At 71.6% G+C, this 113907-nt stretch carries 107 protein-coding genes, 1 tRNA gene and 2 pseudogenes (2 of these 110 running past the window's edge); 64 read left to right on the forward strand and 46 right to left on the reverse strand.

Annotation, left to right across the window (positions count from 1 at the left end; translation table 11 throughout):
- A protein-coding gene (dnaE, locus tag OG933_RS31795) for a DNA polymerase III subunit alpha (protein WP_362520204.1) crosses the window boundary here: on the forward strand, positions 1-1210 show its final stretch. The gene continues 2330 nt to the left of window position 1, outside the view; the window shows 1210 of its 3540 coding nt (coding positions 2331-3540); its start codon lies beyond the left edge, outside the window; it ends in the stop codon at positions 1208-1210.
- Positions 1211-1338: 128 nt separating this feature from the next.
- On the opposite strand, the gene OG933_RS31800 is transcribed toward dnaE, so the two are convergent.
- Positions 1339-1503, reverse strand: coding sequence for a hypothetical protein (locus OG933_RS31800; protein WP_020129908.1), 165 nt, complete (start codon positions 1501-1503; stop codon positions 1339-1341).
- A 223-nt stretch (positions 1504-1726) separates the two neighbouring features.
- Between OG933_RS31800 and OG933_RS31805 the strand changes: the two genes are divergently transcribed.
- The 4 genes from OG933_RS31805 to OG933_RS31820 all read left to right on the forward strand — a co-directional run bounded on the left by OG933_RS31805 (position 1727) and on the right by OG933_RS31820 (position 5675).
- On the forward strand, positions 1727-2950 hold the full coding sequence (locus OG933_RS31805) for an NYN domain-containing protein (RefSeq protein WP_362520207.1): 1224 nt from the start codon (positions 1727-1729) through the stop codon (positions 2948-2950).
- A gap of 107 nt (positions 2951-3057) precedes the next feature.
- Positions 3058-4032, forward strand: coding sequence for an ABC transporter ATP-binding protein (locus OG933_RS31810; RefSeq protein WP_057599528.1), 975 nt, complete (start codon positions 3058-3060; stop codon positions 4030-4032).
- A gap of 94 nt (positions 4033-4126) precedes the next feature.
- Positions 4127-4951, forward strand: coding sequence for an ABC transporter permease (locus OG933_RS31815; protein ID WP_267020412.1), 825 nt, complete (start codon positions 4127-4129; stop codon positions 4949-4951).
- Positions 4952-4985: 34 nt separating this feature from the next.
- A complete protein-coding gene (locus tag OG933_RS31820) occupies positions 4986-5675 on the forward strand; it encodes a DUF2567 domain-containing protein (protein WP_405630266.1) in 690 nt (229 codons plus the stop codon).
- Between the two features lie 112 nt (positions 5676-5787).
- On the opposite strand, the gene ybaK is transcribed toward OG933_RS31820, so the two are convergent.
- The 4 genes from ybaK to OG933_RS31840 form a co-directional block, all read right to left on the reverse strand.
- Entirely contained in the window at positions 5788-6288 is a 501-nt protein-coding gene (ybaK, locus tag OG933_RS31825) for a Cys-tRNA(Pro) deacylase (protein ID WP_362520214.1), read from the reverse strand.
- Between the two features lie 8 nt (positions 6289-6296).
- The gene (locus tag OG933_RS31830; RefSeq protein WP_054242891.1) at positions 6297-7037 is read right to left on the reverse strand and encodes an LON peptidase substrate-binding domain-containing protein; all 741 of its coding nucleotides are present in this window, start codon (positions 7035-7037) and stop codon (positions 6297-6299) included.
- Positions 7038-7048: 11 nt separating this feature from the next.
- Positions 7049-8095, reverse strand: a complete 1047-nt coding sequence (locus OG933_RS31835) for a hypothetical protein (RefSeq protein ID WP_405630268.1) — start codon at positions 8093-8095, stop codon at positions 7049-7051.
- Positions 8096-8220: 125 nt separating this feature from the next.
- Positions 8221-9810 (reverse strand): oxidoreductase, encoded by a 1590-nt coding sequence (locus tag OG933_RS31840; RefSeq protein WP_362267466.1) that lies wholly within the window; start codon positions 9808-9810, stop codon positions 8221-8223.
- A 167-nt stretch (positions 9811-9977) separates the two neighbouring features.
- Between OG933_RS31840 and hisD the strand changes: the two genes are divergently transcribed.
- The 10 genes from hisD (at position 9978) to OG933_RS31890 (ending at position 17843) form a co-directional block, all read left to right on the forward strand.
- Entirely contained in the window at positions 9978-11303 is a 1326-nt protein-coding gene (hisD, locus tag OG933_RS31845) for a histidinol dehydrogenase (RefSeq protein WP_362520217.1), read from the forward strand.
- Positions 11300-12409 (forward strand): histidinol-phosphate transaminase, encoded by a 1110-nt coding sequence (locus tag OG933_RS31850; RefSeq protein WP_405630270.1) that lies wholly within the window; start codon positions 11300-11302, stop codon positions 12407-12409. The genes hisD and OG933_RS31850 overlap by 4 nt, the downstream gene beginning before the upstream one ends.
- A complete protein-coding gene (hisB, locus tag OG933_RS31855; protein WP_020129897.1) occupies positions 12406-12999 on the forward strand; it encodes an imidazoleglycerol-phosphate dehydratase HisB in 594 nt (197 codons plus the stop codon). The genes OG933_RS31850 and hisB overlap by 4 nt, the downstream gene beginning before the upstream one ends.
- A gap of 4 nt (positions 13000-13003) precedes the next feature.
- Entirely contained in the window at positions 13004-13168 is a 165-nt protein-coding gene (locus OG933_RS31860; RefSeq protein ID WP_020129896.1) for a hypothetical protein, read from the forward strand.
- Entirely contained in the window at positions 13165-13827 is a 663-nt protein-coding gene (gene hisH, locus OG933_RS31865) for an imidazole glycerol phosphate synthase subunit HisH (RefSeq protein ID WP_362520223.1), read from the forward strand. Before OG933_RS31860 ends, hisH begins: the two co-directional genes overlap by 4 nt.
- Positions 13824-14549, forward strand: coding sequence for a bifunctional 1-(5-phosphoribosyl)-5-((5-phosphoribosylamino)methylideneamino)imidazole-4-carboxamide isomerase/phosphoribosylanthranilate isomerase PriA (gene priA, locus OG933_RS31870; protein ID WP_054242896.1), 726 nt, complete (start codon positions 13824-13826; stop codon positions 14547-14549). Before hisH ends, priA begins: the two co-directional genes overlap by 4 nt.
- Positions 14546-14944 carry a RidA family protein gene (locus tag OG933_RS31875; protein WP_314222595.1) on the forward strand — a complete coding sequence of 133 codons (399 nt, stop codon included), beginning with the start codon at positions 14546-14548 and terminating at the stop codon, positions 14942-14944. Before priA ends, OG933_RS31875 begins: the two co-directional genes overlap by 4 nt.
- Positions 14941-15696, forward strand: coding sequence for an imidazole glycerol phosphate synthase subunit HisF (hisF, locus tag OG933_RS31880; RefSeq protein WP_362520230.1), 756 nt, complete (start codon positions 14941-14943; stop codon positions 15694-15696). Before OG933_RS31875 ends, hisF begins: the two co-directional genes overlap by 4 nt.
- Before the next feature lie 126 nt (positions 15697-15822).
- Complete coding sequence (locus tag OG933_RS31885) at positions 15823-16410, forward strand: helix-turn-helix domain-containing protein (RefSeq protein WP_362520233.1); 588 nt, start codon at positions 15823-15825, stop codon at positions 16408-16410.
- Between the two features lie 14 nt (positions 16411-16424).
- Positions 16425-17843, forward strand: a complete 1419-nt coding sequence (locus OG933_RS31890; RefSeq protein WP_362520236.1) for an MFS transporter — start codon at positions 16425-16427, stop codon at positions 17841-17843.
- 5 nt (positions 17844-17848) lie between these two features.
- Here the strand turns inward: OG933_RS31890 and OG933_RS31895 are convergent, their stop codons facing one another.
- Positions 17849-18247, reverse strand: coding sequence for a VOC family protein (locus tag OG933_RS31895; RefSeq protein ID WP_362520239.1), 399 nt, complete (start codon positions 18245-18247; stop codon positions 17849-17851).
- A gap of 10 nt (positions 18248-18257) precedes the next feature.
- Positions 18258-18893 (reverse strand): TIGR03085 family metal-binding protein, encoded by a 636-nt coding sequence (locus OG933_RS31900; protein WP_020129890.1) that lies wholly within the window; start codon positions 18891-18893, stop codon positions 18258-18260.
- Positions 18894-19032: 139 nt separating this feature from the next.
- On the opposite strand from OG933_RS31900, the gene hisI reads away from it, so the two are divergent.
- The 11 genes from hisI (at position 19033) to lgt (ending at position 28239) form a co-directional block, all read left to right on the forward strand.
- The gene (gene hisI / locus OG933_RS31905; protein WP_362267451.1) at positions 19033-19425 is read left to right on the forward strand and encodes a phosphoribosyl-AMP cyclohydrolase; all 393 of its coding nucleotides are present in this window, start codon (positions 19033-19035) and stop codon (positions 19423-19425) included.
- 11 nt (positions 19426-19436) lie between these two features.
- Positions 19437-20915 carry an anthranilate synthase component I gene (locus OG933_RS31910; RefSeq protein ID WP_362520244.1) on the forward strand — a complete coding sequence of 493 codons (1479 nt, stop codon included), beginning with the start codon at positions 19437-19439 and terminating at the stop codon, positions 20913-20915.
- Between the two features lie 93 nt (positions 20916-21008).
- Positions 21009-21659 carry a TIGR02234 family membrane protein gene (locus OG933_RS31915; RefSeq protein WP_020129887.1) on the forward strand — a complete coding sequence of 217 codons (651 nt, stop codon included), beginning with the start codon at positions 21009-21011 and terminating at the stop codon, positions 21657-21659.
- Between the two features lie 166 nt (positions 21660-21825).
- Positions 21826-22077 (forward strand): HGxxPAAW family protein, encoded by a 252-nt coding sequence (locus OG933_RS31920; RefSeq protein WP_362520247.1) that lies wholly within the window; start codon positions 21826-21828, stop codon positions 22075-22077.
- A 99-nt stretch (positions 22078-22176) separates the two neighbouring features.
- The gene (locus tag OG933_RS31925; RefSeq protein WP_405633575.1) at positions 22177-22635 is read left to right on the forward strand and encodes a DUF2752 domain-containing protein; all 459 of its coding nucleotides are present in this window, start codon (positions 22177-22179) and stop codon (positions 22633-22635) included.
- Between the two features lie 149 nt (positions 22636-22784).
- Positions 22785-23594: an indole-3-glycerol phosphate synthase TrpC gene (trpC, locus tag OG933_RS31930; RefSeq protein ID WP_028806852.1), complete on the forward strand. Its 810-nt coding sequence runs from the start codon at positions 22785-22787 to the stop codon at positions 23592-23594.
- 22 nt (positions 23595-23616) lie between these two features.
- Positions 23617-23859: a tryptophan biosynthesis modulator TrpM gene (gene trpM, locus OG933_RS31935; RefSeq protein WP_362520250.1), complete on the forward strand. Its 243-nt coding sequence runs from the start codon at positions 23617-23619 to the stop codon at positions 23857-23859.
- A gap of 56 nt (positions 23860-23915) precedes the next feature.
- Positions 23916-25199, forward strand: coding sequence for a tryptophan synthase subunit beta (gene trpB / locus OG933_RS31940; RefSeq protein WP_362267444.1), 1284 nt, complete (start codon positions 23916-23918; stop codon positions 25197-25199).
- Positions 25196-26032, forward strand: a complete 837-nt coding sequence (gene trpA / locus OG933_RS31945) for a tryptophan synthase subunit alpha (protein ID WP_362520253.1) — start codon at positions 25196-25198, stop codon at positions 26030-26032. Before trpB ends, trpA begins: the two co-directional genes overlap by 4 nt.
- Before the next feature lie 103 nt (positions 26033-26135).
- A complete protein-coding gene (locus tag OG933_RS31950; protein WP_362520256.1) occupies positions 26136-26912 on the forward strand; it encodes a thioredoxin domain-containing protein in 777 nt (258 codons plus the stop codon).
- Between the two features lie 94 nt (positions 26913-27006).
- Entirely contained in the window at positions 27007-28239 is a 1233-nt protein-coding gene (lgt, locus tag OG933_RS31955; protein ID WP_405630280.1) for a prolipoprotein diacylglyceryl transferase, read from the forward strand.
- A gap of 78 nt (positions 28240-28317) precedes the next feature.
- Here the strand turns inward: lgt and OG933_RS31960 are convergent, their stop codons facing one another.
- Genes OG933_RS31960 through OG933_RS31990 form a run of 7 tightly spaced genes read right to left on the reverse strand, consistent with a single transcriptional unit; the run spans position 28318 to position 36339 of the window.
- Complete coding sequence (locus tag OG933_RS31960) at positions 28318-29151, reverse strand: HpcH/HpaI aldolase/citrate lyase family protein (protein WP_405630282.1); 834 nt, start codon at positions 29149-29151, stop codon at positions 28318-28320.
- On the reverse strand, positions 29148-30368 hold the full coding sequence (locus tag OG933_RS31965) for a CaiB/BaiF CoA transferase family protein (protein WP_405630285.1): 1221 nt from the start codon (positions 30366-30368) through the stop codon (positions 29148-29150). The genes OG933_RS31960 and OG933_RS31965 overlap by 4 nt, the downstream gene beginning before the upstream one ends.
- On the reverse strand, positions 30365-31258 hold the full coding sequence (rbsK, locus tag OG933_RS31970) for a ribokinase (RefSeq protein WP_267020433.1): 894 nt from the start codon (positions 31256-31258) through the stop codon (positions 30365-30367). The genes OG933_RS31965 and rbsK overlap by 4 nt, the downstream gene beginning before the upstream one ends.
- The gene (locus OG933_RS31975) at positions 31255-32634 is read right to left on the reverse strand and encodes an ADP-ribosylglycohydrolase family protein (protein ID WP_405630288.1); all 1380 of its coding nucleotides are present in this window, start codon (positions 32632-32634) and stop codon (positions 31255-31257) included. The genes rbsK and OG933_RS31975 overlap by 4 nt, the downstream gene beginning before the upstream one ends.
- Positions 32622-33797 (reverse strand): ADP-ribosylglycohydrolase family protein, encoded by a 1176-nt coding sequence (locus OG933_RS31980; protein WP_405630289.1) that lies wholly within the window; start codon positions 33795-33797, stop codon positions 32622-32624. The genes OG933_RS31975 and OG933_RS31980 overlap by 13 nt, the downstream gene beginning before the upstream one ends.
- A gap of 8 nt (positions 33798-33805) precedes the next feature.
- Positions 33806-35215 (reverse strand): ADP-ribosylglycohydrolase family protein, encoded by a 1410-nt coding sequence (locus tag OG933_RS31985; protein ID WP_405630291.1) that lies wholly within the window; start codon positions 35213-35215, stop codon positions 33806-33808.
- The gene (locus OG933_RS31990) at positions 35212-36339 is read right to left on the reverse strand and encodes an ADP-ribosylglycohydrolase family protein (RefSeq protein ID WP_362520271.1); all 1128 of its coding nucleotides are present in this window, start codon (positions 36337-36339) and stop codon (positions 35212-35214) included. Before OG933_RS31990 ends, OG933_RS31985 begins: the two co-directional genes overlap by 4 nt.
- A gap of 291 nt (positions 36340-36630) precedes the next feature.
- Between OG933_RS31990 and OG933_RS31995 the strand changes: the two genes are divergently transcribed.
- The 3 genes from OG933_RS31995 (at position 36631) to OG933_RS32005 (ending at position 43807) form a co-directional block, all read left to right on the forward strand.
- Complete coding sequence (locus tag OG933_RS31995) at positions 36631-37362, forward strand: VIT1/CCC1 transporter family protein (protein WP_054242915.1); 732 nt, start codon at positions 36631-36633, stop codon at positions 37360-37362.
- Between the two features lie 381 nt (positions 37363-37743).
- On the forward strand, positions 37744-42351 hold the full coding sequence (gltB, locus tag OG933_RS32000; protein WP_405630294.1) for a glutamate synthase large subunit: 4608 nt from the start codon (positions 37744-37746) through the stop codon (positions 42349-42351).
- Entirely contained in the window at positions 42344-43807 is a 1464-nt protein-coding gene (locus tag OG933_RS32005) for a glutamate synthase subunit beta (protein WP_362520278.1), read from the forward strand. Before gltB ends, OG933_RS32005 begins: the two co-directional genes overlap by 8 nt.
- 193 nt (positions 43808-44000) lie before the next feature.
- Here OG933_RS32005 and OG933_RS32010 read toward each other — a convergent pair whose 3' ends face one another.
- Positions 44001-44813 carry a chitosanase gene (locus tag OG933_RS32010; RefSeq protein WP_405630297.1) on the reverse strand — a complete coding sequence of 271 codons (813 nt, stop codon included), beginning with the start codon at positions 44811-44813 and terminating at the stop codon, positions 44001-44003.
- Between the two features lie 106 nt (positions 44814-44919).
- On the opposite strand from OG933_RS32010, the gene OG933_RS32015 reads away from it, so the two are divergent.
- Together OG933_RS32015 and OG933_RS32020 are read left to right on the forward strand one after the other, a co-directional pair.
- On the forward strand, positions 44920-45639 hold the full coding sequence (locus OG933_RS32015) for a vWA domain-containing protein (protein WP_405630299.1): 720 nt from the start codon (positions 44920-44922) through the stop codon (positions 45637-45639).
- Positions 45636-46181 (forward strand): HutD family protein, encoded by a 546-nt coding sequence (locus tag OG933_RS32020; RefSeq protein WP_362520284.1) that lies wholly within the window; start codon positions 45636-45638, stop codon positions 46179-46181. The genes OG933_RS32015 and OG933_RS32020 overlap by 4 nt, the downstream gene beginning before the upstream one ends.
- A gap of 86 nt (positions 46182-46267) precedes the next feature.
- Here the strand turns inward: OG933_RS32020 and OG933_RS32025 are convergent, their stop codons facing one another.
- Positions 46268-46840, reverse strand: coding sequence for a TetR/AcrR family transcriptional regulator (locus OG933_RS32025; RefSeq protein ID WP_362520287.1), 573 nt, complete (start codon positions 46838-46840; stop codon positions 46268-46270).
- A gap of 89 nt (positions 46841-46929) precedes the next feature.
- On the opposite strand from OG933_RS32025, the gene OG933_RS32030 reads away from it, so the two are divergent.
- Complete coding sequence (locus tag OG933_RS32030) at positions 46930-47421, forward strand: FBP domain-containing protein (protein WP_362520290.1); 492 nt, start codon at positions 46930-46932, stop codon at positions 47419-47421.
- Between the two features lie 35 nt (positions 47422-47456).
- Here the strand turns inward: OG933_RS32030 and OG933_RS32035 are convergent, their stop codons facing one another.
- Positions 47457-48407, reverse strand: a complete 951-nt coding sequence (locus tag OG933_RS32035; protein WP_362520921.1) for an acyl-CoA dehydrogenase family protein — start codon at positions 48405-48407, stop codon at positions 47457-47459.
- Between the two features lie 26 nt (positions 48408-48433).
- Positions 48434-49585: an acyl-CoA dehydrogenase family protein gene (locus tag OG933_RS32040; RefSeq protein WP_405630303.1), complete on the reverse strand. Its 1152-nt coding sequence runs from the start codon at positions 49583-49585 to the stop codon at positions 48434-48436.
- Positions 49586-49646: 61 nt separating this feature from the next.
- Between OG933_RS32040 and OG933_RS32045 the strand changes: the two genes are divergently transcribed.
- The 3 genes from OG933_RS32045 to OG933_RS32055 are packed head-to-tail and all read left to right on the forward strand — an operon-like array spanning position 49647 to position 52254.
- Positions 49647-50435 carry an SDR family oxidoreductase gene (locus tag OG933_RS32045; protein ID WP_362520297.1) on the forward strand — a complete coding sequence of 263 codons (789 nt, stop codon included), beginning with the start codon at positions 49647-49649 and terminating at the stop codon, positions 50433-50435.
- A 26-nt stretch (positions 50436-50461) separates the two neighbouring features.
- Entirely contained in the window at positions 50462-51073 is a 612-nt protein-coding gene (locus tag OG933_RS32050; RefSeq protein WP_142263733.1) for a TetR/AcrR family transcriptional regulator, read from the forward strand.
- A 23-nt stretch (positions 51074-51096) separates the two neighbouring features.
- Entirely contained in the window at positions 51097-52254 is a 1158-nt protein-coding gene (locus tag OG933_RS32055; protein ID WP_362520302.1) for an acetyl-CoA C-acetyltransferase, read from the forward strand.
- A gap of 88 nt (positions 52255-52342) precedes the next feature.
- Here the strand turns inward: OG933_RS32055 and OG933_RS32060 are convergent, their stop codons facing one another.
- From OG933_RS32060 to OG933_RS32075, 4 genes are read right to left on the reverse strand one after another with little or no spacing between them, the layout of a single operon-like run.
- Positions 52343-53401: an NAD(P)H-dependent flavin oxidoreductase gene (locus OG933_RS32060; protein WP_405630307.1), complete on the reverse strand. Its 1059-nt coding sequence runs from the start codon at positions 53399-53401 to the stop codon at positions 52343-52345.
- The gene (locus OG933_RS32065) at positions 53401-54180 is read right to left on the reverse strand and encodes a CoA-transferase subunit beta (protein WP_405630310.1); all 780 of its coding nucleotides are present in this window, start codon (positions 54178-54180) and stop codon (positions 53401-53403) included. Before OG933_RS32065 ends, OG933_RS32060 begins: the two co-directional genes overlap by 1 nt.
- Positions 54177-55013, reverse strand: a complete 837-nt coding sequence (locus OG933_RS32070; protein ID WP_362520313.1) for a CoA-transferase — start codon at positions 55011-55013, stop codon at positions 54177-54179. Before OG933_RS32070 ends, OG933_RS32065 begins: the two co-directional genes overlap by 4 nt.
- Positions 55006-55764, reverse strand: coding sequence for an enoyl-CoA hydratase family protein (locus OG933_RS32075; protein ID WP_405630313.1), 759 nt, complete (start codon positions 55762-55764; stop codon positions 55006-55008). The genes OG933_RS32070 and OG933_RS32075 overlap by 8 nt, the downstream gene beginning before the upstream one ends.
- A 54-nt stretch (positions 55765-55818) precedes the next feature.
- Here OG933_RS32075 and OG933_RS32080 point away from each other — a divergent pair, with 54 nt between their 5' ends.
- Positions 55819-56559, forward strand: a complete 741-nt coding sequence (locus OG933_RS32080; protein ID WP_405630315.1) for an SDR family oxidoreductase — start codon at positions 55819-55821, stop codon at positions 56557-56559.
- Between the two features lies 1 nt (position 56560).
- Positions 56561-57475 (forward strand): SDR family oxidoreductase, encoded by a 915-nt coding sequence (locus tag OG933_RS32085; protein ID WP_405630317.1) that lies wholly within the window; start codon positions 56561-56563, stop codon positions 57473-57475.
- Between the two features lie 40 nt (positions 57476-57515).
- Here the strand turns inward: OG933_RS32085 and OG933_RS32090 are convergent, their stop codons facing one another.
- Positions 57516-58409: a hypothetical protein gene (locus OG933_RS32090; RefSeq protein ID WP_362520324.1), complete on the reverse strand. Its 894-nt coding sequence runs from the start codon at positions 58407-58409 to the stop codon at positions 57516-57518.
- A gap of 92 nt (positions 58410-58501) precedes the next feature.
- On the opposite strand from OG933_RS32090, the gene OG933_RS32095 reads away from it, so the two are divergent.
- The 4 genes from OG933_RS32095 to OG933_RS32110 all read left to right on the forward strand — a co-directional run bounded on the left by OG933_RS32095 (position 58502) and on the right by OG933_RS32110 (position 64537).
- The gene (locus OG933_RS32095; protein WP_267020453.1) at positions 58502-58855 is read left to right on the forward strand and encodes a chorismate mutase; all 354 of its coding nucleotides are present in this window, start codon (positions 58502-58504) and stop codon (positions 58853-58855) included.
- Between the two features lie 171 nt (positions 58856-59026).
- Positions 59027-61507, forward strand: a complete 2481-nt coding sequence (gene pepN / locus OG933_RS32100) for an aminopeptidase N (RefSeq protein WP_405630320.1) — start codon at positions 59027-59029, stop codon at positions 61505-61507.
- A gap of 250 nt (positions 61508-61757) precedes the next feature.
- Positions 61758-63116: a pyridoxal phosphate-dependent decarboxylase family protein gene (locus tag OG933_RS32105; RefSeq protein ID WP_405630322.1), complete on the forward strand. Its 1359-nt coding sequence runs from the start codon at positions 61758-61760 to the stop codon at positions 63114-63116.
- Positions 63113-64537, forward strand: a complete 1425-nt coding sequence (locus OG933_RS32110; protein WP_362520334.1) for a SidA/IucD/PvdA family monooxygenase — start codon at positions 63113-63115, stop codon at positions 64535-64537. The genes OG933_RS32105 and OG933_RS32110 overlap by 4 nt, the downstream gene beginning before the upstream one ends.
- Before the next feature lie 135 nt (positions 64538-64672).
- Here the strand turns inward: OG933_RS32110 and OG933_RS32115 are convergent, their stop codons facing one another.
- Positions 64673-66484 (reverse strand): bifunctional metallophosphatase/5'-nucleotidase, encoded by a 1812-nt coding sequence (locus OG933_RS32115; protein ID WP_405630325.1) that lies wholly within the window; start codon positions 66482-66484, stop codon positions 64673-64675.
- Between the two features lie 149 nt (positions 66485-66633).
- Here OG933_RS32115 and OG933_RS32120 point away from each other — a divergent pair, with 149 nt between their 5' ends.
- Positions 66634-67335, forward strand: coding sequence for an SIMPL domain-containing protein (locus OG933_RS32120; RefSeq protein WP_405630326.1), 702 nt, complete (start codon positions 66634-66636; stop codon positions 67333-67335).
- A 191-nt stretch (positions 67336-67526) separates the two neighbouring features.
- On the forward strand, positions 67527-68963 hold the full coding sequence (pyk, locus tag OG933_RS32125) for a pyruvate kinase (RefSeq protein WP_405630327.1): 1437 nt from the start codon (positions 67527-67529) through the stop codon (positions 68961-68963).
- 10 nt (positions 68964-68973) lie between these two features.
- Here pyk and OG933_RS32130 read toward each other — a convergent pair.
- Both OG933_RS32130 and OG933_RS32135 read right to left on the reverse strand, forming a co-directional pair.
- A pseudogene (locus OG933_RS32130) lies at positions 68974-69752 on the reverse strand (helix-turn-helix domain-containing protein).
- 106 nt (positions 69753-69858) lie between these two features.
- Positions 69859-69931: transfer RNA gene (locus tag OG933_RS32135), tRNA-Leu, on the reverse strand.
- Between the two features lie 101 nt (positions 69932-70032).
- Here OG933_RS32135 and OG933_RS32140 point away from each other — a divergent pair.
- Positions 70033-70689: an ANTAR domain-containing response regulator gene (locus OG933_RS32140; protein WP_189916700.1), complete on the forward strand. Its 657-nt coding sequence runs from the start codon at positions 70033-70035 to the stop codon at positions 70687-70689.
- Between the two features lie 76 nt (positions 70690-70765).
- On the opposite strand, the gene OG933_RS32145 is transcribed toward OG933_RS32140, so the two are convergent.
- The 9 genes from OG933_RS32145 to OG933_RS32185 form a co-directional block, all read right to left on the reverse strand.
- Positions 70766-71482, reverse strand: a complete 717-nt coding sequence (locus tag OG933_RS32145; RefSeq protein WP_057599473.1) for an ABC transporter ATP-binding protein — start codon at positions 71480-71482, stop codon at positions 70766-70768.
- Positions 71479-72393 (reverse strand): ABC transporter ATP-binding protein, encoded by a 915-nt coding sequence (locus tag OG933_RS32150; RefSeq protein ID WP_020131826.1) that lies wholly within the window; start codon positions 72391-72393, stop codon positions 71479-71481. Before OG933_RS32150 ends, OG933_RS32145 begins: the two co-directional genes overlap by 4 nt.
- A 5-nt stretch (positions 72394-72398) precedes the next feature.
- Positions 72399-74225, reverse strand: a complete 1827-nt coding sequence (locus OG933_RS32155) for a branched-chain amino acid ABC transporter permease (RefSeq protein WP_405630330.1) — start codon at positions 74223-74225, stop codon at positions 72399-72401.
- Positions 74226-74230: 5 nt separating this feature from the next.
- Positions 74231-75163: a branched-chain amino acid ABC transporter permease gene (locus OG933_RS32160; protein ID WP_020131828.1), complete on the reverse strand. Its 933-nt coding sequence runs from the start codon at positions 75161-75163 to the stop codon at positions 74231-74233.
- A 110-nt stretch (positions 75164-75273) separates the two neighbouring features.
- The gene (locus OG933_RS32165) at positions 75274-76500 is read right to left on the reverse strand and encodes a branched-chain amino acid ABC transporter substrate-binding protein (RefSeq protein WP_362267364.1); all 1227 of its coding nucleotides are present in this window, start codon (positions 76498-76500) and stop codon (positions 75274-75276) included.
- A 271-nt stretch (positions 76501-76771) separates the two neighbouring features.
- Positions 76772-77467, reverse strand: coding sequence for a Tat pathway signal sequence domain protein (locus OG933_RS32170; RefSeq protein ID WP_405630333.1), 696 nt, complete (start codon positions 77465-77467; stop codon positions 76772-76774).
- Positions 77464-77880, reverse strand: a complete 417-nt coding sequence (locus OG933_RS32175) for a hypothetical protein (RefSeq protein ID WP_405630334.1) — start codon at positions 77878-77880, stop codon at positions 77464-77466. The genes OG933_RS32170 and OG933_RS32175 overlap by 4 nt, the downstream gene beginning before the upstream one ends.
- Before the next feature lie 74 nt (positions 77881-77954).
- Positions 77955-78443, reverse strand: coding sequence for a hotdog fold thioesterase (locus tag OG933_RS32180; protein WP_362520358.1), 489 nt, complete (start codon positions 78441-78443; stop codon positions 77955-77957).
- A 68-nt stretch (positions 78444-78511) separates the two neighbouring features.
- Complete coding sequence (locus OG933_RS32185) at positions 78512-80791, reverse strand: FdhF/YdeP family oxidoreductase (protein WP_362520360.1); 2280 nt, start codon at positions 80789-80791, stop codon at positions 78512-78514.
- A gap of 189 nt (positions 80792-80980) precedes the next feature.
- On the opposite strand from OG933_RS32185, the gene polA reads away from it, so the two are divergent.
- Positions 80981-83704 (forward strand): DNA polymerase I, encoded by a 2724-nt coding sequence (gene polA, locus OG933_RS32190; RefSeq protein WP_405630336.1) that lies wholly within the window; start codon positions 80981-80983, stop codon positions 83702-83704.
- 251 nt (positions 83705-83955) lie between these two features.
- Positions 83956-84393: a hypothetical protein gene (locus tag OG933_RS32195; RefSeq protein ID WP_362520365.1), complete on the forward strand. Its 438-nt coding sequence runs from the start codon at positions 83956-83958 to the stop codon at positions 84391-84393.
- Here OG933_RS32195 and OG933_RS32200 read toward each other — a convergent pair.
- The gene (locus OG933_RS32200) at positions 84359-85252 is read right to left on the reverse strand and encodes a DUF4184 family protein (RefSeq protein WP_405630338.1); all 894 of its coding nucleotides are present in this window, start codon (positions 85250-85252) and stop codon (positions 84359-84361) included. The genes OG933_RS32195 and OG933_RS32200 overlap by 35 nt on opposite strands.
- Positions 85253-85609: 357 nt before the next feature.
- Between OG933_RS32200 and OG933_RS32205 the strand changes: the two genes are divergently transcribed.
- The 3 genes from OG933_RS32205 to OG933_RS32215 all read left to right on the forward strand — a co-directional run bounded on the left by OG933_RS32205 (position 85610) and on the right by OG933_RS32215 (position 88690).
- Entirely contained in the window at positions 85610-87355 is a 1746-nt protein-coding gene (locus tag OG933_RS32205) for a lytic murein transglycosylase (RefSeq protein ID WP_405630339.1), read from the forward strand.
- A 168-nt stretch (positions 87356-87523) separates the two neighbouring features.
- On the forward strand, positions 87524-87658 hold the full coding sequence (locus tag OG933_RS32210) for an SPW_0924 family protein (protein ID WP_142269809.1): 135 nt from the start codon (positions 87524-87526) through the stop codon (positions 87656-87658).
- A 39-nt stretch (positions 87659-87697) separates the two neighbouring features.
- Positions 87698-88690, forward strand: a complete 993-nt coding sequence (locus tag OG933_RS32215; RefSeq protein WP_405630341.1) for a DUF3068 domain-containing protein — start codon at positions 87698-87700, stop codon at positions 88688-88690.
- On the opposite strand, the gene hrpB is transcribed toward OG933_RS32215, so the two are convergent.
- Together hrpB and OG933_RS32225 are read right to left on the reverse strand one after the other, a co-directional pair.
- On the reverse strand, positions 88680-91283 hold the full coding sequence (hrpB, locus tag OG933_RS32220; RefSeq protein WP_405633577.1) for an ATP-dependent helicase HrpB: 2604 nt from the start codon (positions 91281-91283) through the stop codon (positions 88680-88682). The genes OG933_RS32215 and hrpB overlap by 11 nt on opposite strands.
- Positions 91284-91383: 100 nt before the next feature.
- Positions 91384-92358 carry a class I SAM-dependent methyltransferase gene (locus OG933_RS32225; RefSeq protein ID WP_362570271.1) on the reverse strand — a complete coding sequence of 325 codons (975 nt, stop codon included), beginning with the start codon at positions 92356-92358 and terminating at the stop codon, positions 91384-91386.
- A gap of 227 nt (positions 92359-92585) precedes the next feature.
- On the opposite strand from OG933_RS32225, the gene rpsA reads away from it, so the two are divergent.
- The 4 genes from rpsA (at position 92586) to OG933_RS32245 (ending at position 96501) form a co-directional block, all read left to right on the forward strand.
- A complete protein-coding gene (gene rpsA / locus OG933_RS32230) occupies positions 92586-94094 on the forward strand; it encodes a 30S ribosomal protein S1 (protein WP_020131842.1) in 1509 nt (502 codons plus the stop codon).
- A 281-nt stretch (positions 94095-94375) separates the two neighbouring features.
- Positions 94376-95314, forward strand: a complete 939-nt coding sequence (locus tag OG933_RS32235) for a PAC2 family protein (RefSeq protein ID WP_171396632.1) — start codon at positions 94376-94378, stop codon at positions 95312-95314.
- A 135-nt stretch (positions 95315-95449) separates the two neighbouring features.
- On the forward strand, positions 95450-96070 hold the full coding sequence (coaE, locus tag OG933_RS32240; protein ID WP_362520380.1) for a dephospho-CoA kinase: 621 nt from the start codon (positions 95450-95452) through the stop codon (positions 96068-96070).
- 50 nt (positions 96071-96120) lie between these two features.
- The gene (locus OG933_RS32245) at positions 96121-96501 is read left to right on the forward strand and encodes a M48 family metallopeptidase (protein ID WP_020131845.1); all 381 of its coding nucleotides are present in this window, start codon (positions 96121-96123) and stop codon (positions 96499-96501) included.
- Positions 96502-96576: 75 nt separating this feature from the next.
- Here OG933_RS32245 and OG933_RS32250 read toward each other — a convergent pair whose 3' ends face one another.
- The gene (locus OG933_RS32250) at positions 96577-96843 is read right to left on the reverse strand and encodes a DUF6343 family protein (protein ID WP_362520383.1); all 267 of its coding nucleotides are present in this window, start codon (positions 96841-96843) and stop codon (positions 96577-96579) included.
- A 174-nt stretch (positions 96844-97017) separates the two neighbouring features.
- Between OG933_RS32250 and OG933_RS32255 the strand changes: the two genes are divergently transcribed.
- From OG933_RS32255 to OG933_RS32265, 3 genes are all read left to right on the forward strand, one after another.
- Complete coding sequence (locus OG933_RS32255) at positions 97018-97701, forward strand: class I SAM-dependent methyltransferase (RefSeq protein WP_405630344.1); 684 nt, start codon at positions 97018-97020, stop codon at positions 97699-97701.
- A gap of 237 nt (positions 97702-97938) precedes the next feature.
- Positions 97939-98397, forward strand: coding sequence for a DoxX family protein (locus OG933_RS32260; protein ID WP_405630346.1), 459 nt, complete (start codon positions 97939-97941; stop codon positions 98395-98397).
- 134 nt (positions 98398-98531) lie between these two features.
- Positions 98532-99287 carry a uracil-DNA glycosylase gene (locus tag OG933_RS32265; protein WP_405630348.1) on the forward strand — a complete coding sequence of 252 codons (756 nt, stop codon included), beginning with the start codon at positions 98532-98534 and terminating at the stop codon, positions 99285-99287.
- Positions 99288-99294: 7 nt separating this feature from the next.
- Here OG933_RS32265 and OG933_RS32270 read toward each other — a convergent pair whose 3' ends face one another.
- A complete protein-coding gene (locus OG933_RS32270; protein WP_362520391.1) occupies positions 99295-100752 on the reverse strand; it encodes a LamG domain-containing protein in 1458 nt (485 codons plus the stop codon).
- Between the two features lie 57 nt (positions 100753-100809).
- Entirely contained in the window at positions 100810-101508 is a 699-nt protein-coding gene (locus OG933_RS32275; protein ID WP_405630351.1) for a GntR family transcriptional regulator, read from the reverse strand.
- 153 nt (positions 101509-101661) lie between these two features.
- On the opposite strand from OG933_RS32275, the gene OG933_RS32280 reads away from it, so the two are divergent.
- Positions 101662-103140, forward strand: coding sequence for an NCS1 family nucleobase:cation symporter-1 (locus OG933_RS32280; RefSeq protein WP_405630353.1), 1479 nt, complete (start codon positions 101662-101664; stop codon positions 103138-103140).
- A gap of 5 nt (positions 103141-103145) precedes the next feature.
- Positions 103146-103868 (forward strand): aspartate/glutamate racemase family protein, encoded by a 723-nt coding sequence (locus tag OG933_RS32285; protein ID WP_405630354.1) that lies wholly within the window; start codon positions 103146-103148, stop codon positions 103866-103868.
- Positions 103869-104352: 484 nt separating this feature from the next.
- Here OG933_RS32285 and OG933_RS32290 read toward each other — a convergent pair whose 3' ends face one another.
- Positions 104353-104598, reverse strand: coding sequence for a hypothetical protein (locus OG933_RS32290; RefSeq protein ID WP_405630355.1), 246 nt, complete (start codon positions 104596-104598; stop codon positions 104353-104355).
- Positions 104599-104819: 221 nt separating this feature from the next.
- Between OG933_RS32290 and OG933_RS32295 the strand changes: the two genes are divergently transcribed.
- The 4 genes and pseudogenes from OG933_RS32295 (at position 104820) to OG933_RS32310 (ending at position 108966) form a co-directional block, all read left to right on the forward strand.
- Positions 104820-105203: a hypothetical protein gene (locus tag OG933_RS32295; protein ID WP_362520405.1), complete on the forward strand. Its 384-nt coding sequence runs from the start codon at positions 104820-104822 to the stop codon at positions 105201-105203.
- A gap of 102 nt (positions 105204-105305) precedes the next feature.
- Positions 105306-105668: pseudogene (locus OG933_RS32300) on the forward strand (nucleotidyltransferase domain-containing protein); the annotation flags it as partial.
- A gap of 138 nt (positions 105669-105806) precedes the next feature.
- Positions 105807-106538 (forward strand): hypothetical protein, encoded by a 732-nt coding sequence (locus OG933_RS32305; protein ID WP_054242961.1) that lies wholly within the window; start codon positions 105807-105809, stop codon positions 106536-106538.
- Positions 106539-107070: 532 nt separating this feature from the next.
- Positions 107071-108966, forward strand: a complete 1896-nt coding sequence (locus tag OG933_RS32310; protein ID WP_405630357.1) for an FUSC family protein — start codon at positions 107071-107073, stop codon at positions 108964-108966.
- Between the two features lie 14 nt (positions 108967-108980).
- Here OG933_RS32310 and OG933_RS32315 read toward each other — a convergent pair whose 3' ends face one another.
- Positions 108981-109943, reverse strand: a complete 963-nt coding sequence (locus OG933_RS32315) for an endonuclease/exonuclease/phosphatase family protein (RefSeq protein WP_362520413.1) — start codon at positions 109941-109943, stop codon at positions 108981-108983.
- 124 nt (positions 109944-110067) lie between these two features.
- On the opposite strand from OG933_RS32315, the gene OG933_RS32320 reads away from it, so the two are divergent.
- Complete coding sequence (locus OG933_RS32320) at positions 110068-110208, forward strand: hypothetical protein (RefSeq protein WP_405630360.1); 141 nt, start codon at positions 110068-110070, stop codon at positions 110206-110208.
- Positions 110209-110362: 154 nt separating this feature from the next.
- On the forward strand, positions 110363-110539 hold the full coding sequence (locus tag OG933_RS32325) for a hypothetical protein (protein WP_405630363.1): 177 nt from the start codon (positions 110363-110365) through the stop codon (positions 110537-110539).
- A 4-nt stretch (positions 110540-110543) separates the two neighbouring features.
- On the opposite strand, the gene OG933_RS32330 is transcribed toward OG933_RS32325, so the two are convergent.
- The 3 genes from OG933_RS32330 to OG933_RS32340 form a co-directional block, all read right to left on the reverse strand.
- The gene (locus OG933_RS32330) at positions 110544-112415 is read right to left on the reverse strand and encodes an ABC transporter ATP-binding protein (RefSeq protein ID WP_405633578.1); all 1872 of its coding nucleotides are present in this window, start codon (positions 112413-112415) and stop codon (positions 110544-110546) included.
- A gap of 290 nt (positions 112416-112705) precedes the next feature.
- Positions 112706-113152: a hypothetical protein gene (locus tag OG933_RS32335; protein ID WP_405630364.1), complete on the reverse strand. Its 447-nt coding sequence runs from the start codon at positions 113150-113152 to the stop codon at positions 112706-112708.
- Positions 113149-113907, reverse strand: partial view of an ATP-binding protein gene (locus tag OG933_RS32340; protein WP_405630367.1) — the 3' portion only. It continues 213 nt past the right edge of the window; the window shows 759 of its 972 coding nt (coding positions 214-972); its start codon lies off the right edge, out of view — the gene reads right to left on this strand; its stop codon occupies positions 113149-113151. The genes OG933_RS32335 and OG933_RS32340 overlap by 4 nt, the downstream gene beginning before the upstream one ends.

Genomic DNA, 113907 nt, shown 5'->3' on the forward strand with positions numbered 1-113907 from the left:
CAACAAGGCGCACTCCGCCGCGTACGGCCTGGTCTCGTACTGGACCGCCTACCTGAAGGCGAACCACCCCGCCGAGTACATGGCCGGACTGCTCACCTCGGTCAAGGACGACAAGGACAAGTCGGCCGTCTATCTCAACGAGTGCCGCCGCATGGGCATCAAGGTGCTCCCGCCGAACGTCAACGAGTCGGTGCACAACTTCGCCGCACAGGGCGACGACGTGATCCTCTTCGGCCTCGAAGCCGTGCGCAACGTCGGCACCAACGTGGTGGAGTCGATCATCAGGAGCCGCAAGGCCAAGGGCAAGTACGGCTCGTTCCCCGACTACCTCGACAAGGTCGAGGCGGTCGCGTGCAACAAGCGCACCACGGAGTCGCTGATCAAGGCGGGCGCGTTCGACACCCTGGGGCACACCCGCAAGGGCCTCACCGCGCACTTCGAGCCGATGATCGACAACGTCGTCGCGGTCAAGCGCAAGGAGGCCGAGGGCCAGTTCGACCTCTTCGGCGGCATGGGCGAGGAGGAGACGAGCGAGCCCGGCTTCGGACTCGACGTCGAGTTCACGACCGACGAGTGGGAGAAGACGTATCTGCTCGCCCAGGAGCGGGAGATGCTCGGTCTGTACGTCTCCGACCACCCGCTCTTCGGCCTGGAGCACGTGCTGTCCGACAAGGCCGACGCGGGCATCGCCCAGCTCACCGGCGGAGAGCACGCGGACGGCGCGGTCGTCACCATCGGCGGCATCATCTCCGGGCTCCAGCGGAAGATGACCAAGCAGGGCAACGCCTGGGCGATCGCCACCGTCGAGGACCTCGCGGGCTCCATCGAGTGCATGTTCTTCCCGGCGACCTACCAGCTCGTCTCGACCCAACTCGTCGAGGACGCCGTCGTCTTCGTCAAGGGCCGCCTCGACAAGCGGGAGGACGTGCCCCGGCTCGTCGCCATGGAACTCCAGGTCCCCGACCTGTCGAACGCGGGCACCAACGCCCCCGTGATCCTCACCATCCCGGCCACCCGGGTCACCCCGCCGATGATCAACCGCCTGGGGGAGATCCTCACTCACCACCGGGGTGACAGCGAGGTGCGGATCAGGCTCCAGGGCCCGACCAAGACGACCGTTCTGCGTCTGGACCGGCACCGGGTCAAGCCCGACCCCGCGCTGTTCGGTGATTTGAAGGTGCTGCTCGGCCCGTCCTGCCTGGCCGGCTGAGCGCGGCAGAGGACGGGACATCGCGGGAGACCGCGGGAGACCGACGGGGAAGAAACCTACGAGGGGCGCATCCGGTACCGGATGCGCCCCTCGGTGCGTGCGAGCCGCAACGGCCCGTCGCCCGGATGTCAGTTGTGGCCGAAGCGCTTCTGCCTGCCCTTGCGGGCGACATCGGCCGGCGTCACCTGTGCGATGCGCTGCTCGGCCTGCGACTCCATCGAGGACTGCTGGGCCGCCTGCTGACCACGCTCGGACTGCGGCTGTTTACGCTCCTGCTTCTTGTTCTTGGCCATGGTGATCTGCCTCCTGGGGGGATCTGGGGGCCATCGACGGGACCAGACTCACATAGGCTGACTTACAACGCATTTCGGATAATTACCGTCTGTAACAGGGGTTGTCGGAGCGCAAGCCCCCGAAACGCCACGCCGAAGATCGAGTTCCGGCCGTTAACCTCCGCGTGGTCGGGCAGACTCGAAGAAAGCCCGATGCAAACCTCCCGGAAAGAGGGTGAGTCGTGTGGACCGCTGCATCGTCCTGGTGGACGCCGGGTATCTGCTGGGGGCCGCCGCCAGCCTCCTCGCCGGAGAGCCCTCGCGATCGAGGATCACCGTCGACCACTCCGCCCTCGTCCAGGGCCTGCGCGAACAGGCCGAGTCCGAGACCGAGCGGCCGCTGCTGCGCATCTACTGGTTCGACGGCGCCCCCGACCGCGTTCCCCAGCCCGAACACCGCAGACTGCGCGTGATGCCCCGGGTGACCGTCCGGCTGGGCGCGCTGACCCGCAGCGACGGCCGCTGGGCCCAGAAGGGCGTCGACGCCGCCATGCATGCCGAGCTGACCGAACTGGCCCGCAACCGCGCCTGCTCCGACGTCGTCCTCGTCACCGGCGACGGCGATCTGCTGCCCGGCATGATGGCCGCCAAGGAGCACGGCGTCGCCGTCCACCTGTGGGCCGTCCAGGCCGCCGACGGCGACTACAACCAGTCCGAGGACCTGGTCGCCGAGGCCGACGAACGGCGCGTCCTGGACCGCATCTGGATCACCAAGGCCGTACGCGCCAAGGAGGTCGGCGGCACCTGCGCGTCGCCGCCCGCGCCCCGGCCGGAGATCGCCGCGATCCTCTCCGCGCCGCTGCCCGACTCCGGCCTCGCCCGCGCCTCCGGGCGGAGCGCCGAGGAGACCGAGCACGCCTCCGCGGCCGGCGCCTCGGAGAACGGCACCGAGGAGCGCATTCCCGCGCCCAAGGGAGGCGTGCCGACCCCCAAGGACCTGGCCGCCCTGCGCACACCCGGCGCCCAGGCCGTCCAGCACCCCACCACGGCCACCCTGCGCTGGTCCTCCGACAAGGGATGGGTCGACCGTCCCGGGACCCCCGCGGAGCCCTCCGAGGTCGCCGCGATGCCGACGCTCGCGCAGCTCACCACGGCGGAGCAGCGGTGGGCCGACCGCGAGGAGGACATCACCACCGTCGGCGGCGACCCGTTCGAGGTGGGGCAGGTCTTCGCCCGCCGGTGGATGGCGCGCCTCGGCGAGCAGGGTCAGCTCCAGAAGCTGTCGGGCATGTACCCGCGGATCCCGCACCGCATCGACGGCGAGCTGCTGAGGTACGCGGCCCGCTTCGGACTGCTCGCGCACAAGGACGACCAGATCGACGAACACGACCGGTACGCCATCCGGGCGGGATTCTGGCGCGAGATCGACGTACGGACGGCCGCCGAGCACGCTCCGGCCGGGGACTGAACCGGCCGCCCGGGACGCCCCGACGGCGAGCGACGGTCCGTGACCCCGTAGTCTCGTCCCTTGTGAGTACGCGCGCGGCACCGCCCATTCGGCACAGGGACGAGGTCGTGTGTGCCGTGCGCGGGCTGACCAAGACCTATCCGGCGGTCCGCGGCCGGCGCGGCACTCCCGCGACACCCGAGGTCCGGGCCACCGACGACGTACGGCTGGACATCCGGCGCGGTGAGATCTTCGGGCTGCTCGGCCCGAACGGCGCAGGGAAGACCACCCTCGTACGGCAGATGACCGGGCTGATGCGGCCCGACTCGGGCAGCGTGGAGATCCTCGGGCACGACATCGTGCGCCACCCCGAGCGGGCCGCGCGGATCCTCGCCTACCTCGGGCAGGAGTCCACCGCCCTCGACGACCTCACCGTCTCGCTGGCCGCCGAGACCACCGGACGGCTGCGCGGCCTCGACGTACGCGCGGCGCGCCGGGAGCGGGACGCCGTCCTCGACGAGCTGGGTCTCACGCCGATCGCCGGACGGCCGCTGCGCAAGCTGTCCGGCGGACAGCGCCGGCTGGCCTGCTTCGCCGCCGTGCTGGTGGGGGAGCGCCCCCTGCTCGTGCTGGACGAACCGACCACCGGGATGGATCCGGTGGCACGGCGGGCCGTGTGGGCCTCCGTGGACCGGCGGCGGGCCGAGCGCGGGACGACCGTGCTGCTCGTCACCCACAACGTCATCGAGGCGGAGACCGTCCTCGACCGGGTCGCCGTCATCGACCAGGGCCGGGTCATCGCCTGCGACACCCCCACGGGGCTCAAGGAGCAGGTCGCCGACGAGGTGCGGGTCGAACTGGTGTGGCGCGAGCGGGCGCCGCTGGACGTGCCCGAGGTCGCCGCGCTGCGCGAGCGGGCCGTGGAGTCGGGCCGCCGCTGGACCCTGCGGCTGGCGCCCGACGAGGCCCGCGCGGTCGTCGCCACCGTCACCGGCGGAGCCGCCTTCGCCGCCCTGGACGACTTCACGCTGGCCACACCGAGCCTGGAGGACGTCTATCTGGCGCTGGGCGGCGCGGCACGGCAGGGGCTGGTGCGGGCTTGAGGGCGGCGAGAGCGCGGGGCGCCGAGGTGAGCGAGCGAGCCTTGAGGCCCGTATGGGACGGTAGGGGAACCGTAGGGAAGAGGAGCAACGTCACGTGAGTGTCGTACCCGCCGAGGTTCTGCCGGGAAGCGCCCGGGCCGTCACACAGACGGTGCCCCGCGCCGCCGCCGAGCTGGCCCCCCGCGCGCGGCTGTGGCCGTCGCTGGTGGCCGTGTACCGGGCCCAGCTGTCCCGGGCCCGGGTGGCGCGCATCCCGCTGCTGTTCGTGGCGACCTTCCAGTCGGTCGGCATCCTGATCATGATGCGGGGGGTGGTGGACGGGGGCCGCGAGGCGGAGGCCGTGGTGGCGGGCTCCGCGGTGCTCGTCGTCGCGTTCGTCGCGCTGAACCTGCTCGCTCAGTACTTCGGACAGCTGCGGTCCAGCGGCGGGCTGGACCACTACGCGACCCTTCCGGTGCCGCCCGCGGCCGTGGTGCTCGGGGCGGCGGGTGCGTACGCGTCCTTCACCGTGCCGGGAACCCTGGTGACCGCGGTCTTCGGATGCGTGCTGTTCGGGCTTCCGCTCACCCATCTGTGGATCCTCGCGGCCGTGATCCCGCTGGCCGGCGCCGCCCTGTCCGGACTCGGCGCGGCCTTCGGGCTGCTCGCGCCGCGGCCGGAGCTGGCCACCGTGCTGGGGCAGCTCGGCATGTCGGCGGCGCTGCTGCTGGGCGTGCTGCCGCCGGACCGGATGCCGGAGGCGGTGCGCTTCGCCCGCGATCTGCTGCCGTCGACGTACGGGGTCGAGGCGTTCGCCCGGACCTTCCGGGCGAGTCCCGACTGGGCGTTCGTCCTCGCCGACCTCGCCGTGTGCGCCGGGGTCGGCGTCGTTTCGCTGGCCGTCGCCACCTGGGCGTACCGCCGAGCCGCCGTCCGGTGACGCGCGGCACAGGCGCGCCTGGCACGATGTCAGAGTGACCGCACCGCTGACTCCGCCTCCGCCGCCGCACGAACCCTCCTCGCACACGGCCTGGCCTCCGCCGCCCGGCGGGTACGCGGGGGTGGCCACCGCGCCCCATGACGTCGCGTACGGACAGGACGGGCCCGGCATGAAGACCGAACTGCGCGAAGCCGCCGTCATCACGGTGGCGGTCGCGCTCGCCGGAGCGCTGCTGGGGCTGCTGTGGGTGTGGCTGGCGCCCAAGGTGCCGCTCGTCGGTGACCTGGTGGACGACAGCTGGGTCGTCTACTTCAAGGACACCGAGGGGGAGCAGGCGATCGGCGTGGACGGAACGTTCACGCTGCTGGCCCTGGCATGCGGGGCCGTGAGTGCCGCGGCCGTCTTCCTGTGGCGGCGGCGCGGTGGAGTGCCGCTGGTGATCGCTCTCGCCGTCGGGGGGTTCCTCGGGTCGTTGCTGGCGTGGCGGCTGGGGGTGTGGCTGGGGCCCGACTCCGATGTGATCGCGCATGCGCAGTCGGCGGGCAAGGGGGTCACGTTCTCCGCTCCGCTGAAGCTCGGCGCGAAGGGGGCGTTGCTGGCGTGGTCGTTCGCCGCGGCGCTGGTGCATCTGGGGCTCACGGCGTTGTTCGGGCCTCGGGATCCCGATCCGTATCTGGCGCACATGGGTGCACCCAAGGACGGGTACGGGGCGCCGATGGGCTAGCGGGGCTTTTCCTCGCCCCCGCCGCCCCTTCCCGTCCCGACCCTGGGGGCTGCGCCCCCAGACCCCCGCTTTCGGCCTGGACGGCCTCGTCCTCAGACGCCGGACGGGCTGTTCAGGCGCGGGCGATCTCGGACAGGACCGCTCCCGTGAGGCCGGCCAGGTCTGTCGGGGAGAGTTCCACCTCCAGGCCCCTGCGGCCCGCCGAGACGCAGATCGTGGGGTGGGTCGAGGCCGAGGCGTCCAGGACCGTGGGGAGCTTCTTGCGCTGGCCCAGGGGGGAGATGCCGCCCCGGACGTAGCCCGTGGTGCGTTCCGCGAGGGTCGGGTCGGCCATCGCCGCCCGTTTTCCGCCCACCGCCGACGCCAGGGCCTTCAGGTCCAGGGAGCCGGCCACCGGGACCACGGCCACCGTCAGCGCGCCGTCCACGTCCGCGACCAGGGTCTTGAAGACCCGGTCGGGGGAGACGCCCATCGCCTCGGCGGCCTCCTCGCCGTAGGACGGGTGGCTCGGGTCGTGGTCGTAGGCGTGGACGGTGAAGTCCACTCCCGCCGCCGTCAGGGCCACCGTCGCGGGCGTGCCGGCGGACTGCTGCTTCTTCGGCTTCTTCGCCATGCGGGCCTTCAGTTGAGACTGGTCGGGCCGCGCGTCAGGTCCGACGCGGGCAGCGAGGGCAGGCTGCGGATGATCGCCGTCTCCGCGCGCAGCAGTTTCAGCTCGTCCCGCAGGCGGGAGGCCGTGTCGGGGGCCTGGAGCAGGCGCTGCTTGGTCGGGGTGTCCAGCATCATCGCGGCCGCCACCAGGTACGACACCACCGACGGGTCGTCCGGGAGATCCGCGCCGGTGGTCAGTGAGCGCTCGCGGGCGCCCGCCAGGCGCTTCTGGTACTGGCGGAAGGCGCGCAGCACGCCTTCCGCGAGGGCGCCCGCCTCGTCGCCCGGGTCCTCGGGCAGTTCCTGGAGCTCGGCGGTCAGGAACGGGCCCGAGGCGTCCACCGACAGCAGCTTCACGCGGGTCGTGCCCGTCGCCAGCACCTCGAAGGTGCCGTCGGCGCGCTCGCGGATCGTCGCCGCGTCGGCCACACAGCCGACGTCGTGGAAGGCCTTGAGCGGGGCGTCGCCGAAGCCGGCCGCGGGGCCGCGCTCGGGCAGCGCGGTCTGGTCGGGCAGGCCGTGGGAGCTGGGGGCCACCTCATGGCCGTCGCGGATGGCCACGACGGCGAACCGGCGTGATTCGTCCTCGGGGGTCTTCAACAGGTCGCGCATCATCGCGCGATAGCGCTCCTCGAAGACGTTGAGCGGGAGCACGAGCCCCGGGAACAACGCCGAGTTCAGGGGGAAGAGCGGCAGACGGACGGTGGTCACGACGCTGAAGCCTAGTGGTCCGTGGAGTGGGCTCGTCCGCCGTGCCCGATCCCTGGACGCCAGGGGGGCCGCTCGGACGGTCCCGAGCGCACTTCCTCGCGTACCGCCAGGAAGTGGCCGAGCGGGTCGTCCGACAGCCGGCCCCAGGGGAAGGACGTGGCGTAGGGGCCGATCAGGCGCAGTTGCGCGAGGGCGTCGTCGTGGCGGTCCAGGCGGACCAGGACGTACGTCAGCACATTGCGGATCTCGGCCGGCCACGGGTCGACGGAGGGGAAACGGGCGGAGAGCGCGATGGCGCGGTCGGCCGCCGCGTCCAGTCGCTCGCGCGGTACCTCGGGCCCGCAGCCGTCGGTCAGGTACGCGAAGGCGGCCCGCGTCGGCAGCGCCTGGACGAGGGAGCCGGCCGGCGCGTCCTGCGCGGCACGGTCGGCGAAGTCGAAGCACTCCCCGTGGGAGCCGTGCCACGACTCGGCGAGATAGCGCTTGGCGGCGACATGGCAGCCGTAGTGGTGCGGGGCGCGGCGGACCGCGGCCGACCACAGTTCGCCGAAGTACTTGTGTCCGGCGCGGGTGCCGCGCGCGTGGTCCAGGGCGATCCGCCACGGCACCGGGTCGCGGACGTCGCTCTGCGCGGCGGCCGTGATCAGCGGACTCACCTCGCGCAGCAGCTCGGCCCTGGCCGGTGAGCGCCAGGCCCGGTGCACCGCGAGCTGGGCGGCGACGAGCAGTACGTCCGGGTCGCGCGGGGCGGCGGCGCTCCACTCCTCGAACCACTCCGACCGGGAGTGCGCGAAGGACGCCAGCCGGGTGGCGTACCGGTCCCGGTACTCCCACTCGGAGCGTTCCCGGGTCTGGGCCATGAGCCGGGCGGCGGGCGCGTAGGCGCCCAGTCCGGCGGCGACCAGGGCGGGACCGAGTCGGTCGTCGGGCACGTCGAGGAGCACCTCGTCGTCGGCGGGGAGCCCGGCGGCGCTGTGGGGGGCGGCGGCGTTCCGTGCCGTCCGGGATGCCCGGGAGGCGCGGATGAACGGGGGCAGCAGAGCCATGGTGTGGCCCATTGAAAAGCCGCGGGTTCAGATTGCGCCAGAGGGTTCCGGCACCTTCACGAAAGTTGTACACCGTACGGTCAAGGAGCGGTAAAAGGTGACTGTGGGCGACGGGGCATGAGCCCGCTGTCCACCGGTCATCCCCGGCGCAGCAGTCGCGTGGCCCCCGCCGCGACCGTCGTCGCCAGGATCCAGCCGAGCAGGATCAGCGCCGACGACAGCCACTGCCAGCCGCCGCGCAGCTGCCACTCGCCGACCTGCCCGAGGTCGATGACCGGCAGCAGCAGGTCGAGGGCGAAGAGGGCGGGATTCCAGGGCGGGTGCCCGTCCCGGTGGACGGGCGGATGCGCGGCGTGCGCGAAGGCCAGCGAGCTCGCCGCCCACAGCACCGCCATCCACACCGCCGCGCGGCCCGGCCGGTACCCGTAGGCGACCGTCCAGTCCTGGACGTAGCCCCAGAGCTTCGCGGCCGGCGGCAGCGTCTCGCGGCGCCGCCGCTGCTTGGCCAGCAGTACCTCGCGGGCGTCCTCGTCCTCCCCGCCGGCCCGCAGCACGGTGGCCAGCCGTTCGTACGGCTCCGGGGCGTACTCGGCGGTCGCCGCGGCCACCCAGCGCAGCCGCTCGGCCAGCGGGAACGGGCCCTGCGGCACCAGGTTCTCGTACGCGAAGCCGCCCATGTGCACACTGCCGGGGCCCGGCCACGCGCTCGCCCGGTCCACCAGGTTGATCACCCGGGCGCCCGACAGCACCACCTTGCCGCGCGGCGGCCGCTCCCCGAGGAAGCGCAGCTCGGGCGTCTGCACCCGGCGCAGCGACAGCTCCTGGTCCTCCGTGAACACGAACCGGGCCCGCTCCAGGTCCACTGCGTCCCCGAACCGCCCGTCGTCCAGTCGCACCCCGCCCCGGCACTCGAAGCGCTGGATGCGGGTCCCGCGCGCGGGTGTCGTGCCGCTCAGCGCCTGGCCGCCGACACCGGCCGGGGTCAGGTACAGCGAGCGCTCCACCGTCAGCTGGGGCGCGTTCAGCGCGAGCCGGGTGTACGGGTTGGCCAGCCGCGCCCCGCGCAGGCTCAGCGACACGCCGATCTTGGCGCTGCGCAGGCTCAGCTCGCCGTGCGATTCGAGCAGCTCGGCCTGGAGGTCCTGGCCGACCGTCAGGCCGTCGGCGGCGATCGAGCGGCCGCTGCGGTCGCGGTAGACGATGGCCTGGTTGAGCAGCAGGTCCGTGCCGATGTGCGCGTCGGTGAGCCGGACGCCGTTGTGGAAGCGGCAGCGGGGGAGGTGCAGATCGCCCTCGGTGTGCACCCGGGCGGCCTCGAGCCGCGGCACCGAGCAGTCCACCATCCGCACGGTGGTGAACCGGGCCTCCGGCAGCAGCACCTCCCGCTCGAACCGGCAGCGCTTCATCTCCAGGTACGGCACCACCGTGCCGCCCGCGAGGTCCAGGGTGCCGCTGATCTGCACGCCCACCAGCTTCAGCGAGGCGACCCGGCCGGCCAGCGCGGGCGGCCCGTCCAGCAGCAGCCAGGCGACGATCCGCGCCCGCACGGTCCGCGACGCGCCCCACGGGTGGCCGCCGTGCGGGTCGTCGACGACCGTGTCCCCGCTGCTCAGGTCGTACACGCTGCCGTTGCGGAAGGCCTGCCACATGCCGGCCTCGGCGGCGGTCAGGTCGTCCGGCAGATCGCCCGGATCGCCTCCCGCGCGGCTGTCCGCCCCCTCGGTCACCCTCTTCACCCCCTTCGTCACTCACGGTTTTCGCACAGCTGTTCATGCCCGGTGGGCGACCCCCGAACGCTAGACCCGAAGCCGATCTTCCGGATTCCGGCCACGTTCTGTATCAGCCATTGATACGCGCGGACGACGCCCGATCCCGGTCTGAGAGAATTGACGGCGTGATCTCCCGAATCGATCTGCGCGGCGACGCCCTCCCCGAGGGACCCGCCCTGCGCGACCTGCTGCCCCGAGCCGACTTCGACGTCTCGGCCGCCCTCGAGAAGGTGCGTCCGATCTGCGAGGCCGTGCATCATCGGGGCGACGCGGCGCTGATCGACTTCGCCGAGAAGTTCGACGGGGTGCGGCTGGAATCCGTACGCGTGCCGGCAGCGGCGATCGCCGACGCGCTCGAGCGGCTCGACCCGGCCGTCCGCGCGGCCCTGGAGGAGTCCATCCGCCGCGCCCGTCTCGTCCACCGCGAGCAGCGCCGTACGACGCACACGACCCAGGTCGTGCCCGGTGGGTCGGTGACCGAGAAGTGGGTGCCGGTCGAGCGGGTCGGGCTGTACGCGCCCGGCGGCCGGTCGGTCTACCCGTCCTCCGTCGTCATGAACGTCGTGCCGGCGCAGGAGGCCGGCGTCGGATCCATCGCGCTCGCCTCCCCGGCCCAGTCCGAGTTCGGAGGCCTGCCGCACCCGACGATCCTCGCGGCCTGCGCCCTCCTCGGCGTCGACGAGGTGTACGCGGCCGGCGGCGCCACGGCCGTCGCGATGTTCGCGTACGGCACCGAGTCCTGCCCGCCCGCCAACATGGTCACCGGCCCCGGCAACATCTGGGTCGCCGCCGCCAAGCGCTACTTCGCCGGCAAGATCGGCATCGACGCGGAGGCCGGCCCGACCGAGATCGCGGTCCTCGCCGACGACAGCGCCGACCCGGTGCACATCGCCGCCGACCTCATCAGCCAGGCCGAGCACGATCCGCTCGCGGCCGCCGTCCTGGTCACCGACTCCGTCGAGCTGGCGGACGCGGTCGCGAAGGAACTGGAGCCGCAGGTCGCGGCCACCAAGCACATCGAGGACCGGATCGTCCCGGCGCTCGCCGGCCGGCAGTCCGCGATCGTGCTGGTCGACGGCGTCGACGAGGGCCTGCGGGTGGTCGACGCGTACGGCGCCGAGCACCTGGAGATCCAGACGGCCGACGCGGCCGCCGTGGCCGACCGGGTGAAGAACGCGGGCGCGATCTTCGTCGGCCCCTGGGCGCCGGTGTCCCTGGGCGACTACGCGGCCGGGTCCAACCACGTCCTGCCGACGGGCGGCTGCGCCTGCCACTCCTCCGGGCTGTCCGTGCAGTCCTTCCTGCGGGGCATCCACATCGTCGACTACACGCGGGACGCGCTGGCCGAGGTCGCGCAGCACGTGGTGACGCTGGCGGAGGCGGAGGACCTGCCCGCGCACGGCGCGGCGATCAAGGCGCGGTTCGACTGGAAGGTACCGGCGAGCAAGTGAGCTTCGGAATCGACGATCTCCCCGTACGGGACGAGCTGCGCGGCAAGTCCCCCTACGGCGCGCCCCAGTTGGACGTCCCCGTACGGCTGAACACCAACGAGAACCCCTACCCGCTGCCCGAGGCGCTCGTCGAGCGGATCGCGGAGCGGGTGCGCGAGGCGGCCCGCAACCTCAACCGCTACCCGGACCGGGACGCCGTGGAGCTGCGCACGCGGCTCGCGCAGTACCTGACGGACACCTCCGGACACGAGGTCGGCCCGGTGAACGTGTGGGCCGCCAACGGCTCCAACGAGGTCATCCAGCAGCTGCTCCAGACCTTCGGCGGACCGGGCCGCACCGCGATCGGTTTCGAGCCGTCGTACTCGATGCACGGGCTCATCGCGCGCGGCACGGGAACCGGCTGGATCTCGGGTCCCCGCAACGAGGACTTCACCATCGACCTGGCGGCCGCCGAGCAGGCCGTCGCCGAGCGCCGGCCCGACGTCGTCTTCATCACCACCCCCAACAACCCCACCGGCACCGCGGTCCCGGCCGAGACGGTCCTCGCGCTGTACGAGGCCGCGCAGCGCGCCAAGCCGTCGATGGTGGTCGTGGACGAGGCGTACATCGAGTTCAGCCACGGCGACTCACTGCTGCCGCTGCTCGAAGGTCGGCCGAATCTCGTCGTCTCGCGCACCATGTCGAAGGCCTTCGGCGCGGCCGGCCTGCGCCTCGGCTACCTCGCCGCGCACCCCGCGGTCGTGGACGCCGTCCAGCTCGTCCGGCTGCCGTACCACCTGTCGGCCGTCACCCAGGCGACCGCGCTGGCCGCCCTGGAACACACCGACACGCTGCTGAAGTACGTCGAGCAGCTCAAGTCGGAGCGCGACCGGCTGGTCACCGAGCTGCTCGCGATCGGCTACGAGGTCACGGCGTCCGACGCCAACTTCGTGCAGTTCGGGCGCTTCGAGGACGCCCACGCGGTCTGGCAGCAGATCCTCGACCGGGGCGTCCTGGTCCGGGACAACGGCGTACCCGGCTGGCTGCGGGTCACCGCCGGAACCCCCGAAGAGAACGACGCGTTCCTCGACGCGGTCCGTGATGTGAAGAAGGAGCAGAGGCCATGAGCCGCGTAGGACGTGTAGAGCGCACGACGAAGGAGACGTCGGTCCTCGTCGAGATCGACCTCGACGGCACCGGCAAGGTCGACGTGGCCACCGGCGTCGGCTTCTACGACCACATGCTCGACCAGCTCGGCCGGCACGGTCTGTTCGACCTGACCGTGAAGACCGACGGCGACCTGCACATCGACTCCCACCACACCATCGAGGACACCGCCCTCGCGCTCGGCGCCGCCTTCAAGCAGGCCCTCGGCGACAAGGTGGGCATCTACCGGTTCGGCAACTGCACGGTCCCGCTGGACGAGTCCCTCGCCCAGGTCACCGTCGACCTCTCCGGCCGTCCCTACCTCGTGCACACCGAGCCCGAGAAGATGGCGCCGATGATCGGCGAGTACGACACCACGATGACCCGGCACATCCTGGAGTCCTTCGTCGCGCAGGCGCAGATCGCGCTGCACGTGCACGTGCCCTACGGGCGCAACGCGCACCACATCGTGGAGTGCCAGTTCAAGGCGCTGGCCCGGGCCCTGCGCTACGCCTCCGAGCGCGACCCGCGCGCGGCCGGCATCCTCCCCTCCACGAAGGGCGCCCTGTAGAACCATGAGCGGACTGTCGACCATCCTGATCGTCGTCGGCCTCTTCCTGGTCGGCGGCATCTACTCCTTCGTCAAGCAGCAGATGCCGAAGAGCCTGATCGTGCTGCTCTCGATCGGCGCCGCGATGTGCCTCGTCGCCGGCGTAGTGCGGCTGGAGGTGTGGAATTGAGCACCGTCCCGAACAGCTCGAAGAGCCCGAAGAAGGTCGTCGTCTTCGACTACGGCTTCGGCAACGTCCGCTCCGCCGAGCGGGCCCTCGCGCGCACCGGGGCCGACGTCGAGATCACGCGTGACTTCGACACGGCCATGAACGCCGACGGGCTGCTGGTGCCGGGCGTCGGTGCCTTCGCCGCCTGCATGCGAGGCCTGAAGGAGGCCCGCGGCGACTGGATCATCGGCCGCAGGCTGTCCGGCGGGCGCCCCGTGATGGGCATCTGCGTCGGCATGCAGATCCTGTTCGCGCGAGGCATCGAGCACGGCGTGGAGACCGAGGGCCTCGACGAGTGGCCCGGCGCGGTCGAGCCGCTCCAGGCCGAGATCGTGCCCCACATGGGCTGGAACACCGTCGACGCCCCGGCCGACTCCGAGCTGTTCGCCGGACTGGACGCGGACGCGCGCTTCTACTTCGTGCACTCCTACGCCGTGCAGGACTGGTCCCTCGACGTGCACAACCCGCTGCTGCGGGCGCCGAAGGTGACCTGGTCGACGCACGGCAAGCCGTTCGTGGCCGCCGTGGAGAACGGCGCCCTGTGGGCCACGCAGTTCCACCCCGAGAAGTCCGGCGACGCCGGAGCCCAGCTCCTCACCAACTGGATCGGAACACTGTGAGCAAGCTCGAACTCCTCCCCGCCGTCGACGTCCGCGACGGCCAGGCCGTCCGCCTCGTGCACGGCGAGTCGGGCACCGAGACCTCCTACGGCTCCCCGCTCGAGGCCGCCCTCGCCTGGCAGCGCTCGGGCGCCGAGTGGCTGCACCTGGTCGACCTGGACGCCGCGTTCGGCACCGGCGACAACCGCGCGCTGATCGCCGAGGTCGCCGGCGCGATGGACATCAAGGTGGAGCTGTCCGGCGGCATCCGCGACGACGACACCCTCGCCGCCGCCCTGGCCACCGGCTGCACCCGGGTCAACCTGGGCACGGCCGCCCTGGAGACCCCCGAGTGGGTCGCCAAGGTCATCGCCGAGCACGGCGACAAGATCGCGGTCGGCCTGGACGTACGGGGCACGACCCTGCGCGGCCGCGGCTGGACCCGCGACGGCGGCGACCTCTACGAGACGCTGGCGCGTCTCGACAAGGAGGGCTGCGCGCGCTACGTCGTCACCGACATCGCCAAGGACGGCACGCTCCAGGGCCCGAACCTGGAACTCCTGAAGAACGTGTGCGCCGTGACGGACCGGCCGGTCGTGGCCTCGGGCGGCGTGTCCTCCCTCGACGACCTGCGGGCCATCGCCGAGCTGGTGCCCCTCGGCGTCGAGGGCTCCATCGTCGGCAAGGCCCTGTACGCCAAGGCGTTCACCCTGGAAGAGGCCCTGGAGGCGGTCGCCCGGTGAGCGAGGTACGACGCATCACGACCGGCGCGCCCTGGGAGGAGACCTTCGGGTACTCCCGCGCGGTGGAGCTGCCGAACGGCCTGGTGCTGGTCTCCGGGTGCACCTCGATCGTGGACGGCGAGATCGCCGGCGGCGGTCCCTACGAGCAGACGGTCAACGCCTTCGGTGTCGCCTTCGCGGCGCTGGAGCAGCTGGGCCTCGGGCGCGACGACGTCGTGCGCACGCGCATGTACCTCACCCACGCGCGGGACGTGGACGACGTCGGACGCGCCCACAAGGAGCTGTTCGAGACCGTCCGGCCCGCCGCCTCCATGCTCATCGTCTCCGGCCTCGTGGACCCCAGCCTGGTCGTCGAGGTCGAGGTGGAGGCCTATCGAGGAGGGTCCTCGGCATGACCCTGGCCGTACGAGTCATCCCCTGCCTGGACGTGGACAACGGCCGGGTCGTCAAGGGCGTCAACTTCCAGAACCTGCGCGACGCGGGCGACCCCGTCGAGATGGCCAAGGTGTACGACGCCGAGGGCGCCGACGAGCTGACGTTCCTGGACATCACCGCCTCGTCGGGCAACCGCGAGACGACCTACGACGTGGTGCGCCGCACCGCCGAGCAGGTGTTCATCCCGCTGACGGTGGGCGGCGGGGTACGCACCCCCGAGGACGTCGACAAGCTGCTGCGGGCCGGCGCCGACAAGGTGGGCGTCAACACGGCCGCCATCGCCCGCCCGGAACTGATCAAGGAGATCGCCGAGCGGTTCGGCAGCCAGGTGCTGGTGCTGTCGGTGGACGCCCGGCGGACCCCCGCGGGGACCTTCGAGGTGACGACGCACGGCGGCCGCCGGGGCACCGGCATCGACGCCATCGAATGGGCGCACCGCGCGGCCGAGCTGGGCGCGGGCGAGATCCTGCTCAACTCGATGGACGCGGACGGCACGAAGGACGGCTACGACCTGGAGATGATCGCCGCGGTGCGCAAGCACGTGACGGTCCCGGTGATCGCCTCCGGCGGCGCCGGCAAGCTCGCCGACTTCCCGCCGGCCGTCGAGGCGGGCGCGGACGCGGTGCTCGCCGCGTCGGTGTTCCACTTCGGCGACCTGCGGATCGGCCAGGTCAAGGACGCGCTGCGGGGGGCGGGTCACCCGGTGAGGTGACGCCGCCGACTTGGGAGTGAGCCCCGGTCACCCGAGGGGGTACCGGGGCTCTCGCTTCGCGAGTTACGAAAGGAAAGTTGCGCAAAATTTATTGCGCAACTTTTCTTTTGTATCTACGCTGGAGGCATGGCTCGCGAAGAGAACCGGCCCATCACGGACCTGGGAACGCTGAAGGCCTTGGCCCACCCGTTGCGCATGCAGCTGTACCGGGGACTGTGCGTGGCCCGTAAGGCCACCGCCTCGCAGCTGGCCGACCAGGTGGACGAGGCCGTGTCCCTGGTCAGCTACCACCTGCGAAAACTCGCCGAGCACGGTCTCATCGAGGAGGCCGGGACGCAGAGCGCGGACGGCCGGGAACGCTGGTGGCAGCCTTCGTCGGACGGTGTGAGCATCCGCGACAAGGACTTCCGGGACGCACCTGAGCGCGCGGCGGCGCACCTGGCGGCCACCCGGCTCTTCCACGAGCAGCGGGCCGACATGTACCGCCGGTACCTCGACGAGCGGCCCACCTGGCGACCCGAGTGGAACGCCGCCGCCCCCGACAACGAGTCCCTCCTGCGCCTGACCGCGTCCGAACTGGCCGAACTGGGCGAGGAGTTGCTGGCTCTCGCCAAGAAGTACGACGAGAAGGGCCGGGCCGCCGACGCCGCGGGCGACACCGAGGGGCGGGAGAACGTCGCGCTGCACGTGTACGGATTCCCGTTCCGCACCTGAGGAAGGCCACCTCCGTGACCACCACCGCGTCCGTCGCACCTGCACGGGCCGACGCCGAGCGCCCCGCCCACCGCGACGGTGACGTTCTGCGCTGGCTCGCCGCCTACACGGCCTCGATGATCGGCGACAACGTCTACTACCTCGCGCTGTCCTGGGCGGCCGTACGAGCCGGTTCCCCCGCACAGGCGGGCCTGGTGATGACGGTGAGTGCCGTGCCGCGGGCGCTGCTGATGCTGGGCGGGGGAGTGATCGCCGACCGGTTCGGGCCGCGCCGGGTGGTCATCGGCAGTGACGTCACGCGCTGCGCGGCCGCCCTCACCGTGGCCGTCCTGTTCTTCGCCACCGACCCCGGGCTGTGGCCGCTGGCGGCGCTCGCCGTGGTCTTCGGCACGGTCGACGCCGTGTTCATACCGGCCGTGGGCGCCCTCCCCGCGCGCGTGACCAGCCGGGGCCAACTTGCGCGCGTGCAGGGCATGCGGGGCCTCGGGGCCCGGTTGGCGAGTGTCGTCGGAGGCCCGCTCGGCGGTCTCGGTGTGGCACTGGGCGGTACGGCGACCGCCTTCGGGCTGGCCGCGCTGCTGATCGCCGTGTCGATACCGCTGCTGATGTCCGTGCGCATACGTGAGCTGCCGGCGGACGACAGGGCGGGGGCCGTCGGGACGGGGGAGCTGCCCGGTGGCAGGGTGGGTGGTGTCGGAGTGCGGGAGTCGTCGGCCGGCGACCGGGCGGAGGCTGTTGATCCGCGCGGACCGTCCGCCGAGGAGCAGCCCGTGGCCGTCGGGTCCCGGAATCCGTCCGGCGGGTCGGCGGAGGCCCGCGGCGGTACCGCCTGGCGGGATCTGGTGGGCGGTCTGCGCTACATCCGAGGTCACCGTGTTCTCGCCCCGCTGATGCTGGCCATCGCGCTCGGAGACCTCGGCTTCGTCGGACCGCTCAACGTGGGCCTTGCCCTGCTCGCCGACGAACGCGGCTGGGGCGCCTCAGGGATGGGCTGGACCCTCGCCGGGTTCGGCACCGGCGCGGGTGTCGCCTCCCTGCTGCTGGCCGTGCGCGGGCGCCTGCCGCACGCCGGGCAGGTCGCGGCGTACGCGATCCTCGCGGGCTCCGTCGCGATCGGCGCCCTCGCCCACGCGCCGGGCGTCGCCGCGGCTGTCGGCACCGCCGTACTCGTCGGGCTGCTCGCCGGACTCAGCGGAGCCCTGTGCGCGGCCTTGCTCCAGACCCAGTCGGACCCCGCCTACCTGGGCCGCGTCACTGCCGTCGCGAGTCTGGTCAGCCTCGGACTCGCTCCCCTCGGCATGCCGTTGTCCGCCGCGGCCATCGGCGCCTGGGGCACCGGCCCGGTCTTCGTCGTCAGCGCGGTGGTCTGCGGGCTCGGAGGCGTGGTGATCCTGTGCTTCGGGCACCTGCGCCGTGCCGAACTGCCCCGCTGATCCCCTCACCCCTTCGGCTGGGTCAGCTGCACGAAGTTGCCCACCGTGTCGTCCAGGACGGCCGCGACGACCGGGCCCTGGTCCTGCGGGGGATGGGTGAAACGCACACCCAGCCTCCGCAGCCGCTCGTACTCCGCATCGAGGTCGTCGACCGAGAAGACGATGCACGGCAGCCCCGCCTCCCGCAGGGCCGCCCGGTACGGCTCCGCGATGGGGCCGTGGCCGGGCTCCAGCAGCAACTGGAGATCCCGCTGGGCCCCTTCCGCCGCGCCCACGGTGACGAACAGCGTGCCTTCGCCCAGATCCATGTGCAGACGCGTCTCGAACCCCAGGACCTCGGTGTAGAACGCGTGGGCCTTCGCGACGTCGTCGACGTACACGCTCGTCATGGCGACCTTGATCATGTACGGCCTCTCAGATTCCGAGCTGCTTTCCGCCGTGCAGCCTGGTGATCGCTTCCTTCTCGCCCTCCAGTTCCACCTCCGCGGCGCTCTGCCGGCCGTACAGGAACAGCAGCAGCTCCGACGGCTCCCCGGTGGCCGTCACGACCGGCGTGCCCCGGTTGGCGACCGCGGTACGGCCGTCCGGGCGCCGCAGCACCAGACCGGTCGGGGTGCCGCGGCCCATCAGGCGGGCGGTGCGCTCCAGTCGGGTCCACAGGGCGTCCTGGAAGACCGGGTCGAGCGCGCGCGGCGTCCAGTCCGGCCGGGCCCGGCGGACGTCCTCGGTGTGGACGTAGAACTCGATCGTGTTGGACGCCTCGTCGAGCTGCTTGAGCTGGAAGGGCGAGAAGCGCGGCGGACCCGTGCGGATCAGCTGGATCAGCTCCTCGTACGGCTTGGCGGCGAACTCCTCCATCACCTTGTCCAGGCGGGACGCGAGCTGCTTGATCAAAATGCCCCCGGCGGCGTCCGGGCGGCGCTCGCGCACCACCACGTGCGCCGCCAGATCCCGGGTCTGCCAGCCCTCGCAGAGGGTCGGGGCCTCGGGGCCCGCCGTTTCCAGGAGGTCGGCGAGGAGAAGTCGTTCACGCTTGGCGAAAGTCGACATGCCGTCAGCCTACGACTGCGCGGAGGGTCCGCCCACCCGTCGCCCGACCACCACCCCTCACCGAGTCGCTTCGCGCCGCTCCTTCCCATCCAGTGGACGCGACCCGTCACTGTCAGTGGCGCGCGGCACAATGGCAGACATGACCAGCACGCCCCCGCCCAGCAATCTCGACCCCCGGATCGCCGCGCGCCTCAAGCGCAGCGCCGACGGGCTCGTCCCCGCCATCGCCCAGCAGTACGACACCGGTGAGGTGCTCATGCTCGGCTGGATGGACGACGAGGCGCTGCACCGCACGCTCACCACCGGCCGCTGCACCTACTGGTCGCGCAGCCGCCGGGAGTACTGGGTCAAGGGCGACACCTCCGGCCACTTCCAGTGGGTCAGGTCCGTGGCCCTCGACTGCGACGCCGACACGGTGCTCGTCAAGGTCGACCAGGTCGGCGCCGCCTGCCACACCGGGGCGCGCACCTGCTTCGACGCCGACGTGCTGGTCGAGAACGCCGATTCGGGCGTAACCGCCACGGATCAGTAAGGTCAGCCGCCATGGACCTCGAGACGTTCCGCAAGCTGGCCACCGACCGCCGCGTCATTGCGGTCACCCGCAAGCTCCTCGCCGACGGCGACACCCCGGTCGCGCTCTACCGCAAGCTCGCCGCCGAGCGCACCGGAACCTTCCTCCTGGAGTCCGCGGAGAACGGCCGCTCGTGGTCCCGGTACTCCTTCGTCGGCGTCCGCAGCGCCGCGACCCTCACCGCGCGCGACGGCCGGGCCCACTGGCTCGGCACCCCGCCCGTCGGCGTCCCGGTGGACGGCGACCCGCTCGCCGCCCTGCGCGCCACCATCGAGACCCTCCACACCCCCCACGAGGAGGGCCTGCCGCCCTTCACCGGCGGCATGGTCGGCTACCTCGGCTACGACATCGTGCGCCGCCTGGAGAAGATCGGCCCCGGCGACCGCGACGACCTGCGGCTGCCCGAGCTGACCATGCTCCTGACCAGCGACCTCGCCGTCATGGACCACTGGGAGGGCTCGGTCCTGCTGATCGCCAACGCGATCAACCACAACGACCTCGACACGGGCGTCGACGAGGCCTACACGGACGCGGTGGCCCGGCTGGACGCCATGGAGGCCGACCTCTCCCGCCCGGTCGCCCAGCCCCCGGCCGTCCTCCCGCCCTCCGAACTCCCCGAGTACAGCGCCCTGTGGGGCGGCCCCGACTTCCAGCGGGCCGTCGAGGACATCAAGGAGCGCATCCGCGCGGGCGAGGCCTTCCAGGTCGTCCCCTCCCAGCGCTTCGAGACGCCGTGCACGGCGAGCGCGCTGGACGTCTACCGGGTGCTGCGGGCGACGAACCCCTCCCCGTACATGTACCTGTTCCGCTTCGACGGTTTCGACGTCGTGGGCTCCTCCCCGGAAGCCCTCGTCAAGGTCGAGGACGGGCACGCCATGGTCCACCCCATCGCCGGCACCCGGCACCGCGGGGCCACCCCGCAGGAGGACCAGGCCCTCGCCGACGAACTGCTCGCCGACCCCAAGGAACGCGCCGAGCACCTCATGCTCGTCGACCTCGGCCGCAACGACCTGGGCCGGGTCTGCGAACCGGGCTCGGTCGAGGTCGTCGACTTCATGTCCGTCGAGCGGTACTCGCACGTGATGCACATCGTCTCGACCGTCACCGGGAAGGTCGCGGCGGGCCGCACCGCCTTCGACGTCCTCACCGCCTGCTTCCCCGCCGGCACCCTCTCCGGCGCCCCCAAGCCGCGCGCCATGCAGATCATCGACGAACTGGAGCCGTCCCGGCGCGGCCTGTACGGCGGCTGCGTGGGCTACCTGGACTTCGCCGGCGACTCCGACACCGCCATCGCCATCCGTACGGCCCTCCTGCGCGACGGCACCGCCTACGTCCAGGCCGGCGCGGGCATCGTCGCCGACTCCGACCCGGTCGCCGAGGACCAGGAGTGCCGCAACAAGGCGGCGGCGGTCCTGCGCGCCGTCCACACCGCCAACCGACTGGGGAAATAGGGCGCTTCCGGACAGGCGGCCGGGGCATCTTTCGAAGATAGGACGCGTCTCACGTGAACCCCGGGTGACGGTTCGCCCGGGGTTCAGGCGATAGTGGAGTACGTGACTGCTGTTCCGCACCCCCGATCCGAAGCCGCCGCCCCCGCCGGGTCCGGCCGCCGAAGCCTCGCGCTCGCCCTGCTGTTCGGCGCGCTGGGCTCGGCCGTGACCCTGCTGTCCACCCGGCAGCGCTGGTCGGAGGGCACGGCCACGGTGGCCGGCGGCGCCTTCCCGCTGACCGCCAGGGGCAGCGACGTGACGGGCGTGCCCGCGGCGCTCGCCATAGCGGCCCTCGCCGCGCTCGTCGCCGTCTTCGCCGTCCGCAGGACCGGCCGCTTCGCGGTCTCCGCGCTGCTCGCGCTCTCCGGCGCCGGCATCATGACCGCCGCCCTGCTCGGCGCCTCCGACGGCTCCTCGCTCGACGAGCAGGCCGCCCGCGCCTCCGGCGACACCTCGGCGACCGTCGCCTCCTTCAGCCACACCGCGTGGCCCTACGCCGCGGCCGCGGGCGGCGCCCTGATCCTGCTGGCCGGCCTGCTCGCCCTGCGCTACGGCCGCCTGTGGCCCGCGATGTCCGGCCGCTACGAACGCGACGGCACCCCGCGCCCCCGGCGCGCGGCCAAGCCCGTCGACCCGGACCGGCCCGAGGACATGTGGAAGGCGCTGGACCGGGGCGAGGACCCGACGGGCGCGGATCCCGCCTGAACCCGACCGCGCGCGGCCCGGCCGGCGTACGGTCGCGCGGTTCCCGATGTGGTGAATCAGACGCGACCGGAGGCCACCCCCGCGTCCGCGGCGCGCGCCGGTACGGGACAATGGACGACGAGCGTCCGGCTCGGACGGACACAGAGACAGCAATGAGGAGCAAGTCATGGCGGGCAGCAGCCACGGACACACCCCGGCCGCCTGGACCGGTGTCACCATCGTCTTCATCGGGTTCACCGTCGCGGGCGCGTTCATGGTGATGGCCGAGCCGCTCGGCTTCTGGGCCGGCATGGCGATCGTGGCCCTCGGCGGTGTCGTCGGCGGCATCATGCGCTCGATGGGCCTCGGCATGCCGAAGGAGGCCCACCCGGTGCACCAGGTCACGGCCACCCGCGAGCCGGCGACCGCCGAGGCCTGAGCCCCGAAGACTTCGGCAGGACTTCCGCGGGACCTCGTGAGGGGCGGCCGGTGCACACCGGCCGCCCCTCACGCGCGCGCGGCGCCCCGCCGGGGCACAATACGAGGCGTGAACGCCGACAACCGGCGGGTGACACCCCGGCCGTCCCCGACACCCCCGGCAACCCTGCTCGGACGACTCGCGGTGCCCGCCGGGACCCTCGCGGCCGTCGTCGGGGCCTTCGCGTACGTCGGGACCGTCGACCCCAACGAGCCCGGCCACTATCCGGTCTGCCCGCTCCTGCGCATCACGGGCCTGTACTGCCCGGGCTGCGGCGGACTGCGCAGCGCGCACGCCTTCGTGCACGGGGACCTCGCCGCCGCCCTGCACGACAACGCACTGGCCGTCGTCGGCTATCTGGGCTTCGCGGTGGTGTGGACCGTCTGGGTGGTCCGCGCGGTGCGCGGACGCCCCGCGCGCGTGGAACCGACCTCGGTGCTGCTGTGGACGCTGGGCGCGTTCGTGCTGGTCTTCACGGTTGTCCGGAACCTGCCGTTCGGTGGCTGGCTGCATCCTTGATCAACCGGCGAATGTCCAGGTAGTGGGACCGGCGTCAACCGGATGTGAGGCCTTCGCCTTCCTCCGGATACCATCGCAGTGACCACCTCTTTTCTACTGGTCGCTGGAACTGTCAACCGTCTCTCAACCGCTGGAAGGGGGCCGCTCGCGTGAGTGTGCTCGACGAGATCATCGACGGAGTCCGTGCCGACCTCGCGGAGCGGCAGGCGCGCGTCAGCCTCGACGAGCTCAAGGAGCGCGCGGCGAAGGCCCCCGCCGCCAAGGACGGGGTGGCCGCGCTCCGGGGCGACGGCGTCAAGGTGATCTGCGAGGTCAAGCGCTCCAGCCCGTCCAAGGGCGCGCTGGCCGCGATCGCCGACCCGGCCGGACTGGCCGCGGACTACGAGGCGGGCGGCGCGGCCGTCATCTCCGTCCTCACCGAACAGCGCCGCTTCGGCGGCTCCCTCGCCGACCTCGAGGCGGTACGCGCGCGGGTCGACATTCCCGTGCTGCGCAAGGACTTCATCGTCACCTCGTACCAGCTGTGGGAGGCCCGCGCGTACGGCGCCGACCTCGCGCTGCTGATCGTGGCCGCCCTCGAACAGCCCGCCCTCGAGTCGCTGATCGAGCGCGCCGTCTCCATCGGCCTCACCCCGCTCGTCGAGGTCCACGACGAGGACGAGGTGGAGCGCGCGGTCGACGCGGGCGCCAAGGTGATCGGTGTCAACGCGCGCAACCTGAAGACCCTCGAGGTCGACCGGGGCACCTTCGAGCGCGTCGCCCCCGAGATCCCGGCCCACGTCGTCAGCGTCGCCGAGTCCGGCGTCCGGGGCCCGCACGACCTCATCGCGTACGCCAACGCCGGCGCCGACGCGGTCCTGGTCGGCGAGTCCCTGGTGACCGGCCGCGACCCGAAGACGGCGGTGGCCGACCTGGTGGCGGCGGGCGAGCACCCCGCACTCCGCCACGGCCGCGGCTGATCTCCCGGTAGGATCGGCCTCGATGACACCCACGACGACGGCCATGGACAGGTACGCCCGCCTCGCGCGCGGCTGCCGCCCCCGTGGCTGCCGGGCGCCCGCACGCCGGGTGCACGGCCGGCGCGTGCGGTACGTCATCGGAGACGAGCCCGGCCAGGTGAACGGCATGCGATGGCAGCGCCCCGTCAGGGGCGCGGGGCTCCTTCGGATGTGCGGCCACCGCCGCGCGGGCGCGACCAGCCACAACGGTCCCGCAGCCGACTGACCGTCCCTGCCCCCACGGCGACAGTGCCCAACACACACTCACCGTGAGGTTTCCGCATGCCCAGCGAGTTCTTCATTCCCGACCCCGAGGGTCAGGTCCCCAGCGCCGAGGGCTACTTCGGCGCGTTCGGCGGCAAGTTCATCCCGGAGGCCCTCGTCGCCGCCGTGGACGAGGTCGCCGTCGAGTACGACAAGGCCAAGCACGACCCCGAGTTCGCCCGCGAGCTCGACGACCTGCTCGTGCACTACACCGGCCGGCCCAGCTCCCTCACCGAGGTGCCGAGGTTCGCCGAACACGCCGGCGGTGCCCGGGTGTTCCTCAAGCGCGAGGACCTCAACCACACCGGCTCCCACAAGATCAACAACGTGCTCGGGCAGGCGCTGCTCACCCGGCGCATGGGCAAGACACGCGTGATCGCCGAGACCGGCGCCGGCCAGCACGGCGTGGCGACGGCCACCGCCTGCGCCCTCTTCGGCCTCGAGTGCACCATCTACATGGGCGAGATCGACACCCAGCGCCAGGCCCTCAACGTGGCGCGCATGCGCATGCTGGGCGCCGAGGTCGTGGCCGTGAAGTCCGGCAGCCGCACGCTGAAGGACGCCATCAACGAGGCCTTCCGCGACTGGGTCGCCAACGTCGACCGCACCCACTACCTGTTCGGCACGGTCGCCGGACCGCACCCCTTCCCGGCCATGGTGCGCGACTTCCACCGCGTCATCGGCGTCGAGGCCCGCCGTCAGATCCTGGAGCGCGCCGGACGCCTCCCCGACGCGGCCGTCGCCTGCGTCGGCGGCGGCTCCAACGCCATCGGCCTCTTCCACGCCTTCATCCCGGACGCCGACGTCCGGCTGATCGGCTGCGAGCCGGCCGGCCACGGCATCGACACCGGCGAGCACGCGGCCACCCTCACCGCGGGCGAGCCCGGCATCCTGCACGGCTCGCGCTCCTACGTCCTGCAGGACGACGAGGGCCAGATCACCGAGCCGTACTCCATCTCGGCGGGCCTGGACTACCCGGGCATCGGCCCCGAGCACTCCTACCTCAAGGACAGCGGCCGCGGCGAGTACCGCGCGGTCACCGACGACGCGGCCATGCAGGCGCTGCGCCTGCTGTCGCGCACCGAGGGCATCATCCCGGCCATCGAGAGCGCGCACGCGCTGGCCGGGGCCCTGGAGGTCGGCAAGGAGCTCGGCAAGGACGGGCTGATCGTCGTCAACCTGTCCGGCCGCGGCGACAAGGACATGGACACGGCCGCCCGTTACTTCGGCCTGTACGACACCGACGCCGAGGTCGCCGCCAACGCGGCCGACACCGCCGAGATCGAGGGGGACGCCAAGTGAGCGGGGCCGAATTCACCGGTGGGAACAGCGGGCTGCTGTCGGACACCCTCGCCGACGCGAAGGCGGAGGGCCGCGCCGCGCTCATCGCCTACCTCCCGGCCGGGTTCCCGACCGTGGACGGCGGCATCGAGGCGATCAAGGCCGTCATCGACGGTGGCGCGGACATCGTCGAGGTCGGTCTGCCGCACAGCGACCCGGTCCTCGACGGCCCGGTCATCCAGACCGCCGACGACATCGCCCTGCGCGGCGGGGTGCGGATCGCGGACGTGATGCGGACGGTCCGGGAGGCCTTCGAGGCCACCGGGAAGCCGATCCTCGTCATGACCTACTGGAACCCGATCGACCGCTACGGCGTCGAGCGCTTCACCGCCGAGCTGGCCGAGGCGGGCGGCGCGGGCTGCATCCTGCCCGACCTGCCGGTCCAGGAGTCGGCGCTGTGGAGGGAACACGCCCACAAGCACGGCCTCGCGACGGTCTTCGTCGTGGCGCCCAGCAGCAAGGCCGCGCGGCTCGCGCAGATCACCGAGGCGGGCAGCGGCTTCGTCTACGCCGCTTCGCTGATGGGGGTCACCGGCACCCGTGAGTCGGTGGGCGCGCAGGCCCAGGACCTGGTCGAGCGGACCAGGGCCACCGGCACCGGCCTGCCCGTCTGCGTCGGCCTCGGCGTCTCCGACGCCAAGCAGGCCGCCGAGGTCGCCGGCTTCGCCGACGGCGTGATCGTCGGCTCGGCCTTCGTCAAGCGGATGCTGGACGCGCCGGACGACGCGGCCGGTGTCGAGGCGGTCCGCGAGCTCGCGGGCGAGCTGGCGAAGGGCGTGCGCCGACAGGCGTAGGCGGGTACGGGCGTAACAGAGCGGGATATTTCTCCGGGTCACTCGAACGGGTGGACCTGGGGTCGGGGAGGCGCAATGCGCCTCCCCGGTTCGTTCTGGGGGTGTGAGCGAGAAGAATCGTGCGGGAAAGCGCACCGCCAGGGAGCGGCTGGCGGACGAGCGAGAGAAACAGAAGGCCGCGGAGCGGCGACGGCGGACGTTGATCGTCGCGTCGAGCGTCGTCTGCGTCCTGGGTCTGGCGGCGGTGATCGGGGTCGTCGCGGCGAACTCCGGCAAGGACGACAGCAGCGACAAGGCGGGGCCGGTCGTCGCCCCCTCGGGAGCGCAGGGCGAGGACGCGCTCGCGATCCCCGTCGGCAAGGACGGTGCCAAGTCCACGCTCACCGTGTGGGAGGACTTCCGCTGCCCGGCCTGCAAGGCCTTCGAGGCGGCGTACAGCCCCACGATCCACGAGCTGACGGACGCCGGGAAGCTCAGGGTCGAGTACCACCTGGCCACGCTCATCGACGGCAACATGGGCGGCAGCGGCTCCCGTAACGCGGCCAACGCGGCGGCGTGCGCGCAGGACGCCGGGAAGTTCCCCGCGTACCACGACGTGCTGTACGAGAACCAGCCTGAGGAGACGGACGACGCCTTCGCCGAGAACAGCAAGCTCATCGGGCTCGCCGCCAAGGTGGACGGCCTCGACACGCCGGCGTTCCGCACCTGCGTCGAGGACGGCACGCACAACAGCTGGGTCGAGAAGTCCAACCAGGCATTCCAGAACGGCCACTTCGGCGGCACTCCGACCGTGCTGTTCAACGGCAAGAACATCTACGCCGACCAGTCGATGACGCCGGCCAAGCTGAAGCAGATGGTGGAGGAAGCCGACAAAGGGTGACCAGGGGTGAGGCCCCTGCACACCCGCTCGTTATGGAGCCGTAGCCGGGCTGCCCGTCGTCGGCCCGGTCCGGCACGGTAGCGTCGACCCTGCCATGGAACTTGCCTACATTCCCAGCCCGTCGCACGGAGTGCTGTATCTCGGCCCCGTTCCGTTGCGCGGCTACGCGTTCTGCATCATCATCGGCGTCTTCGTCGCGGTCTGGCTCGGCAACAGGCGCTGGGTCGCCCGCGGCGGACAGACCGGCACGGTGGCCGACATCTCCGTCTGGGCGGTGCCCTTCGGACTGGTCGGCGGTCGGCTCTACCACGTGATCACGGACTACGAGCTGTACTTCAGCGAGGGCCGCGACTGGGTGGACGCCTTCAAGGTCTGGGAGGGCGGCCTCGGTATCTGGGGCGCGATCGCGCTCGGCGCGGTGGGCGCGTGGATCGGCTGCCGCCGCCGGGGCATCGCGCTGCCCGCGTACGCCGACGCCATCGCGCCCGGTATCGCCCTCGCCCAGGCGATCGGCCGCTGGGGCAACTGGTTCAACCAGGAGCTGTACGGCAAGCAGACCGACCTTCCCTGGGCGGTGCACATCACGTCCTCGGCGGACGGCCGGGTGCCCGGCTACTACCACCCGACGTTCCTGTACGAGTCGCTGTGGTGCATCGGCGTCGCGCTCCTCGTCATCTGGGCCGACCGCCGCTTCAAGCTCGGACACGGGCGGGCCTTCGCGCTGTACGTCGCCGCGTACTGCGTGGGCCGCGCGTGGATCGAGTACATGCGGGTCGACGACGCCCACCACATCCTGGGCCTGCGGCTGAACGACTGGACCGCGATGGTCGTGTTCGTGCTCGCGGTGATCTACATCGTGATCTCGGCGAAGAAGCGGCCGGGGCGCGAAGCGGTGGTCGAACCGGGTGCGGTTGCCTCCGGCGGTGGGACGGAAGCCGACGGCGAAGGCACGTCGGAGTCGGAGGACGCGGCCGAGGCCAAGGACAAGGCTGAGGGCAAGGACAAGGCTGCGTCCGGCGCCGACGTGAAGACCGAGGCGAAGGCCGACGCGAAGACCGGCGCGAAGAGCGACGGCGAAGCGAAGGCCGAGACCGACGCCGACGCCCAGGGCGAGGCGGACACCAAGGTCTCTGCCGGCACCAAGGCCTCCACCGATGCCAAGGCATCTGCCGACGCCAAGGCCGACGACGGTGCGAAGGCGGACGCCGGTGCGAAGGGTGAGGTCGGGAAGGCCGCTGCGGTGAAGGCCGAGGACCCGGCCGAGGACGTGGCCGGGGTGAAGGACGAGGTCAAGGACGGAGCCGAGTCGGCCGGCAAGAAGAGCTGACGGCTGGTTGTTCGTACGACGACGAGGGCGCCCGGGATCTGCCGGGCGCCCTCGTCGTCTGTGTGCGACGGGGAGGGTTCAGTCCCCGCGGGCTGCCAGGGACAGGGTGCGCTGTGCCATCGCCACCACGGCCGCGTCGACGAACCGGCCGTCCGGGAGGGCCTGGGCGCCCTGCTCGGTGGCCGCCGCTTTCACGATCGTCTCGGCTTCCTCCAGCTCGTGCTGGGTGGGCAGGTAGGCCCGTTCGATGATCGGGAGCTGGCGGGGGTGGATGGCGGCGCGGCCGAGGAAACCCAGGGTGCGGCCGTGGGCGCAGCTGGTGGCCAGGCCCTCCAGGTCACGGATGTCGGGGTGCACCGACTGGGGTGGCGGCGCCAGACCCGCGGCCCGGGCGGCGATCACGACCCGGGCGCGGGACCAGTCGAGGCCCGCGTCGTCGCGGACGCCCAGGTCGGCTCGTAGGTCCGCCTCGCCGAGGGCGATGCCGCGCAGCGAGGGGTGGGCGCAGGCGATGGCGAAGGCGTGTTCGATGCCGAGGGCCGTTTCCAGGAGGGCGTGGAGGGGGGTGGCTCCACGGTCCGCGGGCGGCACGGCCGCGGCGACGCGGGTGATCTGGTGCGGGGACGTCACTTTCGGCAGGCGCAGGGCGGATACCCCGGGGAGGGCGGCCATCGTGCGGAGGTCCGCCGCGGCGAAGGGGCTGTCCAGGGCGTTCACCCGGACGTGGACCGGGACCGGCTGGGGCTCGCGGAGGCGTTCGGCGGTGGCCGTGCGGGCGTACTCCTTGCGGTCGGGGGCGACCGCGTCCTCCAGGTCGACGATGACGACGTCGGCGCCGCAGGCGAGAGCCTTGGTGACGGTCTGCGGGCGGTCACCGGGTACATAGAGCCAGGTCAGAGGGGTTTTCGTCATACGGCGCCCGCCTCGCGGAGGGATGTCAACTCGGCTTCGGTCAGGCCCAGTTCGGTCAGGACCTCCTCGGTGTCGGCGCCGTGCGGGCGGCCGGTCCAGCGGATCGCGCCGGGGGTCGAGGAGAGCCGGAAGAGGACGTTCTGCATGCGGATCCGGCCCAGCTCGGGGTCCTCGACCGCGGTGATCGTGTCGAGGGCCTGGTACTGGGGGTCCGCCATCACGTCGCGTACGTCCTGGATCGGGGCGATCGCGGCCTCCGCCTTCTCGAAGGCGGCGAGGACGTCGGTGCGGCTGCGGGCGGCGATCCAGCTGCCGACCGCCTCGTCGAGCAGGTCGGCGTGGGCGGCCCGGTCGGCGCCGGTCGCGAACCAGGGCTCGTCGATCAGGTCGGGGCGGCCGACCAGGTGCATCACGCGCTCCGCGATCGACTGGGCCGACGTGGAGACGGCGACCCAGTTCCCGTCGGCCGTGCGGTAGGTGTTGCGCGGGGCGTTGTTGGCGGACCGGTTGCCGGTGCGGGCCTGGACGTATCCCAGCTGGTCGTACCAGAGCGGCTGGGGGCCGAGGACGGTGAGGATGGGCTCGATGATCGCCATGTCGACGACCTGCCCCTCGCCGGTGCGGTCGCGGGCGGCGAGGGCCGTCATGACGGCGTAGGCGGTGGCCAGACCGGCGATCGAGTCGGCCAGGCCGAAGGGCGGGAGGGTCGGGGACGCGTCCGGTTCGCCGGTGATCGCCGCGAATCCGCTCATCGCCTCGGCGAGGGTGCCGAAGCCGGGACGGTGGGCGTAGGGGCCGAACTGGCCGAAGGCGGTGACCCGGGTGAGGACCAGGCGGGGGTTGGCCGCCGACAGCGCGTCCCAGCCGAGGTCCCACTTCTCCAGGGTGCCGGGACGGAAGTTCTCGATGATCACATCGGCGGTGGCGGCGAGGCGCAGCAGCGTGGCGCGGCCGCCGGGCCTGGAGAGGTTGAGGGTGATGGTGCGCTTGTTGCGGCCGAGGAGCTTCCACCAGAGGCCCACGCCGTCCTTGGACGGACCGTGGCCTCGGGAGGGGTCCGGCTGGGTGGGGTGCTCGACCTTGACGACCTCCGCGCCGAAGTCGCCGAGCATGGTGGCGGCGAGGGGGCCGGCGAAGAGGGTGGCCAGGTCCAGGACGCGGACACCGTGCAGGGGAGCGGTCTTCTCGGGGGTCTTCTCGGTGGTCTTCTCGGTCATGACGCGTACTGCGTCTCGATCTCGGAGCGGTAGGGCATCGAGGCGGAGGCGCCCGGTCGTTGGACCGACAGGGCCGCCGCCGCGGATGCCCAGGCCAGCGCCTCCCGTACGGGCCGCCCCTCGCCGAGCGCGACCGCGAGGGCGCCGACGAAGGTGTCGCCCGCGCCGGTCGAGTCGACGGCGGTGACGCGCGGGGCGGGCACGGTCAGCGGCTGTGCTCCCCGGGTGGCGTACAGGCTGCCGGACGCGCCGAGCGTGATGACCACCTCCGGCACGCTGTCCAGCAGGGCGGTGGCCGCCTCGCGCGGGTCGGTGCGGCCGGTGAGCGTGGCCGCCTCGTGCTCGTTGGGGACCAACAGGTCGGTGGCCGCGAGGAGTTCGGGCGGGAGCGGCTGGGCGGGGGCCGGGGTGAGGATCGTCCGGACGCCGTGGGCGCGGGCCGCCCGGGCGCTCGCGACGACCGCGGCGAGGGGGACCTCGAGCTGGAGCAGAAGCGCGTCGGCGGAGGAGATGAGGACCTCGTCGCCGGGGACGAGGTGGTCGACGGTGCCGTTCGCGCCGGGGACGACCACGATCGCGTTGCCGCCCTCGTCGTCCACGACGATGTGCGCGGTGCCGGAGGGGCTCTCGACGGTGCGCAGATGGTCGGTGTTCACGCCGGAGTGCTCCAGGGTGGAGCGCAGCCGGGTGCCGAAGGCGTCGTTGCCGACGGCGCCGATCATCGAGACGGTGCCGCCCGCGTGGGCGGCGGCGACCGCCTGGTTGGCGCCCTTGCCGCCGGGGATCGTACGGAACTCCCGTCCCGTCACGGTCTCCCCGCGCTGCGGGGGCTTCTCGACGTAGGCGACGAGGTCCATGTTCGTGCTGCCGAGCACGACGATGTCGGTCATGGCTGGGAAGCCTCCTGGGGGATGAGGGACCAGGTGAGGTGGGCCAGGGTGTCGAAGCCGACGCCGTCGAGGCCGGCGACGGAGGTGGCCAGGCGGTTCTTGAGGGGGGCCGTCCAGTGGTCGGGCAGGGCGGCCGGGTCGCCGGTGAGCAGGGCGGCGATCCCGCCGGCCGTCGCGCCGGCCGAGTCGGTGTCCAGGGCGCCGGACACGGCACGGCCGATGGAGCCGGTGAAGTCGCCGTCCGCGTGGGTGAGGGCGGCGGCGATCAGGGCGGTGTTGGGGACGGCGTGGACCCAGTGGTGCCCCTGGTGGGCGGCGTGGAGTTCGTCCACCACGGTGTCGAAGTCGGGGTGTTCCCCGGCCAGCCGGACGGCGTGGGTGACCGCCTGCGCGAGACGGGAGCGGGGCGGGACGACGGTCAGGCCGGTGCGCAGACAGGCGTGGACGTCATGGACGCCGGTCGCGGCGGTGGCGATGGTGGCCGCCGTGAACATCGCCGCGTAGACGCCGTTGGCGGTGTGCGTGAGGGTGGCGTCGCGGTGGGCCTGCTCGGCCGCCGCGGCCGGGTCCCCGGGGTTGGTCCAGCCGTGGACGTCGGCGCGGATGAGGGCGCCGATCCACTCGCGGAAGGGGTTGCGGTGGCGGGCGGTGAGCGGGGGCTCGATGCCGCAGAGGAGGTTGCGCAGGGCGAGGCGCTCGGCGGTGAAGGTGCGGCCCGCGGGGAGTTCGTCCAGCCAGAGCCGGGCCACATCCGTGGTGGTGAAGTCCCTGCCGTGGCGTTGGAGCAGGAGGAGGTTGAGAAGCGGGTAGTTGAGGTCGTCGTCCTCGGGCATGCCGTCGATGTTCTCGGCGAGGGAGGTGGTCGCCGAGCGGCGGTTCCAGGGGTGCGCCTCGAGGAGGGGCTCGGGGATTCCCCGGGCGGTGAAGTAGCCGGCGAGGGGCCAGTTGCCGGTGGACCGGGCGAGTTGGCGGACGCCGTCGAGGGGGAGTTTCTCCACCGGTTTGCCCAGCAGGCAGCCGACGGCCCGGCCCAGCCAGGCCGCTTCCAGTGCGGCGGGGGCGGAGGCCTGCGCGGGCGCGCCGGCCGGACGGCTCGGCCACTGCGGGCACAGGGCCCTGATCTTCTCCAGTCCGGTCGGCTCGTGTTCCGCCGATCTGCTGGGCAGGTCGGCCAGTTCGTCCAGCAGGTCGTCCGCGAGGAGGCGCAGATAGCGCGAGGCGCGCTGCGGGGACGCACCGGCGCGGGCGGGGGCCTCGCAGCCGCCGGCCGCTTTCCAGCGTGCGGCGATCGCCCACGGTTCCCGGCCGTCCTCGGCCGCCTGGCGCAGTTCGTGGCCGAGGAGGTCCTCGGGCTGGACCCAGGTCAGTCGGAGCATCGCGGACCTCCGATCGCGGAGAACGCCCGCTCGTGGGTGCGGCGGTGGTGGACGTCGCGGTCGAAGATCTCCCGGGTGACCTCGGTGAGCGTCGCCGCGGGCTGCCAGAGGTCGAGGCGGCTGGCCTCGCCGACCTGCTTCGACCACTCGTCGGGGACCGGCGAGCCGAGGGCGCCGGCCACCGCTCCCGCCATCGTCGCGATCGAATCGCAGTCGCGGCCGTAGTTGACCGCCCCCAGGACCGCCTGCCGGTAGTCGCCGTCGGCCACCAGCAACATGCCCAGGGCGACGGGAAGTTCCTCGATCGCGTGCAGGCGGGACGGGCGGCGGGCGGCCAGGGAGGGCCGGCGGTAGTCGGGGCCGACGGTGTCGTAGGGCGCCACCGCCTCCCGGAGCGGCACCAGTGCCGACTCGAAGTCGGTGTGCCGGGCCGCCGCTTCGCAGACCTTCTCGATCGCCGTGCGGGTGCCGTCCTGCGCCAGGGCCAGACAGGCCGTGACGACGGAGTCCGCCGTCGCGCCCGGCGTGCACGCGGCCGCCACCGCCGCCGCGAAGACTCCCGCCGCCTCGCGGCCGTACGACGACTGGTGGGCACCGGCGATGTCCAGCGCCTCGGCGTACGCGCCCGCCGGGTTGGCCGCGTTGACCAGGCCCACCGGCGCCATGTACATCGCCGCACCACAGTTGACGATGTTGCCGACGCCTGCCTCACGGGGGTCCACATGGCCGTAGTGCAGCCTTGCCACCAGCCATTTCTCCGCCAGGAAGATCCGCTGGAGGGGGAGCGCCTCCGCCTCCAGCTCCGGGATCCAGCGGGGTGTCGTCAGCAGGTCCGGGACCAGGTGGTCGGCGATCGCGTAGGAGTCCAGGTGATCGCGGACCGTGGCGTAGACCCTGATCAGCGCGTGGGTCATCAAGGTGTCGTCGGTGACGTGGCCGTCGCCCTTGTGGTACGGGGCGATGGGGCGGGCGGTGCGCCAGTCGTCGCCGTTCCAGGGACCGACGACGCCGTGGACCCGGCTGCCGTGGCGCTGGAGGATCTGCTCGGGGGAGTAGCCCTCGACGGGGCCGCCGAGCGCGTCGCCGACGGCCGCGCCGACGAGGGCTCCGGTGATGCGGTCTTCCAGGGTTCCGCCGTTGCTTTCTTGTGCTTTGGGCGTCATGCCCCGAATCATCCTCCTGGAGGGGCCGGTTGCGTGGCTTCCAGGAGTTCGGCGAGTTCCACCAGGTCGGTACCGGTGAGCCGGGGCAGTACACAGCCGGAGAGGACGCGGCAGCTGTCCCGCCAGGAGACGGGGATCGCGGCGCCGCCGCCCAACGCGCCGGTCAGCGCGCCCGCCAGGGCCGGGGCCGAGTCCGCGACCCGGGAGAGACAGGCCGCCGCCGGTACCGCTTCGCCGATACGGCCGCCGGACGCCGTCACCAGGGCCAGCGCCACCGGGACCGTCTCCGCCGCCGCGATGCCGTAGCTGTAGACGTGGTCGACGATCTGGTGCTCCAGGAGGGGGATGAGCGCGAAGGCGCTGTCGGCACCGCGGGCCAGTTCGAGGGCGTGACGGGCGTTGCGGCCGATCTCGGTGTGCTCGGGGAGTTCGGCGAGCGCCGCCGCCACGCAGGCGTCGGGGTCCGCGCCGACGAGGGCCAGCGCGAGGGCCGCCGCCATCGCGCGCGCACCGTGTACGCCGTCGCCGTCCTGCGTGTAGCGGGCGTCGAACTCGGCGAGTTCGGCGGCGAGTCGGGGGTCGCCGGGGTGGGCCACGGCCAGGACGCAGGCGCGTACGCAGGCCGCGTCGTCGAAGTAGTGGGGGTTGTCGTGGCCGGTGGCGGGAGGTCGCAGTCCTGCGGCGAGGTTGCCGAGGCCGGCGCGGACGGAGATCCGGGCGCGCAGGGGGAGGACGGCGGACTCGATCTCGGGCGCGCGGTCGGCGGCGGCCGCGACCTCGCAGGCGATGGCGTTCCAGGTGAGGTCGATGGCGGCGCGCATCCGGCGTTCCCGGCTGAGGTCGCCGAGGGCGGCGTCGTCGCCGGCCCGCAGGACCGCCTCGGCCGCGAAGGCCGCCCACTCGGCGTCGTCGGAGGGGCCGAGGCGGAGGGGTTCGGGGGGTTGGTTGAGGGCGATGGGGACGGGGAGGGTGGTCGTCGCGTTGTGTTCGGCGAAGGTGTCGAGTTCGCGGGTGAGGCGGCGGGTCCACTCCGGCATCCGGGCGGCCCGGTGGCGGGCGGCGGGCCAGCCGGCGGCGTCGCCCGCGGCGAGGCCGAGAAGGAGGCCCTCGATGCGGCGCGCGTCCCGCGGGTGGGCGGTCTCCATGGCCTCGGCTGCGCCTTCGGCCTTGTCGTTCCCACCCGCCCCATCCGTGCGGCTTTCGTCGTCGGGTGCCGGTGGTCCCTGTGGGGCGTTCCCGCCGTCGGCGACCGCGGGTCCGTTCGCGGTAGCCGGTGCCGCCGCCGTCGGCGCTGCCGACATCGTCGACGGTACCGACGGCGGCGGCTCGGTGGGTTCAGCAAGTTCAGTGGGTTCGGTGGGGTCCGGGGGTGGGGTTCCCGTGGACGTGTCCTCCTGCCAGGGGCCCGGTGGCCTCACAGCCGTACCTCCGCGGTGTCGTTCGTCGTCAGGGTGAAGGCGGTCGGGTCCGGCAGGGGGAACCGGGCGAGGCCCATCAGGTTGGGCACGAGGTCGTCCATGACCATCCCCTCGCCCCACTTTCCGCCCTCGCCCGGCACCAGCAACTCGGCCACGTCCAGCACGTGGTGGCCCGCCATGGACGGCAGGCAGCTGCCCCGTGCCGGGCCGATCGCCGCCGCCCACTCCGCCGGGATCGCCGACACGCCCTGCGTGGCACCGGCCAGGGCGCCCGCCACCGCGGCCGTCGTGTCCGCGTCGCGGCCCATGTTCACCGCCGTCAGGACGGCTTCGCGGAAGTCGCCGTCGGCGGCCGCGTACGCGCCGAAGGCGAGGGCGACGGCCTCGGGGGCGAGGTCGGTCCAGGGGTAGCCGCCGATGACGACGGCGGAGCGGACCGCCCGTTCGCCCCGGTGGGCCACCGCCACCGCCCGGCGCAGCGAACGCGCCGTCCAGGAGTCCTCGGGGACCACGGCGAGGGCGGAGGCGACCACCGAGATCGCCGGCGCTCCCGCCATCGCCGCCGCCACTCCCGCCGCGACCGCCTGGCCGCCGTAGATGCCCTCGCCGTCGTGGCTCACCGCGCCGTCGATCGCGACCAGCCGGGCCGCTTCGGCCGGGCGGCCCGCGGCGAAGACGCCGAAGGGGGCCGCGCGCATCGCCAGGCCGTCGCTCCAGGCGTGCCGGTGCTGCGCCGAGATCGGCGCCGCCAGGCCTCGGCGGAGGTTCTCCAGGGTGCCGCGTTCGCTGAAGCCGGCGCCGCGGAAGGGTCCCTCGTCGAGGTCGGCGATCCACTGGTGCCAGGCCGCCTCGACGTGGGCGGGGGTGAGCGCGGAGCCGTGGCGGGCCAGCAGCAGGCCCGAGAAGATCGCGTACTCGGTGTCGTCGGTGCCGGCCGGCCGGTCGGTGACGTATCCCGTGATACGGCCCCAGCGGGCGCGGATCTCGGAGGGCTTCATGTTCTCCGCGGGGGCTCCCAGGGCGTCTCCCACGGCCAGGCCGAGCAGGGCGCCGCGGGCCCGTTCGCGCAGTGCGGCGGCGTCCCCGGGCGCCGGGACCGAGGGGATGCAGGCGGTCGATGCCATACGCGACCTCTCCTCAGGGGCTCCGCACGGGGCGCGGAGCCCTTTTGCGGATGTGTCCCACCGTCGGCGGTTGACCTCAGCCTCGGAGGCCCTCATGTCACCCGGTCGACATCTGTGCAGGCAGCCGATCGTATGAGCATTCGAGGGTAAAACCGCAGGTTAGCCCAGCCTTTCCTTCCTGGCGGGTGGGAATCTCCCGGCGTATCTTTGGGATTGTCAAAAAGTGGAATCAGTCCAGACTTAGCTTTGCCTCAGCTTGCTGGGGCGCTGTGGAACACCCTGGGGGACCTCATGGCCATCATCGAAACCGAAGCCGCACTGCACGAGGCGCACCGCGACAACCACACCCACCGGGACGTCAACGGGGGCTGGTTGCGGCCCGCCGTCTTCGGCGCGATGGACGGCCTGGTCTCCAACCTCGCCCTGATGACCGGTGTCGCCGGCGGTTCGGTGGGTCACCAGACCGTCGTCATCACCGGACTCGCCGGTCTCGCCGCGGGTGCCTTCTCCATGGCCGCCGGTGAGTACACCTCCGTCGCCTCGCAGCGCGAGCTCGTCGAGGCCGAACTCGAGGTCGAGCGCCGGGAGCTGAGAAAGCACCCCAAGGACGAGGAGGCCGAACTCGCCGCGCTGTACGAGGCCCGGGGTGTCGAGCCCGAGCTGGCCCGGCGGGTCGCCCAGCAGCTGTCGCGCGATCCCGAGCAGGCCCTGGAGATCCACGCCCGTGAGGAGCTGGGCATCGATCCCTCCGATCTGCCCTCGCCGCTGATCGCCGCCGTGTCGAGCTTCGGCGCGTTCGCGCTGGGCGCGCTGCTGCCCGTACTCCCTTATCTCCTGGGCGCCGCTTCGCTCTGGCCGGCCGTGCTGCTCGCGCTGTTCGGGCTGTTCGGCTGCGGGGCCGTGGTGGCCCGGGTGACCGCGCGCACCTGGTGGTACAGCGGACTGCGGCAGCTTGCCCTCGGTGGTGCGGCGGCCGGTGTGACGTACGCCCTGGGCAGCTGGTTCGGAACGGCCGTAGGATAGTGCGGATGCTACTTATGCGTTGGGCCGCATAAGTAGCCGTTACTGACTGGTTTCGAGTGCTTAACCAGCGGGCATGAGCCGTAAGCGCTGTGGGCAATGACGCCTTCGGCGTACTCGCGAGGTGAACGACGCCGCTCTCCTCGCCTGCCGGACCGGCGGACACCGATCTGATCGATCTCGTCCCGTTCGGTCCCCACATACTTTCAGCCACGTGCGCGATACCCCCGTCGTGACACCGTGGCGTCCGCATGCTGGAACGGAGTATCCGGTTCCCGAGAACCGCTCCATCATGTAACCTGCACGAAATTTTGCGTTACGCAGAGGGCCAACGTCGTCCCTTCGCCAGCAGATATGCCACTTGAGACGACGACGGGAGAGCCGATGCGTACGCCGCGCCAGCCGTCCCAGCATTCCGCGAATGGCCAGAACTGGTCCTTCATGGATGCTCGCCCTGCTGCGCAGGGTATGTACGACCCCCGCAACGAGCACGACGCCTGTGGCGTCGGCTTCGTGGCCAACCTCACCGGCGAGGCGAGCCACACGCTGGTCGAGCAGGCGCTCACCGTTCTGCGCAACCTCGAACACCGTGGCGCCACCGGCTCCGAGCCGGACTCCGGCGACGGCGCGGGCATCCTGACCCAGGTCCCGGACGCCTTCTTCCGCGAGGTGGCCGGACTTGAGCTCCCCGAGGCCGGCGGCTACGCCGTCGGTATCGCCTTCCTCCCCGAGGACGGCATCGACGAGGTCGTCTCACAGATCGAGACGATCGCCGCCGACGAGGGCCTCACCGTCCTCGGCTGGCGCGAGGTCCCGGTCGCCCCCGGGCTGCTCGGCGCCACCGCCCGCTCGACGATGCCGGCCTTCCGCCAGATCTTCGTCACGGACCACGCGAGCACGGGCATCGACCTCGACCGCAAGGCGTTCGTGCTGCGCAAGCGCGCCGAACGCGAGGCCGGCGTCTACTTCCCCTCGCTGTCCGCGCGGACCATCGTCTACAAGGGCATGCTGACCACCGGTCAGCTCGAGCCCTTCTTCCCGGACCTGTCCGACCGCCGCTTCGCCTCGGCCGTGTCGCTCGTCCACTCGCGCTTCTCCACGAACACCTTCCCCTCGTGGCCGCTCGCGCACCCGTACCGCTTCGTCGCGCACAACGGTGAGATCAACACCGTCAAGGGCAACCGCAACTGGATGACCGCCCGCGAGTCGCAGCTGGTCTCGGACCTGTTCGGCGCCGACGGGAAGTCCATCGAGCGGATCTTCCCCGTGTGTACGCCGGACGCCTCCGACTCGGCGTCCTTCGACGAGGTGCTCGAGCTGCTCCACCTCGGTGGCCGCTCGCTGCCGCACTCCGTGCTGATGATGATCCCGGAGGCGTGGGAGAACCACGACTCCATGGACCCGGCCCGGCGCGCCTTCTACGAGTTCCACTCCACGATGATGGAGCCCTGGGACGGCCCGGCCTGTGTCACCTTCACCGACGGCGTCCAGGTCGGCGCCGTGCTCGACCGCAACGGTCTGCGTCCCGGCCGCTACTGGGTCACCGACGACGGCCTCGTCGTCCTCGGCTCCGAGGTCGGCGTCCTCGACATCGACCCGGCCAAGGTCGTCCGCAAGGGCCGCCTCCAGCCCGGCCGGATGTTCCTCGTCGACACCGCCGAGCACCGCATCATCGAGGACGACGAGATCAAGGCCCAGCTCGCCGCCGAGAAGCCCTACGCCGAGTGGCTGGAGGCCGGCGAGATCGAGCTGGTCGACCTGCCCGAGCGCGAGCACATCGTGCACACCCACGCCTCGGTCACCCGCCGCCAGCAGACCTTCGGCTACACCGAGGAAGAGCTGCGCGTCATCCTCGCGCCGATGGCCAAGACCGCCGGCGAACCGCTCGGCTCCATGGGCACGGACTCGCCGATCGCCGCGCTCTCCGCCCGCCCGCGGCTGCTCTTCGACTACTTCACCCAGCTGTTCGCGCAGGTCACCAACCCGCCGCTGGACGCGATCCGCGAAGAGCTCGTGACCTCGCTGCGCTCCTCCCTCGGCCCGCAGGGCAACCTGCTCGAGCCGAGCGCCGCGTCGTGCCGGACGGTCACCCTGCCGTTCCCGGTCATCGACAACGACGAGCTGGCCAAGCTCATCCACATCAACGCCGACGGCGACATGCCCGGCTTCAAGGCCGCGACGCTCTCCGGCCTGTACCGGGTGCACGGCGGCGGTGACGCGCTGGCCGCGCGCATCGAGGAGATCTGCGCCGAGGCCGACGCCGCCATCGACAACGGCGCCCGTCTCATCGTCCTGTCGGACCGCCACTCGGACGCCGAGCACGCCCCGATCCCGTCGCTGCTGCTCACCGCGGCCGTCCACCACCACCTCATCCGCACCAAGCAGCGCACCGAGGTGGGCCTGCTGGTCGAGGCCGGTGACGTCCGCGAGGTCCACCACGTCGCCCTGCTGATCGGCTTCGGCGCCGCCGCCGTCAACCCGTACCTGGCGATGGAGTCCGTCGAGGACCTGCTGCGCGCGGGCACCTTCCTGGGCGGCATGGAGCCCGAGCAGGCGATCCGCAACCTGATCTACGCGCTGGGCAAGGGCGTCCTGAAGGTCATGTCCAAGATGGGCATCTCGACCGTCGCCTCCTACCGCGGCGCCCAGGTCTTCGAGGCCGTCGGTCTCGACGACGCGTTCGTCACCAAGTACTTCAGCGGCACCGCCACCAAGATCGGCGGCGTCGGCATCGACGTCATCGCCAAGGAGGTCGCCGCCCGCCACGCCAAGGCGTACCCGGCCAGCGGCATCGCGCCGGCCCACCGCGCCCTGGAGATAGGCGGCGAGTACCAGTGGCGCCGCGAGGGCGAGCCGCACCTGTTCGACCCGGAGACGGTCTTCCGCCTCCAGCACTCGACGCGCACGGCCCGCTACGACATCTTCAAGAAGTACACGGACCGCGTGAACGAGCAGTCCGAGCGCCTCATGACGCTGCGCGGCCTCTTCGGCTTCAAGACCGGTGCCGACGGCCGTCAGCCGATCTCCATCGACGAGGTCGAGTCGGTCGAGGAGATCGTCAAGCGCTTCTCCACCGGCGCCATGTCGTACGGCTCCATCTCCAAGGAGGCGCACGAGACCCTCGCCATCGCCATGAACCAGTTGGGCGGCAAGTCCAACACCGGTGAGGGCGGCGAGGACGCGGACCGGCTGTACGACCCGGCGCGCCGCTCGGCGATCAAGCAGGTCGCCTCCGGCCGCTTCGGCGTCACCTCCGAGTACCTGGTCAACGCCGACGACATCCAGATCAAGATGGCCCAGGGCGCCAAGCCCGGCGAGGGCGGCCAGCTGCCCGGCCACAAGGTCTACCCGTGGGTCGCCAAGACCCGGCACAGCACCCCCGGTGTCGGTCTGATCTCCCCGCCGCCGCACCACGACATCTACTCGATCGAGGACCTGGCCCAGCTGATCCACGACCTGAAGAACGCGAACCCGCAGGCGCGGATTCACGTGAAGCTGGTCTCCGAGGTCGGCGTCGGCACGGTCGCGGCCGGTGTGTCCAAGGCGCACGCGGACGTCGTGCTCATCTCCGGCCACGACGGCGGCACCGGCGCCTCCCCGCTCACCTCGCTCAAGCACGCGGGCGGCCCCTGGGAGCTCGGCCTCGCCGAGACCCAGCAGACGCTGCTGCTCAACGGCCTGCGCGACCGGATCGTCGTGCAGACCGACGGCCAGCTGAAGACCGGCCGCGACGTGATCATCGCCGCGCTGCTCGGCGCCGAGGAGTTCGGTTTCGCGACCGCGCCGCTCGTCGTCTCCGGCTGCGTCATGATGCGCGTCTGCCACCTGGACACCTGCCCGGTGGGCATCGCCACCCAGAACCCGGTGCTCCGCGACCGCTTCGCCGGCAAGGCGGAGTACGTGGTGAACTTCTTCAGGTTCATCGCCGAGGAGGTCCGCGAGATCCTCGCCGAGCTGGGCTTCCGCACCATCGAGGAGGCCGTCGGCCACGCCGAGGTCCTCGACGTCGAGCGCGCCGTCGACCACTGGAAGGCACAGGGCCTGAACCTGGCCCCGCTGTTCCACGTGCCCGCCCTGCCCGAGGGTGCGGCGCTGCACCAGGTCATCACGCAGGACCACGGCCTGGAGAAGGCGCTCGACAACGAGCTGATCAAGCTCGCCGCCGACGCCCTGGCCGCGGACTCCGCGACCGACGCCCAGCCGGTGCGCGCCCAGGTGGCCATCCGCAACATCAACCGCACGGTCGGCACCATGCTCGGCCACGAGGTGACGAAGAAGTTCGGTGGCGCGGGCCTGCCCGAGGACACCATCGACATCACCTTCACCGGTTCCGCCGGCCAGTCCTTCGGCGCCTTCCTCCCGCGCGGTGTCACGCTGCGTCTGGAGGGCGACGCCAACGACTACGTCGGCAAGGGCCTTTCGGGTGGCCGTGTCGTCGTCCGCCCGGACCGGGGCGCCGACCACCTCGCCGAGTACTCGACGATCGCGGGCAACACCATTGCCTACGGCGCGACCGGCGGCGAGCTGTTCCTGCGCGGCCGGACCGGTGAGCGGTTCTGCGTCCGCAACTCCGGCGCGACGGTCGTCTCCGAGGGCGTGGGCGACCACGGCTGCGAGTACATGACCGGCGGTCACGCGGTGGTCCTCGGCGAGACGGGCCGCAACTTCGCGGCCGGTATGTCGGGCGGCATCGCCTACGTGATCGACCTGAACCGCGACAACGTCAACGCCGGCAACCTCGGCGCCGTCGAGACGCCGGACGAGACCGACAAGCAGTGGCTGCACGACGTCGTGCGCCGTCACGCCGAGGAGACCGGTTCGACGGTCGCGGCGAAGCTGCTCGTCGACTGGGACGCCGCCGCGGAGCGCTTCAGCAAGATCATCCCCAGCACGTACAAGGCAGTGCTCGCCGCCAAGGACGCCGCCGAGCAGGCGGGACTCTCCGAGTCCGAGATCACCGAGAAGATGATGGAGGCGGCGACCAATGGCTGACCCGAAGGGCTTTTTGAACCACGGCCGTGAGGTCGCCAAGTCCCGTCCCGTCGACGTGCGTCTGAAGGACTGGAACGAGGTCTACGTCCCCGGTTCGCTGCTGCCGATCATCGGCAAGCAGGCCGGCCGGTGCATGGACTGCGGCATCCCGTTCTGTCACAACGGCTGTCCGCTGGGGAACCTGATTCCCGAGTGGAACGACTTCGCCTACCGCGAGGACTGGACGGCGGCCTCCGAGCGGCTGCACGCCACGAACAACTTCCCGGAGTTCACGGGCCGCCTGTGCCCCGCTCCGTGCGAGTCGGCGTGTGTGCTGGGCATCAACCAGCCGGCCGTCACCATCAAGAACGTCGAGGTCTCGATCATCGACAAGGCGTGGGAGACCGGTGACGTCGCCCCGCAGGCGCCCGAGCGCCTGTCCGGCAAGACCGTCGCGGTCATCGGCTCGGGCCCGGCGGGCCTGGCCGCCGCCCAGCAGCTCACCCGGGCCGGCCACACCGTCGCCGTCTACGAGCGCGCGGACCGCATCGGAGGCCTCCTCCGGTACGGCATCCCCGAGTTCAAGATGGAGAAGCGGCACATCAACCGCCGTATCGAGCAGATGCGCGCGGAGGGCACCCGCTTCCGTACCGGGATCGAGATCGGCCGCGACCTCAAGGCGACCGACCTGAAGAAGCGTTACGACGCCATCGTCATCGCCGCCGGCGCCACGACCGCCCGCGACCTTCCGGTCCCCGGCCGTGAGCTCAAGGGCGTCTACCAGGCGATGGAGTTCCTGCCGCTGGCCAACAAGGTCCAGGAGGGCGACTTCGTGGCGCCCCCGATCTCGGCCGAGGGCAAGCACGTCGTGGTCATCGGCGGTGGCGACACCGGCGCCGACTGCGTGGGCACCGCCCACCGTCAGGGCGCGGCCTCGGTCACCCAGCTGGAGATCATGCCCCGTCCGGGCGAGGAGCGGGACGCGGTCTCCCAGCCGTGGCCGACCTTCCCGATGCTCTACAAGGTCACGAGCGCGCACGAGGAGGGCGGCGAGCGGGTCTACTCCGTCTCCACCACCCACTTCGAGGGCGACGAGGACGGCAACGTCCAGTGGCTGCACCTCAGCGAGGTCGAGTTCATCGACGGCAGGCTGACCCCGAAGCCGGGCACGGAGCGCAAGATCCCCGCCCAGCTGGTCACCCTCGCCATGGGCTTCACCGGCACCGACCGTGAGAACGGCGTGGTGGAGCAGTTCGGTCTGGAGCTCGACGAGCGCGGCAACATCGCCCGCGACGCCGACTTCCGGACCAACGTCCCGGGCGTGTACGTCGCCGGTGACGCCGGCCGCGGCCAGTCGCTCATCGTCTGGGCGATCGCGGAGGGCCGCTCGGCCGCCCGCGGCGTCGACCGGTTCCTGACCGGCGCGAGCGAACTGCCCGCCCCGATCCGCCCGACGGACCGCTCGCTGCTGGTCTGACGGCTGCGGAGAACCCCTCAAGAACGTCCCGTACAAAGGCGTACGGAACACAGACGGCGCCTGCCCCACAGTCCCCGACCGGACGACCGGGCAGGCGCCGCCGCATGTCCGGCTTCATCGCCGGCTGCCGGCTGCCGGCTGCCTGGCTGCGGTCTGCCGGTGTGCCGGTGTGCCGGTCTGCGTACGGGTCGCTCTACGGCACCCGGTACGTCTCCCCGTACACCTGCCACCGCAGCGGGGGGCGCAGGCCGAGATTGCCCTCGTTCAGGAAGCGGCGCTGGGTGGTGTCGACGCGCGAGGTGTCGATGCCGGGGTGCCGGGTCAGCATGGCCCGGCGGCGGGCGTCCAGGAAGGCGTCGAGGTAGTCGGTCTCCTTGCCGCCCTGCGCCGGGGTGCGGGCCTGCCGCATCGCGCGCGCTCGGATGCCGTCGAAGCTGGTCGGGCCCGCGCCGGGGCCGTGGAAGACCAGGGCGTCGTAGTAGATGAACTGGCCCAGCGCGCCCAGGCCGTCGACCCGGCCCCGGTGGACCGCCGGGCCGAAGTAGACACGGTCGCGCTCGACGTCCTGGGCGGCCCGGAAGGCGGGCACCCTCGACTCCGCCCGCCAGGCGGCCGGGAAGCCGGGGTCCAGACCGGCGTGCGAGGCGGTGCCGTCGACCCGGCGCAGGGCGGGGAGATAGCGGGCGAGGGCGTTGTCCGGGTGGTCGCGCGTGTAGCGCTCGACGAGGGTGAGCAGATCGTGGGTGCCGGTGCAGAAGCCGATCAGTCCCGCCGTGTAGCCCTGTCCGTCACCGATGTCCTCGACATAGCCGTACGCGCTGCGCCAGTTCAGCGTCCCGTTCTCGGCGCTGGCCACGATCTTCTGGGCCAGTTCCTTCTGGGTCGGGGCGGTGAGGCCCGGCTGGGTCGCCTGGACACCGGCCGTCGGCTGGGCGGGCTCGGAGGGGGTGAACAGGTACACCGTCGACGCTACGGCGGCGCAGACCAGGGCGGCGGCACGTTTCATGCCGCACACCCTAGAGCGGGAATGTCGTGTTCCTTGTCATTCCATCCTAATTAGTCGACGAACGAACAAAAGGGCGAAGGCCGGTGGGTGTGGGAGGCTGTGCGCCATGGTCGCGATCAGTCTCACCAAGGTCCAGGAGACCGCACCCGCGCTGGTCAACCTCTACAAGAGCGCCGGGGTCTCCCTCACCAAGCACGGTCTCGACGGCCAGCGGGCCGCCGTCTACCTCGTCGTCGACTACTCGGGGTCGATGAAGTCGTACTACCAGGACGGCAGCGTGCAGGCGCTCGCCGACCGGGTGTTGGGCCTGTCCGCGCATCTCGACGACGACGGCCGGGTGCCGGCCGTCTTCTTCTCCACCGACGTCGACGCCGTCACCGACATCGCCCTCGCCGACCATCAGGGGCGGGTGGACCGGATCGTGGCCGGGCTCGGGCACATGGGCAAGACCAGTTACCACCTCGCCATGGACGCCGTCATCGACCACTACCTCGACAGCGGCTCGAAGGACCCCGCGCTCGTCGTCTTCCAGACCGACGGCGGCCCGATCAACAAGCTCGCCGCCGAACGCTATCTGTGCAAGGCCTCGAAGCTGCCCCTGTTCTGGCAGTTCATCGGCTTCGGCGACCGGAGCAGCAAGCAGTTCGACTTCCTGCGCAAGCTCGACGAACTGCCCGTACCGGCGAAGCGGGCGGTCGACAACGCCGGTTTCTTCCACGCCGGTTCGGATCCGCGCAAGGTGTCGGACGCGGAGCTGTACGACCGGCTGGTCGGGGAGTTCCCGACGTGGCTGAGGGCGGCCCGGGCGCAGGGGATCATCCGTTGACCGTCCTGTTGCCCGCCGCCGGGCGTGCGGCCACGGCCTGGAAGAACGGCGGCGGGGTCACCCGTGAGATCGCCTGCTTCCCGGCGGGCGCGGGCATGGCCGACTTCACCTGGCGGGTCAGCCTCGCCGAGGTCGCGGCGAGCGGCCCGTTCTCCGTGTTCCCCGAGGTGGAGCGGACGTTGACACTGGTGGAGGGCGCGGGCATGGACCTGACCGTGGGCGGGCGGCGACGGCTCGTCGACGCGACCTGCGTGCCCCAGGACTTCCCCGGCGACGAGCCCACCGACTGCCGGTTGCTGGACGGGCCCGTCGTCAACCTCAACGTGATGTGGCGCAGGGGCGCCCCGGCCCCGACCGTCGCGGTCGTACGCGGCCGGCTCGGCCTGCGGGCGGCGCATGCCCTGATCGTCGCCCTCGGCGAAAGCGGGTCCGCCGACGTCGACGGGGTGCGGCTCGCCCGCCACGACGCCCTTCTGCTGACCGGGGAGGACGCGACGCTGCACGCCCACGGCCCGACGGCGGTGGTCGGCCTCACCCCGTGACGGCGTCGCCCGTGGTTCCCCCATCCATGCAGGCCCGACTGTCTGTGTACGTACGTGCCTGCGTGCCTGCCTGCCTGCCGCTCCGGTCAGTTCTTGGGCGGCCAGTTGCGCAGCAGGGCGTCCAGGGCGTCCAGGATCCGGGTCCAGGTCTCCTGGGTGTCGGGGGCGCTGTGGCTGAAGCCGCCGCCGAGCTCCAGGCTGACGTAGCCGTGGAAGACGCTGCCCAGGAGCCGGACGGCATGGGTCTGGTCCGGCTCGGTGAGGTCGTAGCCGCGCAGGATCGCCCGGGTCATGCGGGCGTGCCGCGGTCCGGCGCTCGCGGCCGCCGTCTCGGGGTCGAGTCGCAGCTGGGCCGCGGCGTAGCGGCCGGGATGTTCGCGGGCGTAGTCGCGGTAGACGTCGGCCAGGGCGGTCAGGGCGTCCTTGCCGGCCCGCCCGGCGAGCGCGAGGTCGCCCCGGTCGGCGAGCTCCTCCAGGGCGAGCAGGGCGATCCGGGTGCTGAGGTCGTCGGAGTTCTTCACGTGCGAGTACAGGCTCGCGACCTTGACGTCGAAGCGCCGGGCGAGCGCCGAGACGGTCACCCGGTCGAAGCCGACCTCGTCGGCCAGCTCCGCGCCCGCCCGGACCAGACGATCCGTGCTCAGCCCCACACGCCCCATATCCGTCCTCCTGCGTCTCGCCCCGTATCTCTCCGCCGATAGCCATTATGCGTTTGCCTAAAAGTTTTAGGCAAATTAGCCTGCGTTATATGAAGCCGCTCACCGAGCAAGAGATCCGTGCCGCGTTCGTCAACTGCACCAAGGGCGAGGCCAAGCGCCTGGCCGTCCCCCGCGACCTGGCCGACCGGCCCTGGGACGACCTCGACTACCTCGGCTGGCGGGACCCCCAGGCCCCCGACCGGGCCTACCTCGCCGTCGAGCTGGACGGCAGGCCGAAGGCCCTCGCGCTGCGCTCCTCCACCTCGGGCTCGGGGCAGGCGCGGCGCAGCATGTGCACGATGTGCCTGACCACCCACTCCGGCGGCGTCTCGCTGATGGTCGCGCCGAAGGCGGGCAGGGCCGGCCAGCAGGGCAACTCGGTGGGGGCCTACATCTGCAGCGACCTCGCCTGCTCGCTGTATGTGCGGGGCAAGCGGGACGCGGGCGTCGGGGCCCGGCTGCCCGAGACGATCACGCTGGAGGAGAAGATCGGACGGACCGTGGCGAACCTCGCCGCGTTCGTCGCCAAGGTGACCGGCTGATGCCGGGGCCCGCGGCCTGATCCAAACGACAGGCCCTAGACGCGGCCGCGCAGGACCTCCGCCCGGCAGTCGTCCGGAGTGCCCCAGGCCGTGCGCAGGGCGCGGGCCTTGGTGAGCCAGAGCGACAGGTCGTACTCCGCCGTGTAGCCGATCGCGCCGTGCAGTTGGAGTGCGGTGCGCGCGGTCGCGTACGCCGCCTCGCAGGCGCTCACCTTCGCGGCGGCGACATCCGCCGGGCTCATCGTCACGGCGGCGCCCAGGACCAGGGGGCGGGCGAACTCCAACGCGATCTTCGCATCCGCCAGCCGGTGCTTGACCGCCTGGAACGAGCCGACGGGGACGCCGAACTGCACGCGCTGCCCGACATACGCCACGGTCCGCTCCAGCAGCGCCAGGCCCACCCCGAGAGCCTGCGCGGCGGTGGCGAGACGGGCCCAGCACAGGGCACGGTCCACGGGCGGGTCCGGGGTGAGGAGTTCGCCGCCCGGCAGCAGGCGGGTGAGGCGACGGGCGGGGTCGAGGGAGGGGCGTACCGGACCGTGCCCGGGAGCCAGCCGGAGGCCGTCGCCGGCCGTCGCCAGCCGTAAGGCCGCCGCGTCGCCGTCCACGGCGTACGAGCCCTCGGGCGCCAGCGTGGCCATCGACCTGCCCGCGGCCAGAGCGGGCAGGAACCGCTCGGCGGGGCCCGGACCGAGCAACAGGGCAGCCGCCGCGACCGTCTCCACGAGCGGGCCCGGCACCGCGTGCCGCCCCAGCTCCACGAAGGCGACGGCCAGCTCCACCGGCCGGGGCCCCAGCCCCTCGTACGCCTCCGGGACCGCCAGGGCGAACACACCCGCCTCGGCGATCCGCGACCACAGGGCGAGGCCGCTCGCCCGCTCGCCCCGGCTCCAGTCGCGGATCACGGCCGGGGTGTCGGCCGCGCTCAGCATCGCGTCCAACGAAGCGGCGAACGCCCGCTGTTCGGTGTCCAGCAGGAACCGCATCGCCGGCGGAGCCGGCCTGGGCGAAGTCATCGACGGCGTCCCCTCGGCAGGCCGAGCAGCCGCTCGGCGACGATGTCGCGCTGGATCTCGTTCGTGCCCGCGTAGATCGGGCCGGCCAGAGAGAAGACGTAACCCTCGGACCAGTCGGTGTCTGCCGCCTCCCCTTCCGCGTCCTGCGTGCCGAGCAGATCCAGCGCCGTCTCGTGCAGCGCGATGTCGTACTCCGACCAGAACACCTTGTTCAGGCTCGACTCCGGGCCGAGCCGCTCCCCGGCGAGGAAGCGGGAGGCGGCCGCGTAGGTGAACAACTGGTAGGCGCGGGCGCCGATCAGCGCGTCGGCGACGCGGGCCGCGCCGGCCTGCGGGCTGCCCCGGTCCACCCAGAGGGCGTGCAGGCGGCCGGCCGAGGCGAGGAAGCGCCCGGGGGAGCGCAGGGTGAGCCCGCGTTCGTTGGCCGCCGTCGACATCGCGATCCGCCAGCCCTGGCCCGGCTCCCCGATCACGTCCTCGTCCGGCACGAACACCTCGTCCAGGAACAGTTCGGCGAACGCCGGCTTCCCGTCCAGGCGGCCGATGGGGCGGACGGTGACTCCGGGGGCCCGCAGGTCGAACATGACGTAGGTGAGCCCCTGATGGGGTTTCGGGGCGTCGGGGTCGGTGCGGAACAGGCCGAAGGCGCGGTCGGCGAAGGCCGCGCGCGAGGACCAGGTCTTACTGCCGCTCAGCCGCCAGCCGCCGGCCGCACGGACCGCCCGGGCGCGCAGCGCGGCCAGGTCCGAGCCGGCCTCGGGCTCCGACCAGGCCTGCGCCCAGACGACCTCGCCGGAGGCCATCGGGGGCAGGACCCGGGCCCGCTGTTCCTCGGTGCCGTGGTCGAGCAGCGTGGGGGCGAGCAGGCTCACGCCGTTCTGGTTGACGCGGCCCGGGGCGCCCGCCGCGTAGTACTCCTCCTCGAAGACCAGCCAGCGCATCAGCCCGCAGTCCCGCCCGCCGTAGCGCGTCGGCCAGTTGACCACCGACCAGCCGGCCGCGGCCAGTTCGGCCTCCCACGCGCGGTGCGCCGCGAAGCCCTCGGCGGTCTCCAGGGAGGGCAACGGCCCGGACGGCACCCGCGCGCGCAACCAGGCCCGGGCCTCGGCACGGAACGCCTCGTCGGCGGGGGAGTGTGCGAGGTCCACGGGCGTCCTCCTCGTGCGCGCGTTCTTCCCTAACAAGTGTTTGGTAGGTTAGCGTGCCGTCATGAAGAACGTCGAGGGTCCGCCGTACGTTCCCGGGCACGCGCTGCTCGACGGCCGCAGCGCCGTGATCACCGCGGCGGCCGGCGCGGGCATCGGCGGAGCGACCGCGCGCCGCTTCCTGGAGGAGGGCGCGCGCGTGCTGATCAGCGACGCCCACGCACGGCGGCTCAAGGCGTACCAGGCCGAACTGGCCGCCGAGTTCGGCGAGGCGTCGGTGGCCGCCCTGCCGTGCGACGTCACCGACGACAGCCAGGTACGGGCCCTGTTCGACACCGCCGTGCGCGAACACGGGCGGCTGGACGTCGTCGTCAACAACGCGGGCCTCGGCGGGACCTCCGAACTCGTCGACATGAGCGACGAGCAGTGGTCACGCGTCCTGGACGTCACGCTCAACGGAACCTTCCGGTGCACCCGGGCCGCCCTGCGGCTGATGCGGGAGACCGGCGGGGGAGTCGTCGTCAACAACGCCTCCGTCGTCGGCTGGCGCGCCCAGGCCGGACAGGCGCACTACGCCGCCGCGAAGGCGGGCGTGATGGCACTGACCCGCTGCGCGGCGATCGAGGCGGCCGGGTACGGCGTACGGGTCAACGCCGTCTCACCGAGCCTCGCCATGCACCCGCACCTGGTGAAGGTGACCTCGGCCGAACTGCTGGAGGAACTCACCGCCCGGGAGGCCTTCGGGCGGTACGCCGAACCCTGGGAGGTGGCCAACGTGATCGTCTTCCTGGCGTCGGACTACTCCTCGTACATGACGGGCGAGGTCGTCTCCGTCAGCGGCCAGCACGCCTGACGGCCGGAGCAGACGACAATGTGCTCGTGCCGACCAAGAAGAAGCCCCAGGTGACCGCGGCGCCCGCGCGTCGCCGTGAACTCCTCGACACCGCCGCCGAGGTCTTCGCCGAACAGGGCTACAACGCCACCACCGTCCGGAAGATCGCCGACCACGCGGGCATGCTCGCGGGCAGCCTCTACTACCACTTCGACTCCAAGGAATCGATGCTGGAGGAGATCCTGCGGACCTTCCTCGACGAGCTCTGGGACGGCTACGACACCGTCCTGGGCGCCGAGCTCGGACCCCGGGAGACACTCGCGGCCCTGGTCACCGAGTCCTTCCGGGAGATCGACCGGCACCGCGCCGCCGTCGCGATCTACCAGAAGGAGAGCAAGCAGCTCGTGGTGCAGGAACGGTTCGCGTTCCTCGCCGAGTCGCAGCTCCGGTTCGAGAAGGCGTGGCTGTCCACGCTGGAGCGCGGCGTCACGGACCGGGTCTTCCGCACCGACCTCGACATCCGCCTCGCCTACCGGTTCGTCCGCGACACCGTGTGGGTCGCCGCGTCCTGGTACCGGCCCGGTGGACAGCACAGCCCGGAGGAGATCGCCCGGCAGTACCTGTCGATGGTGCTGGACGGGATCGCCGTACGTGAATAGCCCTTTCCTGTGAGGGAGTTGACATGGCCGAGGCCTACATCGTCGAAGCGGTCCGTACGCCCGTCGGGCGGCGCGGAGGAGGACTGAGCACGGTCCATCCGGCCGACCTGGGCGCGCATGTGCTGAAGGAGCTCGTCGCGCGGGCCGGGGTCGACCCGGCCGCCGTCGAGGACGTCGTCTTCGGTTGCCTGGACACCGTCGGGCCACAGGCCGGGGACATCGCACGGACCTGCTGGCTGGCCGCCGGGCTCCCCGAGGAGGTGCCCGGCGTGACCGTGGACCGGCAGTGCGGCTCCTCGCAGCAGGCCGTGCACTTCGCCGCGCAGGGCGTGCTGTCCGGGACCCAGGACCTGGTGGTCGCGGGCGGCGTGCAGAACATGTCGCAGATCCCGATCGCCTACGCCACCCGGCAGGCGGCCGAGCCCCTCGGCTTCACCCAGGGCCCCTTCGCGGGCAGCGAGGGCTGGCGCGCGCGGTACGGGGACCGGCCGGTGAACCAGTTCGCCGGCGCCGAGATGATCGCCGCGAAGTGGGGCATCAGCCGCCGGGACCAGGAGGAGTTCGCCCTGCGCTCGCACCGGCGGGCGGTGCGCGCGATCGACGAGGGCCGCTTCGCCCGCGAGACCGTCGCCCACGGGCAGATCACCGCCGACGAGGGGCCGCGCCGGGACACCTCCCTGGAGAAGATGGCCGCGCTGAAGCCCGTCATCGACGGCGGGACCGTCACCGCCGCCTGTTCCTCGCAGGTCTCCGACGGCTCGGCGGCGCTGCTGCTGGCCTCGGAACGGGCGGTGCGCGAGCACGGCCTGACACCACGCGCGCGCGTGCACCATCTCTCCGTCCGCGGCGAGGACCCGATCCGCATGCTGACGGCTCCCATCCCGGCCACCGCGCACGCCCTGAAGAAGACCGGGCTCGCGATCCACGACATCGACCTCGTCGAGATCAACGAGGCGTTCGCGCCCGTCGTCCTGGCCTGGCTGAAGGAGACCGGCGCGGACCCGGAGAAGGTCAACGTCAACGGCGGCGCGATCGCCCTGGGCCACCCGCTCGGCGCGAGCGGCGCCAAGCTGATGACCACCCTGCTGCACGAACTGGAGCGCACCGGCGGCCGGTTCGGCCTGCAGACCATGTGCGAGGGCGGCGGGCAGGCCAACGTGACGATCATCGAGCGGTTGTGACGGCCACGAAGGTGACGGTCATCGGGCCGCCGTGACCGCCACGAAGGTGACGGTCATCGAGCGGCTGGGACGACCAACCCGGTGACGGTCAACGAGCGGCTCCGAGCCGGTCCAGGGAGGTGAGTGTCTCCTCCGCCTCCCGCATGATCCGGGCCACCAGCTCCCCGCACGACGGCAGGTCGTCGATCACCCCGGCGACCTGCCCGGCGGCCATCACCCCGGCGTCCGGACGCCCCTCCACCATCGCGGACCTGAGCATCATCGGGGTGTTCGCGGCCAGCAGTACCTGACTCCAGGCGAGGTCCTTGCCGTGGCGCAGGGCCAGGCCGTCGCGGACCATCTCCCGCCAGCCGAGGCCGGACAGCTTGCGGAATCCGGCCGCGTGCCGCACCGCCCGCACCAGGGCCGCGGCCCGGCCGGCGTCCTCCAGGGCGTCGACCAGAGCGGTGCGCAGCATGCGGTGCGGGAGGCCGTCCACCGCCCGGGTGACGGTGACGTCCCGGACCGTCGCCGCCAGGTACCGCGCCTTCACCGCGTCCGGGACCGGCGAGTCCGAGGTGAGCAGGAACCGGGTGCCCATCGCGACCCCGGCCGCCCCATATGCCAGCGCCGCCACCAGCCCCCGCCCGTCGAAGAAGCCGCCCGCCGCCACGACCGGGATGTCCACGGCGTCCACCACCTGCGGCAGCAGTACCGTCGTCGCCACGTCCCCGGTGTGTCCGCCGCCCTCCCCGCCCTGCACGATCACCGCGTCCGCACCCCACGCGGCGACCTTCTCGGCATGCCGGCGGGCCCCGATGGACGGGATGACCACGACCCCGCCCTCCTTGAGCTCGGCGATCAGCTCGGGGGAGGGCGCGAGCGCGAAGGACGCGACCCGCACGCCCTCGTCGAGGATGATCCGCACCCGGTCGCCGGCGTCCGCCGCGTCGGCCCGCAGATTGACCCCGAACGGCGCCGCCGTCCGCGACCGCACCTCGCGCACCGCCGCCCGCAACCCGTCGACCGTCATGGTCGCGGAGGCCAGGATGCCCAGCGCCCCCGCGTCCGCCGCCGCCGACACCAGGCGCGGGCCCGCCACCCATCCCATCCCGGTCTGCACGATCGGGTGACGGACCCCGACCAGCCGGGTGAGCGCCGTTTCCATCAGCCGGCGACCTCCCGGGCCCGGGTGTTCCCCGGGTCGATCACCTCGCGGATCAGACGCAGTTCGCCCGCCGTCGGTTCACGGGTGCGCGACACCTCGTCCGGGATCACGAGGCCGAACCCCGTCGCCTCCCGGACCTGCTCGACACTCACCCCGGGATGCAGCGAGGCCAGCCGCATCGACCGGTCCGGGGTGGCGAAGTCGAACACCCCGAGGTCGGAGACGACCCGCGGGATGCGGTGGTGGCGCGCGCCGGCCGCACGGTCGTACCCGACCCCGCACACCATGTCGACCCGCTCCACGAACACCCGCCGGGAGTGCCTCGGCACCCAGTAACTCGTCGGGTTGTTCAGCGTGTTGACCGGCGCGCCGCGCACCCCGAGCAACTGCCGCGTGGGCTTCGCCCAGTCGCCGATGCACGAGATGTTCTGGTTGCCGAACCGGTCGATCTGGCTCGCGCCCATCATCACGTGCCGCCGGCCCCCGGTGACCAGCGCCAGATGCTGCCGGTACGGCAGCCAGCCCTCGACGGTGCCGTCGAGACCGACGAGCAGCGCCTCCCCGTCGGTCAGCAGCAGGTCCGGTGCGAAGGTGTGCCGGGCGAGACGGGCGCCGACCGAGGGGATCAGGCCCATGGGGCTGGCCAGGATCTCGCCCGCGCCGCGCCACGCCTCCGCGCAGGCGATCACGCAGTACTCGGCGCGCGTCACCTCACTCACGCCCTCGCTCACGCCCTCGCTCACGCCCTCGCTCACGCCCTCGCTCACGCCCTCGCTCATGACTCCTCCCCGACGGCCGACCGGTACGCCTGCTCGTCCCCGGTGAGGAACCGCGCCGCGAACTCGGGCCAGGGCGTCGTCGCGTACCGCTTCTGGAACGCCTCGTCCCGGCCGTAGTCGGGGGCGCAGGACGTGAAGTGCGCCCCGTTCGGGGCCTCGATCACCCCGGTCACCGTGTGCCGCTTGAGCAGCAGCGTCTGCGGCGCCGCCGCCTTCGTCAGCTCGGCGGTGTCGACGACCTGTTCGCAGCTGACGTACGCCGCGTCCGCGGCCTCGCAGAACAGGTCGTCGAAGTACGGATCCGGGCCCAGGTACTGCCCGTTGCCCAGCCGGTCGGCCCGGTTGACGTGCACCAGGGCCGCGTCCAGCCGCAGGGCCGGCATGGCCACGAACGTCTCCTGGTCCTCGTACGGCGAAGTCACCGTCCGCAGGCCGGGGTTGACCCGCATCACGTCCGAACCGAGGCCCGCCCGCACGGGCAGGAAGGGCAGCCGGTTCGCGGCCGCGCGCAGACCCCACATGAACATCGCCTCGTCGACCTCCGTCAGTTCGAAGGCCCCGCGCTCGCGGGCCGCGCGGTAGTGCGGCTCCAGCGGGATCGAGTCGAGGGTGACGAAGGCGGTGACCAGTTTCCGGATCCGGCCGGCCGCGGCGAGCATCCCGACGTCCGGGCCGCCGTACGACACGACGGTGAGATCGGTGACCTCCGACCGGAGCAGCGCCCTGACCAGCGCCATCGGCTTGCGGCGGGAGCCCCAGCCGCCGATGCCGAGGGTCATGCCGCTGCGCAGCCGGGCGACCGCCTCCTCGGCGGTCATCGTCTTGTCACCCACGCCTGCCCCCGTCCCTGTCCTCGCCGAAGGTGTCCCGGACCCGGTCGGCCACCCCGGAGGCGTCCGCCTCGAAGGTGAAGCCCTGCTCGAAGCGGTAGCTGCGGCGCACGTCGACCGGGTCGATGCCGTTGATCGCCGCCTTGGCGAGCCGCAGCAGCTCGCCGTCCTTGGCGGCTATCTCGCGCGCCAGCTCCAGCGCCGCGGCGCGCAGCCCCTCGCGCGGGACCACCCGCCACACCGAGCCGTGCGCGTGCAGCTCGGCCGCGGTGACGGTGCGCGAGGTGTAGTACAGGGCACGCATCAGGTGCTGGGGGACCAGCCGGGAGAGATGGGTGGCCGCGCCGAGCGCGCCCCGGTCCAGCTCGGGCAGCCCGAACACGGCGTCCTCGCTCGCCACGATCACGTCCGCGTTCCCGACCAGGCCGATGCCGCCGCCCAGACAGAAACCGTGCACCGCCGCGACCACCGGGACCTCGCACTCGTACACCGCCGCGAACGCCTCGAAGCAACCGCGGTTGGCGCCGACCAGCGCCGACCGCCCCCGCGCCTGGATCTCCTTGATGTCCACGCCCGCGTTGAACCCACGGCCTCCGGCGGTCAGCACCACGCACCGGGTCTCCGGGTCGCGGCCGGCCCCGCGGACCGCGTCGGCCAGCGCGAACCAGTCGTCCACCGCCAGCGCGTTGACGGGCGGGACGTCGACGGTCGTCACGGATATCCCCTTTTCGGGGGACGAGGTGGAGACACCCATGGAAGCATCAGCTACCTTTCCACCAAACGTTTGTTAGGTGGAAGGTAGCAGCGAATGGAGCTGGACGGGAAGGTCGCCGTCGTCACCGGCGGCACGCGCGGAGTGGGCGCCGGCATCGCATGCTCCCTCGCCCGCGCGGGCGCCCACGTCGTGGTCTGCGCCCGCCGGGCACCGGAACACCCCCTCGAAACAGCCGAGTTCATACCGCTCGACGTACGGGACACCGACGCCGTACAGCGCTTCTTCACCGACCTGCCCCGGCTCGACATCCTCGTCAACAACGCCGGCGGCGCCCCCTACCGCCCCCTCGCGCACACCGACGCCGCACGGCACGCGCGCGTGATCGAACTCAACCTCCTCGCACCACTGACCGTCTCCCTCGCCGCGTACGAGCACCTCAAGCACGCCGGCGGCTCGATCGTGATGATCGGCAGCGTCAGTGGCAGCCGCCCCTCGCCCGGCTCGGCCGCCTACGGCGCGGCCAAGGCCGGCCTGGAGAACCTCGCCCGCTCCATGGCCGTCGAATGGGCGCCCCGGGTACGCGTGAACACCCTCGTCGTCGGCATGGTCCGCACCGAACTGACCCACCTCCACTACGGCGGCGAGGACGGCGTCGAAGCCGTCGCCCGCACCGTCCCGCTCGGCCGGCTCGCCCTCCCCGCCGACGTGGGCGCCGCAGCCGTCTTCCTCGCCTCCGACGCCGCCCGCTACATCAGCGGGGCGAGCCTGCTCCTGCACGGAGGCGGCGAACGGCCCGCCTTCCTCGACGCCGCAACCGCCAACAAGGAGACGTGAGATGAGCGGAATCTGCCACCGGCGCGTCGTCGTCGTCACCGGCGCCGGACGCGGCCTCGGACGCGCCCACGCGCTCGCGTTCGCCGCCGAGGGCGCCCGGGTCGTCGTCAACGACCTCGGCGTCGGCCTCGACGGCACACCCGGCGCCCACAGCCCCGCCGGGCAGGTCGTGGACGAGATCCGCGCGACCGGCGGCGAAGCGGTCGCACACGACGGGGACATCGCCACCCCCGAGGGCGCCGCCACCCTCGTCGACGCCGCCCTGGACACCTACGGCCGCCTGGACACCCTCGTCAACAACGCCGGCTTCCTGCGCGACCGCATGCTCGTCAACCTGGCCGACGACGACTGGGACGCCGTCCTGCGCGTCCACCTCAAAGGCCACTTCCTCACCCTGAAGCACGCCGCCGCGCACTGGCGCGCCGAGACCAAGGCGGGCCGTGCGCCCACCGCCCGCATCATCAACACCAGCAGCGGCGCGGGACTGCTCGGCTCGGTCGGACAGGGCAACTACAGCGCCGCGAAAGCCGGGATCGTCGCCCTGACCCTCGTCGCCGCCGCCGAACTCGCCCGCTACGGCGTCCAGGTCAACGCGATCGCCCCCGCCGCCCGCACCCGCATGACCGAGGCCACCTTCGCCGCGACCATGGCCGCCCCCGACAACGGCTTCGACACGATGGCCCCCGAGAACGTCTCCCCGCTCGTCGTCTGGCTCGGCTCCGCCGCGAGCGAGGGTGTCACCGGACGCGTCTTCGAAGCGGACGGCGGACGGATCACCGTCATGGAGGGCTGGCGGCCGGGACCCACCACCGACAAAGGAGCCCGGTGGACCCCCGCCGAAGCGGGCGAGGCCGTACAGAAACTACTGACGCACACGACACCACCGGGCCCGGTCCACGGGACCCGGGCCCCCTGAAAACCCACACGCCCGGGACGCGAGCCTCCCGACGGCCCACCTACGTGTCGCACTCCAGCACCGTCCGGCACAACGCGCACCGCGCCCGGACCCGGCCCCGTACCGGCACCCTGATCCGCTGGTGACAGGTGGGGCACGCAAACGTCACCCGCAACGCCCCCGGCGAGTCCGGAGCGAAGCTGTACGGGCTGTCCGGGGCCGCCACCGACGGCTGGTCCTGGGCATGCCGGCGATCGCGCGCGTAACGCCGCCGCCCCGCCCAGCCCGCCGCCGTCAGCGGAGGCTGCCGCTCGTCGTGCCGGGCCCGCTCGAGACCCCGCCCGTACGCCGTGTACGCCTGCGCACTCGTGAACCACACCGACGGATCCTCACCGAAGACCAGCGACCGCTTCGCCAGCACGTACCCGAACTCCTCCGGAGTCAGATACCCCAGCTTCTGCGAGGACGCCGCGTCCTCCCGGTACGCGTCGAGCAACAGCCAGCCCGCCCCCAGATACGTCGTCGCCGTGTCCGTCAGGATCTCGTTGTCCCGCGTCCCCGGGAACGACAGCCCCACCCGATGCAGATAGACATGCATGATCTCGTGCGCCAAAGCCGCGCCGATGTCCCGCCGATGCGTACGGAACCGGTCGTTCAGCTCGACGAAGTACTCCGGACCCGCCGTGAGTTCGACGTTCGCCGCATGCTCCATCGCACGGAACGCGACGATCATCCGCGCCCGAGGCAACCGGAAGTGCCGCACCAGCTCACGCGCCACCCGCTGCACCCCCAGATGCAGATCGTCGGTGTCACAGAACGCCACGTCCGCCGGCACCACACTCGACGTGAACTGATGGATGGTGTCGTACGACAACCGCCTGTACAACGCCGTGACAGCCGCCCGCACCGTCTCCAGGTGCGGGTACCCGTGCTCGACCGGCCCGCCGTTCGCCACGCCCGCACCCCCAAGACGCCGAGAACCCCATTCCACTGTAAGGGCAGGCCACCCCCGGAGCGGGGTCGGCGGACGCACTAGGGTGGACGCCCATGACCACCAGCAACACCCCCGGCCCCGGAGACGTCGACCCCGCCGTCCGCGAGGAACTCGCCCGGCTGCGCGACAGCATCGACAACATCGACGCCGCCGTCGTCCACATGCTCGCCGAGCGCTTCAAGGCCACCCAGCAGGTCGGCCACCTCAAGGCCCGCCACCAGCTGCCGCCCGCCGACCAGGCCCGCGAAGCCCGCCAGATCGCCCGGCTGCGCACCCTCGCCGAGAACGCCAAACTCGACCCCGCGTTCGCCGAGAAATTCCTCAACTTCATCATCGCCGAGGTGATCCGCCACCACGAGCGCATCGCCGAGGACACCGTCAACGGCCCGGCCCCCGCACCGAACTGACCCCCGCGGCGGGCGCTACTGACCGTAACCGGCCGGACGCGACCCGTCGGCGCCGCCCGCCGCGCCCACACCACCCCACGACCGGCACGGCGCTCCGGCGCGAGAAGGGACATAGGGCACGTACCGATCCGCCCCTGTGCCCGGCCAGCGGTATCAGGCAGCATGTCGTTCATGTCCGTACTGACGCGCGACGAAGCGCAGAGCCGTGCCAAGCTCCTCGACGTCCACCGCTACACCATCGAGCTCGACCTGACGACCGGCGACGAGACCTTCGAGTCCAGCACCGTCATCCGGTTCGCCGCGCGCGCCAACGGGGACACCTTCGTCGAGGTCAGGCCCGCAACACTGCACTCCGTCACCCTCGACGGCGAGCCCCTCGACCCGGACACCCTGGACGGCAACCGGCTCCCCCTCAAGAACCTCACCGCCGGCGACCACGAACTGCGCGTCCGGGCGAGCATGCGCTACTCCCGCACCGGCGAAGGCATGCACCGCTTCACCGACCCCACCGACGGCGAGACCTACCTCTACACCCAGCTCTTCATGGAAGACGTCCAGCGCGTCTTCGCCGCCTTCGACCAGCCCGACCTCAAGTCCGTCTTCGAGCTGACCGTCAAGGCCCCCGAAACCTGGACCGTCCTCGCCAACAGCCTCACCGAACACCTCGGCGAAGGCCGCTGGCAGGCCGCCCCCACCCCCCTCATCTCCACCTACCTCGTCGCCGTCGCCGCCGGCCCCTGGCACTCCGTCACCACCGAACACGACGGACTCCCCTTCGGCCTCCACTGCCGCCGCTCCCTCGCCCCCCACCTCGACGCCGACGCCGACGAACTCCTCGAGATCACCCGGCAGTGCTACGACCGCTACCACGAGAAGTTCGAGGAGCCCTACCCCTTCGACTCCTACGACCAGGCGTTCGTCCCCGAGTTCAACGCCGGCGCCATGGAGAACCCCGGCCTCGTCACCTTCCGCGACGAGTTCGTCTACCGCTCCGCGGTCACCGACACCGAACGCCAGACCCGCGCCATGGTCATCGCCCACGAGATGGCCCACATGTGGTTCGGCGACCTCGTCACCCTCCAGTGGTGGGACGACATCTGGCTCAACGAGTCCTTCGCCGAGTACATGGGCTACCAGACCCTCACCGAAGCCACCCGCTTCACCGACACCTGGACCGACTTCGGCGTCGCCCGCAAAGCCTGGGGCTACGAAGCCGACCAGCGCCCCTCCACCCACCCCGTCGCCCCCGAGAACGTCGACGACACCGCCTCCGCCCTCCTCAACTTCGACGGCATCTCCTACGCCAAGGGCGCCTCCGCACTACGGCAACTCGTCACCTGGCTCGGCGAGAAGGACTTCCTCGCCGGCATCAACACCCACTTCGCCCGCCACCGCTTCGCCAACGCCACCCTCGCCGACTTCATCGACTCCCTCGCCGCCCACACCGACCGCGACGTCCACGCCTGGGCCGACGCCTGGCTGCGCACCACCGGCGTCGACACCCTCACCCCCACCCTGGGCGGCAGCAACGGCGACCACACCCTCACCATCACCCACCACGGCAGCCGCCCGCACCGCGTCGCCGCCGGCCTCTACGACCTCGACCTCACCGACGCAGGCAGCCTCACCCTGCGCGAACGCCTCGAGATCGACATCCCGCAGCACGCACCCCAGCCCATCGGCAAGCGCCCCGCCCTGGTGCTCCTCAACGACGGCGACCTCACCTACACCAAGGTCCGCTTCGACCCCGCCTCCTCCGAAACCGTCCGCACCAGCCTGTCCGGCCTGCCCGACCCGCTCACCCGCGCCGTCGTCTGGAACGCCCTGCGCGACGCCGTCCGCGACGGCGACCTCGCCCCCACCGCCTACCTCGACGCCGCCCGCGCCCACCTCCCCAAGGAAACCGACCTCGCCCTCGTCCAGGGCGTCCTCGCCTACGCCTCCGCACAGGTCGCCGACCGCTACGTCACCCCCGAGCAGCGCCCCGCCGCCGTCGCCACCCTCTCCGCCCTCTGCCGCGACCTCATCCGCCGCACCGAGGACGGCGACCACCCCGGCCTGCGCCTCATCGCCGTACGCCACTTCATCGACGTCGCCGCCCACCCCGACACCATCGCCGCCTGGCTCGCCGACGGCACCGTCCCCGGCGGCCCCGAACTCGACCCCGACCTGCGCTGGCGCGTCCTCGCCCGGCTCGCCGTCCTCGGCGCCACCGACGAACGCGCCATCGCCACCGAACTCGACCGCGACCCCTCCGCCACCGGCCAGGAAGGCGCCGCCCGCTGCCGCGCCGCCCTCCCCGACGCGGACGCCAAACGGACCGCCTGGGCCGCCATGTTCGACGACGACACCCTCTCCAACTACCTCTTCACCGCCACCGCCCAGGGCTTCTGGCAGCCCGAGCAGACCGACCTCGTCGCCGACTACGTCCCCCGCTACTACCAGGACGCCGTCGCCCTCGCCGCCCGCCGCGGCCCCGCCATCGCCGAAGCCGCCGGCCGCTGGGCCTTCCCCACCCACGCCGTCACCCCCGACATCCTCCGCCTGGGCGAAGCCTGCCTCACCGACGCCGACCCCATCCCCGCCCTACGCCGCAAACTCGTCGACCAACTCGACGACCTGGCACGCGCGTTGCGAGTGAGGAAGGCGTAGCGACGCCGGGACGATCCCAGCCCGTCCGGCGCTTGAGGACAAGGCCCGTTCAGGGCCGAAGCGGGGACCCGGGGGCGGCAGCCCCCAGCAGCGCCCACACCAGCCCCGGTGCCATCTCCCGCACCGGGGCTGAAAACACACGTCCCCCGTAAGGGTTCCCTCACCGGATCTTCCGGACGCGCCCCCGCAATCCCCGACAAGCTGGCACTCCCCGCTGCGGCCACCCGCCCCGCGCCCCGGAGGAGCCCCCGTGAGCATGCCGCCCCTCGCCTCAGGACCCGAAGGCCCCGACGCCCTGAAGCCGTTGCTCGCCACCGTCCTCGACGCCCTCGCCACCGGCACCCGGGCCCGCGGCGGACCACTGCCCGCAGGCGGCCCCCGAGCGGTCGCCACCCGGCTACGGCACGCCGTCGGCGACGTACTCCCCGAACACGGCGACCCCACCGCCCTCGCCACCCTCGTCCACGCCCTCGCCGAAGGCGCCGCCGACCCCGCCGACCCCCTCTGCGCCGCCCACCTGCACTGCCCACCCCTCGCCGTCGCCACCGCCGCCGACCTCGCCGTCTCCGCCCTCAACCCCTCCCTCGACTCCTGGGACCAGGCACCGGCCGCCTCCGAACTGGAGGCCCTCGTGACACGGACACTCGCCGCACAGGCCGGCATGGCCGACGCCCTCGTCACCACCGGCGGCACCGAAGCCAACCACCTCGCCCTCCTCCTCGCCCGCGAAACCCACGGCCCCACCCTCAGGCTCGTCTGCGGCGCCAACGCCCACCACTCCCTGCCCCGCGCCGCCTGGCTCCTCGGCCTCCCCGAACCCGCGATCATCCCCACCCCCACCGGCACCCTCGACCCCACCGCCCTCACCCACACCCTCACCACCCTGCCCGGCCCCCTCCTCGTCGCCGCCACCGCAGGCACCACCGACGCCGGACTCATCGACCCCCTCCCCGCCATCGCCGCCCTGACCACCAGCCACGGCGCCCGCCTCCACATCGACGCCGCCTACGGAGGCGGCCTCCTCTTCAGCGACCACCACCGCCACCTGCTCACCGGCCTGCACACCGCCCACACCGTCACCCTCGACCTGCACAAACTCGGCTGGCAGCCGGTCGCCGCCGGACTCCTCGCCGCCCGCGACGCGGACGACCTCACCGCACTCCACCACCACGCCGACTACCTCAACGCCGACGACGACACCGAAGCCGGCCTCCCCGACCTCCTCGGCCGCTCCCTGCGCACCACCCGACGCCCCGACGCCCTCAAGATCGCCGTCACCCTCAAAACCCTCGGCCGCAGCGGCCTCGGCGCCCTCGTCGACCACGTCTGCGCCCACGCCCACGAGCTCGCCGACCTCATCACCGCACACCCCGGCCTCGAACTCCACGCCCCACCCACCATCAGCACCGTCCTCTTCCGCCCCACCGGCGCCACCGACGACACCGTGGCCGAGATACGCCGCCGCCTCCTCACCCACGGCCACGCCGTCCTCGGCCGAGCCCGCCTCGACGGCCGGCTCTGGCTCAAGGCCACCCTCCTCAACCCCCACACCCACCCCCACGACCTGGCCACCCTCCTCGACCTGGTGGAAGGAAACACCCCCCGATGAACACACCCCCACACTTCACCGCCGACACCCCCCGCGACCTCGTCGGCATCGGCATCGGCCCCTGCAACCTCTCCCTGGCCGCCCTGGCCCACCCCCTCGCCGAACTCGACGCCGTCTTCTACGAACAACGCCCCCGCTTCGACTGGCACCCCGGCCTCCTCATCGACGGCGCCCGCATCCAAGTCCCCTTCCTCGCCGACCTCGTCACCCTCGCCGACCCCACCAGCCCCTGGACCTTCCTCAACTACCTCAAAACCCACCAACGCCTCTACCCGTTCTACTTCGCCGAGCGCTTCCACACACAACGCGCCGAATACGACACCTACTGCCGCTGGGTCGCCGACCAACTCCCCGGACTCCACTTCCGCCACCAGGTCGACGCCGTCCGCTGGAACCCCGAACACGACGTCTTCGAAGTCGACCACACCCAACTCGACACCGACGGCGAAGCCGAAGCCCTCGGCCGCACCCACACCCGCAACGTCGTCCTCGGCATCGGCACCGAGCCCTACATCCCCGACGCCCTGCGCCCCCTCGTCGACGCCCCCGGCGTACCCGTCGTCCACGCCGCCGACTACCTCACCCACCGCGACACCCTCCTCGCCGCCGGCCACATCACCGTCGTCGGATCAGGACAGTCCGGCGCCGAAGTCTTCCTCGACCTCCTCCGCCACCGCCCCACCGGCCGCGAACAACTCCACTGGATCGGCCGCACCGACGCCTTCGCCCCCATGGAGTACTCCAAACTCGGCCTCGAACACTTCACCCCCGACTACACCCGCTACTTCCACGCCCTCCCCGAAAGCACCCGCGACCGCCTCACCGCCGCCCAATGGCAACTCCACAAAGGCATCGACGCCACCACCCTCGCCGCCATCCACGACGAGCTCTACCAGCGCACCCTCGGCGGCGGCTGGCCCGACACCGTCCTCACCCCCGGCGTCCGCGTCCGCACCGCGGGACGCATCGCCACCACCAAGATCGAACTCCACCTCGAACACATCCAGCAGAACACCCGCACCCGCCTCACCACCGACGCCGTCGTCCTCGCCACCGGCCACCGCGAACGCCCCCTCGACCGCGTCCTCGCCGGCCTCGACCCCTACATCCGCCGCGACAACAGCGAACGCCCCCGCGTCGACGAACACTTCCGCCTCGTCCTCGACCCCTCCGTCACCGCCACCGGCTGCAACATCTACCTCCAGAACGCCGAACGCCACACCCACGGCGTCGGCGCCCCCGACCTCGGCCTCGCCGCCTGGCGCGCCGCCACCATCCTCAACACCCTCACCGGCAAAGAGACCTACCCCCTCCCCACCCGCACCGCCTTCACCACCTTCGGACTCGAACGACCACAACCCCGAGTCCCCGCCGCCCGACAGGCAGCACCCACCCTCACCCCCCTCGTCGACCGACGCTGAAAAGCCACACCCGACACCCGACACCCGACGGCCCCCGGCCCACGCACGCGAAAGGCGGTGCTCCCACAGTGACCGACCCGGCCACCGCACGAAACACCGCCCACCGCCCCGCGGGACTACACGACCGAAGAAGCCCTAGAAGACCGGCGTACCGTCACGCGTCAGCTTCCAGTCCACCGACGCGAAGTCCTTCGGGTCCAGCACACCCTTCGCCGTCACCCACTCCGAAATCCGCGTACGGATCTCCGTCGACTCCGACCACAGCTCCTGCGCCGACGCCACATGCGGGAACGCGCCACCACCATTGGCCCGGTAGTTGTTCACCGCCAGCACGAACTGCTGCGCATCGTCCAACGCCGCCCCGTTGTACGTCAGGTTCTTGATCCGCGAACCCGCCGCCTGCGCGATGTCGATCTCGTACACCAGACCCGACACATAGTCGTAGTTGTAGTCCGGACGCCCCGCCGCGTTCGTCAGCTTCTCCGTGTCGACCACCGCACCCGCAGCCGTCTGCACGAAGTACTGCGCCGAGTACTCCAGGTACGCCCGCACCTGCGCACCCGTCATCAACTTCGCCACCAGCGTGTTGTCGTACACGTACAGGCTCGACAGATCCCGGATCGTCACCTGACCGGCCGGGATCTCCGACGTCCGCGAGAACGGCGACGCCTGCGCGATCACCGGCAGCGAGGCGTACGACGTACCCGCCAGCGCCGCCTTGACGACATCCTCCTGCACCTTCGTGATCAGGTCGATGATCGGAGCGTCCTTGTACCGCGCCTCCACCGTCGTCAACGTCTCCGTCGCCGAACCGACCACCTGGTTGACGTACGCCACGACCTTCGCGTGCTCGTCACCCAGCAACTTCGTGATCTTCGGGTCGTCCGCGACCGTGTTGGAGTTCAACACCTTCGAGGCAACGGACTCGACCGTCCACTGCCCCTTCTCGAACACCAGCTCCACATCGAACACCGACAGCCGCTCCGCATACGCCAACGGCTCCGACAACACGACCGTCTTCCCGGTCTTCGCGTTGACGACCTTCAGCTCCGGAATCTCCACATGCGCGTGACCCACCAGAACCGCATCGATGTCCGGCACCTGCTGCGCCACCAACGCCGCCGAGTTCTCCACGTACGGCAGCTGGTCACCGTACGACGACGTACCCGACGAACCCGAGTGCGCCGACACGATCACCACATCCGCACCCAGCGACTTCAGCTTCGGCACCCACTTCGCCGCCTGCTCCTCCAGCCCCGGGAACGCCAGCTTGCCCTGCACATACGCCTTGTCCCAGATCGCGATACCCGGGTTCGTCAGCCCCAGGACGGCCACCTTCACCGGCGGCGCACCCTTCACGCAGAACGTCTTGATCACATAGGGCGCGAACGCCGGCTTCAGCGTCTTCGCGTCCACCGCGTTCGCACCCAGCAGCGGGAACCGCAACTGCGACTCGAACTTCCGCAGCGTCTCGATGCCGTAGTTGAACTCGTGGTTGCCCAGCGCCGCCGCGTCATACCCGATCGCGTTCATCGCCTGCGCCATCGGATGCACCGGACCACCCTTGGCGGTGATCGGGTCCACCTTCGCGTAGTAGTACGTCAGCGGAGTGCCCTGGATCGTGTCACCCGCGTCCAGCAGCAGCGTGTTCTCGCGCCCCTTCTCCTTACGGATCTGGTTCACCAGCGTCGAGATACGCGCCAGTCCCTGCGCGTTACCGGCCGCGTCCTTGTACTCCGCGTCCTTGAAGTAGTCCCAGTTGAACACGTGACCATGCAGGTCCGTCGTCCCCAGCACCGTCAGCGCATACCGCTTCGGCTGCTTGACCGGCTTCCCCGGCTTCTTCGCCTCGGCGGCCTGCGCCGGAGCCGCCGCAGCACCCGCGATCGCCACCCCCGCCCCGGTCACAGCGGACTTCTTCAGGAACTTCCGGCGATTCAACGGCATGTCTCATGCTCCTCGGGGAAAGGTCAACGACGCGCGTAGATTCTGACCCGGACACGACCGACGGCAACAGGTCCAGGAGGTTGCGATCTGATGACCAGCACGGTCAACTCCCGCCAGGAGCCGGGGAAAGCCATGACAAGGTAGGACGTATGGCCTCACCGCGGAATCCCCCGTACGGCACACCCGACGCCCCCCTCCTCACGGTCCGCGGCGAGGCCGAACTCGAAGTCGACCCCGAGATCGCCCGCATCGGCATCACCCTCACCGCCCGCGGCCGCGACCGCCGCACCACCCTCGACGACCTCACCCGCCGCAACACCACCGCCCTCGACCTCCTCAAGTCCTACGGCGACGCGGTCGAGAACCTCTCCACCGGCGCCGTCTCCCTCACCCCCGAACTCGCCCCACGAGGCCGAGGCGAACGCGTCCGCACCTACCACGGCACCATCCACCTCACCGCCGAACTCACCGACTTCACCGCCCTCGGCGAACTCACCACCCGCCTCGCCGACCTCGACCTCACCAGGATCGACGGGCCCACCTGGGAACTCCGCCCCACCTCACCCGTCCACCGCCAAGCCCGCCAACAAGCCGTACGCGAAGCCGTACAGCGAGCCGACGAATACGCCGAGGCACTCGGCACCACCGTCGCCGCCCTCCTCGAACTCGCCGACACCGGCACAGCTGGCGGACGCCCCCGCGCCGCCTTCGACCGCCGTGCCGTCCGCTTCTCCATGGCCGCCACCGACGCGGACACCACCGCGCCCGAACCCCTCGACCTCGAACCACAGCGCATCCAGGTCCACGCCGAGGTCCGCGCGCAGTTCACGATGAATCCACCGAGCCGGTGAATTCACCCATTCGGGGAAGCCGCGGCAGGAGTCGCAGCAAGAACCGGAGTAAAACCGAAAAGTGCTCATCAGAGCGGCCGCCCGCACAATTTATTAATTGACGGCAGTCGACAACAACCCTTCACCCAAAGGTGGTTGGACGGCCATGCCCTCCGAATTCCCTACCCACCGGTAAGACATAAGCTCGAAACATGCGCCGAGCAAAAATCGTCTGCACCCTGGGCCCCGCCACCGACACATACGACCAGATCAAAGCCCTGGTCGACGCCGGAATGGACGTAGCCCGCCTCAACCTCAGCCACGGCGGCCACGCCGAGCACGAGGAGCGCTACCAGCGCGTCCGCAAGGCCTCCGACGAAACCGGCCGCAGCGTCGGCCTCCTCGCCGACCTTCAGGGCCCGAAGATCCGCCTCGGCAACTTCGCGGAAGGCCCCGTACTCCTTGAACGCGGCGACACCTTCACCATCACCGTCGAAGAAGGCACAGAAGGCGACCGCAACAGCTGCGGCACCACCTACGCCGGCCTCGCAGCCGACGTCACCACCGGCGAACGCATCCTCGTCGACGACGGCAAGGTCTGCCTGGAGGTCACCGACGTCGACGGACCACGCGTCCACACCCGCGTGATCGAAGGCGGCGTGATCTCCGACCACAAAGGCCTCAACCTCCCCGGCGTCGCCGTCTCCGTCCCCGCCCTCTCCAAGAAGGACGAGGACGACCTCCGCTGGGCGCTCCGCACCGGCTTCGACGTCATCGCCCTCTCCTTCGTCCGCAGCGGCCGCGACATCGTGGACGTCCACCGCATCATGGACGACGAAGGCCGCCGCCTCCCCGTCATCGCCAAGATCGAGAAGCCCCAGGCCGTCGAGAACATCGACGACATCGTCGCCGCCTTCGACGGAATCATGGTGGCCCGCGGCGACCTCGGCGTCGAGATGCCCCTCGAACAGGTCCCCATCGTCCAAAAACGCGCGATCAAGCTGGCGAAGCGCAACGCCAAGCCCGTCATCGTCGCCACCCAGATGCTCGACTCCATGATCGAGAACTCCCGCCCCACCCGCGCCGAAGCCTCCGACGTCGCCAACGCCGTCATCGACGGCACCGACGCGGTGATGCTCTCCGGCGAGACCAGCGTCGGCAAATACGCCATCCAGACCGTCCGCACCATGGCGAAGATCGTCGAAGCTGCCGAAGAGGACATCCTCGCCAAGGGCCTGCCCGACCTCACCGCCAACAACAAACCCCGCACCCAGGGCGGCGCCGTCGCCCGAGCCGCCGCCGAGATCGGCGACTTCCTCGACGCCAAGTTCCTCGTCGCCTTCACCCAGAGCGGCGACACCGTCCGCCGCCTCTCCCGCTACCGCTCCCCGATCCCCCTCCTCGCCTTCACCCCGGAACCGGCGACCCGCTCCCAGCTCAACCTGACCTGGGGCGTCGAGACGTTCCTCGGCCCGCACGCGGACTCGACGGACGCGATGGTCGACCAGGTGGACGAGCTGCTGCTGAGGTACGGCCGCTGCGAGAAGGGTGACGTGGTGGTCATCACGGCGGGTTCGCTCACCGGGGTCTCGGGCTCGACCAACCTGGTCCGCGTCCACCACGTCGGAGAGGACGACAGCCCGAAGTAGGTGGACCGGGTCAGTACTTGGGGCCTACGTGGGTGTCGAGTAGGGCGACGTGCGCCTTCTTGGCGACGGAGATGTTGTAGGGGTTCCCGTTGCGGGTGCAGTGCGTCCACTCGATGCCCAGCTTTTCGAGGGTGTCGGTGAAGAGCCGCCGGATGTCGTCGGAGACGTTGGTGAAGAAGTACCGGGGGTATTCGTAGCGCTTGATTCACCGGCAACGATGCGGGTCGTCCAGTTGGTGATGCGGCACCCGTCGGAGTGGATGAGACCCCGGACGAACTCCCAGGGGTGGGCGTCGACGATGCCCTGTTGCCAGGGTTCGAGGACGATGGGCCGCTCGTGCTTCTTGCCGGGGCCGTGCTGGGGAAACATACAAGTCCAGTGCCTTGTGTACGACTTCACCTCGACGCAGCCAGTCTTGTGACGCTGGCTGACGTTCGGGAGCGGCATCACCTTGCGCATGGCTTCTTCGGCTGCCGCGATCAGGCCGGTCTGCGTGGCGTTGCAGAAGATGGAGAGGTGGTGCTGCTTGGTTTTCGAGACGATGTGGCCGTCGCCGAGGTACAGGCCGAGCAGGTAGGCGTATGCGATCTCATCGAACTCGCGGCCGGTGCAATTGGGGCAGTCCGTCGGCTGTTCGTATCTCTCGCCACGGGCTTTGCGGTCCTCGCTGCGCCACCAGCCGACGGTGCCGCGCGGAATGTTCAGATGCTCAGCCACGAGACGATTGGGAGCACCTTGGCGCATGAGTGCGACGGCTTGGGCGCGAATCGAAGGACTGTGCTGTTCCATGCCGCCACTTTGAGCGGGAGGCCGCGACGACACGCAGCAAAAAGCGGATGTTCACGAGAACGGGAACATCCGCTTTTCTTTCGTGACCTTGGGAACCAAGGAAAAGTGCCCCGAGTCGGATTCGAACCGACGCTGTATGGGTTTTGAATCCATGGCCTCTACCGCTGGGCTACCGGGGCCCCTTCGAAACGAAGGTCAGCGGTCACCCGCTGTGTCACTACCTTACCGCAGCTAGGTAGGCTCTTGTCAGCAGCACCCCTGCCCTGAACGAGGAGCCCCCGTGACCGCCCCCGAGTCGCCCCAGCCCGTGGACGCGCCCGACGACGACAAGTCGCACGTACCTCCGCTGACGACCCGTGTCGTCATCGCCGAGGACGAGGCCCTGATCCGCCTCGACCTCAAAGAGATGCTGGAGGAGGAGGGCTACAGCGTCGTCGGCGAGGCCGGTGACGGTGAGCAGGCGATCGAGCTCGCCCGCGAGCACAAGCCGGACCTGGTCATCCTCGACGTGAAGATGCCCAAGCTGGACGGCATCTCCGCCGCCGAGAAGATCGCCGAGGAGCGCATCGCGCCGGTGCTGATGCTGACCGCGTTCTCGCAGCGCGACCTCGTCGAGCGGGCGCGGGACGCCGGTGCGATGGCGTACCTGGTGAAGCCGTTCAGCAAGAGTGACGTCGTCCCGGCGATCGAGATGGCCGTCTCGCGGTTCACGGAGCTGCGGGAGCTGGAGAACGAGGTCGCGGATCTGACGCTGCGGCTGGAGACGCGCAAGCTGGTGGACCGGGCGAAGTCGATTCTGCAGACGGAGTACGGGCTGACGGAGCCGGCCGCGTTCCGGTGGATCCAGAAGACGTCGATGGATCGCCGTATGTCGATGCAGCAGGTGGCGGAGGCGGTCATTCAGGACGCCGATGAGAAGAAGTCGTCCAAGGGCTGAGCCGCCCGGCACAAGCGAGACGACGAGGCCCGCGCCCGGAGAAGGGGCGCGGGCCTCGTCGTGTGCGAGGGGGTGCTCAGTCCTCGCCGAGGTACGCCTTGCGGACGGACTCGTCGTGGAGGAGGTCCTGGCCGCTGCCGGAGAGGACGATCTTGCCGATCTCCATGACGTGGCCGTGGTCGGCGAGCGACAGGGCGGCCTGGGCGTTCTGCTCGATGAGCAGGATGGTCATGCCCTGGGCCTTGAGCTCGACGATGGTGGACATGATCTTCTGCATCATGATGGGGGAGAGGCCCATGGAGGGCTCGTCCAGCATGAGCAGTTTGGGCTGGGACATGAGGGCGCGGCCCATGGCGAGCATCTGCTGTTCGCCGCCGGACAGAGTGCCGGCGGCCTGCTTGCGGCGCTCTCCCAGGATGGGGAAGAGGTCGTAGGCGCGCTGGATGTCCTTTTCGATGCCGGGCTTGTCGCTGCGGAGGAAGGCGCCGAGGCGGAGGTTGTCCTCGATCGTCATGCGCGGGAAGATGTGCCGCCCCTCGGGGGAGTGGGCGAGTCCGAGCGAGACGATGTCGTGGGCGGGGATCTTCTTCAGCGATTTGCCGTTGAATTTGATCTGGCCGCCGACGGGCTTGAGCAGGCCGGACAGGGTGCGCAGGGTGGTGGTCTTGCCTGCGCCGTTGGTGCCGATCAGGGTGACGACCTCGCCGGCCTCGACCTTGAACGAGATGCCTTTGACGGCCTCGATCTTGCCGTAGGCGACCCGGAGGTCCTCGACTTCGAGCAGTGCGGTCATCGGTCGTTCTCCTTGCCGGGCGCGGCGTCCGTCGGGGTGGCGGCGCTCTCGGCTTTCGCTTCGGCGGCCTCGACTTCGGCTATTTCTTCGTCGCCGGGGGCGTTTTCGAAGGGTTCGCCGAGGTAGGCGGCGACCACTCGTTCGTCGCCCTGGACGGTCGCGCTGTCGCCTTCGACGAGCTTTTCGCCCTGGACGAGGACGGCGACGCGGTCGCAGAGGTTGAAGATGAAGCGCATGTCGTGCTCGATGACGAGGACGGCGATGCCCTTGTCGCGGATGGCGAAGACGAGTTCTTCGGTCGCGCGGGTTTCCTGGGGGTTCATGCCGGCGGTGGGCTCGTCCAGGAGGAGGAGGCCGGGCTCGCTGGCGAGTGCGCGGGCGATTTCGAGCTTGCGCTGTTCGCCGTAGGGCAGGTTGCGGGCGAGGTGGTCGGCCTTCTTCTCCAGGCCGATGAACTCCAGGAGTTCCATGGCGCGTTCGCGGCTGGCTGCTTCGGCGCGGTGGAAGGAGGGGAGGCGCAGGACGGCCGACCAGAAGCCTTCCTTGGTGCGGGTGTGGCGGCCGACGAGGACGTTTTCCAGGACGGTCATGTTGGAGAACAGACGGATGTTCTGGAAGGTGCGGGCGATGCCTGCGGCCGTGACCTTGAAGGACTTGGGCGGCAGGACGGTGCCCTTGTAGCGGACTTCGCCCTCGGTGGGGATGTAGAGGCCGGTGAGGCAGTTGAAGAAGGTGGTCTTACCGGCGCCGTTGGGGCCGATGAGGCCGACGATCTCTCCGGCGTTGACGTGGAGGTTGACGTCGCGGACGGCGGTGAGGCCGCCGAAGCGCATCGTGACGCCGCGGGCGTCGAGCACCGTCTCGCCGACAGGGGCGACTGGGGCGTCCTTGGTGGTGGTGTCGGTGGTCATGGTGGTCAGGCCCCTGCCTTGGTCAGGACGGTGGGAGCTTCCGCGTCCTCGTGGAACTCGAGCTGGCGGCGCCGGTTGGGGATGAGGCCTTCCGGTCGGAAGCGCATCAGCAGGATGAGGGCGAGGCCGAAGGCGAAGAGCTGGTAGTCGCCGAGGAACTGGAGCTTGTTGGGGATGAGGAAGAGCAGTGCGGCGCCGATGAGGGGGCCGCTGATGGTGCCCATGCCGCCGAGGACGACTGCGGCGAGGAGGAAGGCCGAGTTGGGCGGGATGGGGCCGGCGAAGAGGTACTGCTCGGGGGTGACGGTGTAGGTGACGTGGGCCTGGACGGTGCCGGCGAGTCCGGCGAGGGAGGCGCCGACGGCGAAGGCGATGAGCTTGACGCGGAAGCCGTTGATGCCCATGGCGAGGGCGGCGGTCTCGTCCTCGCGGATGGCGACCCAGGCGCGGCCGATGCGGGAGTCGCCGCTGCGTCGGAAGACCAGGACGACGACGGCGGTGATGACGAGCATCAGGAAGAAGTAGTTGGCGAAGCGGCCGATGGTGAATCCGGCGATGGCGTGTTCGGCTCCGAAGTCGAACCCGAGGATGTTGAGGTTCGGGATGGAGGAGATGCCGTTGGAGCCGTTGGTGATGTCGGGGCCGGAGGTGCCGTCGAGGTTGTTGGCGGTGATGCGGAAGATCTCGCCGAAGCCGAGGGTGACGATGGCGAGGTAGTCGCCGCGCAGTCGCAGGGTCGGGGCGCCGATGAGGACGCCGAAGACGAGGGATGCGGCGGCTCCGACGAGGACGGCGGCCCAGAACGGGAAGTGCACGTCGAAGGGGGAGCTGGGGGAGCCGGAGACCATGGCGGCGGCGTAGGCGCCGACGCCGAGGAAGGCGACGTAGCCGAGGTCGAGCAGGCCGGCGAGGCCGACGACGATGTTGAGGCCGAGGGCGACGGTGCCGAAGATGAGGATGTAGACGCCGACGGTGGCGTACTGGTCGTCGGTCTGGGTGAAGGGGAACATCGCGGCGGCGACGAAGGCGCCGCAGATGGTGATGTTCTGGTGGCGGGCCGTGATCTGGCTGGCCTGGGCGACGAGGCCGGACTTGTTGAGTGCGGCGAAGCCGAAGGCGGCGGTGATCAGGAAGCCGATGAAGAGTTCGTCGTACTCGGTGCCGATGCCGTAGGTGAAGACGGTGAGGCCGAGGCCGAGGACGGCGACGATGATCAGGATCTCGACGTAGGAGGGCAGGGCGCCGAGGGGGCGGGCGGTGCCGCCGGCGAAGGCTGCCTTGGTGGTGTCCCGTCCGGCGCGGAGGCGGTGGCGGACGAGGTCCCAGCCGGTGTCGTCCGGGTCGTGGGGTTCGGGTTCGGGGCGCTCGAAGGGGAGTGCGAGGGCGCCGAGGAAGGCCGCGAGGGTGGCGAGGGCGGCGATGTAGCCGCCGGGCTCGAGGTTGACGACGCCGCCGAGGTCGACGGTGATGGCGATGACCGTGTACCAGACGGTGGCGAAGGCGGCGAGGGCGGCGAATTTGATCGCGCCGTCGGCGCCGGCCGGGGTGAGCCAGCGCAGGCCCTTCACGCCGTAGGAGGACAGGCCGAAGAGGGTGGTGAGGGCGCCGCCGATGAGGGCGAGGACCTGGAGGCCGCCGGGGTAGCCGTAGACGGTGAGGTCACCGGGGAAGGCGGAGGTCCAGGTCCAGGCGAGGAAGGTGGAGACGACGGTGAGGGCGCCGCCACCGGTGGCGAGGGCGCGGCCGAGGTGTGCCGGGATGCCGATGAGGCCGGTGGCCGGCCCGGAGGCGGGGGTGCTCGGGGTCTCGGGTGCGGTGGTCTGTGTGGTCATCGGTGTCACGCCCTGTCCGCGACGCGCTCGCCGAGCAGGCCTTGTGGCCTGAACAGCAGTACGAGGATGAGAAGTACGAAGGCCCAGACGTCGGCCCAGGACTGGCTGCCGAACTTGTCCATGCCGGGGATGTCGGCGATGTAGGCGGTGGCCAGGGTTTCGGCGATGCCGAGGACCACGCCGCCGATCATGGCGCCGTAGATGTTGCCGATGCCGCCGAGGACGGCTGCGGTGAAGGCCTTGAGACCGAGGATGAAGCCCATGCGGTAGTCGATCTGGCCGTACTTCAGGCCGTAGGCGACACCGCCGATGGCGGCGAAGACGGCGCCGAGGGCGAAGGCGATCACGATGATGCGGTCGGTGTTGACGCCCATGAGCTTGGCGGTGTCCGGGTCCTGCGCGGTGGCCTGCATGCCGCGTCCGGTGCGGGTCTTCATGACGAAGTAGGCGAGGACGGCCATGCTGATGGGGGCGGCGGCGAGGAGGAAGATGTCACCGGTCTGGATGGTGACGTCGCCGATGTGGAAGGGGCCGCCCTCGATCTGGGGGAAGGTGCGCGCCGAGGTGGCCTCGGGGTACCAGGCCCAGACCGCCTGCTGGAGGGCCAGGGAGAGGCCGATGGCGGTGATGAGGGGGGCGAGGCGGGGTGCGCCGCGCAGGGGGCGGTAGGCGAACCGTTCCGCTCCGATGGCGACGAGGACGGCGACCAGGATGGCGCCGATGAGCATGAGCGGCAGGGCTATCCACATGGTCGTGCCGTTGGGCAGTACCCAGAGGTAGACGGAGAGAGCCCCGAATGCGCCCGTCATGAAGATCTCGCCGTGGGCGAAGTTGATGAGCTGGACGATGCCGTAGACCATTGTGTAGCCAATGGCGACCAGCCCGTACATGGATCCCAGTAGCAGGCCGTTGACCAGCTGCTGCGGCAGTTCGTTCACCGCATGTCCTCCGAGACGTTCGGATAATTTCGACGTGTGTGTCCGGATGTGAGTTCGCGCGAGGCGCCAGTGGAACAGCGCCCCGCGCGGCTCATGTGATGCGGGGTGGGTCAGCCGGAGTAGGTGCCGGACTTGACCGGCTTCCAGGCACCGTTCTCGACGGCGTAGACGGTGAGCTGCTTGTTGGTGGCGTCACCGAACTCGTCGAAGGAGACCTTGCCGGTCACACCGTCGAAGGAGACGTTCTGCATGGCGGCGGTGACCTTGGCGCGGGCGTCGTCGGGAAGCTTGCCGTCGTTGTCGTCGACGACCTTCTTCACGGCCTCGATGATCGCCCAGGCCGAGTCGTAGGAGTAGCCGCCGTAGGCCTCGTAGGCCTCCTTGTAGCCCTCGGTCTTGTAGTTGGCGACGAACTCCTTGGCGGAGGGGAGCTGCTCGACCGGTGCGCCGACGGAGGTGGCGAGGTCGCCGGCGGCGGTGGCGCCGGCCAGCTTGATGAAGTCGGCGCTGTAGATGCCGTCACCGCCGACCACGGGGATCTTGGCGCCGGCGGCCTTGATCTGCTTGCTCAGGGGGCCGGCCTGCGGGTACTCGCCGCCGTAGTAGACGACGTCGGCGCCGGAGGTCTTGACCTTGGTGGCGATGGCCGAGAAGTCCTTGCTGTCCGGGTTGATGTGCTCGGTGCCCGCCACCGTGCCGCCGAGCTTCTTGAACTCCTCGGTGAAGGTTCCGGCGAGGCCGGCGCCGTAGGTCTTCTTGTCGTCGATGACGAAGACCTTCTTCTTCTTGGCGTCGTTGATCAGGTACTGCGCGGCGAACGGGCCCTGGATGGCGTCCGTGGTCGCGGTGCGGAAGTACGACTTGTAGACGCGCTTCTTGGAGGTCGCCCAGTCGGTGCCCTGGGTGAGCGCCGGGTTGGTGTTGGCCGGGGAGACCTCGACGAGCTTGGCGTCGTCGAAGACCTTCTGCATCGACTCGGCGACGGAGGAGTTCAGCGGGCCGACCACGCCGAGGACGGACTTGTCGGCGACGAGCTTGGTGGCGTTCTGCTGGCCCGAGGACGGCTGGGCCTGGTCGTCGAGCGCCTCGATCTTGAAGGTGATGCCGTCGACGTACTTCTGCTTGTTGGCCGTCTTGGCGGCGAGGTCGACGGAGTTCTTGATGCCGAGGCCCAGCGCGGACAGGTCGCCGGTCAGCGGGGCGTCGATACCGATGGTGACGGTGGTGCCATCGCTGTCGGAGCCCTTGTCGTCGCTGTCGCGCGAACCGCAAGCGGTGAGGGTGAGTGCTCCTGCGGACAGCGCGGCGGTAATGGCGATGAGCGAACGTTGACGCACGTTCCAGTCCTTTCCCTGGGCGGCCCTCCCCCCTGGAAGAGGCCGAGTCGAGCGCTGGGCCGAAGGGGTATTCCAGCCGCGCGGTGACTGGGCGTGACTCTAAGCGGGTGAAGCTGACGGGGAGGAGGGTCTGACCGATGCTGTGACGCTCTTGTTATGACACGAGGTAATGCAGAGCGGTACTTGGTGGGTGGAACAGCTGAATTCAGGCCGATTCGCCCTGTCCGCATGGTGAGAACGTGCAGGACGACCCCGGGTACGTTCAGGTGTCTCAGGCGTTTTGGTGATTACTCGATTCGTTGCTACAGGCGACTTGTAGGGCTGCGGAGAGGTCGTGCGCATAGCGCGTGCCGAGGATGAAACTGTGGACTTGTATTGCGCGCGCATTACGTAGAGTTACGTCTACGAAAGGGAGTCCGACGTTCTTCGGCACTTTTCCGCATTCCGTTACCCGCATCGTGATGACGACCTTGCGGGCGGAACCCGCTTTTGTCCTGAAGGGGGCCCGGGGGGTCGAGGCCAGGGAAAGCCCGAGGTACGGCTGCGCGAGTCGGGTCACGGTGACCGGCGGGCCGGACTCCACGCCGAGCACAATGTCGAAGGCGAAGGTGCGCGGGCGGGTGCCGGGCGGTACGGCGACCTCGCCGAGGTAGCTGACGTCCACCACCTGGGACGGGAACGGCGGTGCGGGGGCCGCCTGTTCGGCTTCGTGCGGCCGCGTCGCGTACAGGTAGCCGCCGCCCGCGAGGAGGACCGCCGTGGCGAGGACGGCCGACGCGGCCCGGCGGTGCGCGGCATGGCGGCGGACGAGCCCACGGAGCAGGCGGGCGGCGGGAGTTGAGGCGTCCGCGCCGGGGGCGTCGGGGGCGTTGGCGCGGACGGATGCGTGGGCGGATGCGTGGGCGGCCTCGGGGGTCTCCCACGCGTGTGTGCCCTCGCCCGGCTCCACGGGGCCGACGCCGCTCACTGCCAGGGACCCTCGGTCGGGCCGCCGGAGCGGTACCGGTCCGCGCAGCCCTCGGCCGCCTCGCGGCCGATCAACTCGTCCGCAGCGTCGGCCCCTTGACGCTTCTTCGTGGTCCGCGCGGCGTCCACGACGGTCCGCAGGATCTCGTACTGCCCGTTGGACAGCCCCATCGACTGGTAGTCCCCGTAGGCGGTGCTGTCCAGGACCTCGCGCGACCAGTGGGCGACGATGCGGGTGCACAGCTCCTCGGGCGAGGTGGTGGCCGGGGCCGGGGGTGGGGGCGACGACGGGGTGCCGCTCGCGCCGGCGCTCCCGCAGCCGGCCGTCAGCAGCCCCGTCAACAAGGCCGCCGGTAACACCGGTCCGAGCAGCCGCCCCGCCGCCCCCGCCCGTGGGGATCCTCCCGTGGTCATGCCCCGACGCTAGGCCGCCGCGGTGGCGGTGGGCAACGGCCGCGCGTGGGTGACCCTCCGGAGTGCCGGTGCCGTCAGCTCGCGGGGCCCGCCTGCGCCCCGTCGCCGGCCCGTACGTCCCGCAGCAGACAGGTGAGCCGCGCGGTGCACACGCGCCTGCCCTCCTGGTCACTGATCACGATCTCGTACGTCGCCGTGGAGCGCCCCTGGTGCACGGGCGTGGCCACGCCGGTGACCAGGCCGGAGCGGACGCCGCGGTGGTGGGTGCAGTTCAGGTCGACACCGACCGCGATCTTGGTGCTGCCGCCGTGCAGCATGGAGCCGACCGAGCCGAGGGTCTCGGCGAGGACCGCGGAGGCGCCGCCGTGCAGCAGGCCGTAGGGCTGGGTGTTGCCCTCGACCGGCATGGTGCCGACGACCCGGTCCGCGGAGGCCTCGACGATCTCCACGCCCATGCGGGTGCCCAGGTGTCCGGCGGAGAACAGGGCCAGGATGTCGATGCCGAGGGCCGCGTACTCGTCGATGACCTCTTGCGGGAACTTCACTTGCTGCTGCTCGCCCATGGGGCCCGGCTCCGTTCGTCGATCACAGTCCAGCGTGGATCACAGTCCAGCCTGACTTAAGCAAACGCTCAGTCGGTGGCCGATTGTTCCAGACGGACGACGACGGACTTGCTGGCCGGGGTGTTGCTCGTGTCGGCGGTGGCGTCCAGCGGGACCAGGACGTTGGTCTCCGGGTAGTACGCGGCGGCGCAGCCCCGGCTGGTCGGGTACAGCACGACCCGGAAACCGGGCGCCCGCCGCTCCACCCCGTCCCGCCATTCGCTCACCAGGTCCACGTAGGAGCCCTCGGCGAGCCCGAGAGCGCGCGCGTCCTCGGCGTTGACCAGGACCACCCGGCGGCCGTTCCTGATACCCCGGTAGCGGTCGTCGAGGCCGTAGATGGTGGTGTTGTACTGGTCGTGCGAGCGCAGCGTCTGCAGGAGCAGCCGGCCCTCGGGCAGCCGGGGGTACTCGACGGGGGCCGCGGTGAAGTTGGCCTTGCCGGTCGTGGTGGGGAAGCGGCGCTCGTCGCGCGGGGCGTGCGGGAGGGTGAAGCCCTCGGGGCGGGCCACGCGCGCGTTGAAGTCCTCGAAGCCGGGGATCACCCGCGCGATGCGGTCGCGGATCGTCGCGTAGTCCTTCTCGAACTCCTCCCACGGCACCTTGCTGTCCTCGCCGAGCACGCGGCGCGCGAGGCGGCAGACGATGGCGGGCTCGGACAGCAGGTGCGCGCTCGCGGGCGCGAGGCGGCCGCGTGAGGCGTGCACCATGCCCATGGAGTCCTCGACGGTCACGAACTGCTCGCCGCCGCCCTGGAGGTCGCGCTCGGTGCGGCCGAGCGTCGGCAGGATCAGCGCCCGCGCGCCCGTCACCACGTGCGAGCGGTTGAGTTTCGTCGACACGTGCACCGTCAGCCGGGCGCGCCGCATGGCCGCCTCGGTGACCTCGGTGTCCGGGGAGGCGGAGACGAAGTTGCCGCCCATCGCGAAGAACAGCTTCGCCTCGCCGTCGCGCAGCGCGCGGATCGCGCGGACGACGTCGAAGCCGTGCTCGCGCGGGGGCGCGAAGCCGAACTCCTTCTCCAGGGCGTCCAGGAAGGCGGGCGCGGGCCGCTCGAAGATGCCCATGGTGCGGTCGCCCTGCACGTTCGAGTGGCCGCGCACCGGGCACACGCCCGCGCCCGGACGGCCGATGTTGCCGCGCAGCAGAAGGAAGTTGACGACCTCGCGGATCGTCGGCACGGAGTGCTTGTGCTGGGTGAGGCCCATGGCCCAGCAGACGATGGTGCGCTCGGAGGCGAGCACCATGCGCAGGGTCTCCTCGATCTCCGCGCGCGTGAGGCCGGTCGCGGTGAGCGTCTCGTCCCAGTCGGCGGTGCGGGCCGCGTCGGCGAACTCCTCGAAGCCGTGGGTGTGTTCGGCGATGAACGCCTCGTCGAGCGCGCCGTCGGTGTCGAGGACGAGCTTGTTGAGGAGGCGGAAGAGGGCCTGGTCGCCGCCGATACGGATCTGGAGGAAGAGGTCGGTGAGCGCGGCGCCCTTGGCGAGACCCTTGGGGGTCTGCGGGTTCTTGAAGCGTTCCAGGCCCGCCTCGGGCAGCGGGTTGACGCTGATGATCTTCGCGCCGCCCGCCTTGGCCTTCTCCAGGGCGGACAGCATGCGCGGGTGGTTGGTGCCCGGGTTCTGCCCGGCGACGATGATCAGGTCGGCCTGGTAGAGGTCCTCGAGCAGGACACTGCCCTTGCCGATGCCGATGGTCTCCGACAGGGCCGAGCCGGACGACTCGTGGCACATGTTGGAACAGTCCGGGAGGTTGTTCGTGCCGAGCTCGCGGGCGAAGAGCTGGTAGAGGAACGCGGCCTCGTTGCTGGTGCGGCCCGAGGTGTAGAAGACGGCCTCGTCGGGAGAGGCGAGGGCGGCGGTCTCCTCGGCGATGATGCCGAAGGCGCGCTCCCAGGTCACCGGTTCGTAGCGCTCCCCGCCTTCGGGGAGGTACATGGGGTGCGTGAGGCGGCCCTGCTGGCCGAGCCAGTAGCCGCTGCGGCCGGCGAGGTCGGCGACCGGGTGCGCGGCGAAGAACTCGGGGGTGACCCGGCGCAGGGTCGCCTCCTCGGCGACCGCCTTCGCGCCGTTCTCACAGAACTCCGCGGTGTGCCGGTGCTCGGGTTCGGGCCAGGCGCAGCCGGGGCAGTCGAAGCCGTCCTTCTGGTTGACGCGCAGCAGGGTCAGCGCGGTGCGCCTCACACCCATCTGCTGATGGGCGATCCGCAGGGAGTGCCCGACGGCCGGCAGGCCCGCCGCCACCTGCTTCGGCCCGGCGACCTGCGGAGCGTCCTGGACCGGATCGGCCTTGGGCGGCTTCGTTGCCATCGCGCGCTCTCCTTCGCTCGCCTGTGCCACACACCTCGACGATCCTCGCACGAGGCACCGACACTGCTCCCGTGCGGGCCGGTCGGCGGGCGGGAGCAAAGCTTGCGGCGGGCGGCCGGCGGCCCGGGGAACCCCGTGAGCGGTGGTGGCCGGGACCGAGTGTCAGTGGGGCGTGGCAGGATCGGGGGCGTGGCAGAGACAGCAGCGAAGAAGACCGACACCCCCGCCGGCAGCCGGCCCCGCCTGATGCTCATGGACGGGCACTCGCTGGCCTACCGCGCGTTCTTCGCGCTGCCCGCGGAGAATTTCACCACCGCGACGGGCCAGCCGACGAACGCGATCTACGGATTCGCGTCGATGCTGGCCAACACCCTGCGTGACGAGGCGCCCACGCACTTCGCGGTCGCGTTCGACGTGTCCCGCAAGACCTGGCGCTCCGAGGAGTTCACCGAGTACAAGGCGAACCGCTCCAAGACACCGGACGAGTTCAAGGGCCAGGTCGAGCTGATCGGCGAGCTGCTCGACGCGATGCACGTGTCCCGGTTCGCGGTGGACGGCTTCGAGGCGGACGACGTCATCGCCACCCTCGCCACCCAGGCCGAGGCCGAGGGCTTCGAGGTGCTGATCGTCACCGGCGACCGTGACTCCTTCCAGCTGGTCTCCGAGCACACCACGGTCCTGTATCCGACGAAGGGCGTCTCGGAGCTGACCCGGTTCACCCCGGAGAAGGTCGTCGAGAAGTACGGGTTGACGCCCGCCCAGTACCCCGACTTCGCCGCGCTGCGCGGCGACCCGTCCGACAACCTGCCGGGCATCCCCGGCGTCGGTGAGAAGACGGCCGCGAAGTGGATCAACCAGTTCGGTTCGTTCGCGGACCTCGTCGAGCGCGTCGAGGAGGTCAAGGGCAAGGCCGGGCAGAACCTGCGCGACCACCTGGAGGCCGTCAAGCTCAACCGCCGCCTCACCGAGATGGTCCGCACCGTCGAGCTGCCGAAGACGGTCGTCGAGCTGGAGCGCGCCCAGTACGACCGCACGGCCGTCGCGATGATCCTGGACACCCTGGAGATCAGGAACCCGTCCCTGCGCGAGCGGCTGTTCGCCGTCGACCCCGGCGGCGAGGAGGCCGAGGCGACGCCGGTGATCACCGGCGGAGTGGAGCTGGACGGCACGGTGCTGGGCACCGGCGAGCTGGCCGGCTGGCTCGCGGAGCACGGCACCGACACCCTCGGTGTCGCCACCGTCGACGCCTGGGCGCTGGGCGCCGGCTCGGTCGCCGAGATCGCGCTCGCCGCCGCCGGGGGAGCGGCCGCCTGGTTCGACCCGGCGGAGCTCGACGAGGCCGACGAGAACGCGTGGGCGACCTGGATCGCCGCCGAGGACCGCCCCAAGGTCCTGCACAACGCCAAGGGCGCCATGCGGGTCTTCGCCGAGCACGGCTGGTCCGTCGCCGGCGTCGGCATGGACACCGCGCTCGCCGCCTACCTGGTCAAGCCGGGCCGCCGCTCCTTCGACCTGGACGCGCTGTCCCTGGAGTACCTGGGCCGTGAACTGGCCCCGGCCGCCGCGGCCGACGGCCAGCTCGCCTTCGGCGCGGACGACGGCGCCGAGGCCGAGGCCCTCATGGTGCAGGCCCGCACGATCGTCGACCTCGGCGAGGCGTTCCGCGGCCGGCTGGAGGAGGTCGGCGCGGCCGACCTGCTGCGCGACATGGAGCTGCCGACCTCCGCCCTCCTGGCCCGCCTGGAGCGGCACGGCATCGCCGCCGACCGCGCCCACCTCGAGGCCATGGAGCAGATGTTCGCGGGCGCCGTCCAGCAGGCCGTGAAGGAGGCGCACGCGGCGGCCGGGCACGAGTTCAACCTGGGCTCGCCCAAGCAGCTCCAGGAGGTCCTCTTCGGCGAACTGGGCCTGCCGAAGACGAAGAAGACCAAGACCGGCTACACCACCGACGCCGACGCCCTGGCCTGGCTCGCGGGCCAGACGGACAACGAACTGCCGGTCATCATGCTCCGCCACCGCGAACAGGCGAAGCTGCGGGTCACCGTCGAGGGCCTGATCAAGACGATCGCCGCGGACGGCCGCATCCACACCACGTTCAACCAGACCGTCGCCGCGACCGGCCGGCTGTCCTCCACCGACCCGAACCTCCAGAACATCCCCGTGCGCACCGACGAGGGCCGGGCGATCCGCCGCGGCTTCGTCGTCGGCGAGGGCTTCGAGTCCCTGATGACGGCCGACTACAGCCAGATCGAGCTGCGCGTGATGGCCCACCTGTCGGAGGACGCGGGCCTCATCGAGGCGTTCACCTCCGGCGAGGACCTGCACACCACGGCCGCCTCCCAGGTGTTCGGCGTCGAGCCCGGCGCGGTGGACGCGGAGATGCGGCGCAAGATCAAGGCGATGTCCTACGGCCTGGCGTACGGCCTGTCGGCGTTCGGCCTGTCCCAGCAGCTGAACATCGACGCGGGCGAGGCCCGCGGCCTGATGGACGCCTACTTCGAGCGCTTCGGCGGCGTCCGGGACTACCTGCGCCGCGCGGTCGACGAGGCACGGGCGACCGGCTACACGGCGACGCTCTTCGGCCGCCGCCGCTATCTGCCCGACCTCAACAGCGACAACCGTCAGCGCCGCGAGGCGGCCGAGCGCATGGCCCTCAACGCGCCGATCCAGGGCACGGCGGCGGACATCGTCAAGATCGCCATGCTCAAGGTGGACGCGGCCCTGCGCGCGGCGGACCTCAAGTCCCGCATGCTGCTCCAGGTCCACGACGAAATCGTTCTGGAGATCGCCCCCGGCGAGCGTGCGGCGGTCGAGGAGCTGCTTCGCCGTGAGATGGCCCACGCGGTCCAGCTGAGGGCCCCGCTGGACGTGTCGGTCGGCGCGGGCGCGGACTGGGAGTCGGCGGCGCACTAGCCTTCGCCGGGGGCGGCCCGCCGCTCCCCCAGGAACAGCCGGAACAGCTGGAACAGCTGGAAGGGGCTCTGCCGACATCGGCAGGGCCCCTTCGCGTGCCTCGTGGGAGCCGGCGGCGTACGAGGCGGTGCAGTACGAGGCGGTGCCGTCGCGAGGGGTCCGGTCACCGTCGGTACGTCCCCCGAAGGGCCCTCACCCGCGTGGCCCCCGAGAACAGGCCCCTGCCGGGTCCGGGCCACCAGGATGCCGCCATGGGTATACGCATGCTCCACCGCCGGAAGGCCCACGCACGCGTTCACGCCACGGCGGCCGCGGACACGCCGTCCGGGCCCGGCGCGGCTTCCCGGACACGGCCTCGTCCGGCCCTCGCGCCGGGCGCCGCCGGCCCCCGCATCCCGTGGACCCCCGGCGCGGCTCTGCGCGCGGCCGCCGCACGGCTCCGCGGTCCGGTTCCCACCCGGTTCCCGCTTCGGTTCCCGCCCCGGGTCCTGACCCGGTTCCTCGCCGGGTTCGTCTCCCGGAACGACAGCCGGTGGCGCCTGTGGACCGAGGCGGTACGCGATCACCTGGCGCCGGCGCTCGGTGTCCTCGGCCGCCTCCGCGGCCGCCGGACGGCCCGCCGCATCCCCCTCTTCGTCGCGACGGCGCCCCCCGTCACCGAACGCCCGGGCGACTCCGCCGCACACTGACCCCGTCTGCGTCTGCGTCTGCGTCCACGTCCGCTTCCGGAAGAGCCGGTCGGGCCGCAAGAGCCGGGCGCCACAGCCGTACGCCGACCGCGTACAGCAGCACCCCCAGCACCAGCCCCGCGCCCGCCCCGAAGCACAGCGTCGGGATGAGCTCCCACGGCTTCGCCTCGCGCGCGCCCCAGTACTCCCACCACCGCGTCGCCCGCCGCACCGCCGCGACCAGTGCGCAACCGCCGATCACGGCACCCGCCCACCACCGGTCCCGCGCCGACAGCACCGCGACCCCGACCGGCTCGCCGGCCGGCGCCCGGCGCAGCGCGTACGTCACGAACGCGGCGAGCACGACCGCGGCCACGGCCGAACCGCCGTACTGGAGGTACCAGTACAGAGGCGAGCCTGCGATGTCCTCGCCGAGGACGGGGAACAGCCGCATGCCCCAGCGGTCGAGGTGCGTGAACGCGTCCCACACCACATGGGTCAGCGCGCCGAGCGCCGCGGAGACGTACCACCACCAGACGGTGGACGGCCGTACACGCGCGCGTGGCGCACCGCAGCGGGTCAGCGTGGCCGTCCGGCCCTGCCGGGACCGCGGCAGCAGCGCCACCAGCGGCTCGCGCACCAGCAGCCAGAGCCCCACCAGCAGCCAGGCGACGAGCACGTCCACCGTGAACACGCCGGGGAGGGAGTGGGTGACGTCGCCGAACTCCATGGCCCCGGACAGGACACTCGCCGCGTAGTAGGTCATGTCGGGAGCGAAGGAGCCCGCGACCAGGGCACCCGGGACGAGTTGTCCGCGGCCGGTGCCGTCGGCGCGCACGGCGGGCAGCACGGCCGCCGCGTGACTCAGCGTGAACGGCAACGGGGCTCCCGGGGGCGGACGTTGACGGGCCGACCGGCCCGGTGATCTACGACGTCCAGTATGCGGGGCGCGGTTCCCGGCCAACGGCGCATGACCGGCTGGTGAAAACGGCACCCGAACGGGTGCCGGTGCAAAAGAAGTTGTCGTAGGGTCGCCTGGGTCGGTGTGCCCGCGGGCGCGTCGAACAAGAAGAGCAGAGCAGGGCAAACCGCCCATGAGTGCAACCGTCGGAGCGGGTTGATCGTCACATCGGTGACGGCGGCGGCAACGGCAACGGCCACAACAGTGGCAACAGCCGCAACGGCAGGGTGCAGGCGAAGAGACGGGCGTACCGCGTCCACGGGAGGGTTTCACTTCATGTCGGCGCATTTCGGCACGAGGCTGCGCAAGGGAGCGGTCAACACGACCGTGGCCGCACTGGCGGTAGCGGCTCTGGCCGCGTCCCAGGCACCGGACGTCACGGCCGACGGCCACGGCAGACAGACCGCCGCCGACACCCCGTCCTCCGCCGACGACGGCAGCGGCATCGGTGACAGCGCCACCGGCAACTCGCCGTACTACACGGACCTGCCGCCGCTGAACAGCCCGAACCCCGCGCCGAGCGAGAGCTCCTCCACCACCCCGGCCGCCACCGGCACCACGGAGGCGGGGATCCCGGCGACCGTCCTGGACGCCTACAAGAAGGCCGAGGCGGAGCTGGCACAGTCCAAGCCCGGCTGCAACCTGCCCTGGCAACTCCTCGCCGCCATCGGCAAGGTCGAGTCGGGCCAGGCCCGCGGCGGCAACGTGACCGCCGACGGCACCACCATCTCGCCGATCCTCGGCCCGGTCCTCAACGGCGTCGGCTTCGCGAACATCAGCGACACCGACAACGGCGCGTACGACGGCGACAGCACCTACGACCGTGCCGTGGGCCCCATGCAGTTCATCCCGTCCACCTGGGCGTGGGCGGGCCGTGACGGCAACGCCGACGGCAAGAAGGACCCCAACAACATCTACGACGCCGCGCTCGCCGCCGGCCACTACCTGTGCCGTTACGACTGGGACATGTCGGCCACGTCCGGGATGCGCAGCGCGATCCTCAGCTACAACAACTCGACGGACTACCTGAACACCGTCCTGTCGTGGCTGGAGTACTACCGCAAGGGCACGCACGAGATCCCCAACGGCACCGGTACCGTGCCGGACAACCGCAGCGACGACGGCACCGGCTACACGCCCACCTCGCCGTCCACCCCCTCGACGCCCAGCACCCCCAGCACCCCCGACACGCCCAGCAAGCCGTCGACGCCCGGCAAGCCCAACACCCCGTCGACGCCGCCCAGCACTCCGACGCCGACGCCGACCCCGACGCCGACGCCGACCGAGACGGTCGGCCACCTCGAGGACGCGGGCACGGCCGGCCTCACCGCCACGGCGGGCGACGCGTTCACCGAACGCATCAGCACCCGCGCGGAGACGGCGGCCGGCAAGGCCGTCGCCAAGGTCCGGATCCGCTTCACCGTCGTCGGCGACACCGACGCCACCTTCACGGGCGGCGAGAGCGTCGCCACGATCGTCACCGACGCCAAGGGCGTCGCCCTCGCGCCCGCCCTCCAGGCGGGCGAGAAGACCGGCGGCTTCACCGTCCGGGCCACGGTCCTCGGCCGTACGCTCTCCGCCCTCGACTACAAGGCCACCGTCACCGCCCGCGCCGCCGACACCCTCGCCCGCACCAGCAGCACCGCGCTGACGTGCACCGCCGGCGGCAAGTTCGCCGACCGGGTCGAGGTGAAGGCCACCTACAAGGGCGCCGTCGCGGACAAGGTCGCCGCCACCGCCACCCTGATCAAGTCGGCCGACGACACGACCACGAACGACAAGGGCCCCTACTTCAAGGACGCCGCCGGCAACCCCGTCCGCACCCTGGACCTCCAGACGGACGCGAACGGCCTGCTGACGCTGCCCGAGCTGTACGCGGACGACACCGCCGGCACCTATCTGCTGCGCATCACCACCACGGGCGGAGCGACCCTGACGGTCGAACTCACCGTCACGGCGGCCGAGACCTCGACGCCCACCCCGACGCCCAGCGAGTCGGAGTCGACGACCACCGCCTCGTAACCCTCCCGCGGACCCTGCCGCGGACTCCGCTGCGGACTCCGCTCCGAACGACGACGGCGGCGCCCCTGTCCCCACAGGGGCGCCGCCGTCGTGCGCTACGTGTTCTCATCTCGCCCGCCCGTTGCTACGGTGCCCGACCTGACGTCCCGTCAGCTCCGGGAGGACCGTATGCGTGCCCTGATCGCCGCCGCGACCGGTCTCGCCGTCGCGCTCGCCCTCGTCCTCACCATCGCCGCACTGGGCACACCGGCCGGCCGGACCTCCCCGAAGCCACTGCTGACGACGGTCCCCGCACACCCCTAGCCGCCCCGCCCACCGGTTCCGCCCGCGAAGGAGGCCGAGATGCGCCGCAAGGCAAGCCTGATCCTGCTCGCCCTCGCCGTGTTCTTCGCGGCGCTGTCCCCCCTGCTGCGCTGGTACGCCTACCCGCGCCTGGCCAAGATCCCGGCGGACGAATACCAGACCATGGTCCTGGAGGCCAAGAACGCCACCCTCCTCGACTACGGCAGCATGACCGCCCGCACCGTCCCCAAGGTCACCATCGTGCAGACCCTCAAGGGCGACGTGGAGGCCTCCGAGAAGATCGAGAAGACGGCCGGCCGGGACGTCGTCGTCTGGGACGGCCTGTCCTACGTCCAGGGACCCGACGGCAAGATGGTCTCCAAGGTCCCCGAGCGCTACATCTTCGACGCCCACACCCAGGAGCCCGTGCACGCCACCGGCGAAATGGTCGACGGCGACCCGGTACGCCGGGAGGGCATCGAGTTCAAGTGGCCGTTCCTGACGGAGAAACGGGACTACGAGTACTTCGACGCGCAGACCCGCACCACGGCCCCCATCCACTACCAGGGCACCCGGACCTTCCGCGGCCTGGAGGTCTACTACTTCGAGCAGACCGTCCCCTGGACCAAGGTCGCCATGCCCAGGACGATGCCGGTCGCGGGCATCACCCCCGAGACCGTCGCCAAGACCGGCACCACCCGCTGGTACACCACGGTCCGCAAGTTCTGGGTCGAACCCGTTACCGGCGCGCCCGTCTACGGCGAGGAGATCCACCAGGAGGAACTCCGCGGCGGCACCCTGCTCGGCGGCCGCGCGACGGTCACCGCCTTCGCCGGGCACGTGAAGATGCGCGAGGACTACATCGAGCACACCGTGTCCGTGATCAAGGCCAACCGCACCCTGGTCCTGCTGCTGACCGCCTACCTGCCCTGGGGCTTCCTCCTGCTCGGCGTCCTGCTGATGTGCCTCTCCCTCTACCTGGAGGCCCGCTCCCGCCGCCCGGACGGACCCACCGCCGCCGAACCCGCCGCACCGCGGCCCGTCACCGCCTGAGCCGCGCGTTGGTGAACCGGGTCGGCTCGGCGCCGGCCGGATCCTCGGGCCAGGGATGCTTCGGATACCGGCCGCGCAACTCCGCCCGCACCCCCTTGTAGCCGTCCTTCCAGAAGGAGGCGAGGTCGGCGGTGACGGCCGCGGGCCGCCCCGCGGGCGACAGCAGATGCACCAGCAACGGCACCCCCGCTACCCGCGGCGACTCCTGGAGCCCGAACATCTCCTGCAACTTCACCGCGAGGACCGGCCGCTCCGGGTCGGCATAGTCGATCCGGATCCTGGACCCGCTCGGCACGGTGATCCGCTCCGGCGCCAGCTCCTCCAGCCGCGCCGCCTCGCCGGAGGCCCAGGGCAGCAGCCGTCCGAGCGCCTCCCCGGCACCGATCCGCCCGAGATCGCTCCGCCGCCTGGCCCGGCTCAGCTCGGGCTCCAGCCACTCCTCCACCCGCGCGTGCAGCGACGCGTCGGAGACGTCGGGCCACGGCTCTCCCCGATGCCATCGCAGGAACGCCAGCCGCTGCCGCAGGACCTCCGCCTCGGGCGACCACCGCAGCAGCCGCAGCCCGTCCTTCTCCAGCCCCTCGACCAGCGCACCGCGTACGAGCCCGGCGTCGGCGTTCCGCAACGGACGCACCGCCAGCTCCACGGCCCCCAGCCGCTCCACCCGCCGCGCCACGACATCCCCGTCGGACCAGTGGACCTCGTCCCGCTCGTCGAGCAGCGCGCCGGCCGCGAACCGGGCGACCTCCTCGTCCACGACCGCGGCGAGCTGCACGCGCGCGTGCCCCTTCCCCACCGGCCGGTCGGCCACGGCGACGGCGAGCCAGGGAGCCCCCCGCAGATCGGTGCCCTCGCGGACCTCGGCCCGGGTGCCGGAGACCATGAGATAGGAACCGCCGTCCGCCCTGGCGAGCCGCTCCGGGAAGGCGAGGGCGACGACGAGCCCGGCGAGCGCGTCCGAACCGGCAGCCTCCCCGCCGCCGATTCCTGCGCCGCCGTTTCCTGTGCTGCTGCTTCCTCGGGTGCTGCTTCCTCGGGTGCTGCTTCCTCGGGTGGTGTTCCCTCCGGCGGCGGGCCCGGCCGGCGTCGAGCCCTCGGCGACGGCCCGCAGCCGGCGCACCTCCGCCCGCCACCGCGCGCCATAGGCGTCACCCCCACGCCGCGCCGACCGCAGAGCAGCCGCCAGGTCGTCGCCGTACTCCCGCGGCGCCTCCTCACTGAGCAGAGCGACCACCTCGACGGCCCGCTCCACCCCCACCGACGCGGCCCCGTCCAGCAGAGCCCGGCCCAACCGGGGGTGCAGCCCCAGCCGGGCCAGCCGCAACCCCCGCTCGGTGGCCCGGCCGGCGGAGTCCACCGCCCCGATCGCCGTCAGCAGAGACCTCGCCGCCGCCATCGCCCCACCCGGCGGCGGATCCAGCAACGCCAGCCCGGAAGCGTCAGGATCCCCCCAGCACGCCGCCTGAAGGGCGAACGCCGTCAGGTCGGCCACCTTGATCTCCGGGGCCGGGAACGACGGCAGACGGGCATCCTCCGCCTCCGCCCAGCACCGGTACACCGCACCCGGCGCCTCCCGCCCGGCCCGCCCCGCCCGCTGCCGGCCCGCCGCCTGCGAGGCCCGCACCGTCGCGAGCGCGCTCAGCCCGCGCGCGTGGTCCACCCGCGGCTCCCGCGCCAGTCCCGAGTCGACGACCACCCGCACCCCCGGCACCGTCAGCGAGGACTCCGCCACGGAGGTCGCCAGGACCACCCGGCGCCGCTCCCCGGGAGCCAGCACCGCGTCCTGCACGGCAGCCGGCGCCCGCCCGTGCACCTGGAGCACATCCACCCCGGCCGGCGCACCGAGGAGCCCCGCGACCCGCGCGATCTCCCCGACACCCGGCAGGAAGCACAACACGTCCCCCGACCGCTCGGCCAGCGCCCGCCGCACCACCGACGCCACGTGCGCCAGCAACGCCGGATCCACCCGCATCCCGTGCGGCGGCCGCACGGGACGCGCCGGGGGCGCCCAGACCACCTCGACACCGAAGACGGAACCCTGCGCCTCCACCACCGGTGCCCCGCCCAGCAGCCGCGACCAGCCCGCCGTGTCCGTCGTCGCCGAGGCCGCCACCAGCCGCAGCTCGGGCCGCAGCGTCTCGCGCACGTCCCACAGGAAGGCGGCCGAGGTGTCCGCGTCGAGATGCCGCTCATGGCACTCGTCCAGCACCACCACATCGACGCCCGACAGCTCCTGGTCGCGCTGGAGACGCTGGAGCAGCACACCGGTCGTGACGACCTCCACGCGCGTGTGCCGCCCGACGACCCGCTCCCCGCGCACGGTGTGACCCACGCTCTCCCCGGGCCGCTCACCCAGCAGCCACGCCATCCGCCGGGCCGCCGCCCGCGCCGCGATCCGCCGCGGCTCGGCCACGAGCACCCGGCGCGCCGGCCCCTCGCCCAGCAGCCCGGCCAGCGCGAGCGGCACCAGCGTCGTCTTGCCCGTGCCCGGTGGCGCGGCGAGCACGGCCGTGCCGTGCCCGTCCAGGGCGTCGTTCAGGGCGGGCAGGGCGGCCCGCACGGGCAGCGCGTCCAGGGCGTCGTAACGGGGGATCACGCCCCCAGTGTCGTACGCCCGCGAAAACCACCCCGCACGCGCGCGTGCGTGTGCGGGGTGGGAGAGGAGGAGGAGGGACGGAGCGAGCGGGAGGCGGCTAGTCCCGCTCGCAGACGAAGACGGCCGTACCCGGGATCAGGTTCCCGCGCAGCGGGGACCAGCCGCCCCACTCCGAGGAGTTCCAGGCCGGCCACTCCGGCTCGACCAGATCCACCAGCCGGAAACCGCCCGCCACGATGTCGCGGACCCGGTCGCCCAGCGTCCGGTGGTGCTCCACGTACACCGCCCGGCCCTGGTCGTCCTGCTCGACATAAGGAGTGCGGTCGAAATAGGACGAGGACACGGTCAGCCCCTCCGGGCCCGGCTCGTCCGGGAACGCCCAGCGGATCGGGTGGGTCACCGAGAACACGAAACGGCCCCCGGGCCGCAGCACCCGCCGCACCTCCTTCAGGACCAGCACCGGGTCGGCCACGAAGGGCAGCGCCCCGTACGCCGAGCAGGCCAGGTCGAAGGAGCCGTCCGCGAAGGGCAGCGCGCCCGCGTCGGCGCACACCAGCGGGAACGAGCCGCCGATGCGCAGCGCGTGCTGGAGCTGGCGGTGCGAGAGGTCCAGGGCGACCGGACGCGCGCCCTGCGCGGTCAGCCAGCGCGCGCACTGCGCCGCGCCGGCGCCGATCTCCAGGACCGACTTGCCCTTCAGCTCCTCCGGCGGGCCGAGCAGCTCCGCCTCCACCTCGTCCAGACCCTCGGGACTCCATACGAACCGGTCGTCGCCGAGGAAGGTGCCGTGCTCGATCTGGTATTCGTCCGCGTTGCGGTCCCACCAGCCCCGGTTGGCCCGGGAGCTCTCGGTGACGTCGGCGTCACGTCGGGTGGCTTCCGGCTCGAAGGCCGGCTCGGACGATTCAGGCTCTTGGATGATCGGCTCCCTCGTCGTACTCTTCCGTGCAACCCGCCCGTCGGTGTCACCCGAGGTGTCACCGGTGAGGCTTCCTGCGGCCTGCGTGACCTCAGGAGAAAGGTTGTGTGCCGGGTATGCGGCGATCCGCCCCGGGTGTGCGCCTTCGCGCATTGACCCCGCCCGGCTGCCCCCGTATGCTACAAGTTGCGCTGCGGGCCTGCGCACCTCAGACGTAGCAGGCTGCGCTCGCATCTGTTGTTGTCCCCTCGGTTCTCGAGGTGCCATCACCGGTCATCCGGTGAGGTGCTTCCTAAGCTGTCCGGCTTCTTCAGAGCGATCACGGGCTCCCGGCGTAGCAGTACCTACGACTCACTGTCCGTACCGGAGCCCTTTCCCACATGACGAGCAGCACCGAGACCACCTCTACCACGCCGCAGGTAGCGGTCAACGACATCGGTAACGAGGAAGCCTTCCTCGCCGCGATCGACGAGACGATCAAGTACTTCAACGACGGCGACATCGTCGACGGCGTCATCGTGAAGGTCGACCGGGACGAGGTCCTGCTCGACATCGGTTACAAGACCGAAGGCGTTATCCCGAGCCGCGAGCTCTCCATCAAGCACGACGTCGACCCCAACGAGGTCGTCGCCGTCGGTGACGAGATCGAGGCCCTTGTTCTCCAGAAGGAGGACAAGGAAGGCCGCCTGATCCTCTCGAAGAAGCGCGCCCAGTACGAGCGTGCCTGGGGCACCATCGAGAAGATCAAGGAAGAAGACGGGATCGTCACCGGTACCGTCATCGAGGTCGTCAAGGGTGGTCTCATCCTCGACATCGGCCTCCGTGGCTTCCTCCCGGCGTCCCTCGTCGAGATGCGCCGCGTCCGCGACCTCCAGCCGTACGTGGGCAAGGAGCTCGAGGCCAAGATCATCGAGCTGGACAAGAACCGCAACAACGTGGTCCTGTCCCGCCGTGCCTGGCTCGAGCAGACCCAGTCCGAGGTCCGCCAGACGTTCCTCACGACCCTCCAGAAGGGTCAGGTCCGCTCCGGCGTCGTTTCCTCGATCGTCAACTTCGGTGCGTTCGTGGACCTGGGTGGCGTCGACGGTCTGGTTCACGTCTCCGAGCTTTCCTGGAAGCACATCGACCACCCCTCCGAGGTTGTCGAGGTCGGCCAGGAAGTCACCGTCGAGGTCCTCGACGTCGACATGGACCGCGAGCGTGTCTCCCTGTCGCTGAAGGCGACCCAGGAAGACCCGTGGCAGCAGTTCGCCCGCACGCACCAGATCGGGCAGGTTGTTCCCGGTAAGGTCACGAAGCTCGTTCCGTTCGGTGCGTTCGTGCGCGTCGACGAGGGCATCGAGGGTCTGGTCCACATCTCCGAGCTGGCCGAGCGCCACGTGGAGATCCCGGAGCAGGTCGTCCAGGTCAACGACGAGATCTTCGTCAAGGTCATCGACATCGACCTCGAGCGCCGCCGCATCAGCCTCTCGCTGAAGCAGGCCAACGAGTCCTTCGGTGCCGACCCGGCCTCGGTCGAGTTCGACCCGACCCTGTACGGCATGGCCGCGTCGTACGACGACCAGGGCAACTACATCTACCCCGAGGGCTTCGACCCCGAGACCAACGACTGGCTCGAGGGCTTCGAGTCGCAGCGTGAGGTCTGGGAGAACCAGTACGCCGAGGCGCAGACGCGCTTCGAGCAGCACCAGGCTCAGGTCATCAAGTCCCGCGAGGCGGACGAGAAGGCCGCTGCCGAGGGTGGCGACGCCGCGGGTGCGGCTCCGGCCGCGTCCGGTGGCAGTGGCGGTGGCTCCTACTCCTCCGAGGGTGCCGACACGTCCGGCGCGCTGGCCTCGGACGAGGCGCTCGCCGCTCTGCGCGAGAAGCTGGCCGGCGGCCAGAGCTGAACTCCCCCGGCGGGGTAACCCCAGCCGCTGAGGTTTAGCAGTGTGTCGAGGGCCCGCACCTTTCGAGGTGCGGGCCCTCGGTGCTGCCCGGACGCGGGATCGCCGTTCACCCCGTGACCACCCTCGCGCGCGCCCTCGACCCGGCCTCACTCGCTCCCCTCACCCGCTCCTCCCACCACCCGTGAGAAGCCGGCCGGAGTCATTCGATCAAGGCGCGTGGACCGGGAATGCCCACGGTCCGGCGCGCGTTGGACCAGAGGAACACGAGGGGAGCGGTCCAAGTGCTTGATCCGCAGGGTTTGTACGCATGGGAGCCGAAGGGCCTGGCAGTCGTCGACATGGCGCTGGCCCAGGAGTCGGCCGGACTTGTCATGCTCTACCACTTCGACGGATACATCGACGCGGGCGAGACCGGTGACCAGATCGTCGACCGGCTCCTCGACTCGCTGCCCCACCAAGTCGTCGCCCGCTTCGACCACGACCGGCTGGTCGACTACCGCGCCCGCCGCCCGCTGCTGACCTTCAAGCGCGACCGGTGGACCGAGTACGAGGAGCCGACCATCGAGGTGCGGCTGGTACAGGACACCACCGGTGCACCCTTCCTGCTCCTGTCCGGACCCGAACCGGACGTGGAATGGGAACGCTTCGCCGTCGCCGTCAAGCAGATCGTGGAGCGGCTCGGCGTCCGCCTCTCGGTGAACTTCCACGGCATCCCCATGGGAGTCCCGCACACCCGCCCCGTGGGCCTCACCCCGCACGGCAACCGCACGGACCTCATGCCGGGCCACCGCAGCCCCTTCGACGAGGCCCAGGTCCCCGGCAGCGCCGAGGCGCTCGTCGAGTACCGCCTCATGGAAGCCGGACACGACATCCTGGGCGTCGCCGCACACGTCCCGCACTACATCGCCCGCTCCGCATACCCGGACGCGGCCCTGACCGTCCTGGAAGCGATCACGGCAGCCACCGGCCTGGTCCTGCCGGGCATCGCGCACGCCCTGCGCACGGACGCCCACCGGACCCAGACCGAGATCGACCGGCAGATCCAGGAGGGCGACGAGGAACTCACCTCCCTCGTCCAGGGCCTGGAACACCAGTACGACGCCGCCGCCGGCGCCGAGACCCGCGGAAACATGCTCGCCGAGCCCGTCGACATCCCGTCGGCGGACGAGATCGGGCAGGAGTTCGAGCGGTTCCTCGCCGAGCGCGAGGGCGAAGGCTGAACGCTCCGCCGAGCGTTCAAGCCGAGCCCTCCCGACCGAACGTTCCAGCTGAGCAATGCGGCTGCGCCGGCCGAAGGGGCAGCACACAGGGGCCTGTCGGGTGCATCGTCACCGACAGGCCCTAAGCTTCCGCTCATGCTGACAGTGGGCCTGACCGGCGGGATCGGCGCCGGCAAGAGCGAGGTGTCACGGCTGCTCGTCGAGTGCGGGGCCGTACTGATCGACGCGGACCGCATCGCACGCGAGGTCGTCGCACCGGGCACCCCCGGACTCGCGGCGGTCGTGGACGCCTTCGGCACGGACATCCTCGCCCCGGACGGCAGCCTCGACCGCCCCCGCCTGGGCTCGGTCGTCTTCGCAGACCCCGAGAAACTGGCGCTCCTCAACTCGATCGTGCATCCCCTGGTCGGCGCCCGCTCCCGCGAACTCGAGGCGGCCGCCCCCGAGGACGCCGTCGTCGTCCACGACGTCCCCCTCCTCACCGAGAACGCCCTCGGCTCCCTCTACGACGTCGTGGTCGTCGTCGACGTGACCCCCGAGACCCAGCTCGACCGGCTCGTCCGGTTCCGCGGCATGACGCAGAAGGACGCCCGCGCGCGGATGGCCGCGCAGGCGACCCGCGACGAACGCCGCGAGATCGCCGACATCGTGATCGACAACGACGTACCGCTCGCGGAACTCCACCGGCGGGTGAAGGACGTATGGGCCGATCTCACGCGCAGAGCCCAAGCGCCGCACGGGACCGCTCCGGAATAGCGGCCCTCGCTCCGCGCGTTGAACCCATTGAGCAAGGGAAGGATTTTTCCGTGCCCGATACCAGCGGTTCGACCGGACGTACTCCGGAGACACATGTCATCGACTTCCGTGCCGCGGAGCATCTGCTCGCCGCACGGGACCCGCGGGGCGCGGTGAAGTTGCTCGACGGAGTCATCGCCGCGCACCCCGAGAACACCGCCGCCCGGCTGCTGCGCGCGCGTGCCTTCTTCGCCGCCGCCCAACTGCGGCCCGCCGAGCTGGAGTTCACCATCGTCCTGGAGCGCGAGCCGGACAACGCCTTCGCGCACTTCGCGCTCGGCCGCACCTATGAGCGGCAGGGCCGGAGCGACCAGGCCAAGCGCCACTTCCGGCTGGCCGCGGCACTGGACCCGAACCCGCAGTACCTCAAAGCGGCACGCTTCGAGAGCTGAGAACGGCCGGCCCCTGGGCCCCCGGCCTCCGGGCCTCCGGGCCTCCAGGCCTCCGGGCCTCCGGGCCTCCGGGCCTCAAGGGAGGCGGTGCTCGGGCGGCCGGTACGGCGGGACGTCGCGGCCCGGCTGATAGTGGGGACCCTGTCGCCGATGCCTGAGGATCATCGTCAGATCGACCGTGACCACCAGCCACAGCACCCCGCACGCGGCCGCCCACCCCGGACGCCCCACGACAGCGAACGCGGCCGTTCCGAAGATCGCCCAGGCCAGGCCCCACAGGGTCAGCCACAGACGCATCCGCAGCGCACTGCGCGCTGTCACCGGCTCACTGCCCGTACGCATCCCGATCACCGCTCCTCCTTGCAACGTACTCCCTGGTCCCGACGTTCTCCAGGGGGCCGGTGTCCTCGCCCCCGGCGCACCTCGAACAGAGGGGTCATCCCTCGAACGGGTGAACCGACGAAGATGGGGAACGGCCTTACGGGGACGGGCCGTTGAACGGGCATGAAGCTGGAAATGCGAGACGGACACAACGGAACCGGTCCCGGTGCGATCACCCCGGACGGCTGCGCGGTCGAGCTCTACTCCCGCCTGCCGGTGGGGAACGAGCCGGAAGTCATCGCCGAGGCGGTGCCCCCGGGCGCGCACATCCTCGAGCTGGGCAGCGGAGTCGGGCGAGTGACCCACGCCCTGCTCGAGCGCGGGTTCACGGTCACGGCGGTGGACGAGTCCGCCGAGATGCTGGAGCGCGTCCGCGGGGCCCGCACGCTATGCAGCCCCATCGAGGATCTCGCCCTGGGCGAGACGTTCGACGTGGTGATGCTCGCGTCGTTCCTCGTGCACAACAGTGACGTCGAGTTACGGCGAAGGATGCTCCGGGCCTGCGCACGGCACATAACGAAGGGCGGCTGCCTGCTCATCCAACGGGAAGGAGAGGACTACCACTCGAACGTGCCGCGCGAGCGCGTCGACCCGAGCGGCTTCACGATCCGGATCGTCTCGACCGAGCCCGTCGGGAACGGCGTCCAGTCCGTACGCGCGGAGTACGACTTCCCGGACGCCGCGTGGACCCAGACGTTCCGCTCCCGACCGCTGACCAAGGATCAGTTCGAGGAGGCCCTGGCCGAGGCGGGTCTGAGAGTGGAGCGCTATCTGACGGAGGACCGGATATGGGTGAAGGCGGTGCCCGTGACGGAGTAGAGGACGGAGTAGAGAGGGCGGAGTAGAGGACGGAGTGGAGAGGGAAGGGACGGCGGTAGGACCGGAGAAGACGGAAAGGTGCGGGGCGGGGGCGGGAGGGATGGCCAGGGGGCAGGGACGGCCAGGGCGGCAAGGGCGGTGGTTTCGAGAAAGCCCGGCAGGGTGCGATGAGTTCGCTGAGGGAGGTCGGTCTACCTCCCTGACAGCACAACGGACCGCTCACCGCAGGAGACCCTCATGTCCGAGACCACGGCTCCCCTCACCGTCACCACTTCCGCAGCCGCTTCCCGGTCCGCCTCCGCGATCGCCCGAAGCCGCCGCGCCCGGATCGCCCTGCGAGGCTTGCAGGTGCTCCTCGCGCTCTTCTACGGGATCGCCAGCGCGCTGCCGAAGCTGATCGCGTACCCGTCGGCCGCCGACGCCTTCGACGAGATGGGCTGGGGCAGCGCGGGCATGTACACCATCGGTGCCCTGGAACTCGCCGGCGCGGTCGCCCTGCTCGTACCGGTGCTCCAGTCCGTGGCGGCGGTGGCACTGGGTGCGCTGATGGTGGGCGCGTTCGTCGTCCAGGTCGTCGTCTTCGACGGCCAGAACGCGGCGACGCCGCTCATCCTGCTCGTACCGCTGGCGCTCATAGCCTGGAAGCGACGGGAGTCGAACACGGAGCTGCTGCGGTTGGCGCGGCGAGGGGCGTGACGAGAAGCGTGACGAGTCGGGCGGGCTGGAGAAGGGGGGGGCGGGGGGAGGGGGGAGGGGGCCCCAGCTCCAGCCCCTCACTCCTCCGGGCCCAGTCGGCTCGGATCGCTCCGGTGCGGTCTTACCGTGGAGACATGGACGCCTCCAAGGCCCCCTCCGATTCCGCCCCCGACTCCGCAGCCTCCGCCTCCGCCCTGGCCGTGCTCGACCGGCGGGTCGGGGGCTGTCGGGCGTGTCCTCGGTTGGTGGACTGGCGTGAGGAGGTGGCCCGTACCAAGCGGGCGGCCTTCGCGGACTGGACGTACTGGGGTCGGCCCGTACCCGGCTTCGGACCGTCGGACGCCCGGCTGCTGATCGTCGGGCTGGCCCCGGCCGCGCACGGCGGGAACCGTACGGGGCGGATGTTCACCGGGGACCGTTCCGGCGATGTGCTGTACCAGGCGTTGTACGACGTGGGGCTGGCGTCGCAGCCCACCGCCGTGTCCGTCGACGACGGGCTGGAGCTGTACGGCGTGCGGATCACGTCGCCCGTGCACTGTGCGCCGCCCGCCAACAAGCCCACCCCGGGGGAGCGGGACACCTGCCGCCCCTGGCTCGTGCAGGAGCTGAGGCTGCTGCGGCCGACGTTGCGCGCGGTCGTCGTGCTCGGCGCCTTCGGTTGGCAGGCCGCGTTGCCCGCGTTCGCCGAGGCGGGCTGGACGGTGCCCCGGCCGCGTCCCGCCTTCGGGCACGGCACCCGCGTGACGCTCGACGGCCCGGGCGGCGCCGATGGCCTCGATGTCTTCGGCTGCTTCCACGTCAGTCAGCGCAACACCTTCACCGGCCGGCTCACCCCCGGGATGCTGCGCGATGTGCTGCGTACGGCCGCGGGGGCGGCGGGGCTGTCGTGAGCTCCGGTCAGACGATGCGTGCCGCGGTGACCGGCCGTGACGCGACGGGGTAGGCCTTGTCGCGGGCGGTGTTGACGCTCCAGCGGTAGCGGGAGAACTCGCCGGTGGTGCCGGCGGCGTAGAACATCATGTGGCCGATGCCGACGCCCTCGAACTGCTCCTCCGCGAGGAGGCCGACCATGCGGGTGTCGGGATATGTGGGGTAGTTGGTCAGGGCGTACACGCCGTGCGGCTCGGCCGTGCAGTCGATGACCTCGACGGCGTACTGGGTCTCGCCGGTGAAGTCGGCGACCCCGCTGAAGACGCCCTTGATCTCGCGGACCATGACGATGTGGCCGGTGTTGTCCTCGACCTGGCCGTCGTAGTCCACCGCGATCAGATCGCCGGGCCGGAGGTCGGCGACCTTGCGGATCTGCTGGAAGCGGGGGCCCGCGGTGCCGTTCGCGAAGGCCTGGCGGTAGTCGGCGGCCTCGGGGATGCGGTCCTGGAAGTACTGGGTGAAGTAGGCGTCGGTGGCCCATCCGTAGGTGTGTTTGAGCACCCAGGTGAGGAAGGACGAGCAGCGGGCCCGGGCGATCCAGCTCGGCAGGTCGTCGGGTGTGCCCCAGGTGACGGTCGACGGGGAGCCGATCAGGTAGACGTTGTTGAGGCGGGCCGTGCGGCCGCTGATCAGAGAGATCTCGTCGGCGTTCAGGGCGCGGCCGTAGGCGCGCACCTCGTCGACGGAGCCCTTGAAGTGGTTCACGTAGGCGCCGTTCCAGCGGGCCCGGCCTATGTTGAAGCCCTGGGTGGCGGCCCAGGACAGGGTGGCGTCGGCGGTGCCTTCCGGTACGCCGTTGACGTACAGGTGGACCTTGGTGCCGTCCCACACTCCGGTCAGGTGGGTCCACTGGCCCGGCACGGGGGCGGTGGTGGCGAGGGCGGAGATCTTGGCGCTCTGGTCCTCGGCGCGCACCTTGAACGCCCAGGCGCCGGCGGTGTCGTCGTACTGGAGCAGGAAGCGGCTGCAGCCGGTGCCGTCCTGGCTGACTGCCGTGTACATGTTGGTCAGGGTGGCGTCGTCCGCGAGGCGTACCCAGGCGGAGACGGTGAACGGGGCCGTGGTGTCGAGCGCGGAGGCCGTGGCGGCGTAGGCCGCGTCGAGGGTCAGTTCGCCGCCGGCCCGCAGGGTGGTCCAGCTCGCGCCGGTGCCGAGGGTCACGGGGTGGTCGTGGCCGGAGCGGTCGGCGCCTGAGCCGTCCAGCGGCCAGTGTCCGGTGAGGCCGGTGGGCAGGTAGCCGGCCGCCAGGAGGCGCTGGTACTGCACCATCTGCTCGGCCTGGGCGAGATGGGGTGCGGCGACCGGTGTGAACGGCGTGTCCAGTGGGGCGTCGGCGGTCGCGCTTCCGGCGGCGCCGAGTACGCCGGTCACCGCTCCCGCCCCCACGAGTGCGGCTCCGCTCAGCAGTCCGCGTCTGCTCACCATGGTCGTTCTCCCCGTCCCGTTCGCTGTGCGCGCGCCTTCGGGCAGCTGTCCGAAGGATCAGGGGATTCTAGGCGGAGCATGATCGGCGGTGGGCGGTGTCTGGGGATGGTTGGTTTCCCCGAACAGGTGCCGGACGGTGGAGCGGTAGTTGGCCTGTACGTGGTTGAGGGCGTGGGCGCGGGCGCGGGCCGGGTCGCCGGAGGCGATGGCGTCGTACAGGTCCTGGTGTTCGGTGAGGAGTTGGGGCCATTCCTCGTTGCGTCGGGTGAGCCATTGCAGGCGGCCGGCGACCGGTTCCATGACCGAGATCAACAGGGTGTTGCCGGCCATGGCGAGGAGCCGGTCGTGGAAGCGGGTGTTGATGTCGGTGATCGCCTCGGCGTCCCCGGCGTCGGTGGCGCTCGCCGCGTTCGTCAGGAGTTCGCGTAGTTCCGCGAGGTCCTCCGGGGTGGCCCGGGCGGCGGCCAGTCCGGCCGCGTACACCTCCAACGCCTCGCGCAGCTCGAAGAGTTCCTTCACGTCGGTGGGGCTCAGTGGCCGTACGACCGTCCGGCGCGGGGTCTCGAACAGGACGAAGCCCTCGGCGACGAGTGCCCGGATGGCCTCTCGGACCGGGACCCTGGAGACGCCGAACCGGTCGGCCAGCTCGCGCTCGACGAGCCGGTCTCCGGGACGGAGCCTGCCGGCGATGATCTCCTGCCGCAGGGACCCCAGGACGCGCTCGCGCACCGCTCCGAGGGGTTCGATCTTCGTCATGGGCCCATCCTCGCCGATGCGAGGGGGCTTTTACGGAGCCGTAACGGGACGGACATCGGTCAGAACGCTTGACGACGGGACCATGTCAGCAGTTTGGTATACCAAACGGTCCGGCCAGTAGTCCTCCTCCGTCCCCTCGCCCAGGGAGGCCCCGTGTCCCTCGCCGACAGCGCCGAAGCCACCGGCACACCGGTGTTCGTCCCCGATCCCCGGCTCACCAACGAAGACCTCGCACCCGCCGAGAAGCGGAACTGGAAGGTCTTCGACCTCTTCGCCATGTGGATGTCGGACGTCCACAACCTCGGCAACTACACCTTCGCCGCCGGACTGCTGGTCCTCGGGATGAACGTGTGGCAGATCTTCACGTCCCTCCTCGTCGGCTTCGTGATCATCTACGTCGGCATGAACTGGATGGGCAAGATCGGCCAGCGCCACGGCGTGCCCTTCCCGGTGGTCAGCCGCATCAGCTTCGGCGTCTGGGGCGCCAACATCCCGGCCCTCATCCGGGCCGTGATCGCCATCATGTGGTACGGCATCCAGACCTACCTCGCTTCCGTCGCCGTCAATGTGATGCTGCTGGCGGCCTGGCCGGGTCTGGAGTCCTGGACGCACAACTCCTTCCTGGGCCTCGACGCGCTGGGCTGGCTGTCCTTCGTGTCCCTCTGGCTGGTCCAGGCGATGATCATCAGCCAGGGCATGGAGTCCGTGCGCAAGTTCCAGGACTTCTGCGGCCCGGCGATCTGGCTGGTGATGATCGCGCTGGCGGTGTGGGTGCTGTCCAAGGCGGGCTGGACCATCTCGCTCACCTCCACCCCGCACCCGGTCTCCGTGGGGGAGCAGTGGCGGCAGTGGTTCGGCGCGATCGGCCTGATCCTCGCCACCTACGGCACGCTGATGCTGAACTTCTGTGACTTCTCCCGCTTCGCGCCCGACTACCGGACGGTCCGCCGCGGCAACTTCTGGGGGCTGCCGCTCAACTCGACGGCCTTCGTGGTCGTCTCCGTGATCGTCACCGCCGGCTCGCTGGAGGTGTTCGGCGAGGCCATCACCGACCCGGCGGAGCTGGTCGCGAAGGTCGGCAACACCTGGGTGCTCGTCCTGGGCGCACTGACCTTCGCCATCGCCACCATGGGCGTCAACATCGTCGCCAACTTCGTGTCGCCGGCGTACGACCTCGCCAACGTCTGGCCACAGAAGATCACCTTCAAGGTGGGCGGCATGATCAGCACGGTGGCGGCGCTCGTGGTCACCCCGTGGAACCTGTTCTCCAACCCCACGGTCGTCAACTACTTCCTCGGCGGCCTCGGCGCCTTCCTCGGTCCGCTGTTCGGCGTGATCATGGTCGACTACTACTGGGTCAAGCGCGGTCGGGTCGACGTGAACGAGCTGTTCGACGCGACCCCCGGCTCCCGCTACTACTACCGCAGGGGCGTCAACCCGAAGGCGCTGTGGGCGTTCCTTCCCTCGGCGGCGGTCGCGGCGGTGCTCGCGCTGGTGAAGACCTTCAGCGATGTGGCGCCGTACTCCTGGTTCATCGGGACGGCCCTGGGGGCCGGGCTGTACGTGCTGCTGTGCCGAGTCGAGCGGGCCGCCGGGTCCGCGGTCGTCGCCGAGAAGCCCATGGAGGTCTGAGGAGCGTGCGGAACGTACGGATCGTCGTCACCAACTGCAACACCACGCAGGAGATGACCGAGGAGATCGTGCGAGGTGCCCGGGCCGCGGCAGGCCCGGGCACCACCGTGACCGGACTGACCCCCGCCTGGGGGCCCGAGTCGGCGGAGGGCTGGCTCGACAGCTTTCTCTCCGCCGCGGCGGTCATGGACGCGCTGCGGACCTACGACGGGGCGCCCTACGACGCCGTCGTCATGGCCGGCTTCGGTGAGCACGGGCGGGAGGGCGTACGGGAGCTGGTGGACGTGCCCGTCGTCGACATCACCGAGGCCGCGGCGCATCTGGCGTGTCTGCTGGGGCGCCGGTACGGGGTCGTGACCACGCTGGAGCGGTCCTGCGGCCAGATCGAGGACAGCCTGGAGCTGGCCGGGGTGGGCCGCAACTGTGCCGCCGTCGTGGGCACCGGGCTCGGCGTCCTCGATCTGGGCGACCGCGACCGCACCGAGGCGGCCTTTCTGGCGGCCGCCGAGCGGGTCCGGGCGGCGGGGGCCGAGGTGCTGGTCCTGGGGTGTGCCGGGATGACGGGACTGGAGCGGATGGTGGGGGACAAGCTGGGCCTTCCGGTCGTCGACGGGGTGGGCGCGGCGGTGAAACTGGCCGAAGGGCTGGTCGGGCTGGGGCTGACGACCAGCCGGGCGGGCAGTCTCGCGAAGCCGGTGCCGAAGCGGAGGGTGTGGGGGACCGGGTAGCCGGGCGGCGGGGTGCCCGGGACGGCGGGCCGTGGATCACGGGGGCTCGCCGGGGCGGTGAGGTCGAGGATCGTGGGGACTTGCCGGGACGGCGGGGCCATGGATCACGCGGGTTCCTCGGGGACTTGCCGGGGCGGCGAGTCGTGGATCACGGGGACTCGCCGGGGCGGTGAGGTCGAGGATCGTGGGGACTTGCCGGGGCGGCGGGGCCATGGAACACGCGGGCTCCTCGGGGGCTCGCCGGGGCGGCGGGCCGTGGATCACGGGGACTTGCCGGGGCGGCGGGGCCATGGAACACGCGGGCTCCTCGGGGACTTGCCGGGGCGGCGAGTCGTGGATCACGGGGGCTCGCCGGGGCGGTGAGGTCGAGGATCGTGGGGACTTGCCGGGACGGCGGGGCCATGGAACACGCGGGCTCCTCGGGGGCTCGCCGGGGCGGCGGGCCGTGGATCACGGGGACTTGCCGGGACGGCGGGGGCGTGGATCACCGGGGCTCCTCGGGGCTGCGTATCCGTGGGGCGCGCTCTGTCCGGAACTCCTCGCTGCGCTCCGCCGCTTCGACCCGCTCGACGCGGTAGAGGCGCAACTGCGGCGCGGCCCGCGCGCGGGGATCGATGGCGAGCCGGTCCGGCGGCCCGAGCAGCCGGAGCACCAGCGGGCCCGTCCACCCCCGCATCCGCAGTCCGGCCAGCGACACGTACTGCCGCCCGTCCTCCCTGTACCTCACCAAGGCCCGCTCCCCCCGCCGCACTCCTGTCGTGACGCTCTGTCACGACACCTCCCATTGAAGCGCGCCCCACTGACAATCGCCGTGCGGCCGATAACCGTTGGACAACCCCGAGCCGTACTCGCCACGCTGCTGCCCATGCGGAGCAAGCACCTCGGCCGATTCACGGCGGCGGACTTCTTAATGCCTCGCCGGAGATTCCGGCGGGCCCCCGGAGGTCTGCCATGTCCCGTACCGTCCATCACGTCCGGCCGCGGCACCGCGTCCGGCCCGATGACCGGCCGTCGCAGCGCCGGGGCTGGAGCACCGGCCATCGTCTCGGTGAACTGCGGTACAGCGAACGGGAGCTGGCCCGTGCGCGGCGCGAGCGGCGACGGCCGGTACCCGTTCCGCTGGTGCGCGCGTTCCGCTCCTCCACGTTTCCCCGGTCCCTGAACGCGCGGATCGACGGCCCGTACGAGTCCCGAGCGCGTGCCGCGCTGACCGTGTTCCGCTCGGCCGCCCGCAACCGGCTCCGCGCCGCCCCGGCGGGCGGGCTGCTCTCCGCGGCCGAGGAGCTGGATCACCCGCCGACCCGCCACCGTCACCAGAACGTGTGGGACTGCTGATCGGAACCCGCTCATGCCCCCAGCCCCGGCTCCGCCCCCGGCTCCGCCTCCTCCAACTCCGCGCCCAGTTCCTCCAGTTCCGCCATTTCCTCCAGTTCCGCCATTTCCGCCGCTTCCTCCGGCTCCCCTTCGCCCTCCGGCGACGACCGGGACTTTCTCGGCGAGGTCACTCTCCGCCTCGCCGGTCTCCCGCACGTCCGCGCGGTCGCCCTCGGTGGTTCCCGTGCCCAGGGGACCCACCGGCCCGACAGCGACTGGGACCTGGCCGTCTACTACCGGGGTTCCTTCGAGCCGGCCGGCCTGCGGGCGCTCGGCTGGGAGGGGGAGGTGTCGGAGGTGGGCGGCTGGGGTGGTGGGGTGTTCAACGGGGGTGCTTGGCTGACGATCGAGGGGCGGCGGGTCGATGTGCACTACCGGGATCTCGACGTCGTCGAGCACGAGTGGGCGGAGGCGGCCGAGGGGCGTGCGGGGTGTCGACGGCATCGTCGCGGACCTTCGCGGGTCCGATCCCGGCGAGCTGGAGGAGGCGTTGGAAAGGGCCGGCCGTCTCTTCGGTCAATAACCCTTTGGGGTGATGGTGCGGGAGCCGCTACCGTCCTCGTCGTGGCGAAACTCAATCAGATCATCGCAGTCGAGAAGGGCATCAAGTCCAAGGCCCACCAGGACCTGAGCACGGCCCAGCACGGACTCCAGAAGCCCGCGCTGCTGGCCGGTATCTCGCGGACCTACCAGCCCAAGGACGAGGAGGGCGAGCAGCTGCCGCCCGAGTCGACGCGGGTGCAGGTGAAGGCCGAGGACGTGCTGCGGGAGACCGCGGCCACGCTGACCCGGCTGTTCGACGTGACCGCCACGAAGGACTGGGCCAACTGCACGGCCCGCGCCGACGTGAAGGTCGACGGCCGGGTGCTCGTCGCCGAGGTACCGGTGTCCTACCTGCTGTTCCTCGAGAAGCAGCTCGTCGACCTGACCGCCTTCGTGCGCAGGCTGCCCGTGCTCGACGCCTCCGAGTCCTGGGCGCAGGACCCGTCCACCGACGCGTGGAAGACCGAGCCGGTGCGGACGCTGCGCACCAAGAAGGTGCCGCGCAACCATGTGAAGGCGGAGGCGACCGACAAGCACCCGGCGCAGGTCGAGGTGTACTACGAGGACGTGCCGGTCGGTTACTGGACGACCGTGAAGTTCTCGGGAGCCCTGCCCGCCCGCCGGGTCAACGAACTCCTGGCGCGCCTGGAGAAGGTGCAGCAGGCGGTGAAGTTCGCCCGGGAGGAGGCGAACGGCTCCGACGTCGTCGACCAGCGGGTCGGTGACGCCGTGTTCGGCTACCTGTTCGGGTAGCCTTCGAGACTCCCCGGTCCTTCGTGACCGGGGTGCGCGAGGAGCGCAAGCTGAACCTGAAGCTTGTCGTGACGAGCGAACCGTACCCGCCGAGCAATTCAGGGACGGATCGCGATGAATCTCAGACTCTTGCTCCAGACTCAGCATTCGCCGCCGATCGCCGGAGCGACCGGGCCCAGGCCCCCGGACGTCGAATTGCCGGTTCAAGTCCGGCCCGCGCAGCTCGATGCGCGGTGGTCCAAAGGCAGGACGCGACGACATCACGACTGACCTGGGTCCTCAAGTGCACCGGTGTGCGACATGGGTGGCTCCACAGGGGCCGGGGGCAGGCTACGCCCCCGGCCCCGCTCCCGTTTCCGGCCTTGCGTTCATAAAGAACGCGGGATTCGGGCCAGGCGTCACCTCGCCGAAACGAAACCGCCCCCACCTCTGCAGGACCGCCCCGTACCGTGGACACCACAGCTCACAGCTGACCAGCCCCGGCCACCGTCGCCCGAAGGCACACCCCCGCCCTCGCCCCGACAGGAGCTCCGTGTCTCCGCGCCCGCACCTTCCCGCTCGCGCATTCCGTCCGCTCGCCGCCCTTCCGCCCTGGCTCGCCCATGCCCTGCGCGCCCAGCGCGGACCCGTCCCGTGGAGCGCGGTCACGCGCGGGGCGCTGGCCGCCGGGCCGCTGCTGCTCGTGTCCGTCCTCGTCGGCCGGACCTCTCTCGGGGTGGTCGCCGCCATCGCCGCGATGCTCGCCGGGATCAACGACCGGCCCGGCAGCAGGCGGACCGCCGTGAAGCGGCTCGGGGCGCCCGCCCTCGTGGGCGCGGGAGGGCTGCTCGTCGGGACCTACGTCGGGGATCACGTCGGCGCCGTCGCGCTGACGGCCGTCCTCACCGGGCTCGGGCTTCTCGCCGGCGGGATGAGCGCCATCGGGCCGGTCGCGTCCGGCGGCGGCACACAGCTGCTCGTCGCCTCGGCGATCGGGGCCGGGATGCCGGTCGCGGAGCCCGGGTGGGCGCGCGCCCTCGCCTTCCTCGCCGGGGCCGGGTGGCTGCTCGCGCTGCGGCTCGTCCTGCCCACGCCCGGCGCGATGACCGGCGACTTCCGGTTCGACGGTGAACGGGACGCGGTGGCCCGGGTGTACGACGCCGTCGCGGACCTGCTCGACGCGACGGGGACCGAGCACGCCACCGCCCGCCGCGCCGCGCTCACCGCGGCCCTCGACCACGCCCAGGACGCCCTTGCCGGACCGCGGCTGCGGCGTTACGCCAGCTCCTCCTCCGAACGGCGGCTGCACGCCCAGTACGCCGCCGCCCTGCCCCTCGCCGAGGCCGCGACCGCCCTCGCCTGGGCCGCGGAGCCGCTGTCCGAACGGGCCTCGGCCGGGCCCCGACGGCTCGCCACCGCCGTCCGCGAGAACACCCACACCGGGCCGCTGCCCGCGCCCGCCCGGTCCGCCCCCGCGCTGCGCGCCCTCGACGACGCCCTGCTGCACGCCGCCGACGCCTTCGACCAGGGCGGCGGCGGTGACCTGCACGCCCGCAGGCACGGCGTGCGTTACCTGCTGCGCACCGGGTTCGGCGCGGGCGGCCGCGAGTACGGGCTGCGGGTCGCGCTCTCCTTCGGGGCCAGTGCCGCCGTCGCGCAGGCCCTCTACCACTCCCAGTGGTACGGCCGGCACACCCACTGGTACTGGCTGCCCGCCACGGCCGTCTTCCTGGTCAAGCCCGACCTCGGGCCCCTGGTGTCGCGGGTGCTGTGCCGGGCCGCGGGGACCGTGCTGGGGGCGCTGCTCTTCGCCGGTTTCGCCGCCGTGCTGCCCCGGCCGGAGGGGGTGGTGGCGCTGGTCGCCCTGTGCGGAGCGCTCATCCCCGTGTCCACCCGGCACTTCGCCGCCCAGACGGCTGTCGTCACCGTCCTCGTGCTGTCGCTGGTGATGGTCGGCGGAGAGCCCCAGGCCTCCGCCGGCCGGATCGTCGAAACCCTGCTGGCCTGCGGGATCGTCCTGATCGTCGGGCATCTGCCGATGCCGGGGAGGCGTGGCGGCCAGGTGCGCGCCCGGCTCGCCGCCGCCGTGCGTGCCGCGGACGCCTATCTCACCCATGTGCTCGACGGCTCCGAGGACCGCGCCGCCCGCTGGGCCCTGCGCCGCGAGGCCTACCGTGCGCTCGCCGAGGCCCGCACCGCCATCGCCCTCGCCGCCCACGAACTGCCCGCCCTCGCCCGGCACACGGAGGGCACGGACGAGGTCGCCGCCGTCCTGGAACGGCTCGTCGACACGACCACCGCCTGCGCCGTCCACCTCGACGACACCGGACGGCTGACCGCACGGCACCGGGAGCGGCTCGCCGAACTCCTCGACGAACTCGCGGCGGGGCGGGACCGGGTGGGGCTGCGGACGCCCGTGCCGGATCTGCCGATGCCGGTGGCCGGGTAGCGCTGCCCCGCGCGTCAGTCGATCCGCACCCACACCGGCGCGTGGTCCGACCCCGGTTCGTTCCTGCGTGCCGCCGGATCGAGCCCCACCGACGGGAGCCGCAGCTCCTCCCGGGACCCCGTTCCCGCGTCCGTGCCCGTGCCAGCCGACGTCAGCCGGTGGACCAGGCGGTGGCTCGTCAGTACGTGGTCGATCAGTTCGCGGCGACCGGAGTTGATCCGCGAGTAGCGGCGCTCGGCGGGGATCAGCGGGGCCACGTCCCACAGGCGGGCCGCGTCGCCCTGGTCGGGCGTCTCGAACCCGCGGGTGCCGATCTCCGAGCCGGGCGGGCCGAGCAGGATCTGCGTGGTCGCCGCCTGGACCTCGTCGTTCAGGTCGCCCAGCACCGCCACGTCCCGCTCGCGGCCGTCGCCTGCCAAAAGATCGTCGGCCAGGGCGCGCAGCGCCGTCGCCTCGGCGGCCCGCCGGTAGAGGGCGTAGGCGCCGTAGCGGGCTCGTTCGCCCTCGTCGCGCGGGAAGAAACGATCACCCGGGTACGACAGCAGCTTCGACTTCAGATGGGCCACCGCCACCCGCAGCGGCCCGGCCGGCGTGACCGTCTCCACCGCGAGGAAGCCACGGCCGGACCCGTCCGAGGTGGCCCCCGAGTCGTCCGCCTGCACGGGGCGCAGTCTCGCCGGGTACGCGCGCGTGTCGGCCAGTACCTCCAGGGGCGTCCGGCTGATCACGCCGACCCGGATGCCCCGGCCGTCGGGGTGCGCGGACAGCGCCGCGTGCCAGGTGCCGCCCACCGTCTCCAGCAGGTCCGCCAGCGCCTCGGGCTCGCCGACCTCCTGGACGCCGAGCACGTCCGGGTCGAGCGCGGTGACGACGGCGGCGAGCGCGGCGAGCTTCGCCTCGTAGGCGGCCTTGTCCTTCGGGCCGGACGGCCCTCCGGGCCGGTACAGGTTCTCCAGGTTCCAGGTGCCGAGGAGCATGCGGGGCTCCCTCCAGGAAGTGTCGTGGCGCCAGGGTGCCCGCCCGCCGGGGCCGGCGACAGGTTCGGGACAAGATGCGCGCCACGGCTCACTCGCGGGCACGACCCCGTCGTACGTCGACGCGATGACGCCTTCTCCGCCGCCCTCCCCGGAGCCCCGGCCCCCGGAGCCCCCGGGGCGTTCCCGTACCGCCGATCTCGACCTGACGGCGCTGGGGCCACCGAGCGGTGCGCGGGTCCGTTACCACGACGAGTACGAGTTCTGACACGGAGCGTGTCCGAGATGTTCGTAAGGTGACCGGATTCTCACACTCGGCGTTGAACGCGTGTCAACTACGTCTCAGTCCCGCAACCAGTCGAGGCCTACTCCATCCCCAGAGCGTTAACTCCTACAAGTACGACGCTGAACGGAGGTGCGAGATGGTGAACGGGCGGACCGTGCTCGAGCGCTTTCCCGCGGGTGGGCCGCGGGGCTCGTGGCCGGCGGAGGAGTTCGCGCAGGCACGACGTAGGGAGGGACTGGCCGCCGAGGTCGTCATGGACCTCGCCAGCGACACCTTCCTGGTGGTCGTCCGGGGCGGTGACACCGCGCGGTGATCCGTCAGCCCGCCTGTGACGGGGCGGGCACCGGCACCTGCGCCGTGAACTGCTCGGCCTGCAGCGTGTACAGCTCGGCGTAGACGCCACCGCCCGCCAGCAGCTCGTCCGGGGTCCCGGACTCCACCAGCCGGCCCTCATCCAGGACGTGCACCAGATCCGCGTGCCGGACCGACGCCAGCCGGTGAGTGATCAGCACGACCGTCTGGCCGCTGTCGGCCAGCGCGCGGATCTTCTCGAAGACCTCCAGCTCGGCCCGGGCGTCCAGGGCCGCCGTCGGCTCGTCCACGATCAGGATGCGCCCGCGCCGGTACGCCGCCCGGGCGATGCCGAGGCGCTGCCACTGGCCGCCGGACAGCTCGTGACCGCCGCTGAAGTGCCGGGCCAGCAGGGTGTCCAGTCCCCGCGGCAGGTCCTCGACCACCTCCTGGGCGCCCGCCTCCGCGACCGACGTGGCCAGCCGTTCCTCGGTGAGCGGGGCGGCGGAACGGCCGATCGCGACGTTGACGCGGGCCGTGAACGGCCACCGCTTGAAGTCCTGCGCCACCATCGCGATGCGCTCGGCCAGCTGGTGCCGGTCCGCGTCCGCCGCGTCCACGTCGTCCCACAGGATCCGCCCCCGGTCCGGCTTGTACAGCCCCGCCAGCAGCTTCACCAGAGTCGTCTTGCCGGAGCCGTTCTCGCCGACCAGCGCGATGATCCGGCCGAGGGGGAGCGAGAGGCTGATGTCGTCGAGGGCCGGACGGGTCGACTCGCCCGGATAGCCGAACGTGACGTTCTCGAAGCGGATCTCGCGCGGCTCGTCCGGCAGGGCCGTGCCGCCCACCGGGATCGCCCGTTCGGCCGCCTCCACGTAGAGGCGCTGGAGGTCGCCCACGAACAGGGCCTCCTCGTGCAGCTGGTTGACCTCCAGGACGAGGGTGTTCAGGCTCGCGGAGCCGCTGCGGATCGCGATCACGGCCGTGCCCGCCACCGCCAGCGCCATCGTCCCGGTGAGCAGCAGCCCGCCCAGCGTGGCGTAGGTCGCCAGCGTCGCCAGGCCCGTCCAGGTCGCCGCGAACAGTCCGGTGCGGGCCGCGAGCCGGGCCAGCCGGGCCTGCTCCGCCTCCGCCGTCTCCGACATCGCGCGGAAGTGCCGCAGCAGGAAGGGGCCGACGCCGTGGACGCGTATCTCGGGCGCGGCCTCCGGCTCGGTGAGGAGGCCGGCGATCAGGTGACCCGCGCGCGCGTGCTGCACCCACGTGTGGAAGGACTCGTAGCGGCGCCGGGCGTTGGTCAGGGCGCTCCAGGCGCTCGGCAGCGTCATCGTCACCAGCAGCGGCAGCAGGAGCGGGTGCAGCACGGTGAGGACGCCCGCCGACGCGGCCAGCGAGATCATCGCGTTCACCACGCGCGTGCCGTGACTGATCATGTATCGGCTGGACCGGGCCCCGTACTGCGCGGTGTCCAGCAGCTTGTGGAAGGCGTGGTCCTCGATCGCGGCGAGTTCGACGGCGGCCGCCCGCTCCAGATACAGCTCGGTCGCCACCCGCTCCACCTTGGGCTCGAGCCGCCCGGTGGCATACGTCGACGCGGCCCGCAGCAGCGCCCCGACCAGGAGGACGACGGCCATGGCGGCCAGGGCGGGGGCGGCGCCGCGCAGCCGGTCCTCGATCGGGCCGCCGGTGATGAGCCGGCCCAGCACGGTGTTCATCGCGAGCAGGCCGATCGCCTGCGCCACGCCCCGGGCGATCTCGGCGGACAGCACGATCCGGGCGGCTTTCGGGTCGGCCTGCCGGGCCAGCCGGAGGCTGGTGCGCAGGAGGGACGGCAGTCGGGTGACCATGGCCCGGAAGTTCAGCTCCAGAAAGGCGTCCCGGTGCTGGTTCCAGCCCATGTCGTAGCGGAGCGGGCCGCCGAAGAGGAGCCGCTCCGACTCGGACACGTCACGCTCGTCGGGACCCTGCGGTTTGCGTGCCTTTCCCGCCTCCCGAGGCGTGCCCGCCTGCTGTGCCGTACCCGCCTCTCGTGCCTCTCCCACCGTCGGCCTCCCCCGGTCGCGATAGTCGACGAACGGCCACTATCGCGGGACGAGACGGGTGAGGGCAGGGCGCGGGGCGGGGGAGCCGGGACGCGCGGGCGTGCGCCGGGACGGCCCCGGGATCGGCTCGCTCAGGGGCGGCGAGGCTACGCGCTGATCGCCCGTGACCAGGTGGGCGTCGTGCCCGTGAGGCGGCACAGGGCCAGGTAGAGGGGGATCGGCGGGGTGTACGGAAGCGTGCCGTCCGGCATGTGGATGAGGCCGGGGACGTGCGGGGAGTCCGGCAGGAGGGCGCCCGTGGCGTAGTGCGCGGGGGCGGGCCACTCCAGGGCGTAGTCGGAGTCGGAGGGCACCAGCCACCACCAGCGCGCCTCGTCGGCGTAGACGCAGCCCACGCGCGGCAGGCGCGGCATCAGCAGGGGGCCGAGGCGGGCGGGGACGGAGACGGCGTCGCAGCCCAGCGGGGCCGTCATACCGTCGGGCACGACCAGCCGGCGCGGCGGCTCGGGGGTGTGCGCACCGCCCGGTCCGCGCTTGAGGCGGACGAGCGTGTCGAGGGTCAGCAGCGGAGCCCGACCGGAGAACGCGCTCATGCCCTTCCCCGCTCGCGGCCGTGCTCGAACGGGAGGGCTCCGGCGGAGTGGCCGGCCGGCCGTCCGTCGCGGCCGGCTTCGTATCCGCCGTGGCCGCCGGGAGTGCGGTGCCACTGCGGGGCGACGCGGGGTCCCGGACCGTCGGGTCCGGATGCAGGTGCAGGCGCGGGCGCGGGCTTGGCGGAGGTCGCGGCGGGTGCGGCCGGCGGCACGGGGTGGGGTCGTCGGGCGGCCCGGCCGGCCATGGCGCGGTACCACTGCTCGGCCTGCTCGTCCTCGTCGGCCGGACCGTCGGCCGGTCCCGGCTTCGGGCGGGAGCCCCAGCCGAGGTCGTTGCGGGGCACGGCCGGACCGGCGTGCGGCTCGGCGGGACTGTCGTGGAACTCGTCCAGGGTGTCGAGGAGCTCGCCGAGGTCGGCGTGCTGCGTCGCGGCCGCGTCCAGGCTGTTGCAGGGCCCGGCGGGATCGCGGGGAGCGTCGGCCTTGCGGGTCAGGTCGGCCCAGACCAGCAGGCCGGGCCCGTGCTCCTGGGCGCCCCAGGCGTGACACAGGGCTTCGACGAGGAGCAGTCCCCTCCCGTGCTCCTCCTCGGGGCGCTGCGGGGAGGGATGGGGGTCACCCGGCGCACAGCCCTCGTCGCGCACGGCTATGCGCACCAGGTCGTCGCCGTCGTGCAGCTCGCAGACGACGACGTCGCTCGCGGTGTGCACGATCGCGTTGGTGACCAGCTCGGATATGACCAGGGCGGCGGTGTC

It is taken from the genome of Streptomyces sp. NBC_00016, assembly GCF_045040885.1.
GTDB classification, from domain to species: domain Bacteria; phylum Actinomycetota; class Actinomycetes; order Streptomycetales; family Streptomycetaceae; genus Streptomyces; species Streptomyces coriariae.

Coding starts and splice junctions, on each gene's coding strand:
- OG933_RS32215 (WP_405630341.1), top strand. CDS start 87,698: ATGCGCCGCAAGGCAAGCCTGATCCTGCTCGCCCTCGCCGTGTTCTTC.
- OG933_RS32315 (WP_362520413.1), bottom strand. CDS start 109,943: ATGCTCCTCGGCACCTGGAACCTGGAGAACCTGTACCGGCCCGGAGGG.
- OG933_RS32155 (WP_405630330.1), bottom strand. CDS start 74,225: ATGACCACACAGACCACCGCACCCGAGACCCCGAGCACCCCCGCCTCC.
- hisB (WP_020129897.1), top strand. CDS start 12,406: ATGAGCCGCGTAGGACGTGTAGAGCGCACGACGAAGGAGACGTCGGTC.
- OG933_RS32150 (WP_020131826.1), bottom strand. CDS start 72,393: ATGACCACCGACACCACCACCAAGGACGCCCCAGTCGCCCCTGTCGGC.
- OG933_RS32335 (WP_405630364.1), bottom strand. CDS start 113,152: ATGAGCGCGTTCTCCGGTCGGGCTCCGCTGCTGACCCTCGACACGCTC.
- OG933_RS32035 (WP_362520921.1), bottom strand. CDS start 48,407: ATGCGGTTCCTGCTGGACACCGAACAGCGGGCGTTCGCCGCTTCGTTG.
- OG933_RS32030 (WP_362520290.1), top strand. CDS start 46,930: ATGAAGCCGCTCACCGAGCAAGAGATCCGTGCCGCGTTCGTCAACTGC.
- OG933_RS31995 (WP_054242915.1), top strand. CDS start 36,631: ATGGCCATCATCGAAACCGAAGCCGCACTGCACGAGGCGCACCGCGAC.
- OG933_RS32295 (WP_362520405.1), top strand. CDS start 104,820: ATGTCCCGTACCGTCCATCACGTCCGGCCGCGGCACCGCGTCCGGCCC.
- OG933_RS31920 (WP_362520247.1), top strand. CDS start 21,826: ATGGCGGGCAGCAGCCACGGACACACCCCGGCCGCCTGGACCGGTGTC.
- OG933_RS32255 (WP_405630344.1), top strand. CDS start 97,018: ATGCGAGACGGACACAACGGAACCGGTCCCGGTGCGATCACCCCGGAC.
- OG933_RS31975 (WP_405630288.1), bottom strand. CDS start 32,634: ATGCTCCGACTGACCTGGGTCCAGCCCGAGGACCTCCTCGGCCACGAA.
- OG933_RS32205 (WP_405630339.1), top strand. CDS start 85,610: ATGTCGGCGCATTTCGGCACGAGGCTGCGCAAGGGAGCGGTCAACACG.
- OG933_RS32110 (WP_362520334.1), top strand. CDS start 63,113: ATGAACACACCCCCACACTTCACCGCCGACACCCCCCGCGACCTCGTC.
- ybaK (WP_362520214.1), bottom strand. CDS start 6,288: ATGGCGAAGAAGCCGAAGAAGCAGCAGTCCGCCGGCACGCCCGCGACG.
- OG933_RS32145 (WP_057599473.1), bottom strand. CDS start 71,482: ATGACCGCACTGCTCGAAGTCGAGGACCTCCGGGTCGCCTACGGCAAG.
- OG933_RS32060 (WP_405630307.1), bottom strand. CDS start 53,401: ATGGAAACGGCGCTCACCCGGCTGGTCGGGGTCCGTCACCCGATCGTG.
- OG933_RS32180 (WP_362520358.1), bottom strand. CDS start 78,443: ATGGGCGAGCAGCAGCAAGTGAAGTTCCCGCAAGAGGTCATCGACGAG.
- OG933_RS32210 (WP_142269809.1), top strand. CDS start 87,524: ATGCGTGCCCTGATCGCCGCCGCGACCGGTCTCGCCGTCGCGCTCGCC.
- OG933_RS32010 (WP_405630297.1), bottom strand. CDS start 44,813: ATGAAACGTGCCGCCGCCCTGGTCTGCGCCGCCGTAGCGTCGACGGTG.
- pyk (WP_405630327.1), top strand. CDS start 67,527: ATGCGCCGAGCAAAAATCGTCTGCACCCTGGGCCCCGCCACCGACACA.
- OG933_RS32025 (WP_362520287.1), bottom strand. CDS start 46,840: ATGGGGCGTGTGGGGCTGAGCACGGATCGTCTGGTCCGGGCGGGCGCG.
- OG933_RS32115 (WP_405630325.1), bottom strand. CDS start 66,484: ATGCCGTTGAATCGCCGGAAGTTCCTGAAGAAGTCCGCTGTGACCGGG.
- OG933_RS32225 (WP_362570271.1), bottom strand. CDS start 92,358: ATGCGCGAAGGCGCACACCCGGGGCGGATCGCCGCATACCCGGCACAC.
- OG933_RS32065 (WP_405630310.1), bottom strand. CDS start 54,180: ATGAGCGAGGGCGTGAGCGAGGGCGTGAGCGAGGGCGTGAGCGAGGGC.
- hisF (WP_362520230.1), top strand. CDS start 14,941: ATGACCCTGGCCGTACGAGTCATCCCCTGCCTGGACGTGGACAACGGC.
- OG933_RS32075 (WP_405630313.1), bottom strand. CDS start 55,764: ATGGGTGTCTCCACCTCGTCCCCCGAAAAGGGGATATCCGTGACGACC.
- OG933_RS32095 (WP_267020453.1), top strand. CDS start 58,502: ATGACCACCAGCAACACCCCCGGCCCCGGAGACGTCGACCCCGCCGTC.
- OG933_RS32185 (WP_362520360.1), bottom strand. CDS start 80,791: ATGGCAACGAAGCCGCCCAAGGCCGATCCGGTCCAGGACGCTCCGCAG.
- rpsA (WP_020131842.1), top strand. CDS start 92,586: ATGACGAGCAGCACCGAGACCACCTCTACCACGCCGCAGGTAGCGGTC.
- rbsK (WP_267020433.1), bottom strand. CDS start 31,258: ATGACCGACATCGTCGTGCTCGGCAGCACGAACATGGACCTCGTCGCC.
- OG933_RS32005 (WP_362520278.1), top strand. CDS start 42,344: ATGGCTGACCCGAAGGGCTTTTTGAACCACGGCCGTGAGGTCGCCAAG.
- OG933_RS31990 (WP_362520271.1), bottom strand. CDS start 36,339: ATGGCATCGACCGCCTGCATCCCCTCGGTCCCGGCGCCCGGGGACGCC.
- OG933_RS32120 (WP_405630326.1), top strand. CDS start 66,634: ATGGCCTCACCGCGGAATCCCCCGTACGGCACACCCGACGCCCCCCTC.
- trpM (WP_362520250.1), top strand. CDS start 23,617: ATGACACCCACGACGACGGCCATGGACAGGTACGCCCGCCTCGCGCGC.
- OG933_RS31895 (WP_362520239.1), bottom strand. CDS start 18,247: ATGATCAAGGTCGCCATGACGAGCGTGTACGTCGACGACGTCGCGAAG.
- OG933_RS32260 (WP_405630346.1), top strand. CDS start 97,939: ATGTCCGAGACCACGGCTCCCCTCACCGTCACCACTTCCGCAGCCGCT.
- hisI (WP_362267451.1), top strand. CDS start 19,033: ATGACCAGCACGCCCCCGCCCAGCAATCTCGACCCCCGGATCGCCGCG.
- OG933_RS31860 (WP_020129896.1), top strand. CDS start 13,004: ATGAGCGGACTGTCGACCATCCTGATCGTCGTCGGCCTCTTCCTGGTC.
- OG933_RS32080 (WP_405630315.1), top strand. CDS start 55,819: ATGGAGCTGGACGGGAAGGTCGCCGTCGTCACCGGCGGCACGCGCGGA.
- OG933_RS32055 (WP_362520302.1), top strand. CDS start 51,097: ATGGCCGAGGCCTACATCGTCGAAGCGGTCCGTACGCCCGTCGGGCGG.
- OG933_RS32085 (WP_405630317.1), top strand. CDS start 56,561: ATGAGCGGAATCTGCCACCGGCGCGTCGTCGTCGTCACCGGCGCCGGA.
- OG933_RS31965 (WP_405630285.1), bottom strand. CDS start 30,368: ATGACCGAGAAGACCACCGAGAAGACCCCCGAGAAGACCGCTCCCCTG.
- trpB (WP_362267444.1), top strand. CDS start 23,916: ATGCCCAGCGAGTTCTTCATTCCCGACCCCGAGGGTCAGGTCCCCAGC.
- OG933_RS31885 (WP_362520233.1), top strand. CDS start 15,823: ATGGCTCGCGAAGAGAACCGGCCCATCACGGACCTGGGAACGCTGAAG.
- OG933_RS32175 (WP_405630334.1), bottom strand. CDS start 77,880: ATGACCACGGGAGGATCCCCACGGGCGGGGGCGGCGGGGCGGCTGCTC.
- OG933_RS32320 (WP_405630360.1), top strand. CDS start 110,068: ATGACGCCTTCTCCGCCGCCCTCCCCGGAGCCCCGGCCCCCGGAGCCC.
- pepN (WP_405630320.1), top strand. CDS start 59,027: ATGTCCGTACTGACGCGCGACGAAGCGCAGAGCCGTGCCAAGCTCCTC.
- OG933_RS31960 (WP_405630282.1), bottom strand. CDS start 29,151: ATGACGAAAACCCCTCTGACCTGGCTCTATGTACCCGGTGACCGCCCG.
- OG933_RS32250 (WP_362520383.1), bottom strand. CDS start 96,843: ATGCGTACGGGCAGTGAGCCGGTGACAGCGCGCAGTGCGCTGCGGATG.
- OG933_RS32270 (WP_362520391.1), bottom strand. CDS start 100,752: ATGGTGAGCAGACGCGGACTGCTGAGCGGAGCCGCACTCGTGGGGGCG.
- OG933_RS32325 (WP_405630363.1), top strand. CDS start 110,363: ATGGTGAACGGGCGGACCGTGCTCGAGCGCTTTCCCGCGGGTGGGCCG.
- OG933_RS31910 (WP_362520244.1), top strand. CDS start 19,437: ATGGACCTCGAGACGTTCCGCAAGCTGGCCACCGACCGCCGCGTCATT.
- OG933_RS32045 (WP_362520297.1), top strand. CDS start 49,647: ATGAAGAACGTCGAGGGTCCGCCGTACGTTCCCGGGCACGCGCTGCTC.
- OG933_RS32275 (WP_405630351.1), bottom strand. CDS start 101,508: ATGACGAAGATCGAACCCCTCGGAGCGGTGCGCGAGCGCGTCCTGGGG.
- OG933_RS31980 (WP_405630289.1), bottom strand. CDS start 33,797: ATGACGCCCAAAGCACAAGAAAGCAACGGCGGAACCCTGGAAGACCGC.
- lgt (WP_405630280.1), top strand. CDS start 27,007: ATGGAACTTGCCTACATTCCCAGCCCGTCGCACGGAGTGCTGTATCTC.
- OG933_RS32195 (WP_362520365.1), top strand. CDS start 83,956: ATGGGTATACGCATGCTCCACCGCCGGAAGGCCCACGCACGCGTTCAC.
- OG933_RS31900 (WP_020129890.1), bottom strand. CDS start 18,893: ATGTCGACTTTCGCCAAGCGTGAACGACTTCTCCTCGCCGACCTCCTG.
- OG933_RS31835 (WP_405630268.1), bottom strand. CDS start 8,095: ATGGGCCACACCATGGCTCTGCTGCCCCCGTTCATCCGCGCCTCCCGG.
- OG933_RS32015 (WP_405630299.1), top strand. CDS start 44,920: ATGGTCGCGATCAGTCTCACCAAGGTCCAGGAGACCGCACCCGCGCTG.
- OG933_RS32330 (WP_405633578.1), bottom strand. CDS start 112,415: ATGGGCTGGAACCAGCACCGGGACGCCTTTCTGGAGCTGAACTTCCGG.
- gltB (WP_405630294.1), top strand. CDS start 37,744: ATGCGTACGCCGCGCCAGCCGTCCCAGCATTCCGCGAATGGCCAGAAC.
- OG933_RS31800 (WP_020129908.1), bottom strand. CDS start 1,503: ATGGCCAAGAACAAGAAGCAGGAGCGTAAACAGCCGCAGTCCGAGCGT.
- OG933_RS32265 (WP_405630348.1), top strand. CDS start 98,532: ATGGACGCCTCCAAGGCCCCCTCCGATTCCGCCCCCGACTCCGCAGCC.
- coaE (WP_362520380.1), top strand. CDS start 95,450: ATGCTGACAGTGGGCCTGACCGGCGGGATCGGCGCCGGCAAGAGCGAG.